The 109,564-nt window shown below is 62.2% G+C and carries 111 protein-coding genes and 2 riboswitches (1 of these 113 cut by a window edge); of the genes, 61 read left to right on the top strand and 50 right to left on the bottom strand.

The window, feature by feature from the left end; translation table 11 throughout:
- Positions 1–58, bottom strand: the 5' portion of a protein-coding gene (locus tag Q7U49_RS08630) for a permease (RefSeq protein ID WP_304763787.1). The gene continues 989 nt to the left of window position 1, outside the view; the window shows 58 of its 1,047 coding nt (coding positions 1–58); its start codon is at positions 56–58; its stop codon lies beyond the left edge, outside the window.
- A 98-nt stretch (positions 59–156) separates the two neighbouring features.
- A complete protein-coding gene (locus Q7U49_RS08625; protein ID WP_304763786.1) occupies positions 157–681 on the bottom strand; it encodes a sigma-70 family RNA polymerase sigma factor in 525 nt (174 codons plus the stop codon).
- Positions 682–869: 188 nt separating this feature from the next.
- Here Q7U49_RS08625 and Q7U49_RS08620 point away from each other — a divergent pair, with 188 nt between their 5' ends.
- The 8 genes from Q7U49_RS08620 (at position 870) to Q7U49_RS08585 (ending at position 8,029) form a co-directional block, all read left to right on the top strand.
- Positions 870–1,628, top strand: coding sequence for a DUF4395 domain-containing protein (locus tag Q7U49_RS08620; protein WP_304763785.1), 759 nt, complete (start codon positions 870–872; stop codon positions 1,626–1,628).
- A gap of 163 nt (positions 1,629–1,791) precedes the next feature.
- Complete coding sequence (locus Q7U49_RS08615; RefSeq protein WP_304763783.1) at positions 1,792–3,237, top strand: permease; 1,446 nt, start codon at positions 1,792–1,794, stop codon at positions 3,235–3,237.
- A 26-nt stretch (positions 3,238–3,263) separates the two neighbouring features.
- Positions 3,264–3,503 (top strand): thioredoxin family protein, encoded by a 240-nt coding sequence (locus Q7U49_RS08610; protein WP_304763782.1) that lies wholly within the window; start codon positions 3,264–3,266, stop codon positions 3,501–3,503.
- Positions 3,504–3,554: 51 nt separating this feature from the next.
- Entirely contained in the window at positions 3,555–4,184 is a 630-nt protein-coding gene (locus tag Q7U49_RS08605) for a nitroreductase (RefSeq protein WP_304763781.1), read from the top strand.
- 36 nt (positions 4,185–4,220) lie between these two features.
- A complete protein-coding gene (locus Q7U49_RS08600; RefSeq protein WP_304763780.1) occupies positions 4,221–5,630 on the top strand; it encodes a DUF3422 family protein in 1,410 nt (469 codons plus the stop codon).
- A 99-nt stretch (positions 5,631–5,729) separates the two neighbouring features.
- The gene (locus tag Q7U49_RS08595) at positions 5,730–6,200 is read left to right on the top strand and encodes a PaaI family thioesterase (RefSeq protein ID WP_304763779.1); all 471 of its coding nucleotides are present in this window, start codon (positions 5,730–5,732) and stop codon (positions 6,198–6,200) included.
- Positions 6,201–6,243: 43 nt separating this feature from the next.
- Positions 6,244–7,554 carry a glucose-1-phosphate adenylyltransferase gene (gene glgC, locus Q7U49_RS08590; RefSeq protein ID WP_304763778.1) on the top strand — a complete coding sequence of 437 codons (1,311 nt, stop codon included), beginning with the start codon at positions 6,244–6,246 and terminating at the stop codon, positions 7,552–7,554.
- 94 nt (positions 7,555–7,648) lie between these two features.
- Positions 7,649–8,029, top strand: coding sequence for a rhodanese-like domain-containing protein (locus Q7U49_RS08585; protein ID WP_304763777.1), 381 nt, complete (start codon positions 7,649–7,651; stop codon positions 8,027–8,029).
- Positions 8,030–8,032: 3 nt separating this feature from the next.
- On the opposite strand, the gene Q7U49_RS08580 is transcribed toward Q7U49_RS08585, so the two are convergent.
- The 6 genes from Q7U49_RS08580 to senB all read right to left on the bottom strand — a co-directional run bounded on the left by Q7U49_RS08580 (position 8,033) and on the right by senB (position 15,338).
- Positions 8,033–8,767 carry an ABC transporter ATP-binding protein gene (locus Q7U49_RS08580; RefSeq protein WP_370653983.1) on the bottom strand — a complete coding sequence of 245 codons (735 nt, stop codon included), beginning with the start codon at positions 8,765–8,767 and terminating at the stop codon, positions 8,033–8,035.
- Entirely contained in the window at positions 8,764–9,957 is a 1,194-nt protein-coding gene (locus Q7U49_RS08575) for an ABC transporter permease (RefSeq protein ID WP_304763775.1), read from the bottom strand. The genes Q7U49_RS08580 and Q7U49_RS08575 overlap by 4 nt, the downstream gene beginning before the upstream one ends.
- A complete protein-coding gene (locus tag Q7U49_RS08570; protein ID WP_304763774.1) occupies positions 9,954–11,150 on the bottom strand; it encodes an efflux RND transporter periplasmic adaptor subunit in 1,197 nt (398 codons plus the stop codon). The genes Q7U49_RS08575 and Q7U49_RS08570 overlap by 4 nt, the downstream gene beginning before the upstream one ends.
- Complete coding sequence (locus tag Q7U49_RS08565) at positions 11,147–11,803, bottom strand: TetR/AcrR family transcriptional regulator (protein WP_304763772.1); 657 nt, start codon at positions 11,801–11,803, stop codon at positions 11,147–11,149. Before Q7U49_RS08565 ends, Q7U49_RS08570 begins: the two co-directional genes overlap by 4 nt.
- Positions 11,804–11,975: 172 nt before the next feature.
- Positions 11,976–14,267, bottom strand: a complete 2,292-nt coding sequence (selD, locus tag Q7U49_RS08560; RefSeq protein ID WP_304763771.1) for a selenide, water dikinase SelD — start codon at positions 14,265–14,267, stop codon at positions 11,976–11,978.
- 42 nt (positions 14,268–14,309) lie between these two features.
- Positions 14,310–15,338: a selenoneine biosynthesis selenosugar synthase SenB gene (senB, locus tag Q7U49_RS08555; RefSeq protein WP_304763769.1), complete on the bottom strand. Its 1,029-nt coding sequence runs from the start codon at positions 15,336–15,338 to the stop codon at positions 14,310–14,312.
- A 5-nt stretch (positions 15,339–15,343) separates the two neighbouring features.
- Between senB and senA the strand changes: the two genes are divergently transcribed.
- On the top strand, positions 15,344–16,609 hold the full coding sequence (senA, locus tag Q7U49_RS08550; RefSeq protein WP_304763768.1) for a selenoneine synthase SenA: 1,266 nt from the start codon (positions 15,344–15,346) through the stop codon (positions 16,607–16,609).
- 11 nt (positions 16,610–16,620) lie between these two features.
- On the opposite strand, the gene egtD is transcribed toward senA, so the two are convergent.
- Positions 16,621–17,613, bottom strand: coding sequence for an L-histidine N(alpha)-methyltransferase (gene egtD, locus Q7U49_RS08545; protein WP_304763767.1), 993 nt, complete (start codon positions 17,611–17,613; stop codon positions 16,621–16,623).
- A 140-nt stretch (positions 17,614–17,753) separates the two neighbouring features.
- On the opposite strand from egtD, the gene Q7U49_RS08540 reads away from it, so the two are divergent.
- The 6 genes from Q7U49_RS08540 (at position 17,754) to Q7U49_RS08515 (ending at position 22,314) form a co-directional block, all read left to right on the top strand.
- Positions 17,754–18,614: a putative selenate ABC transporter substrate-binding protein gene (locus tag Q7U49_RS08540; RefSeq protein WP_304763766.1), complete on the top strand. Its 861-nt coding sequence runs from the start codon at positions 17,754–17,756 to the stop codon at positions 18,612–18,614.
- 16 nt (positions 18,615–18,630) lie between these two features.
- Positions 18,631–19,461, top strand: coding sequence for a phosphonate ABC transporter ATP-binding protein (locus Q7U49_RS08535; RefSeq protein ID WP_304763765.1), 831 nt, complete (start codon positions 18,631–18,633; stop codon positions 19,459–19,461).
- A gap of 1 nt (position 19,462) precedes the next feature.
- On the top strand, positions 19,463–20,299 hold the full coding sequence (locus tag Q7U49_RS08530; RefSeq protein WP_304763763.1) for an ABC transporter permease: 837 nt from the start codon (positions 19,463–19,465) through the stop codon (positions 20,297–20,299).
- Positions 20,296–21,099, top strand: coding sequence for a phosphonate ABC transporter, permease protein PhnE (phnE, locus tag Q7U49_RS08525; RefSeq protein ID WP_304763762.1), 804 nt, complete (start codon positions 20,296–20,298; stop codon positions 21,097–21,099). The genes Q7U49_RS08530 and phnE overlap by 4 nt, the downstream gene beginning before the upstream one ends.
- 102 nt (positions 21,100–21,201) lie before the next feature.
- Positions 21,202–21,927 (top strand): hypothetical protein, encoded by a 726-nt coding sequence (locus Q7U49_RS08520; RefSeq protein ID WP_304763761.1) that lies wholly within the window; start codon positions 21,202–21,204, stop codon positions 21,925–21,927.
- A gap of 21 nt (positions 21,928–21,948) precedes the next feature.
- Positions 21,949–22,314 (top strand): carboxymuconolactone decarboxylase family protein, encoded by a 366-nt coding sequence (locus tag Q7U49_RS08515; protein WP_304763760.1) that lies wholly within the window; start codon positions 21,949–21,951, stop codon positions 22,312–22,314.
- On the opposite strand, the gene Q7U49_RS08510 is transcribed toward Q7U49_RS08515, so the two are convergent.
- Genes Q7U49_RS08510 through Q7U49_RS08500 form a run of 3 tightly spaced genes read right to left on the bottom strand, consistent with a single transcriptional unit; the run spans position 22,311 to position 24,858 of the window.
- A complete protein-coding gene (locus Q7U49_RS08510) occupies positions 22,311–23,219 on the bottom strand; it encodes a metal ABC transporter substrate-binding protein (protein ID WP_304763759.1) in 909 nt (302 codons plus the stop codon). The two genes, Q7U49_RS08515 and Q7U49_RS08510, sit on opposite strands and share 4 nt — an antisense overlap.
- A gap of 17 nt (positions 23,220–23,236) precedes the next feature.
- On the bottom strand, positions 23,237–24,124 hold the full coding sequence (locus tag Q7U49_RS08505) for a metal ABC transporter permease (protein WP_304763758.1): 888 nt from the start codon (positions 24,122–24,124) through the stop codon (positions 23,237–23,239).
- Positions 24,121–24,858, bottom strand: a complete 738-nt coding sequence (locus tag Q7U49_RS08500) for a metal ABC transporter ATP-binding protein (protein WP_304763757.1) — start codon at positions 24,856–24,858, stop codon at positions 24,121–24,123. The genes Q7U49_RS08505 and Q7U49_RS08500 overlap by 4 nt, the downstream gene beginning before the upstream one ends.
- 334 nt (positions 24,859–25,192) lie before the next feature.
- On the opposite strand from Q7U49_RS08500, the gene Q7U49_RS08495 reads away from it, so the two are divergent.
- From Q7U49_RS08495 to Q7U49_RS08485, 3 genes are all read left to right on the top strand, one after another.
- Positions 25,193–25,723: a Fur family transcriptional regulator gene (locus Q7U49_RS08495; RefSeq protein WP_304763756.1), complete on the top strand. Its 531-nt coding sequence runs from the start codon at positions 25,193–25,195 to the stop codon at positions 25,721–25,723.
- 133 nt (positions 25,724–25,856) lie between these two features.
- Positions 25,857–26,000 carry a DUF3149 domain-containing protein gene (locus tag Q7U49_RS08490; RefSeq protein ID WP_304763755.1) on the top strand — a complete coding sequence of 48 codons (144 nt, stop codon included), beginning with the start codon at positions 25,857–25,859 and terminating at the stop codon, positions 25,998–26,000.
- 90 nt (positions 26,001–26,090) lie between these two features.
- Complete coding sequence (locus Q7U49_RS08485; protein WP_304763754.1) at positions 26,091–27,041, top strand: AEC family transporter; 951 nt, start codon at positions 26,091–26,093, stop codon at positions 27,039–27,041.
- Here the strand turns inward: Q7U49_RS08485 and pdxH are convergent.
- Entirely contained in the window at positions 27,038–27,688 is a 651-nt protein-coding gene (gene pdxH, locus Q7U49_RS08480; protein WP_304763753.1) for a pyridoxamine 5'-phosphate oxidase, read from the bottom strand. The genes Q7U49_RS08485 and pdxH overlap by 4 nt on opposite strands.
- Before the next feature lie 154 nt (positions 27,689–27,842).
- Between pdxH and edd the strand changes: the two genes are divergently transcribed.
- Both edd and eda read left to right on the top strand, forming a co-directional pair.
- Positions 27,843–29,660, top strand: coding sequence for a phosphogluconate dehydratase (edd, locus tag Q7U49_RS08475; protein WP_304763752.1), 1,818 nt, complete (start codon positions 27,843–27,845; stop codon positions 29,658–29,660).
- 64 nt (positions 29,661–29,724) lie between these two features.
- Entirely contained in the window at positions 29,725–30,375 is a 651-nt protein-coding gene (eda, locus tag Q7U49_RS08470) for a bifunctional 4-hydroxy-2-oxoglutarate aldolase/2-dehydro-3-deoxy-phosphogluconate aldolase (RefSeq protein WP_304763751.1), read from the top strand.
- 70 nt (positions 30,376–30,445) lie between these two features.
- Here the strand turns inward: eda and gloA are convergent, their stop codons facing one another.
- Complete coding sequence (gene gloA, locus Q7U49_RS08465) at positions 30,446–30,838, bottom strand: lactoylglutathione lyase (RefSeq protein ID WP_304763750.1); 393 nt, start codon at positions 30,836–30,838, stop codon at positions 30,446–30,448.
- Positions 30,839–30,916: 78 nt separating this feature from the next.
- On the opposite strand from gloA, the gene Q7U49_RS08460 reads away from it, so the two are divergent.
- Positions 30,917–31,300, top strand: coding sequence for a hypothetical protein (locus tag Q7U49_RS08460; protein WP_304763749.1), 384 nt, complete (start codon positions 30,917–30,919; stop codon positions 31,298–31,300).
- Positions 31,301–31,314: 14 nt separating this feature from the next.
- Here the strand turns inward: Q7U49_RS08460 and Q7U49_RS08455 are convergent, their stop codons facing one another.
- Positions 31,315–33,129, bottom strand: coding sequence for a DEAD/DEAH box helicase (locus Q7U49_RS08455; protein ID WP_304763748.1), 1,815 nt, complete (start codon positions 33,127–33,129; stop codon positions 31,315–31,317).
- Positions 33,130–33,453: 324 nt separating this feature from the next.
- On the opposite strand from Q7U49_RS08455, the gene ettA reads away from it, so the two are divergent.
- Positions 33,454–35,115 carry an energy-dependent translational throttle protein EttA gene (ettA, locus tag Q7U49_RS08450; RefSeq protein ID WP_304763747.1) on the top strand — a complete coding sequence of 554 codons (1,662 nt, stop codon included), beginning with the start codon at positions 33,454–33,456 and terminating at the stop codon, positions 35,113–35,115.
- Positions 35,116–35,138: 23 nt separating this feature from the next.
- Positions 35,139–37,466, top strand: a complete 2,328-nt coding sequence (locus Q7U49_RS08445; RefSeq protein WP_304763746.1) for a DUF1631 family protein — start codon at positions 35,139–35,141, stop codon at positions 37,464–37,466.
- A gap of 1 nt (position 37,467) precedes the next feature.
- Here Q7U49_RS08445 and Q7U49_RS08440 read toward each other — a convergent pair whose 3' ends face one another.
- The 3 genes from Q7U49_RS08440 to Q7U49_RS08430 all read right to left on the bottom strand — a co-directional run bounded on the left by Q7U49_RS08440 (position 37,468) and on the right by Q7U49_RS08430 (position 39,312).
- Positions 37,468–37,914: a GatB/YqeY domain-containing protein gene (locus tag Q7U49_RS08440; RefSeq protein ID WP_304763745.1), complete on the bottom strand. Its 447-nt coding sequence runs from the start codon at positions 37,912–37,914 to the stop codon at positions 37,468–37,470.
- A gap of 102 nt (positions 37,915–38,016) precedes the next feature.
- Entirely contained in the window at positions 38,017–38,229 is a 213-nt protein-coding gene (gene rpsU / locus Q7U49_RS08435) for a 30S ribosomal protein S21 (protein ID WP_066085880.1), read from the bottom strand.
- A gap of 180 nt (positions 38,230–38,409) precedes the next feature.
- Positions 38,410–39,312, bottom strand: a complete 903-nt coding sequence (locus Q7U49_RS08430; protein ID WP_304763744.1) for a triacylglycerol lipase — start codon at positions 39,310–39,312, stop codon at positions 38,410–38,412.
- Between the two features lie 87 nt (positions 39,313–39,399).
- Between Q7U49_RS08430 and Q7U49_RS08425 the strand changes: the two genes are divergently transcribed.
- Entirely contained in the window at positions 39,400–39,978 is a 579-nt protein-coding gene (locus tag Q7U49_RS08425) for an MOSC domain-containing protein (RefSeq protein WP_304763743.1), read from the top strand.
- 49 nt (positions 39,979–40,027) lie between these two features.
- Here the strand turns inward: Q7U49_RS08425 and Q7U49_RS08420 are convergent, their stop codons facing one another.
- On the bottom strand, positions 40,028–40,945 hold the full coding sequence (locus tag Q7U49_RS08420; protein ID WP_304763742.1) for an acyltransferase: 918 nt from the start codon (positions 40,943–40,945) through the stop codon (positions 40,028–40,030).
- 37 nt (positions 40,946–40,982) lie between these two features.
- Here Q7U49_RS08420 and Q7U49_RS08415 point away from each other — a divergent pair, with 37 nt between their 5' ends.
- Entirely contained in the window at positions 40,983–42,074 is a 1,092-nt protein-coding gene (locus Q7U49_RS08415; protein WP_304763741.1) for an oxidoreductase, read from the top strand.
- On the opposite strand, the gene Q7U49_RS08410 is transcribed toward Q7U49_RS08415, so the two are convergent.
- Complete coding sequence (locus Q7U49_RS08410; RefSeq protein ID WP_304763740.1) at positions 42,067–42,726, bottom strand: LON peptidase substrate-binding domain-containing protein; 660 nt, start codon at positions 42,724–42,726, stop codon at positions 42,067–42,069. The two genes, Q7U49_RS08415 and Q7U49_RS08410, sit on opposite strands and share 8 nt — an antisense overlap.
- 150 nt (positions 42,727–42,876) lie before the next feature.
- A riboswitch (TPP riboswitch) is annotated at positions 42,877–42,974 on the top strand.
- A gap of 39 nt (positions 42,975–43,013) precedes the next feature.
- On the opposite strand from Q7U49_RS08410, the gene thiM reads away from it, so the two are divergent.
- The 3 genes from thiM to thiD are packed head-to-tail and all read left to right on the top strand — an operon-like array spanning position 43,014 to position 45,341.
- Complete coding sequence (gene thiM, locus Q7U49_RS08405) at positions 43,014–43,853, top strand: hydroxyethylthiazole kinase (RefSeq protein WP_304763739.1); 840 nt, start codon at positions 43,014–43,016, stop codon at positions 43,851–43,853.
- Between the two features lie 4 nt (positions 43,854–43,857).
- Positions 43,858–44,505, top strand: a complete 648-nt coding sequence (gene thiE, locus Q7U49_RS08400) for a thiamine phosphate synthase (protein ID WP_304763738.1) — start codon at positions 43,858–43,860, stop codon at positions 44,503–44,505.
- Entirely contained in the window at positions 44,502–45,341 is an 840-nt protein-coding gene (gene thiD, locus Q7U49_RS08395) for a bifunctional hydroxymethylpyrimidine kinase/phosphomethylpyrimidine kinase (RefSeq protein WP_304763737.1), read from the top strand. Before thiE ends, thiD begins: the two co-directional genes overlap by 4 nt.
- Here the strand turns inward: thiD and Q7U49_RS08390 are convergent.
- From Q7U49_RS08390 to Q7U49_RS08370, 5 genes are read right to left on the bottom strand one after another with little or no spacing between them, the layout of a single operon-like run.
- Positions 45,338–46,354, bottom strand: a complete 1,017-nt coding sequence (locus tag Q7U49_RS08390; RefSeq protein WP_370653982.1) for a thiamine phosphate synthase — start codon at positions 46,352–46,354, stop codon at positions 45,338–45,340. The genes thiD and Q7U49_RS08390 overlap by 4 nt on opposite strands.
- Before the next feature lie 10 nt (positions 46,355–46,364).
- Positions 46,365–47,177 carry a thiazole synthase gene (locus Q7U49_RS08385; protein ID WP_304763736.1) on the bottom strand — a complete coding sequence of 271 codons (813 nt, stop codon included), beginning with the start codon at positions 47,175–47,177 and terminating at the stop codon, positions 46,365–46,367.
- Between the two features lie 11 nt (positions 47,178–47,188).
- Complete coding sequence (gene thiS / locus Q7U49_RS08380) at positions 47,189–47,386, bottom strand: sulfur carrier protein ThiS (RefSeq protein ID WP_370653986.1); 198 nt, start codon at positions 47,384–47,386, stop codon at positions 47,189–47,191.
- An 11-nt stretch (positions 47,387–47,397) separates the two neighbouring features.
- Entirely contained in the window at positions 47,398–48,534 is a 1,137-nt protein-coding gene (locus Q7U49_RS08375) for an FAD-dependent oxidoreductase (protein WP_304763734.1), read from the bottom strand.
- On the bottom strand, positions 48,531–49,853 hold the full coding sequence (locus Q7U49_RS08370; protein WP_304763733.1) for a cytosine permease: 1,323 nt from the start codon (positions 49,851–49,853) through the stop codon (positions 48,531–48,533). The genes Q7U49_RS08375 and Q7U49_RS08370 overlap by 4 nt, the downstream gene beginning before the upstream one ends.
- 77 nt (positions 49,854–49,930) lie before the next feature.
- Positions 49,931–50,040, bottom strand: a riboswitch (TPP riboswitch).
- 125 nt (positions 50,041–50,165) lie between these two features.
- On the opposite strand from Q7U49_RS08370, the gene Q7U49_RS08365 reads away from it, so the two are divergent.
- Complete coding sequence (locus Q7U49_RS08365; RefSeq protein WP_304763732.1) at positions 50,166–52,460, top strand: YgiQ family radical SAM protein; 2,295 nt, start codon at positions 50,166–50,168, stop codon at positions 52,458–52,460.
- A 55-nt stretch (positions 52,461–52,515) separates the two neighbouring features.
- Here the strand turns inward: Q7U49_RS08365 and Q7U49_RS08360 are convergent, their stop codons facing one another.
- Together Q7U49_RS08360 and ompR are read right to left on the bottom strand one after the other, a co-directional pair.
- Positions 52,516–53,850, bottom strand: a complete 1,335-nt coding sequence (locus tag Q7U49_RS08360; RefSeq protein WP_304763731.1) for an ATP-binding protein — start codon at positions 53,848–53,850, stop codon at positions 52,516–52,518.
- Positions 53,840–54,568 carry a two-component system response regulator OmpR gene (gene ompR / locus Q7U49_RS08355; protein ID WP_304763730.1) on the bottom strand — a complete coding sequence of 243 codons (729 nt, stop codon included), beginning with the start codon at positions 54,566–54,568 and terminating at the stop codon, positions 53,840–53,842. Before ompR ends, Q7U49_RS08360 begins: the two co-directional genes overlap by 11 nt.
- A 136-nt stretch (positions 54,569–54,704) precedes the next feature.
- Here ompR and Q7U49_RS08350 point away from each other — a divergent pair, with 136 nt between their 5' ends.
- Both Q7U49_RS08350 and Q7U49_RS08345 read left to right on the top strand, forming a co-directional pair.
- The gene (locus tag Q7U49_RS08350) at positions 54,705–55,415 is read left to right on the top strand and encodes an SIMPL domain-containing protein (protein WP_304763729.1); all 711 of its coding nucleotides are present in this window, start codon (positions 54,705–54,707) and stop codon (positions 55,413–55,415) included.
- Between the two features lie 85 nt (positions 55,416–55,500).
- Positions 55,501–55,929: a DsrE family protein gene (locus Q7U49_RS08345; RefSeq protein ID WP_304763728.1), complete on the top strand. Its 429-nt coding sequence runs from the start codon at positions 55,501–55,503 to the stop codon at positions 55,927–55,929.
- Position 55,930: 1 nt separating this feature from the next.
- Here the strand turns inward: Q7U49_RS08345 and Q7U49_RS08340 are convergent, their stop codons facing one another.
- Positions 55,931–56,701: a 3-hydroxybutyrate dehydrogenase gene (locus tag Q7U49_RS08340; protein ID WP_304763727.1), complete on the bottom strand. Its 771-nt coding sequence runs from the start codon at positions 56,699–56,701 to the stop codon at positions 55,931–55,933.
- Positions 56,702–56,853: 152 nt separating this feature from the next.
- On the opposite strand from Q7U49_RS08340, the gene Q7U49_RS08335 reads away from it, so the two are divergent.
- From Q7U49_RS08335 to Q7U49_RS08320, 4 genes are all read left to right on the top strand, one after another.
- Entirely contained in the window at positions 56,854–57,759 is a 906-nt protein-coding gene (locus Q7U49_RS08335; protein ID WP_304763726.1) for an alpha/beta fold hydrolase, read from the top strand.
- A 14-nt stretch (positions 57,760–57,773) separates the two neighbouring features.
- Positions 57,774–59,993, top strand: coding sequence for a bifunctional (p)ppGpp synthetase/guanosine-3',5'-bis(diphosphate) 3'-pyrophosphohydrolase (locus tag Q7U49_RS08330; protein ID WP_304763725.1), 2,220 nt, complete (start codon positions 57,774–57,776; stop codon positions 59,991–59,993).
- A gap of 493 nt (positions 59,994–60,486) precedes the next feature.
- Complete coding sequence (locus Q7U49_RS08325; RefSeq protein WP_304763724.1) at positions 60,487–60,816, top strand: type II toxin-antitoxin system PrlF family antitoxin; 330 nt, start codon at positions 60,487–60,489, stop codon at positions 60,814–60,816.
- Positions 60,813–61,313 carry a type II toxin-antitoxin system YhaV family toxin gene (locus tag Q7U49_RS08320; RefSeq protein ID WP_304763723.1) on the top strand — a complete coding sequence of 167 codons (501 nt, stop codon included), beginning with the start codon at positions 60,813–60,815 and terminating at the stop codon, positions 61,311–61,313. Before Q7U49_RS08325 ends, Q7U49_RS08320 begins: the two co-directional genes overlap by 4 nt.
- 44 nt (positions 61,314–61,357) lie before the next feature.
- On the opposite strand, the gene Q7U49_RS08315 is transcribed toward Q7U49_RS08320, so the two are convergent.
- Entirely contained in the window at positions 61,358–62,230 is an 873-nt protein-coding gene (locus Q7U49_RS08315) for an inositol monophosphatase family protein (protein ID WP_304763722.1), read from the bottom strand.
- 121 nt (positions 62,231–62,351) lie between these two features.
- Between Q7U49_RS08315 and Q7U49_RS08310 the strand changes: the two genes are divergently transcribed.
- Together Q7U49_RS08310 and cysE are read left to right on the top strand one after the other, a co-directional pair.
- Positions 62,352–63,071, top strand: coding sequence for an RNA methyltransferase (locus tag Q7U49_RS08310; protein WP_304763721.1), 720 nt, complete (start codon positions 62,352–62,354; stop codon positions 63,069–63,071).
- 88 nt (positions 63,072–63,159) lie between these two features.
- Positions 63,160–63,933, top strand: a complete 774-nt coding sequence (cysE, locus tag Q7U49_RS08305) for a serine O-acetyltransferase (RefSeq protein WP_304763720.1) — start codon at positions 63,160–63,162, stop codon at positions 63,931–63,933.
- Here the strand turns inward: cysE and Q7U49_RS08300 are convergent.
- From Q7U49_RS08300 to Q7U49_RS08255, 10 genes are all read right to left on the bottom strand, one after another.
- Positions 63,911–65,005 (bottom strand): NAD(P)/FAD-dependent oxidoreductase, encoded by a 1,095-nt coding sequence (locus Q7U49_RS08300; protein ID WP_304763719.1) that lies wholly within the window; start codon positions 65,003–65,005, stop codon positions 63,911–63,913. The two genes, cysE and Q7U49_RS08300, sit on opposite strands and share 23 nt — an antisense overlap.
- A gap of 222 nt (positions 65,006–65,227) precedes the next feature.
- The gene (gene fdxA / locus Q7U49_RS08295; protein ID WP_300118921.1) at positions 65,228–65,557 is read right to left on the bottom strand and encodes a ferredoxin FdxA; all 330 of its coding nucleotides are present in this window, start codon (positions 65,555–65,557) and stop codon (positions 65,228–65,230) included.
- A gap of 100 nt (positions 65,558–65,657) precedes the next feature.
- Complete coding sequence (locus Q7U49_RS08290; RefSeq protein WP_304763718.1) at positions 65,658–66,929, bottom strand: sulfate adenylyltransferase subunit 1; 1,272 nt, start codon at positions 66,927–66,929, stop codon at positions 65,658–65,660.
- Positions 66,929–67,897 carry a sulfate adenylyltransferase subunit CysD gene (cysD, locus tag Q7U49_RS08285; RefSeq protein ID WP_304763717.1) on the bottom strand — a complete coding sequence of 323 codons (969 nt, stop codon included), beginning with the start codon at positions 67,895–67,897 and terminating at the stop codon, positions 66,929–66,931. Before cysD ends, Q7U49_RS08290 begins: the two co-directional genes overlap by 1 nt.
- 19 nt (positions 67,898–67,916) lie before the next feature.
- Positions 67,917–68,657 (bottom strand): phosphoadenylyl-sulfate reductase, encoded by a 741-nt coding sequence (locus tag Q7U49_RS08280; RefSeq protein WP_304763716.1) that lies wholly within the window; start codon positions 68,655–68,657, stop codon positions 67,917–67,919.
- Positions 68,654–69,052, bottom strand: a complete 399-nt coding sequence (locus Q7U49_RS08275) for a DUF934 domain-containing protein (protein ID WP_304763715.1) — start codon at positions 69,050–69,052, stop codon at positions 68,654–68,656. The genes Q7U49_RS08280 and Q7U49_RS08275 overlap by 4 nt, the downstream gene beginning before the upstream one ends.
- Before the next feature lie 19 nt (positions 69,053–69,071).
- Positions 69,072–70,922: a nitrite/sulfite reductase gene (locus Q7U49_RS08270; protein ID WP_304763714.1), complete on the bottom strand. Its 1,851-nt coding sequence runs from the start codon at positions 70,920–70,922 to the stop codon at positions 69,072–69,074.
- A 77-nt stretch (positions 70,923–70,999) separates the two neighbouring features.
- Entirely contained in the window at positions 71,000–71,791 is a 792-nt protein-coding gene (locus Q7U49_RS08265) for a sulfite exporter TauE/SafE family protein (protein ID WP_304763713.1), read from the bottom strand.
- 93 nt (positions 71,792–71,884) lie between these two features.
- Complete coding sequence (locus Q7U49_RS08260) at positions 71,885–72,469, bottom strand: chromate transporter (protein ID WP_304763712.1); 585 nt, start codon at positions 72,467–72,469, stop codon at positions 71,885–71,887.
- Positions 72,466–73,092, bottom strand: coding sequence for a chromate transporter (locus Q7U49_RS08255; RefSeq protein ID WP_304763711.1), 627 nt, complete (start codon positions 73,090–73,092; stop codon positions 72,466–72,468). Before Q7U49_RS08255 ends, Q7U49_RS08260 begins: the two co-directional genes overlap by 4 nt.
- Before the next feature lie 166 nt (positions 73,093–73,258).
- On the opposite strand from Q7U49_RS08255, the gene smc reads away from it, so the two are divergent.
- From smc to def, 4 genes are read left to right on the top strand one after another with little or no spacing between them, the layout of a single operon-like run.
- Entirely contained in the window at positions 73,259–76,777 is a 3,519-nt protein-coding gene (gene smc, locus Q7U49_RS08250; RefSeq protein WP_304763863.1) for a chromosome segregation protein SMC, read from the top strand.
- A complete protein-coding gene (locus Q7U49_RS08245) occupies positions 76,774–77,799 on the top strand; it encodes a cell division protein ZipA C-terminal FtsZ-binding domain-containing protein (protein WP_304763710.1) in 1,026 nt (341 codons plus the stop codon). Before smc ends, Q7U49_RS08245 begins: the two co-directional genes overlap by 4 nt.
- Before the next feature lie 12 nt (positions 77,800–77,811).
- Positions 77,812–79,878: an NAD-dependent DNA ligase LigA gene (ligA, locus tag Q7U49_RS08240; RefSeq protein WP_304763709.1), complete on the top strand. Its 2,067-nt coding sequence runs from the start codon at positions 77,812–77,814 to the stop codon at positions 79,876–79,878.
- Positions 79,865–80,401, top strand: a complete 537-nt coding sequence (gene def, locus Q7U49_RS08235; RefSeq protein ID WP_304763708.1) for a peptide deformylase — start codon at positions 79,865–79,867, stop codon at positions 80,399–80,401. The genes ligA and def overlap by 14 nt, the downstream gene beginning before the upstream one ends.
- Here def and Q7U49_RS08230 read toward each other — a convergent pair.
- Positions 80,398–82,986, bottom strand: coding sequence for a [protein-PII] uridylyltransferase (locus Q7U49_RS08230; protein ID WP_304763707.1), 2,589 nt, complete (start codon positions 82,984–82,986; stop codon positions 80,398–80,400). The genes def and Q7U49_RS08230 overlap by 4 nt on opposite strands.
- A 22-nt stretch (positions 82,987–83,008) precedes the next feature.
- A complete protein-coding gene (gene map, locus Q7U49_RS08225; RefSeq protein WP_304763706.1) occupies positions 83,009–83,842 on the bottom strand; it encodes a type I methionyl aminopeptidase in 834 nt (277 codons plus the stop codon).
- Between the two features lie 31 nt (positions 83,843–83,873).
- Between map and dusA the strand changes: the two genes are divergently transcribed.
- Complete coding sequence (gene dusA, locus Q7U49_RS08220; protein WP_305237551.1) at positions 83,874–84,890, top strand: tRNA dihydrouridine(20/20a) synthase DusA; 1,017 nt, start codon at positions 83,874–83,876, stop codon at positions 84,888–84,890.
- Between the two features lie 7 nt (positions 84,891–84,897).
- On the opposite strand, the gene Q7U49_RS08215 is transcribed toward dusA, so the two are convergent.
- Positions 84,898–85,500 (bottom strand): YqhA family protein, encoded by a 603-nt coding sequence (locus tag Q7U49_RS08215; RefSeq protein ID WP_304763704.1) that lies wholly within the window; start codon positions 85,498–85,500, stop codon positions 84,898–84,900.
- A 160-nt stretch (positions 85,501–85,660) separates the two neighbouring features.
- On the opposite strand from Q7U49_RS08215, the gene acs reads away from it, so the two are divergent.
- Positions 85,661–87,628, top strand: a complete 1,968-nt coding sequence (gene acs, locus Q7U49_RS08210; RefSeq protein ID WP_370653985.1) for an acetate--CoA ligase — start codon at positions 85,661–85,663, stop codon at positions 87,626–87,628.
- A gap of 90 nt (positions 87,629–87,718) precedes the next feature.
- Here the strand turns inward: acs and Q7U49_RS08205 are convergent, their stop codons facing one another.
- Complete coding sequence (locus Q7U49_RS08205; RefSeq protein ID WP_304763702.1) at positions 87,719–88,021, bottom strand: c-type cytochrome; 303 nt, start codon at positions 88,019–88,021, stop codon at positions 87,719–87,721.
- A 111-nt stretch (positions 88,022–88,132) separates the two neighbouring features.
- Between Q7U49_RS08205 and Q7U49_RS08200 the strand changes: the two genes are divergently transcribed.
- Genes Q7U49_RS08200 through Q7U49_RS08185 form a run of 4 tightly spaced genes read left to right on the top strand, consistent with a single transcriptional unit; the run spans position 88,133 to position 91,560 of the window.
- The gene (locus Q7U49_RS08200; RefSeq protein WP_304763701.1) at positions 88,133–88,378 is read left to right on the top strand and encodes a TIGR04438 family Trp-rich protein; all 246 of its coding nucleotides are present in this window, start codon (positions 88,133–88,135) and stop codon (positions 88,376–88,378) included.
- Between the two features lie 9 nt (positions 88,379–88,387).
- A complete protein-coding gene (gene lgt / locus Q7U49_RS08195) occupies positions 88,388–89,206 on the top strand; it encodes a prolipoprotein diacylglyceryl transferase (protein WP_304763700.1) in 819 nt (272 codons plus the stop codon).
- Between the two features lie 13 nt (positions 89,207–89,219).
- Entirely contained in the window at positions 89,220–89,984 is a 765-nt protein-coding gene (locus Q7U49_RS08190) for an enoyl-CoA hydratase/isomerase family protein (protein ID WP_304763699.1), read from the top strand.
- 52 nt (positions 89,985–90,036) lie between these two features.
- Positions 90,037–91,560 carry a malonyl-CoA synthase gene (locus Q7U49_RS08185; RefSeq protein ID WP_304763698.1) on the top strand — a complete coding sequence of 508 codons (1,524 nt, stop codon included), beginning with the start codon at positions 90,037–90,039 and terminating at the stop codon, positions 91,558–91,560.
- A gap of 6 nt (positions 91,561–91,566) precedes the next feature.
- Here Q7U49_RS08185 and Q7U49_RS08180 read toward each other — a convergent pair whose 3' ends face one another.
- Positions 91,567–92,010: a universal stress protein gene (locus Q7U49_RS08180; protein ID WP_304763697.1), complete on the bottom strand. Its 444-nt coding sequence runs from the start codon at positions 92,008–92,010 to the stop codon at positions 91,567–91,569.
- A 104-nt stretch (positions 92,011–92,114) separates the two neighbouring features.
- On the opposite strand from Q7U49_RS08180, the gene Q7U49_RS08175 reads away from it, so the two are divergent.
- The 7 genes from Q7U49_RS08175 to Q7U49_RS08145 all read left to right on the top strand — a co-directional run bounded on the left by Q7U49_RS08175 (position 92,115) and on the right by Q7U49_RS08145 (position 98,236).
- Positions 92,115–94,469: a heavy metal translocating P-type ATPase gene (locus Q7U49_RS08175; RefSeq protein WP_370653981.1), complete on the top strand. Its 2,355-nt coding sequence runs from the start codon at positions 92,115–92,117 to the stop codon at positions 94,467–94,469.
- On the top strand, positions 94,469–94,606 hold the full coding sequence (ccoS, locus tag Q7U49_RS08170; RefSeq protein WP_296159267.1) for a cbb3-type cytochrome oxidase assembly protein CcoS: 138 nt from the start codon (positions 94,469–94,471) through the stop codon (positions 94,604–94,606). The genes Q7U49_RS08175 and ccoS overlap by 1 nt, the downstream gene beginning before the upstream one ends.
- 87 nt (positions 94,607–94,693) lie before the next feature.
- Positions 94,694–96,136, top strand: coding sequence for a cytochrome-c oxidase, cbb3-type subunit I (gene ccoN / locus Q7U49_RS08165; protein ID WP_304763695.1), 1,443 nt, complete (start codon positions 94,694–94,696; stop codon positions 96,134–96,136).
- Between the two features lie 12 nt (positions 96,137–96,148).
- Positions 96,149–96,775 (top strand): cytochrome-c oxidase, cbb3-type subunit II, encoded by a 627-nt coding sequence (gene ccoO, locus Q7U49_RS08160; protein ID WP_304763694.1) that lies wholly within the window; start codon positions 96,149–96,151, stop codon positions 96,773–96,775.
- Positions 96,776–96,788: 13 nt separating this feature from the next.
- Positions 96,789–96,932: a cbb3-type cytochrome c oxidase subunit 3 gene (locus Q7U49_RS08155; RefSeq protein WP_304763693.1), complete on the top strand. Its 144-nt coding sequence runs from the start codon at positions 96,789–96,791 to the stop codon at positions 96,930–96,932.
- 24 nt (positions 96,933–96,956) lie between these two features.
- Positions 96,957–97,856, top strand: a complete 900-nt coding sequence (gene ccoP, locus Q7U49_RS08150) for a cytochrome-c oxidase, cbb3-type subunit III (protein WP_304763692.1) — start codon at positions 96,957–96,959, stop codon at positions 97,854–97,856.
- Between the two features lie 107 nt (positions 97,857–97,963).
- Positions 97,964–98,236, top strand: coding sequence for a FixH family protein (locus Q7U49_RS08145; RefSeq protein ID WP_304763691.1), 273 nt, complete (start codon positions 97,964–97,966; stop codon positions 98,234–98,236).
- A gap of 21 nt (positions 98,237–98,257) precedes the next feature.
- On the opposite strand, the gene fnr is transcribed toward Q7U49_RS08145, so the two are convergent.
- Positions 98,258–98,968: a fumarate/nitrate reduction transcriptional regulator Fnr gene (fnr, locus tag Q7U49_RS08140; RefSeq protein ID WP_304763861.1), complete on the bottom strand. Its 711-nt coding sequence runs from the start codon at positions 98,966–98,968 to the stop codon at positions 98,258–98,260.
- Between the two features lie 154 nt (positions 98,969–99,122).
- Here fnr and hemN point away from each other — a divergent pair, with 154 nt between their 5' ends.
- A complete protein-coding gene (gene hemN / locus Q7U49_RS08135; RefSeq protein WP_304763690.1) occupies positions 99,123–100,520 on the top strand; it encodes an oxygen-independent coproporphyrinogen III oxidase in 1,398 nt (465 codons plus the stop codon).
- A gap of 9 nt (positions 100,521–100,529) precedes the next feature.
- Positions 100,530–101,210, top strand: coding sequence for a sulfite exporter TauE/SafE family protein (locus tag Q7U49_RS08130; RefSeq protein WP_304763689.1), 681 nt, complete (start codon positions 100,530–100,532; stop codon positions 101,208–101,210).
- Between the two features lie 25 nt (positions 101,211–101,235).
- Here the strand turns inward: Q7U49_RS08130 and argF are convergent, their stop codons facing one another.
- Together argF and Q7U49_RS08120 are read right to left on the bottom strand one after the other, a co-directional pair.
- On the bottom strand, positions 101,236–102,210 hold the full coding sequence (argF, locus tag Q7U49_RS08125) for an ornithine carbamoyltransferase (protein ID WP_304763688.1): 975 nt from the start codon (positions 102,208–102,210) through the stop codon (positions 101,236–101,238).
- Complete coding sequence (locus tag Q7U49_RS08120) at positions 102,207–103,427, bottom strand: aspartate aminotransferase family protein (RefSeq protein WP_304763687.1); 1,221 nt, start codon at positions 103,425–103,427, stop codon at positions 102,207–102,209. Before Q7U49_RS08120 ends, argF begins: the two co-directional genes overlap by 4 nt.
- A 233-nt stretch (positions 103,428–103,660) precedes the next feature.
- Between Q7U49_RS08120 and Q7U49_RS08115 the strand changes: the two genes are divergently transcribed.
- Positions 103,661–103,990 (top strand): DUF3579 domain-containing protein, encoded by a 330-nt coding sequence (locus Q7U49_RS08115; protein WP_304763686.1) that lies wholly within the window; start codon positions 103,661–103,663, stop codon positions 103,988–103,990.
- Between the two features lie 153 nt (positions 103,991–104,143).
- On the opposite strand, the gene rpsT is transcribed toward Q7U49_RS08115, so the two are convergent.
- Both rpsT and smpB read right to left on the bottom strand, forming a co-directional pair.
- Entirely contained in the window at positions 104,144–104,443 is a 300-nt protein-coding gene (gene rpsT / locus Q7U49_RS08110; RefSeq protein ID WP_304763685.1) for a 30S ribosomal protein S20, read from the bottom strand.
- Positions 104,444–104,518: 75 nt separating this feature from the next.
- Entirely contained in the window at positions 104,519–104,992 is a 474-nt protein-coding gene (gene smpB, locus Q7U49_RS08105) for an SsrA-binding protein SmpB (protein WP_304763684.1), read from the bottom strand.
- A 67-nt stretch (positions 104,993–105,059) separates the two neighbouring features.
- Between smpB and Q7U49_RS08100 the strand changes: the two genes are divergently transcribed.
- Both Q7U49_RS08100 and Q7U49_RS08095 read left to right on the top strand, forming a co-directional pair.
- The gene (locus tag Q7U49_RS08100; RefSeq protein ID WP_304763683.1) at positions 105,060–105,500 is read left to right on the top strand and encodes a type II toxin-antitoxin system RatA family toxin; all 441 of its coding nucleotides are present in this window, start codon (positions 105,060–105,062) and stop codon (positions 105,498–105,500) included.
- Between the two features lie 7 nt (positions 105,501–105,507).
- Positions 105,508–105,837 (top strand): RnfH family protein, encoded by a 330-nt coding sequence (locus Q7U49_RS08095; protein WP_304763682.1) that lies wholly within the window; start codon positions 105,508–105,510, stop codon positions 105,835–105,837.
- On the opposite strand, the gene Q7U49_RS08090 is transcribed toward Q7U49_RS08095, so the two are convergent.
- Positions 105,838–106,308, bottom strand: coding sequence for a DUF4124 domain-containing protein (locus Q7U49_RS08090; RefSeq protein WP_304763681.1), 471 nt, complete (start codon positions 106,306–106,308; stop codon positions 105,838–105,840).
- Positions 106,309–106,432: 124 nt separating this feature from the next.
- On the opposite strand from Q7U49_RS08090, the gene guaB reads away from it, so the two are divergent.
- Both guaB and guaA read left to right on the top strand, forming a co-directional pair.
- The gene (guaB, locus tag Q7U49_RS08085) at positions 106,433–107,902 is read left to right on the top strand and encodes an IMP dehydrogenase (protein ID WP_304763680.1); all 1,470 of its coding nucleotides are present in this window, start codon (positions 106,433–106,435) and stop codon (positions 107,900–107,902) included.
- Between the two features lie 8 nt (positions 107,903–107,910).
- The gene (gene guaA / locus Q7U49_RS08080; RefSeq protein ID WP_304763679.1) at positions 107,911–109,527 is read left to right on the top strand and encodes a glutamine-hydrolyzing GMP synthase; all 1,617 of its coding nucleotides are present in this window, start codon (positions 107,911–107,913) and stop codon (positions 109,525–109,527) included.
- The last annotated feature ends 37 nt before the right edge of the window (positions 109,528–109,564 follow it).

The following is a 109,564-nucleotide window of genomic DNA, read 5'->3' as shown; positions in this document are numbered from 1 at the left end:
GGAAAGCAATGGGCTGGCGCACGGGCCAGGATTTGCGGGGGACGGTCAGGGTGTTCATGCCGGTGGAGACGGCCGACCGGGCAAAAAGATGCAGGCGCTTGGTTAATTTTTACCGCAGCGTGGCTGCGGCGTGTTGCGGCTTGTGCGGTGGTGGCCTTAGTGGCGCGGCACAAAGTCGCTCACGCGCCCACCCTCGTCCATTTGCACCTGGCAAGCCTGGCTCATGTGTGCGCGCAGGCGCACGCGGGCGCGCTGCACACGCGACTTGGCAGCGCTCAGGCTCAAGCCCTTGGCGTGGGCAAAGTCGGCTTGCGCCATGCCCTGCAGGTCGCACAGGGTGATGGCTTCGCGGTCCTCGGGGCTCAATTCGGACAGTACCCTGGGCAGGCAGGCGGTCAGGGTATCGACAGGGTTGGTGTCTTCTGTTTGCGCGGTCAAGTCGTCGGGAAGTTCGACCATGTGGTGCGCCACACGCAGGTGGTCGGCCAGCAGGTTGCGCGCGACTTCAAAGAGCCAGGCGCGCGCGTTGTGCAGGTCACAAAAGCGCTCGCCCTGGCGCAAGGCTTTCAAAAAAAGATCTTGCAGCAGGTCGTCGGCCAGCGCCGGATTATTCACGCGGTGACGCAGCCAGCCGCGCAGTTCAGCGGCGTGCAGGGTCCAGGCGGTGGTGAGGCAGTTCATGATGTGATGCGACAACGGAATTCAAATGGTCTGTCTTGTGGCGATCCGGAATTTTGGCTTGTTCGCCGCTGGCAGCGCTGCCAATGTTGGATAAAGTCCTGTGAAGTTGCCGTTCGGATACTCACTATCATAGGGCCTGACAGCCTGTCGCACGGATACTTCAGCCCAAACCAATACAGAAAATTGACATGACAAATTCCATTTTTCAATTCGGGGAAAAATTGCCGGGGTATGCAGTTCCGGTTCTCAACGAGCGTGCCGTGCGGGCCAGTGCCGGGATTCTGTTTTTCTTTGCCATCGTGAGCTTCATGAATGCATGGCTCATGGGGAACTTCCAACCCACGCGGGTGTTCGTGGTGGCTTTTTTGCTGGACTTCACCATCCGCATTTTCATCAATCCGCGCTACGCCCCCAGCTTGATCGTTGGGCAATGGTTGGTTCGCGCGCAGGTGCCCGACCCCGTGGGTGCACCGCAAAAGCGGTTTGCCTGGGCCATCGGATTTGTCCTGGCCTTGTCGATGTTGTACCTGGTGGTGCTCAACAACGTGGTGGGCCCGATCAACCTCCTGGTGTGTGCGCTGTGTCTGATGTTGCTGTTTTTCGAGGCGGCTTTTGGCATTTGCCTGGGTTGCAGAATTTACAACATGTTCAACCGGGAAAAAGCCAGGCTCTGCCCCGGGTCAGGGTGCGAAATGCCTGCGGGTCATGCATCGCGCACCAGCCTGCCGCAGGTGTTTGTCGTGGCCGTGTTTGCGCTTGTGATTGGCGGCGTTGCGCACTGGGTCTACGGCACGGAAACTCAAGGCCCGGTTCAGGCACCCCACGCCAGCCCGGCCGCAGCTTCTGCGCCCCTGGACCTGGCAGAAATTGAGCGTTGCAAAGTGCCTGACTTCGCCAAGGCCATGGGCCATGAAGAAAAGTGGAAATTGCACAACAACTGCAAGTGAGTGTTCAAGCATCCCTGGCTTGAGCCGGGCGTGTTACGGGGCTGTTATTTTCACAAAACCATGTTTTTTGGATGAAAAAATGGCGTTGACCGCGATTTGATCAATACCAGGGATTTTTTCGGGACTCAGAATTCTCAGGCACATCCCGGAAAGAGAGTTCTGCATGGAATTCACCCTGAAATTGCTCAACGGCGGCGCCGGCAGTCTGGCGGCTTATCTGGCGGCGCATGTGCTGCTGTGCCTGTTGCCGGCTTTTTTCATTGCCGGCGCCATGGCCGCGCTGATTCCCAAGGCCAGCATCACGCGCTGGCTTGGCCGCAACACCCCCGCCCATGTGTCTTACCCGGCCGCTGCGGCAGCGGGCTCGCTGATCGCCGTTTGCTCGTGCACCATCGTGCCGCTGTTCGCCGGCATTTACCGCAAGGGCGCGGGCATTGGGCCGGCCATCACCTTTTTGTTTTTTGCACCGGCGGGCAACATCATGGCGCTGGCTTACACCGGCAGTATCCTGGGGCCGCAGTTTGCCATCGCACGCTTGGTGCTGTGCCTGTTGTTTGGCATTGGCATCGGCATGCTGATGGCGATGATTTTCTGGCGCGACGATGCCAGTCACGACGCAGCCACTGACGACCTGTTTGCAGAAAAGGCCAGCATCGCGCCCGCCGCGCGGGGAGTGCTCCTGTCCCTGGTGGGGCTGCTGATTGCCGGTACCTTGAAGTTGTGGCCGCTGACGGCCACATTGTTCAGCCTGGAGTTGCCCTTGTCGTGGGCGCAAGCGTGGCAGGACACGCTGTTTTCCTGGGTGCCGTTTGACGCGACCAAAGGGGAAGAGGGTGTCAGTTTTCAGGGCTCGGTCCTGATTGCCTTGTTGCTGCTGATTGCTGCAACCGCCTGGAAGGGTCTGGAGAACATTGTCGAAGGTGCCACCCGCTGGACCTGGCTGGCGCTGGGGCTCACGGCCACCACCCTGGCGGTGGCGGCCATGCGCCTGACACCGGGCCCAGGCACGCTTGAACTCGCTTTCACCGGGCGTGTTTTTGGTGTGGCCCTGGCACTGTGGGCAGTGTGGTATTTCGCGCACCAGCTGGCCGCTGATGACTGGCGCGCCTGGCTGTGGGAAGCCTGGCGTTTTGTGAAGCAGATTTTTGTTTTGCTGGTGGTGGGCGTTTTCATTGTGGGCATGGTGCGCCAGGTGATCCGCCCGGAATGGATCGAGAGTCTGGCGGGCAGCAACACGGTGCCGGCCAACGCCGTGGCCGTGGGCTTTGGCGTTTTCATGTACTTTCCGACTCTGGTCGAGGTGCCGGTGGCGCGCATGTTCCTTGACCTGGGCATGCACCCCGGCCCCTTGCTGGCCTACCTGATGGCCGACCCCGAGCTCAGTCTGCAAAGCATGCTGATGGTGGCTGCGGTGATCGCCTGGACCAAGACCCTGGCCTATGTGGCGCTGGTGGCGATGTTCAGCGTCGGCGCGGGTTTGCTTTACGGTGCGTGGGTGGATGGGCTGGGCTGGCTGCCGCTGCTCTTGGCCCTGGGTGTTTTCGCGGCCGTGCTGGCGGGCACGATGGTGTGGCTCGGGCGTCGGCAGGTGGCGCACGCACCGGTCTGATTCGTTTTTATCTGAAGGAGAGAGCCATGTTGGAAATCAAAATTCTGGGTCCCGGGTGTGCCAATTGCAGAAAGCTCGAAGCCGTTGCCCGGGAGGCTGCAGCGGCTGCCAACGTGCAGGCTGAATTCGTCAAGGTCTCTGACATGAAACAGATCATGCATTACGACCTGCTGTCCACGCCGGGCCTGGTCGTCAATGACAAGCTGGTCAGCAGTGGCCGCATCCCGACGGTGGCAGAAGTGCAAAAGTGGCTTGTTCCAGTTTGACCCCGGCCCGGAATAGGGCACACTTGCGGCTGAGCACACAGGAACTACTTCATGGATTCACCCGCCAGCTTTGAATTTTCAGAATTTGCCAAGGCACTGATTCACTCTCGCCAGCACGTGGCGCCGCGCCGCCTGGTCGACCCGGGTCCGTCCGAGTCGCAGTTGCAGGAGATTCTTGCTACAGCGGCGGCGGCCCCCGACCACGGGCAACTGCTGCCCTGGCGTTTTGTGCTCGTGCCCTCGGATAAGCGGGAGCTGCTGGCCGAGGTCTTTGGCCTGGCGCTGCAAGACCGCGACCCCGCTGCCACATCCGAGCAAATTGACAACGCGCGTGACAAGGCGCACCGCGCCCCTTTTCTGATGTTGGCCATCGCCCGGCTGGTTGGCAGCACACCGGAGCGGGACGCCCAGCGGCAGGAATCTGGCGAGTTGGCCATCAGTGATGCCGAACGCCTGGTGTCGCTGGGTTGCGCCATTCAAAACGTGTTGTTGGCAGCGCATGCCATGGGCTTTGGCTCGGGGCTCACCAGTGGCCAGGCGCTGGCGTCGCCCCGGCTGCGCGCGCTGTTCGGCATGCACGCGCATGAGCAGGCCGTGTGCTGCATCAACATTGGCACCGTGGCCAAGGGCAAGCCCGCACGCCTGCGCCCGGACCTAGCTGCGTTTGTCAGCAGCCTGTGATGTGATGAACGACCGAATTTCGGCAAAATAGTCGGCATGCAAATCTCCACCCCCACTGATTCCTTGCACTCTGTGTTGCACTGCCTGCCGCCAGATGACCCGCAGCGTACTGCCCTGCACAACGAGGTGCACGCCCGGCCCTCCGCGCGCATCCGCTTGCCGGCGCTGATTGTCTATGTGGCCGTGCTCAACGAAGGCGTGAGCCGCGAGGCCGAGTGCGCCCACCTGAACCGCTTGCCCGGTCAGGCCGAGCTATCCCCCGAGCGTTTGCAGGACAATTTTTTGCGTTTGCGGCTGGACGGTATCACCATCAAGTGGGAGCGCCACAGCGAATTTACCCGCTACTCCATCGTCCAGCCACTGCCCGCCGAGGCCTTGCTGGGCGCGTGCGAGCCCGATCTGTTGCGCAACCTGGCGGTGTCGCCGCAGTGGTTGGCGCAGATTCCTGGCCGAACCGTGGCCGCAGTGCAACTGGCCATGCTCCATGCGCCGCTGGATGACGCCACCGCCTTGATGGCGCAAGCGGTGAAATGGTTAGGAGGGCGCACGGTGGTGGCTTCCTTGCTCGGCAGCAACGCCGCCAGCTTGGGCGGACAGGGCGCCGAGTCCGCCAACCGGCAAGGCTACGAACACCCGATGGGCCACTCGTGGGCGCTGACGCAGTTTCGACTGCAGCCTGATGGTTTCGAGCGCATGTTGGTCATTGCGCCCGAGGGCACGAGCCAGACCCGCGCCGGTCGTATTGCGGCGCGCCTGCTTGAACTCGAAACCTATCGCCTCATGGCGCTGCGCGGCCTGCCGGTGGTCAAGGCCCTCGGGCCCATGCTGGCACAGGCAGAAGGCGAGTTGGTTCGTATCACGGCCCAGCTTGAAAACAAGTCGGCCTCAGACCAGGAATTGCTCGACACCCTGGTGTCCTTGGCCGCCGGTGTGGAGCGCGCGACCGCCGCCAATAGCTACCGCTTTGCCGCAACCCAGGCCTATTACGCGCTGGTCAATCAACGCATCCGGGAGCTGCGCGAAAAAGCCATTCCCGGTACCCAGACTCTGGGTGAGTTCATGCAACGGCGCTTGTCTCCCGCCATGGCCACCGTGGTGGCCACGGAGCAACGGCTGGCGTCGCTGTCGGAGCGGGTGGCGCGCGCCAGCGGCTTGCTGCGCACCCGCGTGGACATTGCCACCGAGGTGCAAAACCAGCAACTGCTGGAAAAACTCACCCGCGGCCAGGAGCTGCAACTGCGCCTGCAAAGCACGGTGGAAGGCCTGTCGATTGCCGCCATCTCGTACTACGTGATCAGCCTGCTGCTGTACGGCGGCAAGGCGCTCAAGGCCGCCGGCCTGCCAATCAACCCCGAAATGGCCGCCGGTGCCCTGGTGCCGGTGGTGTTGTGGGCGGTCTGGCGCACCACGCGGCGCATCCATGCCAAGCTGCAAACCGGCCATTAAGCGTCTCGAAATTGATCTTTGTCAGTTTCTTGGCGTCGTGAATGGGGCGTAATGGGGCGTTTCAAAAAAATTAATTTATTTATTGACCAGGAGACCTCTGTGAAAGCCTTTCAGGACTACTACCCCGAGAACTTGTCGCACTGTTACGGCTGCGGCGCCAAAAATGACCAGGGCCACCGTATCAAGACCTTTTGGGATGGTGACGAAACCGTGACCCGATTCACGCCCGAGCCCTATCACACGGCCATCCCTGGCTTCACTTATGGCGGTCTGCTGGCCTCGCTGATCGACTGCCACAGCACCGGCACCGCCGCGGCGGCCATGTACAAACAGGAAGGCCGGGCCATGGACACCTTGCCGGCCTTCCGCTTTGTCACTGGCTCGCTGCATGTGGATTACCTGAAACCGACGCCGATCAACGAAACGCTGGAAATTCGCGGCCGGGTGAAAGAAATCAAGGGTCGCAAGGTGGTGATCGAGTCCACGGTGTATGCCGCCGGTGTCGCCACTGCGCGCGGCGAGGTGGTGGCCATCCAGATGCCCGAGAACTTTGGTGTGGCCGCCACCTGACATGGCTGAATTTGTGTGTTGACAACTGCATGGGAGAGTATTCATGGCAAGCAATCAAGAAATCGGGGCGGGTGGGCGCAGAGCGCAGGACCCGCGGTTTGTCAGCCAGCTGACGCGCAACACCTTTGCCCTGATTCTTGCCGGGGGGCGCGGCAGCCGGCTGCATGAGTTGACTGATTTTCGCGCCAAGCCGGCGGTGCCGTTTGGCGGCAAGTACCGCATCATCGACTTCACCCTCTCCAATTGCGTCAACTCGGGCGTGCGCCGGGTTGGTGTGGCCACGCAGTACAAGGCGCAAAGCCTGATCCGGCATTTGCAGCTGGGCTGGAGTTTTCTGGACGGGCGCCTCAACGAATTCATCGAGATCATGCCGGCACAGCAGCAGTCCGACGAAGTGCACTGGTACCAGGGTACGGCCGACGCGGTGTTTCAAAACCTGCGCGAAATCCGTCATGCCCGACCCGAATATGTGCTGATCTTGTCGGGCGATCATATTTACCGCATGGACTACGGTCGGGTACTGGCGGCCCACGTGGCGCGCCAGGCCGACCTGACCGTGGCCTGCATTGAGGTACCGCTGGCTGAGGCCAGCAGCTTTGGTGTCATGTCGGTGGACGCGGAAGGCCGGGTGCTTGAGTTTGCAGAAAAGCCGACCGAGCCGCAGCACATGCCCGGCGACCCTGCGCATGCGCTGGCCAGCATGGGGATTTATGTCTTCAACACCAGCTTCCTGATTGAGCAGTTGCTGCGTGACGCCGACGACCCCAAGTCGAGCCACGACTTCGGCAAGGATGTCATTCCGCACTGCGTCAAACGTTACCGCACCTTCGCCCAGAACTTTGCCGAGAGTTGTGTCAGCGAGCCAGGCAAGCCGCCCTATTGGCGCGACGTGGGCACGCTGGACGCCTATTGGGCAGCCAACATGGACCTGGTGCAGGTTACGCCCGACCTCAATCTGTATTCTGACAATTGGCCGATCTGGACCTGGCAACCGCAAACGCCACCCGCCAAGTTCGTTTTTGACGACGATACCCGGCGTGGCAAGGCGGTCGATTCGATGGTCTCCGGCGGCTGCATTGTCAGCGGCTCCACGGTGCGCCGGTCGATGCTGTTCTCGGGGGTGCATGTGCACAGTTACGCCACCATCGAGGACTCAATGGTCTTGCCCAATGTGCAGGTGGGTCGCCATTGCATTCTGAAGAAATGCATCATTGATAAAAATTGCGTGCTGCCTGAGGGCACCATCATTGGCATGGACCCGGAGCAGGACAAAAAACGTTTCCGTGTCACCGACTCGGGTATCACCTTGGTCACCAAGGAGATGCTGGGGCAGGGGCTGAAGGGGATACGCTGATTCAGGGCAGAAATAAAATCCCCGGCACCCTCTGTTACTTAAGTGAGTACGGATATTATTCGGCACTCAACAACCTCTGACAGGAATATGCCCGATGAAAACTGCCCACGACCTCGTTGCCGCCGCCAAAGCCCGCGTGCAGGAAATCCCGGTGGCTGACGCCGAGCAAGCCATCCGTGACGCCGACGTGCTGGTGGACGTGCGCGAAGCCGATGAATTCGCCGCGGGCCATCTGGCCGGTGCCGTGCACATTTCACGCGGCATGCTCGAATTCAAGTTCAGCGCCAATCCGGCGCTGCAGGCGCGTGACCTCAACGTTCTGCTGTATTGCAAAACCAGCGGTCGCGCCGCGCTGGCCGCCACCGCCCTGCATGACATGGGCTATCTGAATGTGAAGTCCATGGCGGGCGGCTTTGACGCCTGGGCGGCAGCGGGCAAACCGGTGGCCAAGCCCGAAACACCGTCGTTCGAGTAAGTCCTAATCCAGCGAGAGTCCTTCGCCCGCCTCTTCCACGGTTTGCCCGTCGCGAATGTGGTAAATGCGCTTGAAAGTGGGGATGATTTTTTCATCGTGGGTCACCACGATGATGGCAGTATGGGCTTGCACGGCCATCTGGTTCAGGATGCGCATCACGCCCAGGGCGCGTTCGCTGTCCAGCGGCGCAGTGGGCTCATCCGCCAGAATCACCGGCGGGCGGTTGGCCAGTGCCCGGGCAATCGACACCCGCTGTTGTTCGCCACCTGAGAGCTGCGACGGCTCGGCCCGGGCGCGGTGTTGCACGTCGAGCGCGGTGAGCAATTCGAGCGCCCGAGCGCGCGACGGTGCGTTGGCCATGCCCGCCAGCATCGGCAGCAGCGCCACGTTGTCGGTCACATCCAGAAACGGAATCAGGTAGGGCGCCTGAAAAATAAAACCAATCCGGTCACGCCGCAGCGCGCGCAGGTCAGGCACTTTCCAGCCGTTGTCATAAATTACGTCGCTGCCCAGCGTCATGCGCCCCGAGGTGGGTTCGATGATGGCGCCCAGGCATTTGAGCAGCGTGCTTTTGCCCGAGCCCGAGGGCCCGACCAGGCCCACCACCTCACCCGGCGCCACCACCATGTTGACGTTCTTCAGGGCCTCGACAGCACTGTCACCCTGACCATAGACCTTGCGCAAACCTTCAATGCGGATGCCGCCCGGCGCTATATGTTTTGTGTTCATGGTGCTCATCCAATCGCCGCAGCCGGGTCGACCTTGAGCGCCACCCGAATTGCCAGTGTGCTGGCCAGGGCGCAAATGAGCAGCGTGGCAACCAGGCCGGTGACGGCGTCGCGCGGCATCAGCAGCACGTATTTGGGAAAGATCGGCGCCCACACGGTGGCGGCAATTTTGCCGACCATGAAGCCGATCAGCCCGAACCCCGTGGCCTGTTGCAGGATCATGCTGGCAATGGTCATGTTGCGCGTGCCGATGAGCTTGAGTACCGCAATTTCGCGAATCTTGCCGAGCGTCATGGTGTAGATGATGAAGGCCACAATGGCCGCGCTCACCACCGCCAGAATGGCCAGAAACATGCCGATCTGCCGGGCAGAGGTGGCAATCAGCTTGGCCACCAAGATGTCTTCCATGCCGGCGCGGGTGTAGACCTGCACATGTTTCCAGCGCTTAAGCGCGTCGGCCACCTCGTCGGCCGGCCAGCCGGGCTGCAACTGCACCAGCACCGCGTTGACGTTGTGGCTGCTGGTTTGCAGGGCTTGCACGGCATCAAGCAGGCCCGGCACGCCGGGGCGATTGAATGCCGGGTTGGCCGCGGTGCGAGTGCGGTCGCTTTGAATAGTGTCGTTGTCTTTTAAAAATTGCGCTTCCTGCGCGTCTTTGAGCGGCACAAACAGCATCGGGTCGCCGCCCGAAGACACCATGCGCTGGGTCAGGCCCACCACGGTGTAGCTATGGCGGCGCACCCGCACCGCGTCGCCCAGCTTGAGGCCGGTCTTGACGTCGGCCACGGCTTCATAGTGGTCACGGGTGAGCTGGCGCCCGGCCACCAGATAACCCGGCGCGCCGGGCTTGCCGGGTTCGACCCCCACCACCATGGTGCGGGCCTCTTCGCCGCTCGGGCGCTGCACCTGCATGGTGAGGTAGGTCACGTTGGCGGCCTGCGCCACGCCGGGCATGCCACGCACGCTGCGCACCACGTCGTCCTTGATGCTTGAGGCCTCGGCATACGGGCCCTGGGTGTCTTTTTGCACCACCCACAAATCGGCCTGGCTGTTGGTCAGCAGGGCCTGCGCGTCGTCCACCATGCCGCGATACACCCCGGCCATGGTCAGCGTCACGCCAATCAACAGCCCGAGCCCGAGCCCGGTCAGGGCGAACTTGCCCCAGCCGTGCAAAATGTCGCGTCCGGCCAGGCTGATCATGGCTTGGCCTCGGACTTGACAAGCGAATCCACCACAGAAATACGCGCGCCGCTGCTCAGGGCTTTCTGGCTGTAGACCACCACCCGGTCGGTTTTGTCGAGGCCCTTGAGTACTTGCACCTGGCCGTCCAGGCTCTGGGTGCCGAGTTGCACGGGCGCAAATTCAGGCTTGCCGTCTTGCAAGCGCCAGACGCCGCTTTGGCCTTGTTGATGCTGGATGGCGGCATTGGGCAACAGCAGTGCGGGGGCGGTGGCGGGCAACTGCAAGGTGACTTCGGCCATTTCACCCACCGACACACCTGCGGGCGGGGCATCAAAAGCCACTTGCGCGATGCGTTCTTCGGTGACGCTGTCGGCCAGCAATTCGATGCGTGCCACCTGGCCGCTCAGGGGAGTCTGTGGCCTGGAACGCAACACGATGCTGGCTTTGACGCCGGTGGCCAGACCGGCCGAGCGGCCCTGGTCGACCCGCAGCTTGACCCACAGGCTGGACGGGTCTATCAGGCGCAGCACCGGCTGGCCCGCCACCACGGTGCTGCCGGCTTCGGCATCACGCGTGGTCACCACCGCGTCGGCCGGAGCAAACAGGCGCACGTTGTCGCGCTGTTGTGCCAATGCCGCGCGCTCGGCTTGGATGCGGGTCAGGTCCTGCCCGGCACCGGCCAGATTGGCTTGCGCCGCCTGCACGGCCGCATTGGCCGAAGCCTGGGCCTGCAGTACCGCATCGAGCGCGCCGGGGCTGATGAAGTTTTGCCGTGCCAGGTCCTGGTTGCGCTGGGTGGTGGTGGTGGCCAGGGCACTGCGCGCCTTGGCATCCTGCAGTTGCGCCTGCGCGGCGACCTGGCCACTGCCGGCGCGCGCCAGCGAGGCATCGAGCGCAGCCAGACGCTGGCTGAAGTCGACCGGGTCCATTTCGGCCAGCAGTTGCCCGGCCTTGACAGGGTCGCCCACATCCACCTTGACGCTCAGCACGCGCCCGGCCACCGTCGGTCCGACCATCCAGCTGCGCCGGGCTTCGACCGTGCCGATGCCAAAAATCGAAGGGTTTAGCGTGCCCTCAAGCGGGCTCGCCACGGTGACCTTGATGGGCGCCAGCGGCCCGGTGCGCAGCGACACATAGGCCATGCCGCCGATGAGCGCCAGGGCGACGGCACCCATGATGAGGCGGCGTTTGAGCAAAGCTTGGTTGTTCATGGTGTTCCTTGGAAATCATTGGGCGGGCATTGCAGCCCTTGCTGCAGAAGGGCAAAAACACCCGGGGCCAGGGCGGCAATCGCATGCACGTCATCGGCCAGCAGGGCTTGCATGACCAGGCCCTGCACCGATCCGACAAACAACACGGCAGCGGCCTGCAGATCAACATCAGGGCGCAGCGCCTGTTGTGTTTTGGCGTGTTGCAACACGGCCAGCAGCAACTGGCGGTAGCGCTGCATCAGCGCGCGCACCCGGCTTTTGAGGGCGGTGTCGCCCGGGTTTTGCAGTTCCTGAAAGATCAGCCGCGGCACGCCGGGGTGAACCATGACAAAGTCCACATGGGCCAAAAAGACGGCGCGCAGGGCCGGCAAGGCGGCGCGGTCGGCATCTGCGGCGGCCGTGTGCAGGCGGTTCATGAGGGTCTCGGCCACCCATTCGAGCACCGCCAGCCAGATGGCTTCTTTGCTGGCAAAGTGCTTGAACACCGCGCCCTGCGAAATGCCCACTGCGTGTGCCAGGTCCGCCGTGGTGATGTCGGCCGGGCTGTGTTGTGCGGCCAGCAGCAGGGCGGCCTCCACCAGGCTGGCCTGACGCACAACGGTGCGCTGTTTTGGGGGTTTGTCCTGAACTTCCATGGCCTTAAAGTAATTCATCAATTACTTATTCTAAGGCTTGTGGTTTGTCTCTGGGGTGAAGGCTGGGTAAAGTTGTTCTGTTGTGTGCTTCGTTATCGCGTTGTGAAGCATGGGGTCGAGTTGTTCTGCACTGCGCGGGTTACCGCGAACAAGGCTTTGAAAAACTAATTAATCAGCAGAACCTGACAAGTCAGGGCAGCAACACCACCGGCTCCAACGCCTCACTCTGAACCAAAATGCGCCCAATCACCGCCGTCTGCGCATACCCCACCGCCTTCAACGCAGCCACACAAGCATCAGCCCGGTCAGCCGGTACGCTGGCCAGCAGACCACCGGCAGTTTGCGGGTCAAACAGCAGTGGGTAACGAGGGTCGTTGGCAAATGCCTCCTGGTTGCGCAGGGCACGGCGCAGGCGCACATTGGCCGGTTGCAGCGAACTCACAATGCCCGCCGCCACGGTGTCGAGTGCGCCGTCCAGCAGCGGCAGGTTGGATAACACCAGCTCGGCATCCACTGCCGAGGCCCGGGTCATTTCCACCAGATGGCCCAGCAGGCCAAAGCCGGTCAGGTCGGTGCAGGCAGTGGCGCCGAAGTCACGCAGGCATTGGGCGCCCTGCAGGTTGGACAGCACCATGGACTGCAACGCGGCGTCGATCCAGCGGCCCTTGGCGGCCAGCCGGGCGTGCGCGGCAAACAGCGTGCCGGTGCCAATCGGCTTGGTCAAAATCAGCACGTCGCCGGGTCGCATGCCACCCTTGCGCGTCACACCCACCAGCTGCTCGTCGACCAACCCGTTGATGGCAAAACCCAGCGCCAGCTCGGCGCCTTCGCCGGTGTGGCCGCCCACCAGCGCGCAGCCGGCGTCGTTGAGTACCTCGACCGCACCGCTCATCATCTGAAACAGCAGGTCTTCCACCTTGGCCTCCAGCCCCGGCGGCACGGTGGCGATGGCCGTGGCCGATTGCGGCTCGGCGCCCATGGCAAAAATGTCACCCAGCGCGTGGTTGGCCGCGACCTTGCCAAACAGGTAGGGGTCGTCAATGAAGGCGCGGAAAAAGTCGACCGAATGCACCAGCGCCATACCGGGCGGCACACGCACTATGGCGGCGTCGTCGGGGTCTTTGAGGCCGATGAGCACATCGTCGCGCTGTACCACTTGTAATGACGCCAGCGCCCGCGACAACACCGTGGCCCCCACCTTGGCGCCGCAGCCGCCGCATCGCATGGCGATGGCCGAAATGGCTTGCAGGGCTTCGTCCGGGTTCAGCGCCAATTGCGACGGCGTGCTGCGCGCTGGTGCAGCCGCCTTGGCTTGCATGTCGGGGAATTCCGAAAAATTGCGCATGAAACCCTGGTCGATCCAGTCTTTCCAGCGCCAGACCCAGTCGCCCCAAAAGCCCAGGGCGCCGCGCGAGGCCACGGCAAATCGGTTACCGGTGCTGATCAGGGCCAGCCAGCTGGATTGCGGGCGGTAGGCTTGCAGCGCGCGCCCCTGCATGCTCAGGCGCAGGTTGTCGGCCAGCGGCCGGCCCATGCGCACGGCAAACACACCGGCCTTTTCCAGCGGGTAATTCTGCATGGCGGCAATGTCACCGGCGGCAAAAATTGCCGGGTCGGTGAGGGTTTGCAGCTGGTCGTTCACCAGCACAAAGCCACCGGCATCCAGCGCCAGGCCAGTGCCTTGCAGCCAGGGTGCGCCGCCCGCCTGCGTGACCCACATGGTCTCGTCGGCTTCGACCACCAGGCCGCTGGCACAACTCAGTCGACCAGGTTCAACAAGGGTCACCTCGGCGTTCAGGTGCACCTGCACACCCCGCTCAGCCAAGACGCTGGCGAACTTGCGGCGCACACGGGCGTTGTGGGTCGGCAGAATGCTGTCCGTTGCTGTGAGCAGATGAAATTGCAGCAGCTCGGGGTCGCGCCCGCGAGTGCGCAGTTCGTGGCGCAGGCGGTACTGCATCGACAACAGCAGCTCGACCCCGCCGGCCCCGGCACCGACCACGGCGATGCGCAAAACGCCCTGGGTGTGGTCCTGCACTTTGGCCAGCAGCGCCAGCCAGCGCTGGTTGAAGCGGGTGATGGGTTTGACCGGGGTGCTGAAGGCATCGGCACCGGCGACACCGCTCAGGCGCGGCGTGGAACCAATGTTGATCGACAAACCGTCGTAAGGCACCGGCGGGCGATGGCGGCACAGCACTTTTTTATTGACACGGTCAATGCCCACCACCTCGTCGCGGTAGAGCCGGGCGCCGGCAAACACGGCCAAGCGCGCCAGGTCGATGTGCACCTCGTCATAACTGTAGTGGCCCGCCACATAACCCGGCAACATGCCGGAGTAGGGCGTGTGCACATCGGTGCAGATCACGGTCAGGCGCACGCCGGGCTCAGGCAACATGCCAAAACGCTTGAGCACGCCCACATGGCTGTGGCCGCCGCCGATCAGCACGATGTCTCTGGCAATGGGTTGATTGGGGTGTTGCATCAGGAAAAAATCTTAAGAACAATCAAAGAGAGCGGGCAGGCTTCAAACGCGGGGCGGCGCTGCCGAGAGTTGAGTCACCAGCTGCTGTAGCGCCCGCCGTTCGGTCTCGGGCGCAAACAGCGGCGCACGCACGACGCACTGGGCCTGCAGATGGGCGTAAAAAGCGGGCTCAACGTGGCAGCGCCGCAGCAAATCGACCAGCTGTTCCGCATGGTCCCAGTCAAAATAACCCGCGTAATCACTCCCCAGCATGCCGACATTGCCATCGATGCGCGAGGCCAGCACCGGCGTGCCGGCGCGCACCGCCTCCATCACCACATGCGCGCCACCTTCCATGCGGCTGGTGTGCACCAGCACATGGGCGCGCTGGATGCGCCGGCGCGTGGCCTCGTGTGGCAAGGCGCCCAGCCAACGGTAGCCCGGGCAGGTGGCAGCCGTGGCTTGCGCCTGCAAAGCCAGCACGGCGTCCAGTGGTGCGCCAATGTGGTCGATGTGAATGGCCTCGTGGGGCTTGAGCAGCCGGGCGGCGGCAAACAGGGTCTGTGGCGACTTTTCATCGCGCAGGTGGCCCACCATCACCGCCTTGATAAAACGCGCTGATTTTGGCAGGCGCTGGCGCGCCGACGTCGACTGAAAAATCACGTCGGTACGGAATTGCAGCGATGGCGGCAAGGCGGCGAGGCCCAGGGCCTGCAACACCACCAGGCGCTGCGCCCACTGCAGCGACTGCTGGGCCTGCGCATCGGTCTGGATGTCGCGGTACAGGTCGGTGCCGGTCAGCACCACGGCCAGGCCGGGCACGGGTTGCAGGGCAGCGCCACGCCCCCGGCTTTGTGCCCAGGCCTTGACAGAGGCCGCCGAGCGCCGCGCGTGCAGGGCGATCATGGCGCTGTCCTGTGCGGCGGCCGGGCCGTCGGGCCATTGGGTCACGATGCGTGCCTGGAAACCGGGATGGCCGGCAGTGGGAGTTTGCAGGAACTTTTGCCAGCGCCGGGCGGTTTGCCAATTGCCGTTGTTGGCATCGGCCAGCGCCGGGCTCACAATCACCACCTGTTTCTTGATGGAGGCCATCAGCCATGCTCCCCGAGTCGATTCCAACCCAGTCCAGCTGGCAACCCGCCCAGGCGGCACGCGCGGCCGACGCGCCAGCGCTGGCGCAGCACCTGCGCGCCAGCCGCGCGCACACGCTGGCCCTGCTGGAGGCTTACGAGGCCGCGCTCGGGCCGCTGCTGACTGTGCCGTGCAGCCCACAACTCAACCCGCCGCTGTGGGAGGTAGGGCACATCGGCTGGTTTCAGGAATTCTGGCTGGCGCGCAACCCGCAGCGCCGGTTGGGGATGGTGGCCGACCCGCAGGCGGCGCGCCCGCCCGCGCTGTTGCCGCAATCTGATGCGCTGTACAACTCCAGTGTGGTGGCGCACGACAGCCGCTGGTCTTTGCCCCTGCCCGATTTGCACGCCACCCGGGCTTATCTGCAGGCCACGCTGGAGCAGACCCTGGCGCTGTTGGCGGATGAGGCCACAGACGATGCCGCGCTCTATTTCTACCGCCTGGCGCTGTTCCACGAAGACATGCACGGCGAGGCCGCCGTCTACATGGCGCAGGCACTGGGTATTGGCTTGCCGCCGGCACTGTCGGGCGAGGGCGCAACACGACCTGGCGGGTCGCTGCAGTCGCTCAACTTGGCGGCAGGTGACTGGACGCTGGGCTACACGGGCCGTGGTTTTGCCTTTGACAACGAACTGGCGCCGCACCGCGTGCCGCTTGGTGCCTATGCCATCGACAACCGGCCGGTGTCGTGGCGGCGTTATCTGCCGTTTGTGGAACAGGGCGCTTATGCCGACGCGCAATGGTGGCTGGAGGCCGGTTGGCAGTGGTTGCAGGCCGGGCAGGGCGCCGGGGCTTTGGCGGGTCCACGCTATCTGCGCCAGGTCAGCCCGGGCCAGGGCGAATCGGTGTGGGAACAATGCCGCTTCGGCCAGTGGCACGCATTGGACCTCGACGCGCCGGCCTGCCACCTGGGTTATTTCGAGGCCGAGGCCTGGTGCCGCTGGGCTGGCCGCCAGCTGCCCACCGAGGCGCAGTGGGAACAGGCTGCCATGACCCAGCCTGGTTTTGTCTGGGGCGAGGTCTGGGAGTGGACCGCCAGCACCTTCAATGCTTACCCCGGTTTTGTGGCGCACCCCTACCGTGACTATTCGGCCCCCTGGTTTGGCGACCGCCCGGTGCTGCGCGGTGCCAGCCGGGCCACATCCAAACGCATGGCGCACCCGCGTTACCGCAATTACTTCACGCCTGAACGCAACGACCTTCATGCCGGGTTCAGAAGCTGCGCAGGATAAAAATTCATGATTCAGGCGCGCGCCCACATCACGGCGAAGCGGCCCGCCTCCGCGGTGGGCGCATCGGTCCACACCAGCGGTTCGGCAAAGCCGGCCTCGCGCAACAACTGCGAAAAGCCGGCCACGGTCCACTTGTAGGAGTTCTCGGTATGGATGCGCTCGCCCCGGCTGAAGGCGCGCTGGCCACCCGGCCACCGCACCGTCAAGTCGCTTTGCGCCACCAAGTGCATTTCGATGCGCGATTCCAGGCGGTTGAACAAGGCCAGGTGCGCCCAGTCGGCCAGCCGCAGGTCGGTGCCCACCAGCCGGTTCAGGTTGTAGATGAGGTTGCGGTTGAAGGCGGCCGTGACGCCCAGGGCATCGTCGTAGGCGGCTTCCAGTTCGGCTGCGTCCTTGACCAGATCAACGCCGATCAGCAGCCCGCTGCCGACCATCGGGCCACACGCCGCGCGCACCTGGCGCAAAAACACCAGGGCCTGCCGGGGGGTGAAATTGCCAATGCTCGAGCCCGGGTAAAACAGCAGCCGCGGGCCGGCACCGGGTTCGCCCGCCTCAGGCGGCAAATCCAGCGTGTGCGAAAAATCGAGCCCGACACCGACCAGGTCCAGCGCCGGGTGCTGGCGTTGCAGCTTGTCCAGGGTGGCGCGCAGAAAATCGACCGAGATGTCAACCGCCACATAACGGCTGGGGGCCAGCACGCCAAAAAGGCCTGCGGCCTTGCCACAGTTGCCTGCGCCCAGGTCAATCAGCGTGGCTCCTGGCGGCACCACCCGGGCCATGGCCTGGGCATGGGTGGCAAAAATGGCCGCCTCGGTGCGGGTCGGGTAATACTCGGGCAGCTCGGTGATGGCTTCGAACAGGCGCGACCCCAGCGCGTCGTACAAAAATTTCGGTGACACCGTGGCACCGCCGGGCTGCGGGTTGACCGTCAGGCCCTGTAGCAGCTCCTGGCGGATGTGCTCGGCACTGTCGTGATGCAGTTGGACAAATACAGGCGTTTTCATGGGGCGGTGCGGTTGGCTGGGACCTTATCGTAGCGCCCACGGCAGCAAATTGCATTTCTGATTACCATTGCCCCCGGCTTTGGCGCACCTTGACATGCGTCAACCTCTTTACCTTACACACAAGAAAGCTCTACATGCTCATGACTTCACGTCGCTTTGCCGTGCGCGCCTTGCTGGCCTGCACCGTTCTGGGTTTTGCCAGCCAGACGTTGGCCCAGTCCGTCTTCAAGATCACCGCCATCCCGGATGAATCACCCACCGAACTGGCGCGCAAAGCCGCACCGCTGGTGGCTTACCTGTCGCAAAAACTCGGCATGACGGTGGAATTTACCCCGGTGTCCGACTACGCCGCCGCCGTGGAAACGCTGGTCAACAAGCAGGTCGACATGGCCTGGTTTGGCGGTTTCACCTTTGTCCAGGCCAACGTGCGCTCCGGCGGCAAGGTGACTCCGTTGGTGCAACGTGCCGAAGACGCAAACTTCAAATCGGTGTTCATCACCTCGCAGCCGGGCATCTTGGCGCTGTCCGACCTGAAAGGCAAAACACTCAGTTTTGGCTCGGCCTCCAGCACCTCTGGCCACCTGATGCCGCGCAACTACTTGCTGGACGCCAAGATCAACCCCGACACCGACCTCAAACGTGTGGCGTTCTCGGGCGCCCACGACGCAACCATCGCGGCGGTGGCGGCAGGCAAAGTGGATGCCGGTGCCTTGAACGTGTCGGTCTGGGACAAGTTTGTCGCTGACAAAAAAGTCGACACCAGCAAGGTGCGGGTGTTCTACACCACCCCGGCTTATTTTGATTACAACTGGACCGTGCATGCCGACATGCCGCCCGCCTTGAAAGACAAAATCACCCGTGCCTTTCTCGACCTGAACAGCAGTACCCCCGAAGGCAAGGCCTTACTGGACCTGCAACGCGCCAGCCGTTTTATTCCGACCCAGGCCGCCAATTACAAGGGCATTGAAGCGGCGGCGCGCAGCGCTGGTTTGCTCAAATAATCGGCGGTTTTTTGCCATGCAAATAGCCCTGCAAGCCTGCTCGGCGCAGCATCCGTCAGCGCAAGCAACAGTTGCCCCGGCGCTCAAGGCGATTGACCTGGCGCTGGCGCAAGGCGAGCAGATGGCCATCATCGGGCCGTCGGGGGCGGGCAAAACCACGCTGCTGCACCTGATGGCCTGCGCCCTCAAACCCACCCGCGGCCAGTTGCTGCTCGATGGGCGTGACCCCTGGGCGCTGCGCACGGCAGACCTGCAGCGCCTGCGCGGCCAACTGTGCCTGGCGCCGCAGGTGCCACCGTTACCGGCCCGGCAGCGGGTCATCACCGCGGTGTTGGCCGGCCTGCTGCCGGGTATGGGCTTGTGGCAAAGCCTGGGCAATTTGCTCTACCCGCGTCACATCGACCTGGCCGAAACCGCGCTGGCGCGGTTCGATTTGGCCGACAAATTGTTCGAGCGGGTCGACCGGCTCTCGGGTGGTGAGCGCCAGCGTGTGGGCTTGGCGCGGCTGGCGGTGGCTCATGCGCGCCTGCTGCTGGTGGATGAGCCGCTGTCGGCGCTGGACCCCGAGCGCGCGCGCCAGGCCTGTGCGTCGATCACCGCGGTGGCGCGTGAGCAGCAGGCCACCCTGGTCGCTACCTTGCATCATGTCGATATGGCGCTGCAGCACTTCCCGCGCATCGTGGGACTGCGCGACGGCGAGGTGGTGTTTGACCTGCCAACCGTTGAGGTCACCCCCGAGCGTCTGACCGATCTGTATGCACGCCACCTGGACGAACTGACTGGGGTGCCACCGTTGCCTGACCTGTCTCTGGCCAGCACACCGGCCGTGACGCTGACCTGCCGTTGAGATGCCAACCCTGTCATCCCCGCCTGCCACGCGGCGCGACCCGGCCTGGATCGGCCGGCTGTTCGCGCTGCTGGCCACGGCCGTGGTGGCCTGGCCGCTGCTGGTGCTGGCCGAGTTCAAACCCTGGACCCTGTTGAGCCCCGAGAGCCTGCGCCCCACGCTGGGCTTTTTGGGGGACTTTTTTCCGCCCAAGCTCGAGCCCGAATTTTTGCTGCTGGTGGCGCGCGAAACCTGGCGCACCGTGGCCATCGCCACGGCGGGCATCGTGCTGGCGCTGGGCTGGGCCATTCCGCTGGCGCTGATCGCGGCGCGGCCGCTGTCGATTTCGGCCTTGTCGGGCCGCATGGCCCTGGTGCCCGCCGTGGTGCGCCAGGCGGTGCGCTGGCTGCTGATGGTGCTGCGCAGTGTGCCCGAGCTGATCTGGGCGCTCATTTTTGTGCGCGTGGTGGGGCTGGGGCCGACCTCGGGCGTGCTGGCGATTGCGCTCACCTATGCCGGCATGCTGGGCAAGGTCTACGCCGAGATTCTGGAGTCCAGCGACGCGCAGCCCGCGCAAAACCTGCTGCGCAATGGCAGCGGCCGGCTGCAGGCTTTTTTCTATGGCTTGCTGCCGCAAAGTGCGACCGAACTCACAAGCTACACGGTTTACCGCTGGGAATGCGCGATTCGCTCCTCGGCCGTGCTGGGCTTTGTCGGGGCTGGCGGATTGGGGCAGCAGATGGACGCCTCGATGAAGATGTTCAATGGCAGCGAGGTCGCCACCATGCTGCTGGTGTTCATGGCGCTGGTCTGGCTGGCCGACCGGGTCAGTGGCCTGCTGCGGAATTCGCTGGCATGAGCCCGAAGCGTCCGCCCCCGCTGTGGCACTGGCGTTGCCGCGCCTGCTGGCTCAACCTCGGGCTGCTGGCCTTGGTACTGGCCAGTTTCATGTCGCTGGATCTGAAATGGGGCAAGTTCTTGTCGATGGAGGCGCTGGCCTCGATGGGGCGTTTTGTCAGCGAGCTGCTGGTGCCGCAAACCGCCCCGGCGTTTTTGCACAAAGTGTTCTGGGCCAGCCTGGAAACGCTGGCCATGTCGGCACTGGGCACGGCGCTGGCCGCCGTGGCGGGTTTGGCGCTGGCCCTGCCTGCCGCCAAAACCCATGCCGGTGATGCGGCGCGCTGGCGCGAGCCCACCCGGCTGCTGCTCAATGCGCTGCGCAGCATTCCCGAACTGGTGTGGGCGGCGCTGCTGCTGATCTCGGCCGGCCTGGGGCCGCTGGCCGGCACACTGGCACTGGCGCTGCACACCACAGGTGTGCTGGGCCGCCTGTTTGCCGAGAGTTTCGAGAATCAGCCGAGCGGCCCAGCCGATGCGCTGCGCGTGCGCGGCATCCGCAAGAGTCAGGTGTTTTGGTATGCCGATTTTCCGCAGGCTGTGCCGCAGTTGCTGAGTTACACGCTGTACCGCTGGGAAAACAACATCCGCGCCGCCGCCGTGCTGGGGGTGGTGGGCGCCGGCGGCCTGGGGCAGATGCTGGGCTTTCACATGGGCCTGTTCCAGATGATGGAAACCAGCACGGTGCTGATCGCCATGATGGCACTGGTGGCGCTGGTCGACGGCCTGAGTTATTTCTGCCGCTGGTTGATGCAGCGTTAACGCGCCGCCGTGTGTCTTTACAATACTTTCGACATCACTTATGTAAGCTTGACCTGACGCTCACACACTGTGGGCATCCATCACACCTCAAGGATTTTCATCATGTCAACACGAGTCAGCCACAGTCTGAAGGCCATCAGTTTGGTCCTGTCCCTGTCTTTTGGCGCATTCGCCTACGCCGCTGACCCGGTGACCGACCTCATGCAGGCGGCCAACGCGCCGTACCGCATGGCCTTGTACAAGACCAACGGCAAATCGCAGGAAGAGGCACAGCAGGCGCTGGTGCAGGCGCAGCAGGCCTGGAACAAACTGAGTAGCCAGGTGGGTGCCAAACCGGCCGCACCCTACGACCGCGACCCGGCTTTTGCCGCCTCCGTGACGCAAGCCAGCAAGGTCTACGAACAGGCCCTGAAAGAAGTCAGCGCCGGACAACTCGGCGACGCCCACAACACGCTGGAGCGGGTGCGCGACATCATGGCCGACATGCGCCAGCGCAACAATGTGGTCGTGTTCAGCGACCACATGAACGCCTACCACAGCCAGATGGAAGTCATCATGATGCATGGCAACGAGACGCTGGCCCAGCCTAAAGGCATGCTGCTGTTGACCGCGCAGGCGGGCGCCCTGAGTTATCTGGCCAAACAGCTTGAAGCGCAGGCCACGGCCGAACTGAAGCAAAACGTCGAGTTCGCCGGACTTCTCAAGGCCGTGGGCCAGTCGGTGGTGAACTTGGAGGCGGCCCTGTTGAATCAGGACCTGGCAGCCATCAAGGAAGCCACTGGCAAGCTGAAAGGCCCGTACAGCAAGTTATTTGCCAAATTCGGCTGATTTTTAAAAGCAAGGAGCTTTATGAGCACGTTTGATTCGATTGGCCTGATGAAAAACATCAATGAGAACCTGGGGCCGTTTCGTAAGTCGCAAGGCGACGCCATGCAGGGGTTTGCGCAATTGGCCAAGGCCTCGATGGCCGAGGGACTGGTGAGCGCCAAGCACAAGGAGCTGATTGCGCTGGCCATCGGTATCACGCAGCACTGCGCTGGCTGCATTGCGTTTCACGTCAAGGCCTTGCACCGGCTGGGTTGTACCCGCGGCGAACTCGAAGAGGCGTTGGCGGTCTGTGTCTACATGGGCGGCGGCCCCGGCCTGATGCTGGTGGCCGAGGCTTTGGCGGCTTGGGACGCGATGGCGCCGGCGGCGCCGCCGCCCGTCGCCTAATTCAGGCGCATGCCGGCCAGCAGTTGCGTCACGTTGTGCTGCATCATCTTGAGGTAGCTTGAGCCTGGTTCGTTCGGGCCGGAGAGCGCATCGGAGTACAGCGTGCCCCCCAGCGTGGCGTCTGCGTCCTTGCTGAGTTGCGCGATCAGCTTGGGGTTGCTCATGTTTTCAACAAAAACCGCTTTGATTTTTTCGCGCTTTATCTGGCGGATCAGACCGGCCACATGCTTGGCGCTGGGTGTGGCGTCGGCGTTGACGCCTTCCGGGGCCAAAAACTTGATCTGGTAATGCGCCGCAAAGTAGCCAAAGGCATCGTGTGAGGTGATGACTTTGCGTTTGGCTTCGGGCACAGCGGCAAATTGCGCCCTGGCTTGGGCATCGAAGTCTTTCAACAGTGCCGCATAACGCGCCGCATTGGTCTGGTAACTGCTGGCACCCGCCGGGTCCAATTTGGCCAAGCCGGCCGCGATGTTCTGAACATACAGCACCACATTCTGGGGGTTTTGCCAGGCGTGCGGATCGGCATCCTGATGGCCGTGGCCGTGGCCATGGCCGGCTTCCTCCCTCTGCAGCGGCTTGACGCCGCGCGAGGCCACCACCGTGGCGCCTTGGTAAGCGGCCGATTTGGCCAGTTTTTCGGCCCAGGGTTCAAAGTTGAGTCCGTTGATGACAAACAGGCGCGCTTTCAGAACGGCGCGGGCGTCGGCGGGTTTGGGCTCGAAGCTGTGGGCATCGGCATCGGGCCCGACCAGGGTCGTGACTTGCACCCGTTCGCCGCCCACCACCCGCACCAGGTCTCCCAGGATGCTGAAGGAGGCGACCACGGGAATCGGCTCGGCGGCCACGGTCGGCAAAGGGAGCAAGCCACTCAGGGAGAGTGTTGACAGGGCGAGAAATTTAAGCATAGTGCGCTTCATGAAATTCAACCCACCCGGTGTGGGCGCTTGAGGACTTGGGGCAGCCAGCCGCCGGGCGCCACGGCCAGGGACATGCCATACAGCACGCCGGCACAGCCGATGATGGTGGGCCCGCTTGGGGTGTCGAGGTGGTAGGACAGCAACAGCCCACAACTGCCCGCCAAAGCCGCTTGACCACTGGCGTTGACCAACTGTGCGCTCAGGGTGTCGTGCCAGAGCCGGGCAGATACCGCAGGCAGCATCATCAGGCCCACGGCCATCAGGGTGCCCAGGGTCTGGAAACCGGCCACCAGGTTGATCACCACCAGCATCAAAAACGCCTGCTGCCAGATCCAGCTGCGGCGGCCCCAACCGCGCCCGGCGGCAGCGGCCAGAAACACCGGGTCAAAACTCTCCAGCACCAGGCCGCGGTACAGCGCCGCCAGGGCGATCAGACTGACACTGGCCACGCTCACCACCAGCAGCAGCCCGGCGCCATCCACCCCCAGCGCACTGCCAAATAAAATGTGCAGCAGGTCAAGCTGGGTGCCCTGGCGCGACAACAGCGTCACCCCCAGCGCCAGCGCCACCAGGTAAATGGCGGCCAGGCTGGCATCTTCCTTCAGGGTGGTGAAGCGGCTGATGAAGCCGGCCAGGCCGGCCGCCAGGAGCCCTGAGATCACGCCACCGGCGGCCATGGCGGTCAGCGACAGGCCAAAAAACATGAAGCTGATGGCGACACCGGGCAACACCGCGTGGCTGATGGCGTCGCCCAGCAGGCTCATGCGCCGCAGCGTCAAAAAGACGCCCAGCGGGGCCGCGCTCACGGCCAGTGCCAACGTGGCCACCAGCGCGCGGCGCATGAAGGCAAACTCGGCAAACGGGCCGACCACCCAGTCCCACAGCGCCATCATGCAGTGGCCTCGTCGGTGTGGCAAATGTCGGCGCTATCGTCCCAGGCTTCGGCCAGGGTGCGGGCGCGCCGCAGGTTGGTGTCGGTCAGCACTGCTGCGGTGTCGCCCCAGGCTACCAGTTCGCGTGCCAGCAGCACCGTCTGGCCAAAGTGGGCGCTGACCTGCGCGTCGTCGTGCAGCACGGCAATCACGGTGCGGCCCTCGTCGTGCCACAGTTTGATGAGGTCCAGCAGTGCAGCCGTGGTGCGCGAGTCCATCGCGTTGAAGGGTTCATCGAGCAAGATCAAATCAGCGTCCTGAACCAGCAAACGGGCAAATAGCACGCGCTGAAACTGGCCGCTCGACAGCGAGCCCACCGTGCGTTCCTCAAAGCCCTCGAGTCCGACCTGGTGAATGGCGGCATCGGCCCGTGCCAGCAGGTCGGCGCTGACACCGCCCCATGCGCCCAGGACGCTCCAGCAGCCCAGCAGCACACAGTCGCGCACCGGCATGGGAAAGCTGCGGTCGATCTCGGTCATTTGCGGCAGGTAGGCGATGCGCTCGCACGGCGTGTCCACCTGCACGCGTCCGCCCGAAAGCTTGAGTAGCCCCATGATGCTCTTGAGCAGCGTGCTTTTGCCCGAGCCATTGGGGCCAATGATGGCGCTCAGGGAGCCGGTGGCAAACTGGCCGCTGATGTGGTGCAGGGCCGGGTGCTGGCGGTAGCTCACCGTCAGGTTGTCAATCTTTACCATGGGTTCGCCCCCATATTGGCCCATCCCGCCGCCAGCCAAAGCGCCAGCACCAATGGCAGCACCGCCGCGATCCGGCGCCAGGCCGGCCAGGCCAGCACGCTCAAGCGCCGGGCGCGTTTGGCGACAGGGTGATGGTGGTGGTGTCCGCCATGGTCGACTGACGTCGACCCCACAGGGGCAGCGTCGACGCTTCGACTGGGTGGTGGCGATGTATTCATGAAACGATAAAAAAGTGAATTTCGGTAATAATGCAACTGAATTGCACTAGAGTTTATCGCAACTCAATTGCAATAAATTTTTCCTTGAAAAACGCATAGCCAACAAACCCATACCCATGCCTGCCGCGCCTTCTTCACTGCCTGTCGACCCGATCGATGCCCTGCTGTCAGCCCACGGCTTGCGCCGCACTGGTGCTGCGCGGCGGGTGTTGGGCTGGCTGCTGGCGCATCCGGACACCAGTTACACCCACGCCCAACTGCAAAGTGCCTTGCAACATGATCCGGTGGCAGATGGGCCGGGTGAGGTTGGCAGCGCACTCGACCGTGTCACGCTGTACCGCCTGATTGACCGCCTGACGCAAGTGGGCCTGCTGTTGTGCCGGGTCGATGTGCATCGGGTGCGGCGTTACCAGGCCATGCCCGCCAGCGTGCACGCCCTGCCGCATTTCGAGTGCCAGAGTTGTCACCGCGACCAGCCCTTGCAAGGGGCGCTGCAGGGCAATGCGCTCGACCTGGAAGTGGCGGCGCAAAATGCCTTGCAGGCGCTCAAGGTGCTGGGCTACCAGGGTCTGAGCCTGGACCTGGCTGTGCGCGGAGTCTGCGCCGACTGTGCCACGGCGGCTCAGACCCACAACACTGCGGCGTGAACCTGGCTGCCGCGCATTTGGGTAGACTTATTTTCTAGAAATTTGATATAGGTCAGATTTGAATCGCCCGTGCCATTGCATAGTACGTTCGCTGTTATTTTTTGCCAATGATCGAAATTTTTAAGGACACCCCATGAAAGCGCTGCAAGACCTTTTTTCTACCGACTATGGCATCATGAGCATTGTGGTGATCGCCGTCATCATCGTCGGCCTGGGCTTGGCCTACGGCGTGTTGAAGTCCAAAATGGCAGAAAGCGCCAAGAACGCTGGCAAATAACAAGCCGCCACTCAGACCTGGGGCTTTGCGCCCCATTTTTTTCGGCCGACTATCAGGGACAATCGGGCGTTTTCCACCTGATTGCCTGCCTTGAACAACCCGGTTTTCTCTGCCCTTGTCCCAGTCGTTTTCCTGATCGCCATCGGTTTCATTGCGGGCCGCGCCGGCTGGATCAGGGGCGAGGCCATCAAGGATCTGTCCAACCTGGTGTTCATGGTGCTTACGCCAGCGCTGCTGTTTCGCACCATGAGCACGGTGCGTGTGGAGCAGATCAACTTCAAGCCGGTGGCCATGTACTTCCTGGCCGCGCTGCTGTTGTTTGCCGGCATGCTGGCGTGGCAGGGCTGGAGCCGACGCGCTGCGGTCGTGGCACTGGGGGTTACCTTCGGCAACACGGTGATGATTGGCATTCCGTTGATCGGTCTGGCCTATGGTCAAGCCGGTCTGGTCACGCTCTTTACCCTGATTTCTGTCCATGCGTTGGTACTGCTGACGCTGGCCACCGTGGTGCTCGAACTGGTGGCCGCCCGCGATGAGCGCGCGGCCGGGCAGGGTAGGCAACGGCCCATGGCGCTCACTGTGCTGGCGGCTGTCAAGAACGGCATCATTCACCCGGTCCCCTTGCCCATCATGGTGGGTCTGCTGTTTGCCCAGACTGGTCTGGTTCTTCCCGAGGTGGTCGACAAGCCCCTGCAACTGCTCGGCAGCGCCTTCGGCCCGATCGCTTTGGTGCTGGTGGGTGTGACACTGACGCAGGTGCAGGTGGGGCCGCACCTGAAAAACGCACTGGGGATCAGCCTGCTAAAAAATCTGGCACTACCGTGCCTGGTGGCAGTCATGGGTCTGGTTTCAGGCATAAGCGGTTTGCCGTTGGCCGTGATGATCGTCACGGCGTCGCTGCCGATGGGGGCCAACGTGTACATGTTTGCCCAGCGTTATGAGGTCGCTCAAGACCTGATCACGGCCAGCATGACGGTGTCCACCGTGTTGGGCTTGGCCACCACCACCTTGGTGATGTCGCTGGTCGGGTGGTTGCTTTAAGGCGCCAGGCGCTCGCGGATCCAGCCTTGCCCGGCCGCACTGGCGGCGTCAAGACGGTATTGCAGCCGGTCATGCAAGCGGCTTTTTCGCCCCTGCCAGAACTGCCAGTTGTCAGGCTTGAGGCGGTAACCGCCCCAGTGCGGCGGCCGCGGCGGGTTCAGCAAAAACTGGGCGCCGTAGCGGGCTGCATTGGCTATCAGCACGCCGCGCCCCGAGATCACCTGGCTTTGCGGGCTGGCCCAGGCACCGATGCGCGAGTCCAGCGGACGGCTGTGAAAGTAGGTGTTGCTTTCCTCGGCACTCACTTTTTCCACCACGCCCTCGATGCGTACCACGCGTTCCAGTTCGACCCAGTGAAATTGCAGGGCGGCAAACGGGTTGCCGGCCAGTTCCAGGCCTTTGCGGCTGTCATAGTTGGTGTACCAGACAATGCCGCGCGCATCAAAGCCCTTGATCAGCACCACGCGTGTGCTGGGCCGCAGGTTGCTGGCCACGGTGGCCAGCGTCATGGCGTTGGGTTCGGGCACTTCGGCCGAGATGGCTTCCTTGAGCCATTGCTCGAACTGTTTCAGGGGATCAGCGTGGGAGGCGTCTTCGTTGAGTTCGGCGCGTTCGTAGCTTTTGCGGAGGTCGGCAATGTGGGTCATGGCAGCAGTATAGGCAGATCCCGCATGCCCGGCTGATTGGGTAAAGCAGCGTGCTGCGACATTGGTAACCCGTTGGTAACCCGGAGCGGGTCATGGCCGCCATTTAACGGGTACCATTGCGGTTGTAATTTAGTTACCAACTTTTATAAAAACCATGAAACTTCATGACACCGTGGCCATGATCACCCAGCGCATTGCCCAGCGCAGCCGGCCCACCCGTAGCGCCTATTTGGCGCGCCTTGAAGTCGCGTTGCAACGTCCACCGGGTGCCCAGCGGCTAGGTTGCGCCAACGTGGCGCACGCGTTTGCTGCGTTGCCGGGCAATGACAAGCTGCGCGTGGTGACTGAGAAAGCGCCCAACATCGGCATCGTCACCGCGTTCAATGACATGTTGTCGGCCCACGCACCGTTCCAGCATTACCCGGATCTGATCAAGGCCGAGGCGCGCAAGCACGGTGCCACGGCGCAGGTAGCTGGGGGCGTGCCTGCCATGTGCGACGGCGTGACGCAGGGCACCGCGGGCATGGAACTGAGCCTGTTTTCCCGCGATGTGATCGCCATGGCCACGGCGGTGTCGTTGAGTCACGACGTCTTTGCCGGGGCGCTGATGCTGGGTGTGTGCGACAAGATCGTGCCGGGCCTGCTGATTGGTGCGTTGCAGTTCGGTCACCTGCCCACGGTGTTTGTGCCGGCTGGCCCGATGACCACGGGCTTGTCCAACAACGCCAAGTCGAAGGTGCGCGAGCAGGCTGCCCAAGGCCTGGTGGGGCGCGCCGAGCTGCTGGCGGCTGAATCGGCGGCTTACCACAGCCCCGGCACCTGCACTTTTTATGGCACGGCCAACAGCAACCAGATGTTGCTCGAAGCCATGGGCCTGCATGTACCCGGCACCGCCTTCATCAACCCTGGCACGGACGTGCGCGACGAACTCACGCGTGAAGCCTTGCGTACCGTGCTGGGCAGCGCGGATTTCAAATGCCCGCCGATTGGCCGTGTGGTGGATGAACGCTGCATCGTCAATGCCATGGTTGCCTTGCTCGCCACCGGCGGTTCGACCAACCACCTGATCCACTGGGTGGCCGTGGCGCGCGCCGCGGGCATCGTGATCGACTGGGACGATTTCTCGGCACTGTCCGATGTGGTACCGCTGCTGAGCCGGGTCTACCCCAATGGCAGTGCCGACGTCAACCAATTTCAGGCAGCCGGTGGCCCGGGCTTCATCATCCGCGAATTGCTTGATGGCGGCTTCATGCATGCCGATGTGCTGACCGACCGTGCTGGTGGCCTGCGCGAGTACACCGGCATTCCGCGCGCCGCTGAAGGTGGCCGACTGCAATGGGACACGACAGCCGTCAGCCAAGACGAAACAGTGGTACGGCCTGTGAGCAGCCCGTTCAGTGCCAGTGGCGGCCTGAAGCTGCTGCAAGGCAACTTGGGGCGCAGCGTGATCAAGATTTCTGCGGTACCCGATGACCGCCATGCGATTGAGGCGCCATGCCGCGTCTTTGACTCGCAGGACGCCTTGCACCAGGCTTTTGGCGCCGATGAACTCAACCAGGATTTGATCTGTGTGGTGCGCTGGCAGGGGCCGCAGGCCAACGGCATGCCCGAGCTGCACAAGCTCACGCCACCGCTGGCGGTGTTGCAGGGCAAGGGCTACCGGGTGGCTTTGGTCACTGACGGCCGCATGAGCGGTGCTTCAGGCAAGGTGCCGGCCGCCATTCATGTGTCGCCCGAGGCCGCTGCCGGTGGGCCATTGGCCCGTGTGCGCGACGGCGATATCATCCGCCTCGACGCCAACGCCGGTCTGCTGCAGGTGCTTGTTTCTGAAGCCGAGTGGGCTGCCCGTGAGGTGCTGCCCATGCCCGAAACTTTGCGCGCTGCCAACGGCGTCGGCACGGGGCGCGAGCTGTTTGCCAGCATGCGCCGCAACGCCCTGACCGCCGAGGAGGGCGCCTGCAGCTGGCTTTAAGTAAAAAGCCTGGACTGCCGCGCTGCGCTCGCAACGACACTTATTTGTTTTCTTGAAAGTTCCTATGACGACTCTGACACCCTTGACCGCCTTGCAGGTGATGCAAGATGCCCCGGTGATTCCGGTGATTGTGCTCAACGACGTGGCGCACGCGGTGCCCATGGCGCGCGCCCTGTTGGCGGGCGGCATTCGCATGCTTGAAGTCACGCTGCGCACGCCGCAGGCGCTGGCCTGCATCGAGGCCATTGCCCGCGAAGTGCCTGAGGCCGTGGTCGGCGCCGGTACCGTGCGCAGCCGCGCCGATGCGCAAGCCGCTGCCAATGCCGGCGCGCGTTTTGCCGTCAGCCCGGGCTACACCAGCACTGTGGGACAGGCCTGCCGTGACCTGGGCTTGGCGCTGTTGCCGGGCGTGGCGACCGGCAGCGAGATCATGGCCGCCTGCGAGGACGGTTTCACCGAATTGAAGTTTTTCCCGGCAGTGCAGGCCGGTGGCGTGGCCATGCTCAAGGCCTGGGGCGGACCATTCTTTGATGTCAGGTTTTGCCCCACCGGCGGCGTCACGCTGCAAAACGCGCCCGACTTCCTGGCCCTGAAGAACGTGGTGTGTGTGGGCGGCTCCTGGCTGGTACCCGCCAGCACGGCCGAGCAGGGCGACTGGGGGCGCGTCACCCGCCTTGCGGCCGAAACGGCCCATCTCAGAAATCTGGCGCGCTGACTAGTTGGGGTCAGAGCACGTCGCTGCGCGAGTGGTCTGACCCGCAAGGTTTCAGGCTTTTGCAAGTCGCTCAAGCGGACTGCGCTTGTTCGATCAGTTCGACCTTGTAGCCGTCCGGGTCGGTGACAAAGGCAATCACGGTGTTGCCGCCCTGGACCGGACCGGCTTCACGCGTGACCTTGCCGCCAGCAGCCTTGATTTTGGCGCAGGCGGCTGCGGCATCGGGCACCGCCAGCGCAATATGGCCGTACGCGGTGCCCAACTCGTAGTGGTCCACACCCCAGTTGTAGGTGAGCTCCAGTTCGGCGTGTTCCGGGTTGCTGCCATAACCAACAAAGGCCAGCGTGTACTTGTACGCCGGATTCTCGGAGGTGCGCAGCAGCGTCATGCCCAGTACCTGGGTGTAAAAATCAATCGAACGTTGCAGGTTGCCAACGCGCAGCATGGTGTGCAGCAGTCGCATGGTTTGGGTTCTTTCAAGTGGTTTGTGCCTTGGCCGGGCAGGCAATAATCACGGCCACAAGTTCATCACGGAGTCAACATGACCCAGTTCAACAAAATCATTTTATTCACCGACACCGACGGAGTTGCGCGCTTCAAAGAAGAAACGCTGCATCTCGACCAGGGCTCGCCGCAGTCGGCTTTGTCGGCCCTGATGCCCTCGGGGGGTTACCAGTTGCGTTATAGCCCGGTGGGCTTTCGCAGCACTTTCCATTGCACCACCGACCCGCAATGGGTTTTCATCTTGGCGGGGCAGATGGAAATTGGTTTGCAGGACGGCAGCTCGCGCGTTTTCACACCGGGCGAGCATTTCTACTCGGCCGACTTGCTGCCAGCAGGCGAAGCTTTTGATGCGCAGCGCCATGGTCACTGGAGTCGCCAAGTGGGGCCGGAGCCCCTGCAAACCCTGTTTGTGCGCGGCTAAGCAACGCCGAAAATTCAGCGGCCGGACTGACCGCGGGTGCCACTGGCATTGCGCGGGCGATTGCCGCCCGGGCGACCCGCACCGCCACCCGGCCGGCCACCGCCGCCACCAAAACCACCGCCACCGCCACCGGTGTTGCGGTTGTTGCCGCCGCCAAAACCACCGCGACGTGGACCGCGATCGGTCATCATGTCAACGCTGGTGCGCATCGGGTCAGGCTGTCCGCCTGCACCTGAACGCGAGGCTCCGGCACCGGCATCGACCGGGCCACCGTAGCCACCACCATTGCCGCCGCCATAACCGCGGGCCTGGCGTTGACCCGGACCGCGCGCCGCCTGCTCGGCTGCACTCAGGTGGCTGCGTGGCTCGGCCTCGCGGCCGCCGCCGGTGCTGCCATAGTTGCCGTCATTGGCTTTGCGCGCTTCACCAGCAAAGCCGGCACCGGCGCCAGCGGTGTTGCCGCGGCCGCCACGGCTGCCGCCGCGACCACCCGGGGCCGGCCCCCGGCCACCGCCGCTGTTGCCGCCGCGCGCTGCGCCCGGCCCTTTGCTCTCGCGCACACGGGTGAGCATTTCAGTGCGGGCCGCTTTCGCAGCCGCTTGCATCACGTCACGGCTCGGGGGCTTGCCGGCACCACCCCAGATGGTCTGGCGTCCCATGGCAATGGGTTCGGCCTGTTCACCAGGCTCGGGCATGAACTCAGCAATGATTTGCACCGGGATGTCCTGCTTGGTGTAACGCTCAATGGCTTGCATGAAGCCTTCTTCGTCCAGGCTCACCAGGTTGACGGCCATGCCATCAGAACCTGCGCGGCCGGTGCGGCCGATGCGGTGCACGTAGTCTTCGGTGACGTTGGGAATGTCGTAGTTCACCACATGCGGCAGGTCGTCGATGTCGATGCCACGGGCGGCAATGTCGGTGGCCACCAACGCGCGCATCTCACCGCTCTTGAAGCCGGCCAGCGCCTGGGTGCGCGCCGACTGGCTTTTGTTGCCGTGCAGCGCCATGGCGGTGATGCCATTTTTTTCCAGGAACTCGGCGACGTTGTTGGCGCCAAACTTGGTGCGGGTGAATACCAGCACCTGGCTCCAGTTTTTTTCCTGGATGATGTGGGCCAACAGCGCTTTTTTCTTGCCACGACCGACCGGGTGAATCAATTGCGTGATGCGTTGCACGGTGGTATTGCGCGGCGTGACCTGCACACTTTGCGGGTCTTTCAGCAGCGTGGCTGCCAGCTCGCGGATTTCATCGCTGAAGGTGGCCGAGAACAGCAGGCTCTGTTTGGCCTTGGGCACGGCGGCCAGCACTTTTTTCACGTCATGGATAAAGCCCATGTCGAGCATGCGGTCAGCTTCGTCGAGCACCAGCATTTGCACCTGGCTCAGGTCGACCATGCCTTGCTGCATGAGGTCGAGCAGGCGCCCGGGGGTGGCCACCAGGATGTCCACGCCTTTTTTCAGACGGCTGATCTGCGGATTCATGCCGACACCGCCGAAAATGGCGACCGAGGTCAGTTCCAAGTACTTGCCGTAGGTTTGCACCGACTCTTCCACTTGGGCGGCCAGTTCGCGGGTGGGTGTGAGCACCAGGGCCCGCACGGCCACACCGCCGAATTTGCTGCGAGGGGCTTCCTCGGTGCTGAGCTTGTTGAGCATGGGCAGCACAAAGGCAGCCGTTTTGCCGGTACCGGTTTGCGCGCCACCCAACAGGTCGTGACCCTCAAGCACGACCGGAATGGCCTGTGCCTGAATCGGCGTGGGAGTTTCGTAGCCTTGCTCAAGCACGGCCTTGATGATGGCCGGAGCCAGATTTAATTCTTCAAATTTCATTTAGAGGTGCACCCCATCCAGGGCGCTAGGGCATCGGCCTGTTCTGTCGCTCGTCGCGCCAGTTCAGTCAAAGGCAGATGGGATCAAAAGTGGAGCCGCGGTGCAGGACCTGGGCTCCCGGCAAGGTGCCGGTCTTGCAGGCAACTGAAGCCCCGCAAGCAGGCGTATTGTCGCATGCTCTGGCGAGCGTCTGTTTTTGCCTGTAATTTACCCCTGAATGCGCGAAAGACCCGGGGAAACCGCGGCAAAATAAGGCATGGCAGGCTGCCTGCCTGAGTGCGCCGATAATGCAGCTTTTATCCTTTCTGTGAACGCAATAGACCCATGGCTCAATACGTATTTTCAATGAACCGCGTCGGCAAGATCGTGCCGCCAAAGCGGCACATTCTGAAAGACATTTCTCTCAGTTTCTTCCCTGGCGCCAAGATTGGCGTGCTCGGCACCAACGGTTCGGGCAAGTCGACCCTGCTGCGCATCATGGCGGGACTCGACAAGGAAATTGAGGGCGAGGCCATCCCGATGCCGGGCCTGAACATCGGCTACTTGCCGCAGGAACCCCAGCTTGACCCCGATAAAACAGTGCGCGAAACCGTGGAAGAAGCCATGGGCAAGGTGTTGAATGCCAAGGCCCGCCTGGAAGAAGTCTATATCGCCTATGGTGAAGAAGACGCAGATTTTGACAAACTCGCCGCCGAACAAGCCGAACTCGAGGCCATCATCGCGACCTCGGGAACCGACTCCGAGCACCAGCTCGAAATTGCCGCCGACGCGCTGCGCCTGCCGCCATGGGACGCCCTTGTGGGCGTGTTGTCAGGCGGTGAGAAGCGCCGCGTGGCGCTGTGCCGCCTGCTGCTCGAGCACCCCGACATGCTGCTGCTCGACGAGCCCACCAACCACCTCGACGCCGAATCGGTCGACTGGCTTGAGCAGTTCTTGCAGCGCTACAGCGGCACCGTGGTCGCCATCACCCACGACCGTTACTTTCTGGACAATGCCGCCGAATGGATTCTGGAGCTCGATCGCGGCAACGGCATTCCGTACAAGGGCAATTACAGCTCGTGGATGGAGCAGAAGCAGGCGCGTCTGGAGCAGGAGCAAAAGGGCGAAGATTCCCGCGCCAAGGCCTTGAAGAAAGAACTGGAATGGTCGCGCCAGAACCCCAAGGCGCGCCAGGCCAAGAGCAAGGCCCGCCTGGCCCGCTTCGAGGAACTGTCCGACTTCGAATACCAGAAGCGCAACGAGACCAATGAAATCTTCATCCCGGTGGCGGATCGCCTGGGTCAGGAAGTGGTTGAGTTTGTCAATGTCACGAAGTCCTTTGGCGACCGTGTGCTGATCGACAACCTGAGCTTCAAGGTGCCACCGGGCGCCATTGTTGGCATCATCGGCCCCAACGGCGCCGGTAAATCCACCCTGTTCAAGATGATTGCCGGACGCGAGAAGCCAGATTCCGGCGAAGTCAAGATCGGCCAAACCGTCAAGATGGCCTTTGTCGACCAAAGTCGTGACGATCTGAGCAACGACAAGACCGTCTGGGAAGACGTGTCTGGCGGGCTGGACATGCTCAACATCGGCAAATTCCAGATGGCCAGCCGCGCCTATTGCGGGCGCTTCAACTTTAATGGTGCTGACCAGCAAAAGCGGGTCGGCACGCTCTCGGGCGGCGAGCGCGGGCGCCTGCACCTGGCCAAAACGCTGATTGCCGGTGGCAACGTGCTGATGCTCGACGAGCCATCCAACGACCTTGATGTGGAAACCTTGCGTGCCCTCGAAGACGCCCTGCTGGAATTCGCCGGCTCGGTCATGGTGATCAGCCATGACCGCTGGTTTCTGGACCGTATCGCCACCCACATCCTGGCCTGCGAAGGCGACAGCCAGTGGTGCTTCTTTGACGGCAACTACCAGGAATATGAAGCGGACAAGAAAAAACGTCTGGGCGAGGAGGGCGCGCGACCGCACCGCATGCGTTTCAAAGCTTTGCGTTAACCGACCAAGTAGCGAGTAACGAAGTGAATCCAGCCAACCGATCCGAGCAGTACCTCACACTGTTTCGTGCTGCACTAGGGCAGTCAGCCCGCGACGGAGAGGCGCTGTTGCGCCAGGTTTTTCTGGCAGCCCGTGGATCGCTTGAGCAGGATTTCAACCGGGCGCCCGGGCCCGTTGAGCGCGCCCAGCTTGGCCTGTGCGTCAAGCTGCTTGATGAAAACGCACCGCTGATGTGTGCCGGGTTTCCCGCCTTGCTGCGTCAGGCATTTCAGGACAAACAGATTGTCAGTTCCCAGTTTGGCGAGCTGGCCATGGGTGAGTTGAGCCATAGTCAGCTGGAACGCATGGATGAGAGTGAAGTGCAGGAGCGGGTTGAACTGGCCCGGGTGTTGCAGACGGTTCAGGGCGGGGCACGACCCTCATTGAACGAACTTAGCGCCTTCATGAGTTCATTGCAGGGTCTGAGCCATGTCAAACCCGACCGCAATCCTTTGCGTCCACAAATTTATTTGAGCCTGTTGCAGGAAATGCTGGTGCACGCGGAACTCCCGGTGCAGGTGCGCATCAGCTGGATGAGACACCTGGCGGTACCGCTGGGTGTGGCCCTTGGCGCCTCCTACGCGGCACTGGGGCAAAGAATCAAGTCCTACGGCGTGGAGCCATTGCGGACTTCCACGGTCACTTCACCGCCGCTTCGGCCGCCAGGCCGCAGCGCAGGCCCTGCACAGTTGCAACGCAGCGGTGGTGACGTAGCCAAGGCCACCAGCGTGCTGACGCTCGACCGACTGCGCCAGTTACTGGCCACCCAGGCAGCGCCGCAGCAGAATGTTGCGCCCGATGAAGCCGTTACCCAGTTCTCGGGTGAACTGGACTGGAATTCGGGGCCGGCAGAAATGGCACCAACCCCTGCGCTGGAGGAGCCGACCACCGACTTTGCGTCAACCGTGCCCGCGGCCTTCGAGGCCCTGCAAAACATGAACCAGGCGGACGATGTGATCGCCCGACTGTCACAGCCGAGCTTGATGGACAAAGCCCACAAGCCGGAATCCGCTCGTGAAAAATTGCGCAAAAGTTGTCAAAGCCCGGCGCAAGTGCTCAGCTTTGAAGTGATGGTGCAGATGATCGACAACCTGATCAACGACACCCGCTTGGTCAAGGGCATTCGGGACGTCATTGAAAACCTGGAGCCAGCCCTGTTGCGCCTGGTGCTGGTGGATGTGCGCTTCTTCAACAACAAGCAGCACCCGGCGCGGCGCCTGTTGCAGGAAATTACCGAGCGTGGCTTGGCTTTTGGTTCGGCAGACAGCCCCGAATGCGCGCTGTTCATACGCTCACTGCACCGCTATGTGAATCCCTTGTCGCGGATTCACATTGACAGTGCCGAGCCTTTTGACCTGGCGCTGTACAACCTCAGCAACATGTGGTCGGAGCAACTGGTTCAGTCGCAGCAGACGGTGCAGCAGGCCATGCGCGTTCTCAACCGTGCCGAGGAGCGCAATCTGCTCGCCGAGAAAATCTGTGCTGCCATGGCGCAGATCCCCGACATGCAGCGCGTGCCCGCACCCGTGGTGGACTTCCTGTGCGGTCCCTGGTGTCAGGTCATGGCGGCCGCGGAACTCAACAACACCGAGCATGCGGAAGACCCCGGCGGCTACAAGGGTCTGGTCAAGCTGCTGTTATGGAGTGCTCAGCCCGAATTGACCCGGCAAGACCTTGGCAAGCTGACCAAGTTGGTGTCCAAGCTCTTGTCAAAGTTGCGCGAGGGCTTGAGCCTGATTGATTACCCTTCGGTGAAAACCAGTCTGTTTTTCGATGCCCTCATGAAGCTGCACCAGCAGGCTTTCCGGCCTGCTTCCGAGGTGCCGGCGTCGAGCCTGCAAACAGCCACGGCCAAACTGCTGGGCAACCACCACAAGCTCTGGTTGGCGCCGGAAGAAGCCAAAGCGTCGGGCTTCATGGACATGGCTGACGACGACACGGGCAAGCCGCTTGTGCTACAGCCCTCTCAGGTGAGAGGGCCGCTGCTGGACTCTGTTATTCCAATGGTGAGTCAGGCCGCGCAAGCGGTGCCTGCACTGACGCTGGAGACTTTAACGGTGGGTGCCTGGGTGGAAATTGCCATCAAAGGGGTGTGGCAGCGCAGTCAGCTTAGCTGGATCAGCCCGCAGCGCACCATGTACCTGTTTACCGGAGCGCAAGGCCAGACCCAGTCCATGACGCGGCCGTCGCTGGAAAACCTGATTGTCACCAACGCCATGCGCCTGGTGTCTGACCATTCCATGGTGGACGGCGCGCTCGACGAGGTTGTGCACACCGCCATGCTCAACAGCCTGGACAGCAGTCCGACCTGATTCAGCCCGCCAGTGCTGTTTTGACGGCTTGTGACACCATGGCCATGTCTGCCTTGCCGGCCAGTTGGGCCTTGACAGCGGCCATCACCTTGCCCATGTCACCCGGCCCCTTGGCATCCAGATGGGCCACGATGGCTTGCACCGCCGTGCTGACTTCTTCGGCGCTGAGGCGCTGCGGCAAGTAGGCTTGCAGCACCAGAATCTCCGCGCTTTCCTTGTCCGCCAGATCCATGCGATTGGCTAGGGTGTAAGCGGCCACGGAGTCCTTGCGCTGCTTGATGAGCTTGTCCACGATCCCAATCACGGCGGCATCGTCCAGCACCACGCGTTCATCGACTTCTTTTTGTTTGGCTGCAGCCAGCAGCAGCCGGATGGTGCCCAGGCGCTCGCTGTCCTTGGCGCGCATGGCGTTCTTCATGTCTTCGGTAATTTGGTCTTTGAGTGACATATCTATGACTCCTGTGAGTGGATTGGGCATAAAAAAAGCCCGCCTGAGCGTCCCCGGCGAGCTTGATCAAGAGGCTGTAGCAGCCCTGTCAGAACAACAGGTTCAATACATTTTCTTGGGCAATTGCATGGCGCGGATGCGCTTGTAATTGCGTTTGACAGCAGCAGCTTTCTTGCGCTTACGCTCGGAAGTGGGCTTTTCGTAGAACTCGCGCGCGCGCAAGTCAGTCAGCAGGCCCAGCTTTTCGATGGTGCGTTTGAAGCGGCGCAGTGCGACGTCAAAGGGTTCGTTGTCTTTAACACGGATGGTTGTCATTACGTCAAGAGATCCTATATGTGCAAACGTCGGGTTTCGGGAAGATCGGGCCTAAAACCAAAGCATTTGCGATTTTCTCCGCTTAAAAGTTGATCAGGCAGCGGAGGTTTGCCAGCAAAGCCTAGGATTATAGCGAGCTCCACGCCGATTTTTGCTAACTTTGCTGCTGGATTAACGTGATCAGTGTAGTTTTTGCAGCACGTACCCGATCACCCGGGCGTCCAGACACAGTTCCAAATGGCCCATGCCCTCAAACTCGGTCACGTAGGCGTCGGGCAGCACCTGCTCGCGCTGGGGAAAAACAATGTTGTCATGCCGCGTCAAGGCAATGTGCATCAATTGCCGGGTGGCAGCGGTCTCGTTGGCCTGCAGGGCTTGCAGCCAGGGGCTGCGCCAGACCATTTGTGCCGCGTTCGTGGTGGGCGACCAACTTGCCATCTGGGTTCCCTGATGGGGGGTTCCCAGGGTGATGACTTTGGCCACGTCGGCGCTGCCGTGGCTGCGCATCCAGGCCCGAATCGCCAGCCCGCCCATGCTGTGCCCCACCAGCGCCACCCGCGCCGCGCCGCTGGCTTGCTGCAGTTGCTGCACGGCTTGCTGAATTTGGGGTGCGTAATCGTCAATCGAGCCAAACAAGGGCTCCAGCGTGATGGCCAGCACCGGATGCCCCGCCTCATGCAGCGCCCGTGCCATTTTGTCCCACACCCGCTCGTTGCAAATGTAGCCATGCACCAGCAGCACCGGCACCCGCCAAGCTTGCATTGGCTGTGGCACGTCCGGGCACCACACCTCGTTTTTCGGATTGGCCCAGGGCAGTTGAAACCAGAAGATGCGCAGCGCGGCCAAAAATTCCCCGCCAAAAGCCCGCCACCAATGGCGGCCCGCCAGGCTCGGGCGCGACTGAACCGCACTCACGCTGATCACGCTCAATTGCAGCAGCAGGGGCAGCAGCACCGAGCACAGCAGCACGACCGCCACTGCGGCAGCACCGCTCAGGCCCAGGCGATCCGCCGCATACAAGCCCAGCAGTCCGCCAGCCAGCAATTGAAAAAGGTATATGGTGCGCAACAGGCGGGCGAGCATCGGCAGTGTCCTGATAATGGGGTTTTGGCCTGTAGAGTATGCCAGTGGCAAGGCCAGTACCTTCGATTCACCGTTCAAGTGACCCTCATGCCCCAACTTTTGAGTTTGCAGACCGGCAGCGCCCGGCGTGTCCGGATCCACGACCGCAACGTGCTCACCGCCATCCACAAACAACCGGTCGCCGGCCGCCTCGAGGTCATGCCGCTGGGCCTGGCCGGTGACGAGCAGGCCGACCTGTCGGTGCATGGCGGCCTTGACAAGGCGGTCTATGCCTACCCGAGCGAACACTACCCGTTCTGGCGCCAGGCCCGCGCCGACGCCGGGCTGGGTGGCATCGACGATGCACTGCCCTGGGGCAGTCTGGGTGAAAACCTGAGCCTGGCCGGTTTGCTCGAAACCGGGGTGTGGGTGGGCGACGTGCTGCAATTTGCCCGCTGTGCACTGCGTGTCACGCAGCCGCGCGAACCCTGTTACAAATTCAACGCCGCCATGGGTTTCTCCCATGCCAGCAAGCTCATGGCCCAGCACGGCTGCTGCGGTTTTTACCTGGCGGTGGAGGTACCCGGCACGCTGCAAGCCGGCGACTCCTTTGAATTGGTGGCTGGCCCGCGCCGGCTCGGCATTCCTGAAATGTTCCGGGCCAAGCTATTCAAGCACCTGCGTTGATTTCTCTAATTTTTTAAATAAATTTAACTAAATCAAATAGTTAAAAACATTATTTAAAGTTAATTCTTGATTTTTTCTCGGTCAAAAGCTGCTCCAGCAGCGCATCCTTGTCGCTCCACACCTGATTGATCCAGTCCTGGCACAAGGCGCGTAATGCCTGCGCGGCGTCGCCGGGCGTGTCGGCGCCAAGCCTTGGCACCGCCAGCGTGCGGGCCTGCACGATGACCCGCGGCACGCGGCCCTGCAAAAACTGCCAGAAATTGGGCGTGCCGTCCGGGTAGGCGATGGTGATGTCGAGCACCGCGCCAAACTTCTCGCCCATGGCATCGAGCGCCAGGCTGATGCCGCCGGCCTTGGGCTTGAGCAGGTGCCGGTAGGGTGACTGCTGGCGTTGCTGTTTGGACCGGGTAAAACGCGTGCCCTCGACAAAATTCATCACGCTGGTGGGCACCAGCGCGTATTTTTCGCAGGCGGCGCGGGTGGTGGCGGCATCCTTGCCGCGCTCCTGCGGGTGTTTTTGCAAATACGCCTCGCTGTGCCGGCGCATGAACGGAAACTCCAGCGCCCACCAGGCCAGGCCCATGATGGGCACCCAGATCAGCTGTTTTTTCAAAAAAAACTTCAGCAGCGGAATGCGCCGGTTCAGCACATGCTGCAGCACCAAAATATCGACCCACGACTGGTGGTTGCAAATCACCAGGGTCCACTGGCACGGGTTCAAGGCCTGCAGGCCGCTCACCTCCCACTGCATCGGCTGGGTCAGGCGCATCCAGCCGCTGTTGCCGGCAATCCAGGCCTCGGCGATGCGCAGCAGCACCGGGTCGATCGCCAGCCGCACCCGCCTGAACGGCAGCAGCAGCTTGACGGTGGCCACCAGCAGCAACACCGGCACCCAGAACAAGATATTGAGCAGCATCAGTGTGCTGGCAAGGGCACTGTTGAGGGGTGCGGGCAAAAAATGAAGCATGGCCAAATTGTGCGCGATTTTCTGTGATGATCCTGGCATGAACCCGCCACCCATCACCCCACAGCCCACCCACGCGGCGCCCGTGCAGGTTGCCCTGATCGGCTACGGCGGCGCCGGTCGCATCTTTCACGCCCCCCTCATCACCGGCTTGCCCGGCCTGCGGCTGGCCTGCATCGTCACGCGCCAGCACGAGGCGGTGCAGCGCGACTGGCCCGGCGTGCCCTGTCTGGCCTCCGTCGGCGCCGCCCTGGCCGACCCCGCCATTGACCTGGTCGTCATCGCCACGCCCAATGACAGCCATTTCGAACTGGCACGGGCCGCTCTGCAGGCAGGCAAACATGTGGTGGTCGACAAACCCTGCACCGTGACCCTGGCCGAGACCGAAACCCTGCTTGCGCTGGCAGAGCAGCAGGGCAGGGTGCTCACGGTGTTTCAGAACCGGCGCTTCGACAGCGACTTTCTGGCGCTGCAGCAGGTCCTGGACAGCGGCCAGTTGGGCCGGGTGGTGCAGGTGAACTCAAATTTTGACCGTTACCGCCCGGCGGTGCCGGTGCGCTGGCGCGAGCAGAACCTGCCCGGCTCGGGCCTCTGGTACGACCTCGGGCCGCACCTGGTGGACCAGGCCCTGGTGCTGTTTGGCCGGCCTGATGCCCTGCTGCTGGAGCAGGCCAATGTGCGCGACGGCGCCCAGGTCAACGACTGGTTTCACGCCGTGCTGCGTTATGACAGACCGCAGGGCGGGCTGCGCGTGATCCTGCACGCCAGCACGCTGGTGGCCGAGCCGGGGCCGCGTTGGACGGCGCACGGCACCGAGGGCAGCTTCACCAAGTTTGGGCTCGACGTTCAAGAAGACGCCCTCAAGGCCGGCCAGCGCCCGCAGCTGGCGGCGCTCGAGGACTGGGGCCGGGACCCGCAGCCCGGCCAGCTGCTGCGCATGGCCAATATCAGCGGGGTCGCGGCCCCGGTGTCGGTGCGCAGTGCCGCGCCTCAGCCACCGGGCAACTACCTGGCCTATTACGCCCAGCTGCGCGACCACCTTTGGGGGCTGGCGCCGGCGCCCGGTGTCACCCCCGCGCAGGTGCGTGCGGTCATGCAATTGCTGGCGCTGGGCGCTGAAAGTGTCAAGTAGCGATGCCGTTGCGCTCCAGCAAATCGCTCACCAGTTCCAGCCGCAGCAGCGGGTTGTCGAGCGTCATCAGCCGGTGTTTTTGCGCCAGCGCCATGGGCAGCAGGTCACACCAGCGGTTGGCCACCCAGGCGCAGTCATGCAGCGCATAAGGCGGCTGAATCGGCATCTGCTCCGGCGTCACACCCTGCGCCTTCAGAGTGTCCAGCACGCGCGCCAGGGCACTTGCCACGGGCAGCAAATCCTCGGGTATCGGCACGCTCTGGTCGTCCCGCAGCAGTTTGGCCCGGCCTGTCCACAAACCATGCTTGAGCAATTCGGTCTGCCCGACCTCAAAACGCTGCGCCCCGGTGCAACTGATCATGATCAGGCCCGGCTGCGGCCGGCTCAATTGGGTGATGCGCGCCAGCGTGCCCACCGGGTGAAAAACCGCCTGGCTGGTTTTGGCGCCACCCGCCAGGTCGCCGGCCGCGGTGCGCACCTCGTTGCCGCGGGTCAGCGTCACCACGCCAAACGGCGCGCCGGTCTTCTCGCACTGGCTCACCATGTCGAGGTAACGCACCTCAAAAATCCGCAAAGGCAGGAAGCCCCCCGGAAACAGCACCAGTTCCAGCGGAAAAAGCGGCAAGGCATCGAGAGCGTGGGTATCAGTCATTGAGCAGCCAATAAATTGAGCCTGAATGCCACCGCGCCAACTGACGCGGCGGTGTCAAACTCATGTTAACGCAGCCGGGTTTCAGCCGTTGACAGTCTGGAATTCTTTGAGTGTCGGTTTGCTATTTTGATTTTGAGGCTGCGTCATAATTAGGGGAGCTAGAGGTGCCGCCCGGTCGGGTGGCTGAGAAAATACTCTTGGAACCTGATCTGGGTCGTGCCAGCGTAGGAAAGCGTTCACAACACAGCTTGTGCCTGAGCGGCCCCGATCAATTGATGGAATCTGCCATGGCCAAACAAGCATCCCCCCTGTTGCCCTCCGATCTCTGGGCCGATGTGCTCGCGGTGCGCGCCCGGCGCCCGCTGGTGCACTCCATCACCAACCTGGTGGTCATGAACTTCAACGCCAACGTGCTGCTGGCCATGGGCGCCTCGCCCGTGATGGCGCACGCCCACGAGGAAGTGGCCGACATGGCGGCAATAGCCCAGGCGCTGGTGCTCAACATCGGCACGCTCGAGCCCTACTGGATCAACAGCATGTGCCAGGCCCTCGACGTGGCCACCGCGCGCGGCATTCCCACCGTGCTCGACCCCGTGGGCGCGGGCGCCACCCGCTACCGCAACGAAAGCATCCAGGCCATCCTGCGCCAGGCCATGCCGGGCGTCATTCGCGGCAATGCCTCGGAGATCATGAGTGTGGCGGGCACGGCCGCCAAAACCCGGGGTGTCGACAGTGGCGCCGCCGTGGCCGATGCGCTGCAGGCCGCGCGTGATTTGGCCCAGCGCAGTGGCGGCGTGGTGTGCGTCAGCGGCCCGGTGGACCAGGTGCTCGACGCCAGCGGTCGCCACGCCAGCCTGGCCAACGGCCATGAGTGGATGACCCGCATCACCGGCGTGGGCTGCTCGGCCACGGCGCTGGTGGGGGCGTTTTGCGCGGTGCAGCCCGATGCCTGGCGCGCCACCGTGTCGGCCATGGCCTATTTGGGTGTGGTGGGCGAAGTGGCTGCACGGCAAGTGCAGGCGCAAGGCCAGGGCGTGGGCAGCCTGCAAATCGCGCTGCTCGACCAGCTCCAGTTGCTTGACGAAGCCACCTTTGTTGATGGACTCAAGCTCAGCGTCAGCGCCTGACACCATGCGTCTTCCATTGGCCGAGGCCCTGCGCCTCTACCTGGTCACCGACCAGGCCAGCCTGCGCGGGCGCACCCTGGCCGATGTGCTGCTGGCGGCCGTGCAGGGTGGCGTGCGCTGTGTCCAGTTGCGCGAAAAAACGCTGGCCACGCGCGACTTCGTGGCGTTGGCGCTGGCGGTGAAAGACCTGTTGGCACCGTTCGACGTGCCCCTCATCATCAACGACCGCATGGATGTGGCGCTGGCCTGTGGCGCCCAGGGCGTGCACCTGGGGCAGTCTGACATGCCGGTGGCGCTGGCGCGGCAACTGCTGCCGCCCGGGGTGTTCATCGGCCTGTCGGTGGAAAACCTGGCCGATGTGGCGCGCGCGGCCCGCCTGCCGGTGGACTACCTCGGCATCAGCCCGGTCTACGCCACGCCCACCAAAACCGACACCGCCATACCCTGGGGGCTGGCGGGCGTGCGCCAGGTGCGCACCATGACCGAGCTGCCACTGGTGGCCATTGGCGGCATCCACCAGGGCAACGCGGCCGCGGTGCTGCAAGCTGGTGCCGACGGCCTGGCCGTGGTCAGCGCCATCTGTTCGGCGCCAGACCCGCGGGCGGCCGCCCGGTCATTTCAGGACATTCTCAAGGCACAGCCAACACCATGACGATTCAACAAATCCACCAATACCCGCGCGTCCTGTCGATTGCCGGCTCCGACAGCGGCGGCGGTGCCGGCATCCAGGCCGACCTCAAGACTTTTGCCGCTTTGGGCTGCTTCGGCATGACGGCCATCACCGCGCTCACCGCGCAGAACACCTGCGGCGTGCGCGCCATCCACCCGGTGCCGCCCGACATGCTGCGCGCGCAGATCGACGCGGTGCTCGACGACATCGGCGCCAACGCGGTCAAGGTGGGCATGCTGCATTCGCCCGAGATCGTGCGCACCGTGGCGCAGGCCATCGACCGCCATCAGCTCAGCCGTGTGGTGTTTGACCCGGTGATGGTCGCCACCAGCGGCGCCAAGCTCATCGACGACCCGGCCATCGCCGTGCTGGTGGCCGAGCTGTTTCCGCGCGCGGCGCTGATCACGCCCAACCTTGACGAAGCCGCGCTGCTGGTCGGTCGCCCGCTCACCAGTGCGCACGACATGGCGCAGGCGGCGGCCGAACTGCTGGCGCGCGGCGCGCGCGCCGTGCTGCTCAAGGGCGGGCACCTGGCGGGTGAGGTGGTCACAGACCTGCTGCTGCAGGCCGGCGCCCCCCCGATCTGGATGGAGGCCCCGCGCATCGCCACCGCCAACACCCACGGCACCGGCTGCACGCTGTCGAGCGCCATTGCCGCGCACCTGGCGCTGGGCGCCACACTGGCGCAGGCCGTGCAACAGGCGCGTGACTTTGTGCGCCAGGCGCTGCAGGCCGGTGCTTCGGTCAAAACCGGGCAGGGCGAAGGCCCGCTCAACCACGGTTTTGCGCCGCTGCCGATGCAGCTGCGCGCGCTCTAAAACATCGCCTTCAGCGCCGCCACCCGCGCCTCGGGCTGGTCTGCGGCCACCAGCGCCCGCACCACAGCCACCGAACCCACGCCGCTGGCCAGCACCTCGGGCAGCCGCGCGGCGTCGATGCCGCCAATCGCCACCGTGGGCAGGTGCCGCAGCAGCGCGGCATACACCTTGAGCCGCGCCGGGCCCTGCGGCGGTGTGGCCATGCGCTTGAGCGTGGTGGCGTAAACGGCCCCCATGGCGATGTAGCTCGGTTGCACCGCGGCCGCGCGCAGCATCTCGGCATAGCCGTGGCTGCTCAGCCCCAGGCGCAGTCCGGCGGTGCGGATCGCGTTCAGGTCAGCGCCGCCCAGCCCTTCCAGGTCTTCCTGGCCCAGGTGCACGCCATAGGCCCCGGCCGCGATGGCCGCCTGCCAATGGTCGTTGATGAACAGCAGCGCGCCGGTGCCGTGCACCGCCCGCACCGCCGCCGCCACCTCACGCCGGACGGCCGCCGGGTCGTCCGACTTGAAGCGCAACTGCACCGTCGGCACCCCGGCCCGCGCCATGCGCCCGACCCAGGCCGCATCGGGCAGCACCGCGTAAAGGCCCAACTGCTGCGGGCAGGGGGCAAAAGCGTCGAAGCACGCACCACTTGATTCGTCATTGCGAGGCGCGTCAGCGCCGTGGCAATCCATGGCCCCTGAATTCATGGATTGCCACGCTTCGCTCGCAATGACAGGCAAAACACGCAAATCAAAGTCCTGTGGCTCGGCGGGCCAGACGCTGGCATCAAATTGGCTGGTGCGTTCGTTTTGCCGCTGCCAGGCGCTGGCCACGCAATGGGCATCGATGTCGATGAAGTCCAGCGCACGGCAGGCGGCATACACCGCTTGTGGGATGGGCTCGGTGAGCGCCGCAGGCATGGCTGCTAGCGCCATCGGCAGCCGATCCAATGGGTTCGCCTGCAGTGCCAGATGGCTGTGCCGGCGGATGATCTCGCCGGCCAAGGTGGCCATGGTGTTCAGATCTTGCATGGCGATGGTTTCAGGCCTGGTGCCAGAACGGCGTGCCCAGCACCGGGGTGCTGGGCTGCGCGCTGTCGTGTTCGGGCATCACGCCCGACAAAAACGCGGCCCGGCCGGCCCGTGTTGCATCGGCAAAAGCGCCGGCCATGCGCACCGGGTCCTGCGCCAGTGCCACGGCGGTGTTGAGCAGCACGCCGTCAAAGCCCCATTCCATCACCTGGCACGCGTGCGACGGCAAACCGAGACCGGCGTCCACCAGCAGCGGCACATTCAGGCGCTCGCGCAGGGTGCGCAGCGCGTGGGGGTTGAGCGGGCCCTTGCCGGTGCCGATCGGCGCCGCCCAGGGCATGATGGCCTGGCAACCGACATCGACCAGGCGCTGGCACAGCACCAGGTCTTCGGTGCAATAGGGCAGCACCAGAAAACCGTCCTTGATCAGCCTGCTGGCCGCCTCCACCAGGTTCAGGGTGTCGGGCTGCAGCGTGTAGTCATCGCCGATCAGCTCCAGCTTGAGCCAGGGCGTGCCAAACACCTCGCGCGCCATGTGGGCCGTGGCGATGACTTCCTGCACGCTGTGGCAACCGGCGGTGTTGGGCAGCACCGGCACCTTCAGTTCGGCCAGCATGGCCCAGAAGCGGTTGGGCGTGGCCTCGCCGGGTTGCAGGTTTTGCCGGCGCAGCGAGGCGGTCAGCATGGCCGGCTGCGCCAGCTTGATGGCCGCTTGCAGCACGCCGGGCGACGGATAACGCGAGGTGCCCAGCAGCAGGCGGCTGGCAAAGGTCTGGCCGTAGAGCACCAGGGCGTCGGTGGGTGGGTTCGAATTCAGGTTCATGGAGGGGTTTCCTAGCCCCCGGTGACCGGCGCGATCAGGTCAATCTGGTCGGCGTCGGACAAGGGCGTGTGGTGGTACCGGGTATTGGGGACGAACTGCAGATTGACGGCGGCGGCAAAAGGCGGCTTCAACTGCAACAGCGCCACCGCGTCCGCCAGTGTGGCGGGGGCGGACAGGGTGAAGGCCCGGCCGTTGATGTGAACCGAGATGACGGGGGACATCAAGCAGGCTCCTGGGCAACCGGGTTCATGGATTGCCGCGCTTCGCTCGCAATGACAGCCCCGGCAACATCAGCAACGCGGCAATTCATATTTTCTGCCAATGCCGAACGTCCGTCATCCATCAACTGCAGCACCACATCCACCATGGCCGGGGCGATCAGGTAGCCGTGGCGATACAGGCCGTTGACCTGCAGGCAACGCGCGCCCAAATAGCGCACTTCAGGCAGGTTGTCGGGCAGGGTGGGGCGGCACTGCGCCACCAGCTCCACAATGCGTGCCTCGCCAAAAGCGGGGTCCACCGTGTAGGCCGCGCTCAGCAGCTCCAGGCAAGAGCGCACACTCACGGGCGACGTGTCGTCCGATTCGATTTCTGTGGCACCCACCAAAAAATAACCGTCCTGCTTGGGCGCGATGTAGATCGGGTAACGCGGGTGAATCAGCCGGGTCGGGCGCGACAGCGTCACGTTGGGGGCGTGCAGGGTGATGATCTCGCCACGCACACCGCGCAAGCCTGGCCATTGGGGTTGCGCGCCCAGGCCGCGGCAGTCCAGCACCCAGTCAGGCTGACCGGTCTGGCCCGGGGCAAAGTCGCCCGGGCTGCGCGCTGTGTTCCAGTGCAGGCTGACCTGCAGGCGCTGCATTTGGGCCAGCAGCGCGTCCATCAGCTGGTGGTTGTCCAGCTGGCCTTCGCCGGGCAGGTACAGGCCCTGTGCAAAGTGCGCGCCCAGGCCGGGCTCCAACTGGTCCAGCCCTGCCGCATCCAGTGTTTTTTGGGTGGGCAGGCTGGGCAGTCGCTTGCCGGTGGCGGCCAGCAATTGACCAAAGCGCTGTGCCTCTGCCGCGTCCTGGCGGTGCCAGACCACCAGCGTGCCCTGCTGCTGGAAGAACACCGGGGCATCGAGTTCGGCGATAAGCTCGGGCCAGCGCGTCAGGCCATATTGACCCATGCGCACCACCGTGTCTTCTGCCACGGCCGACTCGGCCAAAGGTGCCAGCATGGCAGCCGCTGCAAACGCGGCGGCGCGGCGTGAATCGGCTGCGGCGGCTTCATAGACGGTCAAGCTGTGGCCAGTGCGTGCCAAAGAGCAAGCCAGCAGCCGACCCATCAGGCCGGCACCCAGGATGGTGATGTTCATGCTTTGATCCCGGTCGAGGCCAGTACTGTGACCGGGCGCGTCAGCCAGGCCAGCACAAACGTGGCCGCCAGCGTCGGCAGCGCCGCACCAAATTGCGGTGCAAATTGCGCCAGCGCGTGGTAGCAGCCAATGCCGCCCAGCCACAGCAGCGCGGCGGACCAGTCCACCGCTTTGTCATTGCGAACCACAGCCCCGCCCGACAGTGCCAGGCGGCCCAGAATCACGCCGTACAGCGGCACGAAGACCGAGCTCAGCATCAGTAAAAACGGCTCCAGGCTGTGCATTGGTAGCACCAGCGCCAGGCCGGTGCACACCACGGCCAGCGCCAGGCCCCATTGGCGCACGCTCCAGCCCGGCTTGATGCTGTGGCCCGACACCGCGCCTGAATACACGTCGCCGTACGCGTTGTCCACCTCGTCCACCAAAATCAGCGTCAGGGCCAGCAGGCCGCCCTGGGCCAGCAGCAGGGCGCTGACCAGATCGGTGCCCGGTGCCGCCACCGTCACCACCATCACGCCCAGCGCGTAGCACCAGATGTTGGCCAGTGCATAGCCGAGCCAGGTGCCGCTCATGGCGCTTTTGCCTGATTTGCCGTAACGCGCGTAGTCAGCCACCAGCGGCAGCCATGACACCGGCATCGCCATCACCAGGTCCATGGCTGACAACATGCCCATGCTGCCGTTGCCCGGGCGCGCCCAAAACGCCTCCAACCCCAGCGCTTGCACCTGGCCGCCAAACTGCCAGGTCAGCCACAGCAGCGAGGCAATCACCAGCGGCAACGCCACCCGGCTGACAATTTTGCGCACCAGTTGCGTCATCGGGCGCGACAGCAGCAGCACCAACACGCCGCCCCACAGCAGCGTGGTCAGCACCCGGCCTTCGACGCCGTCAAGTCTCAGGCCCAAGGATTGCTGGCCAATGGCCGCGGTGCCGTCGCGCATGATGACCAGCTCGAACGTGGTCCAGCCGATCAGTTGCGCCATGTTCAGCAGCACCGGCAGGCGGGCAAAGGCGCTGCCATAGGTGGCATGCATCAGTGCCGCGCTTGACAAACCGGTCTGACAGCCCAGTCGCGCAGTCCAGGCCAGCAAACCGGCGCCAATCAGCGAGCCCAGCACGATGGCGATGGCCGCATCGCGGCTGCCCACCGCCGGCACCAGGTAGGCGCCCACCTGCATCACCAGCAGGCCCACACCCAGGCTGAACCACAGCGCGGCGTGGTTGTGCCAGTTGAACACCCGCTCGGAGGCGGGCACGGGCAGCAGCGCCGTGTTGGGCGCGGCGGCCTGGCTGGAATCAGAAGAATTTGTTTTTGCCATCTGTTTGCTCCATGCAAAAAGTTGGCAGGTCGGCGGTCGAAAGGGGTGGAAAACCTCGCCAGAGAAGGCGGCGAGCACCGGTTTTTAACCTGCTTCCCTGCGCGAGGATTACCTCAATCAGGTTCAAAGGGACTTTCTCAGTCGTCCTGCCGGCAAATCCGGCAGCACAACACCCCTAGCGAATGCGCCTTGCGGCGCGGTGAGGATTCTATAGCTGCTTTTGCCGCAGACCGGGTCGGCAATGACCATGCTGATAACGCTCGATACCCCAAAACCTTACACTCGCCCCCTGTCCCCCGACCCTGAATGCCCATGAACGCCCCCGTTGACGTCTCTTTTTTCCCGCGCGCCGCCAAGCCGCTGTCCAGCTACCGCAAGTTCTGGGCGGCCCGCTTTGGCACGGCGCCGTTCCTGCCGATGAGCCGCGCCGAGATGGAGCAACTCGGCTGGGACAGCTGCGACGTGGTGCTGGTCACGGGTGACGCCTATGTCGACCACCCCAGCTTCGGCATGGCCGTGATCGGCCGCATGCTGGAAGAACAGGGCTTTCGTGTCGGCATCATCGCGCAGCCCGACTGGCAAAGCGCCGAGCCCTTCAAGGCGCTGGGCAAACCCAACCTGTTCTGGGGTGTGACGGCCGGCAACATGGACAGCATGATCAACCGCTACACGGCCGACCGCAAGATCCGCACCGACGACGCCTACACTCCCGGCGATGTGGGCGGCAAGCGGCCCGACCGCGCGGCCATCGTCTACAGCCAGCGCTGCCGCGAGGCCTACAAAGACGTGCCCATCATCCTGGGCGGCATCGAGGGCAGCCTGCGCCGCATCGCCCACTACGACTACTGGAGCGACAAGGTGCGCCGCAGCATCGTGGTCGACGCCAAGTGCGACCTGCTGCTGTACGGCAACGCCGAGCGCGCCCTGGTGGAGGTGGCCCACCGCCTGAGCCGGCGCGAAGCCATTGAACACATCACCGACGTGCGCGGCACCGCCTTTGTGCGCCGCACCGACGACGACACCCGCCTGGGCTGGTTCGAGATCGACTCCACCGATGTCGACGTGCCCGGCCTGGTCGAGTCCCACATCAACCCCTACCAGACCACCAGTGAACAGGCGGCAGCGCAGGGAACGTCGTGCTCGAAGGAAGATGGCAATGCTCCGGCCGTCATGGATCGCAACGACGTCGTCAAACCCCTCACCTTCATGCCCAACCCCGCGCTTCCCGCACGTGCGGGCAAACAAACCCTGCCCCCACGCGACCGCACCGTGATCCGGCTGCCGAGCTACGAGCAGGTCAAATCCGACCCGGTGCTCTACGCCCACGCCAACCGCGTGCTGCATTTGGAGACCAACCCCGGCAACGCCAGAGCCCTGGTGCAGGCGCACGGGGAGGGCGCCACCGCGCGCGACGTGTGGCTGAATCCGCCGCCCATCCCGCTCACCACCGCCGAGATGGACCAGGTCTTTGGCCTGCCTTATGCGCGCAGCCCGCACCCGAGTTATGCCGACGCCAACGGCAGCCATGACCACGCCACCAAGATCCCGGCCTGGGAAATGATCCGCTTCTCCATCAACATCATGCGCGGCTGCTTTGGCGGCTGCACTTTTTGCTCGATCACCGAGCACGAAGGCCGCATCATCCAGAGCCGCTCTGAAGAGTCGATCATCAAGGAAATCGAGGATGTGCGCGACAAGGTCAAGGGCTTCACCGGCACCATTTCCGACCTCGGCGGCCCCACCGCCAACATGTACCGGCTGGGCTGCAAAAGCCCCGAGATCGAAGCCGCCTGCCGCAAACCCAGCTGCGTTTTCCCCGGCATCTGCTCCAACCTGGGCACCGACCACCAGCCGCTCATCAACATCTACCGCCGCGGCCGGGCCTTGAAAGGCGTCAAGAAGATTTTGATTGGCTCGGGCGTGCGTTACGACCTGGCGGTGCAAAGCCCCGAATACGTCAAGGAACTGGTACAGCACCATGTCGGCGGCTACCTCAAGATTGCGCCCGAACACACCGAACAAGGGCCCTTGTCCAAGATGATGAAGCCCGGCATGGGCACCTACGACAAGTTCAAGACCCTGTTTGACAAGTACAACGCGGAATCCGGCAAAAAGCAGTTTTTGATCCCGTACTTCATCGCCGCCCACCCCGGCACCAGCGACGAAGACATGATGAACCTGGCCATCTGGCTGAAGAAAAACGGCTTCCGCGCCGATCAGGTGCAGACCTTCTACCCCAGCCCCATGGCCACGGCCACGGCCATGTACCACACCGACCTGAACCCGCTCAAGGGCATCCACCGCGATGACCGCGCCGAGCGCGTCGACGTGGTGCGCGGCGAACGCCGACGCCGTTTGCACAAGGCCTTTTTACGCTACCACGACCCCAACAACTGGCCGCTGCTGCGCGACGCGCTCAAGGCCATGGGCCGGGCCGATTTGATCGGCAACGGCAAGCACCATTTGATCCCCACGTTCCAGCCCATGACCGACGGCAGCTACACCAGCGCCCGGCGCAAGAACTCCAGCACCGCCGCAGGCAAAACCCCCAGGCCCGGCCAGCTGCTGACCCAGCACACCGGTCTGCCGCCACGTACCAAAAACTGAACTATTTTTGTGGCAGCCCTGCCTTTGTGGCAGGCCCGTCTCGGGCCGATGGCTGTCAACTCGCCTCGGCCAACTGCAGCCGGATGTTGACGCACAGACCGCCATCGCTGGCATTGCTGAGCTCCAGCGTGCCGCCCATGCGCGAGACAATTTTTTGCACGATCGCCAGCCCCAACCCGGTGCCGTTGGCGGCGGTACGGGCTGCTTCACCGCGAAAAAAGGGTGTGGTGAGCTGCTTGAGCTGGTCATTGGGCACGCCCAGGCCATGGTCGCGCACGCGCAGCAACACGGTGCTGTCCATTCGGCGCGCCGACAGCTCCACCAGCGCCACGCCGGTGTCGGCTGACTTGCCGTAACGCGCCGCGTTCTCGATCAGGTTGGTGATCACGCGTTGCAGTTCCACTGCGTCTGCCTGCACCACCAGTCCTTGCTCCAAGGCAAGTTTCAGCTCAAGCTCAGGGCGCTTGCGCAGGGTGCCCAGGCACTGCTCCAGCAGCGGGTCAAGTGCCACCGGACTGAACTTGACGTAGTCAGGTCGCGCGTAATCCAGGAACTTGTTGATGATGGCGTCCAGTTGCGCAATGTCGTTGGCCATGTGCTCGCGGGCAGCGGGGTCGTTCACGCTGAGCTCGGTCTCCAGCCGCAGCCGTGCCAGCGGGGTGCGCAGGTCGTGTGAAATGCCGGCCAGCATCACGGCGCGCTCCTCCTCAATCTTGGCCAGTTTTTGGGTCATGCGGTTAAAGCCGATGTTGACCGCCCGAATCTCGCTGGTCACCACCGACTCATCCAGCTGGCTGGCCTCAAAGTCGCCTTCACGCACCCGCCGGGCGGCAAACGACAGGTCTTTCAGCGGCCGGTTGATCAAGCCCGCAATCCACGCCGCCCCCAGCAGCGACAGCACGGTCGCGGTGCTCAGCCAGACCAGCCAGGTCTTGGCCTTGGGCCGGTCAAAGCGCGACAGATCGGTTTGCAGCCAGAAATGGTCCTTGTTGATGTCAAAGCCAATCCACAGGCCGGCTTCACCGTTGACTTGCCCGGCCACCGGTGTGTTCGGACCGAGCCGTTCTTTGAGTTCGGCTTCGATGACACGGTTGTGCTCGTCCTGCCTCAGGGCTTGCACCATGTCATTGGGTTCGCGCAGCTTGATCACCACCGCCTCCTGGTCCTTCATGGACTTGAACAGCGAGACCTGGGCAATGCCATCCGAGTGCATCACCGCCACCCGGCTCATGTTGACCAGCGAGGCAATTTGCCGCGCCGTCTGGATCGCCCGTGGTTCCGATTCGAGCTCGTTCAGCGTTTGCGTCCAGGCCAGCACACTGCCCAGCAGCAGCAGCGCCAGCAGCACAAAGGTGCGCCAAAACAGGCTCAAGCCCGATTTAGTTGCCATCGGGGACAAACACGTAGCCGACACCCCACACCGTCTGGATGTAGCGCGGCACCGTGGCGTCGAGCTCGATGAGCTTGCGCAGTCGCGACACCTGCACATCCAGGCTGCGGTCAAACGGCTCAAAGTCACGGCCCCGGGCCAGCTGCGCCAGCTTTTCACGCGACAGCGGTTGCCGTGGGTGCCGCACCAGCGCCTTGAGCATGGCGAATTCACCCGTGGTCAGGGGAATTTCTTCCTGGTCCTTGCGCAAGATGCGCGCACCCAGGTCAAAGCTGAAGGGGCCAAAACAGATGGTCTCGTTGTCGGCCGAGGGCGACCCCGGCGCCTCCACTGGCGGTCGGCGGCGCAGCACGGCGTGGATGCGGGCCAGCAGCTCGCGCGGGTTGAAGGGCTTGCCCAGATAATCGTCGGCGCCCAGCTCCAGACCCACGATGCGGTCAATGTCCTCACCCTTGGCGGTCAGCATGATGATCGGCGTGCGGTCATTGCCGCCGCGCAGGCGCCGGCAAATTGACAAGCCATCCTCGCCCGGCATCATCAGGTCGAGCACAATCAGGTCGACCGGTTCGCGCAACAGCACCCGGGTGAGCGCCTTGCCGTCTTCGGCTTGCAATACCTCAAAACCCTCCTGGGTCAGGTAGCGGCGCAGCAGGTCGCGAATGCGGGCGTCGTCGTCCACCACCAAAATTTTGTCAACATGATCAGAATTTCCAGACATACTTTCCCCCGGAGCAATTTGTAACAAGCGCGATTTTGCGTGTTTGACGGCAAGTTTTTTAATTTTTTTAAGCACGTTGACATGCTGTTACAAATTTCGTGACGACCACCGACATCCATCCACTAGGATCAAAAACATGAAAAACTTTACCCAATGGCTAGCCGCCGGCCTTGTGCTGGTGGCGACGCAATCCGCTTTTTCTCAAAACCAGGCGCAAGCCCTGCCAACGCAACGCGTCAACTTGTCGGCCAGCGCCACGGTCCAGGTGCCGCAGGACGAACTCACGCTGACGCTCAGCACCCAGCGCGAGGGCAGCAGTGCGCCAGAGGTGCAAAACCAGCTCAAGACCGCGCTTGATACTGCGTTGACCCTGGCCCGGCGCCAGGCGCAAAGTCCCCAAATGACGGTCAGCACCGGGCGCTTTGGCTTGTCGCCGCGGCACGACCGCAACGGCAAACTGGTGGGCTGGCAGGGCACGGCCGAGCTCATTTTGCAGGGCCGTGACTTCGTGCGCATCAGCCAGACCGCGGCGCAGTTGCAAACCCTCAGCGTTGCCAGCGTGGTCTTCGGCATGAGCGTTCAGCAGCGCCAGGAGGCGCAGGCGCAAGCCCAAAACCAGGCCATTGCGGAGTTTCAGAAAAACGCCACCGAGATTGCCAAAGGCTTCGGCTTTACCGGCTACACCCTGGGCGAAATCCACATCAACGCCAACCAACCCGGCCCGGTGCGCCCTTACATGATGGCCGCCAACGTCCGCTCGGCGGCCGACGAGTCGTCCCCCGTCCCCCTGGAAGCGGGGCTGAGCCAGGTCAGCGTCAACGTGTCGGGGTCGGTGCAGTTGAAATAGCGGTGTTCGGGTTTACACGCGTAGCCAGCGCCATAAGGCTTGCCTAACATGCCGGGTCCAACTCAATTGCCTGGAGGCCTTGCCCATGAACCGCAGAACCCTGTTTATCGCCCTCGCCATCACTGGCGCGTCCTTGTTGGCCACTGGCTGCGCCAGCACACCGCCCGCGCCCGCACCGCGTATCGTGATGCAGGTCAGTGACGGCGACGCCGCCAAGTGGAACCTCGCACTGAACGTGGCCGGCAACGCCCAAAAAGAGCTGGGCGCCGACAAGGTTCAGGTAGAAATTGTGGCCTTTGGCCCGGGCATCGGCATGCTCAAGTTTGACGCGGTCACAGCCAATCGGGTCAATGACGCGATCAAATCAGGCGTCAAGGTGGTGGCTTGCGAAAACACCATGACTGCCCAAAAACTCGTCAAGGCCGACATGAACCAGTCCATCAGCTACGTGCCCGCCGGTGTCATTCAGATCATGAACCGACAGAACGAGGGCTGGGCTTACGTCAGGCCCTGATTTACTGCGCGGCCCAGCCGCCGTCCATGTTCCAGGCCACGCCGCGCACATTGTTGCCGGCGGGCGAGCAGAAAAACACCGCCAGCGCGCCCAGCTCTTCGGGGGTGGTGAACTGCATTGACGGCTCTTTTTCACCCAGCAGCAAATTCCTGGCTTCGTCATTGGACACACCCAACACGGCGGCTTTGGCGTCCACCTGCTTTTGCACCAGGGGCGTCAACACCCAGCCCGGGCAAATGGCGTTGCAGGTGACGCCGGTCGTGGCGTTTTCCAGTGCGGTCACCTTGGTCAGCCCCACCACGCCGTGCTTGGCCGCCACATAAGCCGATTTTTCTGCCGAGGCCACCAGCCCGTGCACTGACGCCACATTGATGATGCGGCCCCAGCCTGCTGCCTGCATGGCCGGCAGCGCCAGCCGCGTGGCGTGGAAGGCGCTGCTCATGTTGATGGCAATGATGGCGTCCCAGCGCTCTGCGGGGAAGTTCTCGATGCGCGCCACATGCTGAATGCCAGCGTTATTCACCAGAATGTCGACCTGGCCAAATTGCTCGACCGCATAAGCCATCATGGCGGCAATCTCCTCAGGTCGGCTCATGTCGGCACCGTGGTAAGCCACCGCCACGCCCAGGGCGGCCGCTTCGGCCTGGGCACCCGACACGTCGCCAAAGCCGTTCATGACAATGTTGGCACCCTGGGCCGCCAGGGCCTTGGCAATGCCCAGTCCAATGCCGCTGGTGGAACCGGTCACAAGCGCTGTTTTACCTTTAAGCATGGGGTAATTCTCCGAAAAAAATAATTGATTAAGCCAAGTCCGAACCAGATGGGTCCCAGTTTGAATTAGGATGTCGCCATGTGCCTGCCAGACGCCATGGGCACATGCCTCCCGCTCATTATCCCGCCTCCCTTTTGATCGCCCATTTCGCCATGTCGCAACCCTCCCTCGAATTTGTCACCTGTCCCGACGCCCAGGGCGGCCACCGCATGGCCTACTGGCAATGGGGCCAGCCCGACAGCGGCCACGTGGTGCTGTGCGTGCATGGCCTGACCCGCCAGGGCCGCGACTTCGACGTGCTCGCCCGAGCCCTGTGCGCCCACGCCGCCAGCGCCGGCCACAGCCTGCGCGTGGTCTGCCCTGACGTGGTCGGACGCGGCCAGAGCGACTGGCTCAAGGACCCCCAGGGCTACCAGATTCCTTTTTACGCGGCTGACATGCTGGCCCTGCTGCAACAGCTGCAAGCCAGCACGCTCGACTGGGTCGGCACCAGCATGGGCGGCCTCATCGGCATGGTGGTGGCGGGCCTGCCCGAAGCCCCGGCCTTTGCCAAAGTGCGCCGTCTGGTGCTCAACGACGTCGGCCCTGCGCTGGAGTGGCAGGCGCTGCAGCGCATCGGCCAGTACCTCGGTAAAACCGGCGCCTTTGCCACCGAGCAGCAGGCCGCCGATGCGATGTGGGTGACTTCCAGTACCTTCGGCCCGCACACCCCGGCACAGTGGCTGGCGCTGTGCCGCCCCATGCTGAAACCCCTGCCCGACGGCAGTGGCCGCCTCACGCTGCACTATGACCCCGCGTTGGCCAGGCCGTTTGCCGCCGCCACCCCCGAATCCACCGCCCAGGGCGAGGCCCTGTTGTGGCAGGCCTACGACCACATCAGCGCGCAGACCCTGCTGATACGCGGCGCCGACTCCGACTTGTTGTCGCCGCAGACCGCCCAAGCCATGACCCAGCGTGGCCCCAAGGCCAGGCTGATTGAATTTGCCGGTGTCGGCCATGCGCCCACCTTTGTTGCCAACGACCAGGTGCAAGCCGTGGTCGAGTTTTTGCTGGACTGAAGCTAAATATTTCGATGAAAAGCCAAGCCACAGCTCACCCTGATCCCACCGGAAAACCGGTCTTGCCGGTGGTCGCCGCCACCGCCGACAGCCTGCCGGAGCAGGCCCACGCGCTGGTGCGCGCGCGCGCCTTTGCCGAACCGCTGCTGGCCACCGAACAGCTCGACACCAGTGAAAACATCCTGGCCCACGCCGACGCCGTGGCCGCCATTTTGCGCAGCATTGGCGGCTCAGAGGCGATGCAGGCCGCCAGCTACCTGGTCTACGCCTGCGACCACCTGAACCGGCCGCAAGAGGTGATCGCCAAGGCCTTTGGCGACAACTTTGCCGCGCTCGCCATGGAAACCACCAAGCTGGTGCGGGTGCAGCGCCAGGCCCGGCTGGTGCGCGCACGCGGCCATGCCACCGGTCTGCAACCCGCCGTCATGCAGACCGAAAACGTGCGCAAGATGCTGCTGGCGTTTTCGCGCGACCTGCGCGTGGTCATGCTGCGCCTGGCCTCGCGCCTGCAAACCCTGCGCTTTTTTGCCGCCACCAAACTGCCGGTGCCCGAAGGCATTGCCGCCGAGGCGCTGCAGGTGTTTGCGCCGCTGGCCAACCGCCTGGGCATTTGGGAAATCAAGTGGGAAATGGAAGACCTGGCGTTTCGTTTCCAGGAGCCCGACACCTACCGCCAGGTGGCCAGCTGGCTCGACGAAAAACGCGCCGAGCGCGAGGCCAATATCGAGCGCCTGCGCGCCCGGCTGCAATCCGACCTGGTCGCCAACGGCCTCAGCGCCACGGTTTCGGGCCGGCCCAAGCACATTTACAGCATTGTCAAGAAAATGCGCGGCAAGGGCCTCGACTTTGCGCACATCTACGACGTGCGCGCGCTGCGCGTCATTGTGGCCAGCGTGCCCGAGTGCTACGCCGCCCTGAGCTGGGTGCACAGCCATTTCACGCCCATCGCCGAAGAATTCGACGACTACATCGCCAAACCCAAGGTCAACGGCTACCAGTCGCTGCACACCGTGGTGCGCGACAGCGAAGGTCAGGTCTGCGAAATCCAGATCCGCACCCAGGCCATGCACGACCACGCCGAAAACGGTGTCGCCGCGCACTGGGCCTACAAGGAGGCCGGCGCCAAGGGCTACGCCGGGGTCTCGGCCAGCGGCGCCTATGACGCCAAAATTGCCGTGCTGCGCCAACTGCTCGAATGGGAGCGCGACCTCTCCGGCACCCAGACCCAGGGCGTGTTTGACGACCTCATCTACGTGCTCACCCCCGAGGCCGCCATTGTCGAACTGCCGCAGGGCGCCACCGCGGTCGACTTCGCCTACAGCGTGCACACCAGCCTGGGCCACCGCTGCCGCGGCGCGCGCGTCGACGGCGTCATGGTGCCGCTCAACACGCCGCTCAAAAACGGCCAAACCGTGGAAGTCATCACGGTGAAAGAGGGCGGCCCCTCGCGCGACTGGCTCAACCCCGAGCAGGGCTACCTGGTCAGCCACCGTGCGCGCACCAAGGTGCGGGCCTGGTTCAACGCCCTGGCCCTGGCCGAGACCACCGCCAAAGGCCGTGAGTTGGTTGAAAAACTGCTGCAACGCGAAGGCAAAACCGCCCTCAAGCTCGACGACCTGGCCTCCCAGCTTGGCTTCACCTCGGCCGACGCGCTGTTTGAAGTGGTGGGCAAGGAAGAATTTTCGCTGCGCACCATCGAGCAACTGCTGCGCCCCGACGAACCGCCCCAGCATGACCTGGAGGCACCGCTCATCCGCAAGCCCCGCAGCGACAGCAACCCCAGCAAAGGCGGCTTGCTGGTGGTGGGGGTGGACTCGCTCATGACCCAAATGGCCAAATGCTGCAAACCGGCGCCGCCCGACGCCATCTGCGGCTTCGTCACCCGGGGCAAGGGCGTCAGTGTGCACCGCACCGACTGCCCCAACCTGAAGGAAATGGTCGCCAAAAACGGCGAACGCCTGATCGATGTGGAGTGGGGTTTGAACCAGACCGCCGGCGGCTCGGTGTTCCCGGTCGATGTGGCGGTGCAGGCGCAAGACCGGCAAGGCCTGCTGCGCGACATCTCCGAGGTCTTCACCAAGGAAAAAATGAACGTCATCGGCGTGCAGACCCAGTCCATCAAAGGCACGGCCTGGATGACCTTCACCGTCGAAGTCACCGACTCCGGCCGCCTGCACAAGGTGCTGGGCCTGGTCGCCGAACTCCCCGGCGTGCGCTCGGCCAGACGCCGGTAACTACGTGTCGTCATTGCGAGCGAAGCGCGGCAATCCAGGACTGCCGGAATCAGTGGTCACGTTCACAGGAATACGCAGGGGAGGGAAAGGTCCAAAACGACAAAAAAGTCGCTGACTTTGTTCATGCACCAACAAAGTGCACCTCCGCTTGATCTGGATTCATAAGAATCGGGTTAATTAAAAAGAGGAGGTTGTTTTGTCAAACAATATGTATCTCAAGCTAACCGTGTAATTGGTGTCGCGTGTCAATTTACGCCTACCAATTACTCAAAGGTCTCGGGCTTTCAGAGCAACGCGTGCTGCGGGTTTTGCCCTGCATCAAAGTCGAGTCTCTGGATGCCGGCCAGATCATCTACCGCAAGGGTTCCCAGCCACAGGCCTGGACCCACATCGTTTCCGGCCTTGTTCATCGCTTTTGCATTGACAAGGCAATGCAATCGCATTACCATTTGCACTCATTACACTCATTAATTACCTAGCACCCAAGACCATCATGCCCGCCATTCTTGAAGCTGAATCCACACTTACTGAGCGTTACCAAACCACGGTGCCAGAGTCTGTTCGCCGGGCACTCAGGCTTGGAAAGCGTGACAAAATCCATTTCACGATCCGCCCAGATGGCGATGTGGTGCTGACACGTGCTACCAAGACGACAAGCGACGATCCGGTGATGGGCCAATTTTTGAACTTTCTGGCGCACGACATGGCAACCCATCCGGAGCGGCTGGCAGCTCTTGATGCCGGGCTGGTTCAGCGTATTCAGAGCTTGGTCGGAGATGTGAAAGTGGATCTCGATGCGGCACTGTCGGCAGAAGATGAATGAGTCAGGCTTCACCGGCATTCTTGGTTGTTAATGGCTGGACCCTCTTCGCGCATCCCCTGTTTCTCGATCAGCTTGAGTTATTGAGTCGGCAGGTGGAGGTCTTGAGGCAAAAGGATGCCATTGGCTTCGTCAAGAAGAACGCTGCAAAGCGTCTGGCCGCCATCGCCAAGCTGGCTTTTGAGGTGATTCCACAAGACCCGGCGCGCGCCGAATACCGTCAGGGAACCACGCTTGGGGATGAACATAAGCACTGGTTTCGAGCCAAGTTTTTTCAACAATACCGCCTTTTCTTTCGCTATCACGCCCGGAGCAAAGTCATCGTTTTTACATGGGTGAACGACGAAGACACCAAACGCGCGTATGAAAGCGGCAACGATGCCTATCGCGTATTCCGCATGATGTTGGAGAGTGGCCATCCACCAGACAATTGGGAACTGCTTTTGGCAGAGGCCCAAGCCGCATCTGCGCGGTTGCGGAAGATTGGGGCAAGTTTGTGAGGTGGGAGGCACGCCCCGGGCCGATGGCTGTCCTGCTGGCTGTCTTAGATGGGTGTTTTGGCCAGCTCGGCCACCGCTTCGCGCACGGCGGCTTTGTCGCCGGCGCTGGCAAATTTGCTGTATTTACCCAAAATGGCCACCATCTGGCCGTAGATGCGCGGGTTGCCCGCCATGCATTCTCTTTGTTCCAGAAAATTGGCGTCGCCCGAGAAGTTGCCGACCAGACCGCCGGCTTCGGTGATCAGCAGTGAACCTGCGGCCACGTCCCAGGGTTGCAGGCCCAACTCAAAAAAGCCGTCGGTGAAGCCGGCTGCCACATAGGCCAGGTCAAGCGCGGCGGCACCCGGGCGGCGCAGGCCGGCGGTGCGCTGCATCATGTCGCCCATCAGGCGCAGGTAGGTGTTGATGTCGTCTTCCTGACGGTAGGGGAAGCCGGTGGAAAGCAGGCATTCCTGCAGGCGGGTGCGCTTGGCGACGCGCAGGCGGCGGTTGTTGAGGTAGGCGCCGCGGCCCTTGGTGGCAGTGAACAGGTCGTTGCGGCTGGGGTCGTAGATGACGGCCTGCTCGACCTTGCCCTTGACCGCCAGTGCAATGCTGACGCAGTAAATGGGCAGGCCGTGGATGAAGTTGGTGGTGCCGTCGAGCGGGTCGATGATCCAGACAAACTCGGAGTCTTGCGCGCCGTGCACGCGGCCGGACTCTTCAGCCCAGATCGCGTGGCCGGGGTAGGCGCCGAGCAGGGTTTCGATGATGATTTCTTCCGACGCCTGGTCCACCTCGGTGACAAAGTCATTGACCTGCTTCTGGGAAACGCGGACCGACTCGACGTCGAGGGCGGCGCGGTTGATGATGGCGCCGGCTGCGCGTGCGGCTTTGACGGCCACGTTGACCATGGGGTGCAGGTTTGAAATTGACATATAAGTTGTATAAGACGGACGGATCGGGCCTGAGTCTGTGTGAGGGATGAGCGGCGCACTTGCCCGGCGATGCGGACAGCGACAATAGCTCTATTTTAACGGCTCCTGTTTAGGCTTCCCCATGCAGACGCGATTTATCCTGATCAACACCAGCCACGCCGGCAATGTCGGCGCTGCCGCCCGTGCCATGAAGACCATGGGTTTTGATGACCTGGTACTGGTGGCGCCGCGCTGGGCCAATGTGCTCAAGCGCGAAGAAACCATCCAGCGTGCCAGCGGCGCGCTGGATGTGCTCAAGAACGCGCGCATCGTGGCCACGCTCGACGAGGCGCTGGATGGCATGACCCACCTGTGCGCCACGGCGATGACGCCGCGCGACTTCGGCCCGCCCACGGTGGCGCCGCGCGCGCACTTTGACGCGCTGCTGAAAGCCACCGAGGCCAGCCATACCGGCGTGGCTTTTTTATTTGGCTCTGAGCGTTTTGGCATGGCCAACGACGACGTTTACCGCTGCCACGCCTGTCTGAGCATTCCGAGCAACCCCAAGTTTGGCTCGCTGAATCTGGCGGCGGCGCTGCAGGTGATTGCCTATGACTGGCGCGAGGCGTTGGGTGGCTACCCGGTTCAGGCGGCCACCGCCGAGCCGGTGCTGGCCGACGCCGCGCAGGTGGCCGGCATGCTAAGCCACCTGGAGCAAGGGCTCGCCAGTATCGGTTTTCTGGACCCGAAGTCGCCCAAAAAACTCATGCCGCGCCTGAACCAGCTGTTCAACCGCGCCGCCGTGACGCAGGAAGAAATCCACATCCTGCGCGGTATTGCCAAGATGATGATGAAGCAATAAATTCAAATGCATGGATTGCCGCGCTACGCTCGCAATGACGATACCGTCGGTAGTGACGGGGCCATGTGTCAGCGAATAAACTTACCCCATGTTTTCAAGACTCAAATCTGACGTTCAATGCATTTTGGAGCGTGACCCGGCGGCCCGTACTTTTTGGGAAGTGCTGACCTGCTACCCCGGCGTGCATGCCGTGCTGCTGCACCGGCTGGCGCACGCCTGCTGGACCAATGACCTTAAATGGCTGGGGCGCTTTATCTCGCAACTGTCGCGCTTCTTAACCGGCATCGAGATCCACCCCGGCGCCAAGGTGGGTGAGCGCGTGTTTTTTGACCATGCCATGGGCGTGGTGGTCGGCGAGACCGCCGAAATTGGCGATGACTGCACCATTTACCAGGGCGTGACGCTGGGCGGCACCTCGCTGTACAAGGGCACCAAACGCCACCCCACCTTGGGCCGGGGTGTGGTGGTGGGCGCCGGGGCGCAGGTGCTGGGTGGTTTTGTCGTGGGCGATGGCGCCAAGGTGGGGTCGAATGCGGTAGTGACCAAGCCGGTGCCCGCCGGTGCTACCGCCGTGGGCAACCCGGCGCGCATCATCCAGGCAGAGCTTGACGTCAAGCGCGAGGAGGTGGCCTCCAAAATGGGGTTTTCGGCCTACGGTGTCACGCAAAACGACGACCCGCTGAGCCAGGCCATGCGCGGTCTGATCGACAACGCCGCCACCCAGGAACATCAGATCGCCATGATCTGGAAAGCCATCGAGCAGCTCAATTGCCCGCGTCAGGTTGCCTCCATCGTGCCGCTGGACGCGGCCAGGCAGGAGCACTTCGAGGCCGACAAGCTTAACCAGCTGGTGGGGAAGTAATTTCTTTCACCCCCAGCCGCTGCTGCAACAGCGCGCTGCTGGTGGTGTATTGCAGTACCCCAGAAGCGTGCGGGTCCAGGTAGCTGGCGGCGGCAAACGCGGCCAGCGTGGCTTCGTGAAAACCGCAGACGATGAGTTTCTTCTTGCCGGGGTAGCTGTTGATGTCGCCCACGGCGTAAATGCCGGTTTCGCTGGTGGCGAACGTGGCCGGGTCGACGCTGAGCTGTTTGCGCGCCATGGCCAGGCCCCAATCGGCGATGGGTCCGAGTTTGGGGCTGATGCCCTGGTTCACCAGCAACACGTCCACAGGCAGGCTCAAGGTCTGGTCTTCGGGAGTGGTCACCTTCACAGCCACAAGCCGGCCGCCCCGTGTTTCGATGCCGGTGATTTGTCCGGCGATGAAGGCGATGCGGCCGCTGGCGCGTAATTGGGCCAGCTTTTCCAGGGCGTCGGGCCTGGCCTGCAGCACGTCGCGCCGGTGCACCAGGGTGACGCTGGCGGCCGAAGGTGATTCCGCCGTGGCGAGCGCAATGGCGCAGTCGACCGCAGTTTCTTCACCGCCGAGCACCACCACCTGCCGGCCCTTGATTTGTGCGTCATTGGGGAGGCGGTAAAACAGCTGTGTGTCGGCAAAGGCTGGCAGCCCGTCGAGCCTGAGTTCCTTGGGCACAAAGGCGCCCACACCGGCGGCAATGAACAGGGTGCGCGTTAAAAATTGCTGCTTTGGCGTGGCAACCAGCCAGCGGCCGTCGGGCTGGCGGTCAAGCTGGCCAACCTGCTGCTTGAAGTGAAACGCGGGCTGGAAGGGCGCCACTTGTTCAAGCAGGCGCTGGGTCAGATCGCGGCCGGTGCTGTAAGGCAGGCCGGGGATGTCGTAAATGGGTTTGTCGGGGTAGAGTTCGATGCATTGGCCACCCGCCTGGTCGAGCACATCGACCACTTGGGCATGGATGCCCTGCAGGCCCAGTTGAAACACCTGGAACAAGCCCACCGGCCCGGCTCCGATGACGAGGGCGTCGGTGTGGATGGGGGGCAGGTCAGACTGCATGGATTGCCGCGCTTCGCTTTCCATGAACCGTTCGTCTCTTAGGTGTCATTGCGGACTTGATCCGCAATCCATGATTGCCGGAGTTCTGGATCCCGGGTCGAGCCCGGGATGACAACTTTAGGCTCAAGGTCCGTGTGCGGTAGCGGGCCGGATACGGGGGACTCGCAATGACGAGTCAAAGCACCGTCATTGCGAGGAGCGTGAGCGACGCGGCAATCCAGGGGCCAGGGATTCATGGTGACAGGTTCAGCGGATCAGCTCTGACAGCTTGCCGGTCTTGTCTTTCCACTCTTCGGCTTCGGGCAGTGCGGCCTTGCGTTTGGTGATGCTTTTCCAGGTGGGCAGCTTGGCCAGCTCGGCGTTGAGTTTGGTCATGTGGCGCTGGTCCTTGGGCACGTCTTCTTCGGCGTAAATGGCGTTCACCGGGCATTCGGGGATGCAGACCGCGCAGTCGATGCATTCATCGGGGTCGATGGTCAAAAAGTTGGGGCCTTCGCGAAAACAGTCCACGGGGCAGACATCGACGCAATCGGTGTACTTGCATTTGATACAGGCTTCGGTGACGGTATGGGTCATTTTGAAATTTCTTCGGTTGAAAGCAAAAGCGTGATTTTAAAGGCTCGGGTGCAAGGGCAAGGAGCATAGTGGCATTGCCGCTTTTGAGCCTTGATGTGTGTCAATTGACCAGGGCGGCCCCGGCCGTTTTGTGGCTGGCGGTGTCGACCAGTACCAAGGCCCCCAGCACGCGCGACTCAAGAAAGGGCCGCACCGCCAGCGGCTCCTGCAGGCTCAGTTCGACATGGCCGATGCTGTTGGCGGGCAGCGCGCTGGCGTCTTCCTCGGCCAGCGTGTTGATGTCGAGCCGATGCACCACGCGCTTGACCCGCGCCTTGACCCAGCGGTGGCCGTGCAGCGCCCAATACACGCGCCCCGCCACCAGCGGTTCGTCGTCCATCCAGGCCACCGTCACCGCGAGTTCGCGGCTCGGGGCTGGTGATTCCGTGGCCAGCAGCCAGTCGCCGCGCGACACGTCGACCTCGCGGTCGAGCACGATGCCGGCGCTGTGACCGGCCGGCACAGCGCGGGGCAGGCGGGTGTGGCCCAGCACTTGGGCCACGGTGGCGGTTTGGCCGCTGGGCAGCACCTTGACGCTCTGGCCCACCTGGGCCACGCCCGCGCCAACACGGCCCCAGAACACCCGGCGGCCTTGTGAGGTATCGGCGCTGTCCGAGAACTTTTCGACCCATTGCACCGGAAACGCCAGCGGTAATTGCGTGTCGGCGGGGATCACCGGCAGCCCTTCCAGGATGTCGAGCAAGCTGGGGCCGGTGTAGCCGCACCAGCCGTCGTCCTTGGCGTCGACCACATTGTGGCCCTTGAGCGCGGAAATCGGCACGATGGTGGCGAATTCCAGCTCGGCCTCGCTGGAGAACTTTTCCAGCGCGGCGCTGATGTTGGCAAAGGCTTTTGCCGCATCGTCGCCCAGGGCATCAAGCTTGTTGACCGCAAAAACAATGCTGGGTACGCGCAGCATATGGCACAGCAAGGAATGGCGGCGCGTTTGTGGCAGCAGGCTCAAGTCCGTATCCTGCCATTGCAGTTTGGTGGCGTCGACCAGCACCACGGCGGCATCGGCACTGCTGGCGGCGGTGACCATGTTGCGGGTGTACTGCTCATGGCCGGGCGCGTCGCCGATGATGAACTTGCGCTCGGCCGTGTTGAAGTAGCGGTAGGCCACGTCGATGGTGATGCCTTGCTCGCGCTCGGCGCTCAAGCCGTCGGTGAACTGCGCCAGGTCGGCCTCGCCGCTTTTGGAGACGTTGGCCAGTTGGTCTTGCAGCACGCTTTTGCTGTCGAGCAGCGGGCGGCCAATGAGCGTGCTCTTGCCATCGTCCACGCTGCCGCAGGTGATGAATTTGAGGGCTGAGCTGGTGTCGAATGTGTTCATTAGAAATATCCATCTTTCTTGCGCTTCTCCATCGAAGCCTCTGAGGTTTTGTCGTCCATGCGGGTGGCGCCGCGCTCACTGACGTCAGCCGCCAGGGTTTCCAGCACGATCTGCTCGGGCGTGGCGGCCAGGCTTTCCACCGGGCAGGTGCAGGTGATGTCGCCCACGGTGCGAAAGCGGACGTCGCGCAACTCGGCCACTTCGCCGGGTTTCAAGGGGGTCAGCTCGGTCACCGGCACCAGCAGGCCCTTGCGCTCGACCACCTCGCGCTGGTGGGTGTAGTAGAGCGAGGGAAGGGCGATGGCTTCGCGGGCAATGTATTGCCACACATCGAGCTCGGTCCAGTTGCTGATCGGGAACACGCGGAAGTGCTCGCCGGGTTGCAGTTTGGTGTTGAACAGCGTCCACAGCTCAGGGCGCTGGTCTTTGGGTTGCCACTGACCGAAGCTGTCGCGGTGGCTGAAGATGCGTTCCTTGGCGCGGGCTTTTTCCTCGTCGCGGCGGGCGCCGCCGATGAGCGCGTCAAAGCGGAATTCTTCGATGGCCTCGAGCAGTGTGACCGACTGGTGCACGTTGCGCGACTCGCCCGGATGCGCCAGGCGCACGGTGCCGCGCGCCATCGAGTCTTCGACGCTGCGCACAATCAGGTCGGCACCCAACTCAGCGGCGCGCGCGTCGCGGAAGTCGGTGACCTCGTGGAAGTTGTGACCGGTGTCGATCATCAGCAGCGGGTAGGGAATCTTGCCGCCGGTGGCCGGGGTACCAAAGGCTTTTTCGGCGCATTTGAGCATCACCAACGAGTCTTTGCCGCCCGAAAACAGCAGGGTGGGGCGCTCGAAGGCGGCGGCGACTTCGCGCAGGATGAAGATGGTTTCTTCTTCCAGCGCGTCCAGGTGGGCGTTGCTGAGATGGTCGGGGCGGTGGTGCGTCATGGGGTGCAGCAGTTCGAGTGAGGTAGGAGCGTTCATTTTTGGGATGCGTTAGTTGTTACAGGCTGGCTTTGACATGCAGGCCGCATTCCTTGGCGGCCTCGTCTTCCCACCACCAGCGGCCGGCGCGAAAGTCTTCACCGAGACTGATGGCACGGGTGCAGGGGGCGCAGCCAACGCTGGGGTAAAATTGGTCGTGCAGCGGGTTGTAGTCCACCTTGTTGTCAGCGATGTAATGCCACACGTCGCCCCAGGTCCAGTTGGCCAGCGGATTGAGCTTGACCTTGGCGGCGTCGCTGCGGTCTGTCAAAGGCACTTCGGCACGGGCACCCGACTGTTCACGACGCAGGCCGGTGATCCAGGCGTCCTTGTCCGCTAGGGCGCGGCTCAGCGGCTCCATCTTGCGGATCGCGCAGCAGGCCTTGCGCAGGGCAATGCTCTGGTACATGGCGTCGGTGCCTTCGCGTTCCACGAACTGGATGACTGCTTCCCGCACGGGCATGAACACCTGCACTGGTGCCCGTGACGTGGCTTGCAGCCGGGCCAGCAGCGCCAGCGTCTCGACATGGAGCTGGCCGGTTTCCAGCACAAAGATGCCGATGTCGAGTTTCAGGCTGTTGACCAGGTGGGCCAACACCATGTCTTCGGCACCCAGGCTGCAGGCCAGCGTGATGCGTGGTGCGTCGCCTGTGTTCCTTGGTGCGTAGTCCAGCGCGGCCTGTTGCAATAGCGCCTGGGTCTCGGCGAGTTTTTCCGCAAAGGTGCTGGACGCGCGGGCGTTGAGGTCGATGGCGCTCATGCCGTGGCTCCGTGCAAAACGAATTGGGGTTGGGGCTGCGCCGCATCGCCTTGGTAAAAACCGGCAAAGTGTGTGAGTTGGCGTTGCGCGTGGGCCAGGTTTTGGTCGGCACGCAGCACGGCCGAACTGAAGCCTGAACGCTGCATTTGCAGCAGTTGGTCCACCAGCACGTCGCCGGTAGCGCGAATGTCGCCCTTGAAACCAAGGCGGCGGCGCAGCAGGTAAGCCTGGCTGAAGGCGCGGCCGTCGGTAAACTTGGGGAAATTCAATTCAATGCGTGTCACACCGTCCAGTGCCAGCGTGCTCGGGTTGGCGTCGTTGGCGAGTTTGATGACCTGCAAACCGGCAGGTGATTCAGTCGTGGCGTCTGATGGGATCAATTCAAGCGTGTTCATGTTCAGGGTATTCCAGGGGTCAGTCGGTGGCGGCGTCGGCGGTGGCCAGGTGGACATGCAGCACGCGGCCGCCATCGCGGGTTTCGTGGCGCACGGCGTTGGCGGCCAGCTTGAAGGGGTCAGCGCCGACGCGGCGCACGCAGTCGATGAAGGTTTCGCCCGCCTTGCGGTACACGCGGTAGCTGTCGATGAGCGCCTCGACCACGTCGGTCACTTCGCTCGCTGCAAACGACGGGCCGATCACCTTGCCGGGCACGGCCGCGCCGCTCAGATGGCTGCCGTCGGAGCCGCCGAGCGAGATCTGGTACCACTCGCGGCCGTCCTTGTCGACACCCAAAATGCCGATGTGGCCGGTGTGGTGGTGGCCGCAGGAGTTCATGCAACCGCTGATGTGCAGGTCGACCGGGCCGATGTCGAACAGCTCATCCAGGTCCTGGAAGCGCTCGGTCACGGCTTGCGCCAGCGGCAGCGAGCGGGCGTTGGCCAGCGCGCACAGGTCGCCGCCGGGGCAGGTGATCATGTCGGTGAGCAGGCCGATGTTGGCCTTGGCCACACCCAAGCGCCGGGCAGCGTGCCAAAGCGCGGGCAGGTCGTGCTCGGCGACCCAAGGCAGCAGCAGGTTTTGCTCGTGGGTGACGCGGGCTTCACCGGCGCTGAAACGATCGGCCAAGTCGGCGGCGGCGTCGAGCTGGTCGGCGGTGGCGTCGCCGGGCGCGTGGCCCAGGCGCTTGAACGACAGCGTGACCGCGCGCAAGGCCGGATTTTTGTGGGCACGCACGTTTTGGGCGAGCCAGCGCCGGTAGTCCGGTGAATCGGTTGCGCTTGCAGACATGGATTGCCGCGCTTCGCTCGCAATGACGGAAGCTTCGTCATCGCGAGGCCGCAGGCCGTGGCGATCCATGGTGGCGGGCGGCAGGAAATGGGCGGAAACCCGGTCCAGCTCGGCCTGAGGAATGGCGTGTGCGGCACCGTCGTGCGCCAGAATGTCCTGGTATTCGGCCTCGACCTCGTCGACAAAACGCTGGCCCTCGGCTTTCACCAAAATCTTGATACGCGCCTTGTACAGGTTGTCGCGGCGACCGAAGCGGTTGTAGACGCGCACCACGGCCTCCAGATAATTGAGGATCTGGTTCCAGGGCAAAAACTCGCGCAGCGTGCCGGCAATCATGGGGGTGCGGCCCATGCCGCCACCGACCAGCACCTTGAAGCCGACTTGGCCCTGCGCGTCGCGGCGCAGGTGCAGGCCAACGTCATGCCAGGAGACAGCGGCGCGATCTTCAGCTGCACCGTTGATGGCGATCTTGAATTTGCGCGGCAGGAAGGCAAACTCGGGGTGCAGGGTGCTCCACTGGCGCATGATTTCGGCATAGGGGCGCGGGTCGATGAGCTCATCGGGCGCGATGCCAGCCAGTGCGTCGCTGGTGATGTTGCGGATGCAATTGCCGCTGGTCTGGATGCCGTGCAGGTCGACCGTGGCCAGCAGATCCATCACGTCGGCGCTTCTATCCAGCGGGATCCAGTTGAACTGCACGTTCTGACGGGTGCTGAAATGACCGTAACCGACCGGCAGGTGTGACGTGCCGAACTCGGCCTGGCTCTCGCTGGCGTGCTGGTAAACCGCGGCGCTGGGCTGATCAAAGTCGCGGGCAATGCGGGCCAGAACGCGCAATTGACGGCTGGCCAATTCACCGTAAGGCACGGCCACGCGCAGCATGGGCGCATAGCGCTGCACATACCAGCCGTTTTGCAGGCGCAATGGGCGAAATTCGTCTTCCTTGAGCTCGCCGCTCAGATTGCGCTCAAGCTGATCGCGGTACTGGGCGGCGCGCTGGTGGATAAATTGGCGGTCAAAGTCGGTGTATTGGTACATGGTTTGTCACTTGGTGAAAAAATGTTTTGAGGTTTGTGGGGTCGACTTCAGTCGACCATGAACCAAGCATTGCTTCATCACAGGGCAATCAACTTGGTGCCGGCATAGGCCAGCAGCACCGACAGCAGCGAACGAATGGCGCGCTCGGACACGCGGGTCATGAAGTGCGAACCGAGCCAAATGCCGGGCAGCGAGCCCGCCAACAGCAGGCTCAGCATCGACCAGTCGACCGAGCCCAGCGAGGCATGACCCGCACCGGCCACCAGCGTCAGCGGCACGGCATAAGCAATGTCGGCAGCCACAATGCGCGGCAACGGCAGCAAGGGGTAGAGCAGCATCAGCGCGGTGACACCAATGGCACCGGCGCCCACCGAAGTCAGTGACACCAGCGTGCCGATCAGCGCACCCAGCAGCAGTGGCAGGCTCCAGTGGCGCGGCGTGGTGGCCACGGCCTCCTGGCCGGCGGCAATCCGCACCGGCGCGGTCTTGCCACGCACGGCCTTGTACAGGGTGGCGGCAGCGGTCAGCAGCAGGGCCACGCCCAATGTCGAGGTCATGACCTGTTGAATGGCGGCATCGGCCGGGCCGACGTTCTTGAGCACCCACAGCGTGATGAGTGCCGCCGGAATGCTACCCGCGCTGAGGTGCAGTACCACGCGCCAGGGCACCAGGCCGGAGCGCGCCATCTTCACGGTGCCGCCCATTTTGGTGAAGGCCGCAAACAGCAGGTCGGTGCCGACCGCCATGTAGGGCTTGACGCCGAAGACAAAAATCAGGATGGGCGTCATCAGCGAGCCGCCGCCGACACCGGTCAACCCGACCACGATCCCGACAAAAAACCCGGCAGAAATGAGAGCAATTTCAAACATGGGGTGAACTTTACGGGTCAACCCTTATATTTCAAACTACATTTTCATGATTACCATATATTTAAAAAAGAATATAGAGACTGTTGATTTACACTAAACCCAGCCCAAAGCCCCCACCAACGCGCCAGCCCCCAACAGCCACAGCAAATGCAGTCGGGTGCGCCAAACCAGCATTGCCACGGCCACGGTCAGCAACCACAGCGGCCAATGTGACAGGTTAGCGCCGTGGGCGGCGGTGAGGATCCATCCGGTGGCGATCAACAAAGCCACCACCACCGGCGCCAGGCCTTGCTTGAAGGCACGCACGGCGCGCAGTTCTCGGTTCTGGTGACCCCAGCGGCTGGCCACGAAGGTGAGCGTGGTGCTGGGCAGCAAAATGCCCAGCATGGACAACAGCACGCCCAGTAGGGCACTGCCCCAGCCGACCCAGCCTGCGCCCAGCCCGCCACCCGCGTTCAGCCCCACATGCCAGCCCATCAGCGCGACAAACAGCACGTTGGGGCCGGGCGCGGCCTGGGCGATGGCGATCGAGGCGTTGAACTGGCCGTCAGACAGCCACTGGTTCTGGTCGACCAGCGTGCGGTGCATGTCGGGCACGGTGGTGATGGCGCCGCCCACGGCCAGCAGCGACAGCGATAAAAAATGCGTCAGCAGCGCCAGCCAGTCGGCGGGCGTCATGGCGCACCCTTCTCAAGGCGGCCCAGCTGGCGGTAGGCCCATAGCGCGCCCAGACCGCCCAGGCTCAGCAGCACCCAGATCAGCGGCAGCCGCAACAGCGCAATCGCCACAAAGGTCACGACGGCCAGTCCATAACAAACAGCGCTTCCCAGCACGTTGCCCTTCAGCGCAGACAGCAGCCGCAGGCCCGTGGCCACAATCATGCCCGCCGCCACCGCGCCCATGCCACGCAAGGCACCTTGCACCGCCACGGAATCCGAGACACCGGAAAACAGTGCGGCCAGGATCAGCACAATGACCATCGGAAAACTCAGCATGCCGGCCAAGGCCACCATGCCGCCAAGCACGCCAAAGTAGCGGTCGCCAATCATCAACGACAGATTCACCACGTTGGGGCCGGGCAGTACCTGGGCCACCGCCCAGTCTTCGACAAACTGGGCCGGTGTCAGCCATTGCTTCTTGTCAACCAGCTCGCGTTGGGCAATGGCCACCACACCGCCAAAACCCTGCAGTGCCAGGGCATTGAAGGCCCAAAAAAGCGCGCCCAGCGAGCTGGGACCGGGCGGCAATGAAGCGGCAGGAAAGGGCAAGTGGGTTGGCTGAGCAGGGCTTGAGTTGGGCATGTCGCAATTATCTGCGGCGGCAAGCCCGCCGGATGGGCTTCCGGGCGACGGCGGGTCACTTTGGCAGCACCTGATGCCTTGGCAGCAAGTTATCATGACGCCTCGATGTGCCCGGCTTGGCGGTTCGCCGGGCTGCTTCCTCACTTTTGTCGTTTTTCAGATCCCTGTGCGTCTCAATTCCATCAAGTTATCAGGCTTCAAGTCGTTTGCCGAGCCCACCAATTTTTTGCTGCCCGGGCAACTGGTGGGCGTGGTCGGGCCCAATGGCTGCGGCAAATCCAACATCATGGACGCGGTGCGCTGGGTGCTGGGCGAGAGCAAGGCGTCGGAGTTGCGCGGCGAGTCGATGCAGGACGTGATTTTCAACGGCACCACCACGCGCAAGCCGGCCAGCCGCGCCAGTGTCGAGCTGGTGTTTGACAACGACGACCACCGCGCCGGCGGCCAATGGAGCCAGTTTGGCGAGATTGCCGTCAAGCGCGTGCTGACCCGTGACGGCAACAGCAGCTACCTCATCAACAACCAGGTGGTGCGCCGGCGCGACGTGCAGGATGTGTTTCTGGGCACCGGCCTGGGGCCGCGTGCCTACGCCATCATCGGCCAGGGCACCATCAGCCGCATCATCGAGAGCAAACCCGAGGAGCTGCGGCTGTTCCTGGAGGAGGCGGCCGGGGTGTCCAAGTACAAGGAGCGCCGCCGCGAAACCGAGAACCGCTTGGGCGACACCCGGGACAACCTGACCCGGGTGGAAGACATCCTGCGCGAGCTCAATGCCAACCTCGACAAGCTGGAAAGACAAGCGGAAGTCGCGCAAAAGTACAACGCGTTAGCCGCCACCGGCAGCTTGAAGCAGCACCAGCTCTGGTTTCTGAAGCGCACCGAGTCACAGACGGAGCAGGGCCGGATTCAGGCCGAGGGCCTGGCTGCCGTCAACGCGTTGGAGAGCCGCATGGCCGACCTGCGCCACATCGAGTCCGAGCTGGAAACGGTGCGCCAGGCCCATTACGCCGCTGGTGACCAGGTCAATCAGGCGCAGGGCAGGTTATATGAGGCCAGTGCCGAGGTGGGCCGGCTGGAGGCCGAGATCCGCTTTGTGGTGGAAGGGCGCCAGCGCGTGGAGCTGCGGCTGCGCACCTTGGTCGAGCAGGCCACCGAATGGGCGACCCGCCGCACGGACGCCGAGGCCGCGCTGGAAGACCTGGCTGAGCTTGAATTGCTGGGCGAGGACAAAAACGAGGTGCTGTCAGCCCAACTGGAGGAACAGGCGCAGCACTTGCCGACGCTCGAAGAGGCTTTGCGCCAAGCGCAGCGCGCTGCCAATGACCAGCGCGCCAGTGTGGCCCAGGTGCAGCAGCAAATTGGGGTGCTGGCCGCCGAGCAGCGCGGCATTGAGGAACAGTCGCGCCAGATGGACACGCGCCGTGAGCGCCTGCTGGCTGACCGCAACAGCTTGGTGGCACCCGACGAAGACAAGTTAGCCGAACTGCAGCTTGTGCTGGAACAGGCGCAAGAAGCCTCCGAGGTGGCGCAGGCCCACCTGGAAACCCTGACCGACAGTGCCCCTGAACTGGATGAACGCCGGCGCCAGCAACAGCAGGCGGTGAACCGCGAGTCTGCGTTGCTGGCCGAGCTGTCAGCCCGGCTGGAAGCACTCAAGGCGCTGCAGGCCAGGGTCATGACCGATGGCAAGTTGCAACCCTGGCTGCAAAAGCACGGACTCGACCATTTGCAGGGGCTGTGGAGCCGTCTGCACATCGAGCCCGGTTGGGAAAACGCCCTGGAAGGTGCCTTGCGCGAGCGCCTGGGCGCGCTGGAGGTCAGCCGCCTCGACTTGGTGCGCGCTTTTGCCCAGGACGCACCACCGGCCAAGCTGGCTTTTTACAGCCCGCCATCCGCCGCACCGGTTCAGGCCCACAGCACGCTGCCCAGGTTGTCGGACCTGCTGCGACTGCACGACGCGGGCCAAAAAGCGGTGCTGGACGACTGGCTGCAGCGTTGCTTCACCGCGGCCAGCCTGGAGGACGCGTTGGCCAGCCGCGACCAATTGCTGCCCGGCGAAATCATTTATGTCCGGACCGGTCATGCCGTGGGCCGTCACAGCGTCAGTTTTTACGCGCCCGACTCGGAGCAGGCGGGCCTGTTGGCGCGCGCCCAGGAAATTGAAAACCTGGAAAAACAGCTGCGCGCCCAGGTGCTGATCAGCGACGAGGCGCGCGCTGCGCTGGTGCGCTGTGAGGCTGCTTATGCCGATGTGGCGCAGCGCCTGGCCAGCAGCCGCAAGGAAGCGGCGGACGCGCAACAAAAAGCCCACGCGCTGCAGGTGCAGACCCTGCAACTGAGCCAGCAGGCGGATCAGGCACGCAGCCGAAGTGCCCAGATCGCCAGCGACCTGGCCGAGGTGGAGGCACAACGCGACGACTTGCAGGAGCGCCGCGTCACCGCTGAAGGGCGCTTTGAAGAGCTCGACATGCTGCTCGCCGATGCCCAACAAAGCCACGCCGAGCTGGACGACCAGGTGATGGCGGCTGAGCGCACCCTGGGTGCCAGCCGTGAGCAGCTGCGCAGCCTGGAGCGCGAAAAGCAGGAGGCCACGTTCAGCCTGCGCAGCCTGGATGCGCGCAAGGCCGAGCTGTCGCGCGGCATCGAGACCGCCGTGGCCCAAGCGGCTGCCGTGGCAGCGGAGACCCAGCGCGCCCAGGCCGAGCTGGTCCGCCTGAACGACGCCGCCGCGCAAGGGGGCTTGCAACAGGCGCTGGCTGACAAGCTGCTGCGCGAACAGGAACTGGGCGCCCAGCGCAGCCAGTACGACGACCTGACCGCCAAGCTGCGTGCCGGCGACGAGCGCCGCCTGCAACTCGAGCGCGATCTTGACCCGCTGCGTGCCCGCATCACCGAATTCCAGCTCAAGGAACAGGCCTCAAGGCTGGGCTTTGAGCAGTACAGTCAGCTACTGGCAGACGCCAAGGCTGACCTGGAAGCCGTGGCGCTGTCGATCTCTCAGGACAACGTGCGCCTGGCAGGCCTGCAGGGCGAGATTGACCGCATCAACCGCGACATTGCCGCCTTGGGTGCCGTCAACCTGGCGGCGCTGGACGAGCTGGCTGCGGCGCGCGAGCGCAAGCAGTTTCTGGATGCGCAAACAGCCGACTTGCAGGAGGCCATGACCACGCTGGAAGACGCCATCCGAAAAATTGACGGTGAGACCCGTGAGCTGTTATCAGGCACCTTCAACCAGGTCAATGAGCACTTCGGCAAGATGTTCCCGGAGCTGTTTGGCGGTGGCAACGCCCGCTTGGTGATCACCGGCGACGAGATTCTGGACTCCGGTGTGCAGGTGGTGGCGCAGCCGCCGGGCAAGAAAAACCAGAGCATTGCGCTGCTGTCGGGCGGCGAGAAGGCACTGACCGCCATTGCGCTGGTGTTTGCCATTTTTCAGCTCAACCCGGCGCCGTTTTGTTTGCTCGACGAGGTCGATGCGCCGCTGGACGACGCCAATACCGAGCGTTATGCCAAACTGGTGACGCGCATGAGCCGGGAGACCCAGTTCCTGTTCATCAGCCACAACAAGATTGCCATGGAAATGGCCAAACAACTCATCGGTGTCACCATGCAGGAGCAGGGCGTGTCGCGCATTGTTGCGGTGGACATGGACGCCGCGCTGTCGATGACAGATTGGAGCGAATGATGTCTTTGCAATTGAGTCTGCTGGTTGTGGGCGTGCTGTTGTTGCTCGCCATGGCCGTTTATTACGCTTGGCTGGCCCGTAAAAACAGACCGCGCCAGGCCGAACCGGTGGAGCCGGGACTGGAGGCGCGCATTGAGCCCCATTTGAGCGATCACCCGCTGGATGGCGACAGCTTTGCCAGCAGTCCGGCGCCTGAAAAGAAACCGGCGCTTGATCCCTTGATTGATGCGGTGGCCCCGATCGCCCTGGAAGCCCCGGTGTCGGGCGAAGCCGTGCTGGCCGCACTGCCATCGACGCGCCGCGTGGGCAGCAAACCTTTTTCCATCGAGGGCTTGAATGCTCAGACGCAGCGCTGGGAGCCACCGACGGCGGGCCAGCACTACAGCCAGTTGCAGGCGGGCGTGCAGCTGGCCAACCGCTCGGGCGCGCTCAACGACATCGAGTTTTCCGAATTTGTCATGAAGACGCAGAATTTCTGCGATGCCATCAACGGCACGCCCGACCTGCCAGCCATGCGCAACGAGGTCAACCGGGCCCGCGAGCTGGACCAATTCGCCAGCGGCCACGACGCCCAACTGGTGCTGCTGGTGCAGGCGCGCCGCGCGGCCTGGAGCCCGAGCTACATCCAGCAAACTGCGGCGCGACTTGGCTTTGTCATGGGGTCCATGGCGGGGCGCCTGGTGATTCCGGCCAGCAGCAATGGCCAGCCGCCGGTGGTAAGCCTGAACTTTGACACGCTCACCGCGCTGGCGGACGACCCGACCCAATCGGCTTTGCGCCAGATCACGCTGGGCCTGGATGTGGCACAGGTCGACCGCACCGAGCGGCCTTTCGAGCGCCTGCGTGAGCTGGCCGATGCCTTGGCGCACGAGATGGATGGCGTGGTGACCGACGACCAGGGCGCCGCCGTGTCGCCCGAGGGCATGGCCGTGATTGCGTCGGAACTGGAGCAGCTGTACGACCTGCTGGCACAGCGTGAGCTGGCGGCGGGCTCCCCCCTGGCACGCCGGCTTTTTTCCTGAGACCCTGCGTGCATGAGCACCCTTGATTTGTTTGCCCCCGCGCCGGACGATGCCACTCTGATGGCGCAACTGCGCCGGACCCTGCATGAGCATGCGCACCGCTATTACGTGCTGGATGTGCCGACCCTGCCCGATGCCGAATACGACCGGCTGTTTCGCGAGTTGCAGGCCCTGGAGGCGCGCCATCCCGAGCTGGTTACGCCGGACTCACCGACCCAGCGCGTCGGTGGCAAGCCACTGGACCAGTTTGCCCCGGTGCGCCACGCTGTGCCGATGCTGAGTATTCGCACCGAAACCGATACCGAGGCCAGTGGCGCTGAGAACTTTGACGCGCGCATTCGCCGTGAATTGGGCTTGAGCCCGACGGATGCGGCCATCGACTATGTGGCCGAGCCCAAGTTTGACGGCCTGGCCATGAACCTGCGTTACGAACAAGGCGTGCTGGTGCAGGCCGCCACCCGGGGCGACGGCGAGGTAGGCGAAGACGTGACGCAGAACATCCGCACCATTGGCCAGATTCCGCTAGGCCTGCCTGTTGATGCACCGGCGGTGCTGGAAGTGCGCGGCGAGGTCTACATGCGCCGCGACGACTTCGAGGCGCTCAACGACAAGCAGCGCGCCGCCGGGCAAAAGACCTTTGTCAACCCGCGAAATGCCGCGGCCGGTGCCGTGCGTCAGCTCGACCCGGCCATTGCGGCGCAGCGGCCCTTGAGTTTTTATGCCTACGGACTTGGTGCGGTCACCCCGCCTGACGTGGGTGGGCCGGTTTGGCAAAGCCATTTCGAGATGCTGCAGACCCTGAAAAGTTGGGGTTTTCCGGTCTCTGAGCTAGTCAAGTGCGCGCAAGGCGCTCCCGCGCTGGTGGCCTACTACGCGGCCATTGGCGCCCAGCGCGATGGCCTTGGCTTTGACATCGATGGTGTGGTCTACAAGGTCAACAGCCTGGCGCTGCAGCGCCAACTGGGTTTTGTCACGCGCGAGCCGCGCTGGGCGGTGGCGCACAAGTTTCCGGCCCAGGAGATGCTGACCACCGTGCTGGCCATTGACGTGCAGGTAGGGCGCACCGGCAAGTTGACGCCGGTGGCCAAACTGGCGCCGGTGTTTGTCGGTGGTGTCACCGTGACCAATGCCACCCTGCACAACGAAGACGAGGCGCGTCGCAAGGACGTGCGGGTCGGTGACACGGTGGTGGTACGCCGCGCTGGTGATGTGATTCCGGAAGTGGTGAGCGTGTTGCTGGACAAACGTGTGGGCACGCCGGCGGTGTTCACCATGCCGCGGCAGTGCCCGGTGTGTGGCAGTGCGGCGGTGCGCGAGGAGGGCGAGGCCGACTACCGCTGCACCGGCGGCCTGTTTTGCAGCGCCCAGCGCAAGCAGGCGATTCTGCATTTTGCCCAGCGCCGAGCCGTCGAGGTGGAGGGCCTGGGCGACAAGCTGGTCGACCAGCTGGTGGATGTCGGCATCATCAACACCCTGCCAGACCTGTACCGGCTCGGCTTCACGGCGCTGGCCAAGCTGGCGCGCATGGCTGACAAGTCGGCGCAGAACATTCTGGACGCGCTGGAGAAGTCCAAACAAACGACGTTGCCACGGTTTTTGTTTGGGCTGGGCATACGCCATGTGGGCGAGGCCACAGCCAAGGCACTGGCGCGCCACTTCGGCAAGCTCGACGCCATCATGGACGCACCGGAAGAAGCCTTGCTGGCGGTGGCCGACGTCGGCCCGATCGTGGCCAAAAGCATCCGCACCTTTTTTGACCAGGCGCACAACCGCGAGGTGGTCGAGCAATTGCGCGCCTGCGGCGTGACCTGGCCCGAGGGCGAGCCGGCGCCGGTGGCGGTCCAACCCTTAAGCGGCCAGACTTTTGTGCTCACCGGCACCCTGCCCACGCTGGGGCGGGAGGAGGCCAAGGCCCTGATCGAGGCCGCCGGCGGCAAGGTGGCCGGCTCGGTCAGCAAGAAAACCAGCTTTGTCGTGGCCGGGGTTGAGGCCGGCAGCAAGCTCGACAAGGCACGCGAGCTGGGTGTGGCCGTGCTCGATGAAGACCAATTGAAGGAGATGCTCGATGGCGGTGCGTGAGATTCTGAAAATGGGCGACCCGCGCCTGCTGCGCGTGGCCCAACCCGTGACCGCGTTTGACACCGATGCGCTGCACCTGCTGATCACCGACCTGCTCGACACCATGCGCGCGGCAGACGGCGCCGGGTTGGCGGCACCACAAATTGGCGTCGATTTGCAGCTGGTGATTTTTGGCACCGACCGCGCCAACCCGCGCTACCCGCAGGCGCCGGTGGTGCCGCGCACGGTGCTGATCAACCCGGTGATCACCCCGCTGGGTGCGGCTGAGGTGGACGACTGGGAGGGCTGCCTGTCAGTGCCCGGATTGCGCGCGAAGGTGCCGCGTTTCGAGCAGATTCGTTACACCGGCTTTGACCCATATGGGGACCCCATTGAACGCACAGTGGAAGGTTTTCACGCCCGCGTGGTGCAGCACGAATGCGACCACCTCATCGGCAAGCTCTACCCGATGCGGGTGCGCGACTTCAGCCAGTTCGGCTTTACCTCGGTGCTGTTTCCGGAGCTTGACAGCGCCGACGATTAAGCCAGCGCCTCCAGCACCTCGGTCTCGATGGCGATTTGCGCCCTGTTTTCTTGCAGCTCGGGGCCGTCGATCAAAAAGGTGTCATCCACGCGTTCGCCCAGGGTGTTGATCTTGGCCAGTTGCACGTTGACCTTGTGCCGCGCCAGCACGCGGGCGATGCTGTAGAGCAGACCAACCCGGTCGCTGGCCGAGATGTTGAGCAGCCAGCGCTGGCCTTTTTCGTCAGGTTGCAGACTGACCCGTGGCGTGATCGGGAAACTCTTGACGCGTCGTGACACCCGCCCCTTGCCGGGCGCGGGCAGCGGTCCGGTTTGCAAAATGGCGCGCACCAGTTCAGCCTCCACCATGCTGGCCAGCTCGTGGTAAAGCTCCGGCATGGCCTGGGCGGTGACCTGAAAGGTGTCGAGCGCGTAGTGGTTGTTGGCGGTGTGCACACGCGCGTCCAGAATGCTGAAGCCGCGGTGCTCGAAGTAGCCACAAATGCGGGCAAACAGGTCGGCCTGGTCGGGGGTGTAGACCAGTACCTGCAGGCCTTCTCCGAGAGGCGACAAGCGGGCCCGAACGATGGATTTGCCTGAATTGACGTGGCGCGAGAGCTGGCGCGTGTGCCAGGCAATGTCAGCAGCGTCATGGCGCATGAAATAGCCCACGTCCATGGTGTCCCACAAGGCCTTGTGCGCCTGGAAGGGCTGGGCGTGCAGGGCCAACTGGATCAGCGCCTCACGCTTGCGCGCCTCCACTTCGACATGAGGGTCGGCGGTGTGGCCCCCCAACACGCGCAAGCTCAGCCGGTACAGGTCTTCGAGCAGCTTGCCTTTCCAGGCGTTCCAAACTTTGGGCGAAGTGCCGCGAATGTCGGCCACGGTGAACAGGTAAAGGGCGGTGAGGTAGCGTTCGCTGCCGACTTTTTTGGCGAAGGCCGCAATCACATCAGGGTCGCTGAGGTCGGTTTTCTGTGCCACACGGCTCATGGTCAGGTGTTCCCGCACCACAAAGGCGATGAGCTCGGTGTTTTCCCGGCTCACGTTGTGCTGCTTGCAAAAGCGCAGCGCCTCGATTTCGCCCAGTTGCGAGTGGTCACCGCCCCGGCCCTTGGCAATGTCATGGAACAAGGCGGCCACATACAGTACCCAAGGCTGGTCCCAGCCGCTGGCGAGCTGCGAGCAAAACGGGTACTCGTGGGCGTGTTCAACGATGAAGAAACGCCGCACATTGCGCAACACCATCAGCACATGCTGGTCGACGGTGTAGACGTGAAACAGGTCATGCTGCATCTGCCCGACAATTTTTCTAAAGGCCCAGAGGTAGCGCCCCAGCACCGAGGTCTGGTTCATCAGCCGCATGGCATGGGTGATGCCGCTGTCCTGTTTAAGGATCTGCATGAACAGGTCGCGGTTGACAGGGTCCTTGCGAAAGGCGCCGTCCATCAGGTCGCGCGCGTTGTACAGGGCACGCAATGTGCGCGCTGACAAACCATTCATGCCGGCCGTTTGGAACACCAGAAAGGTTTCCAGGATGGCGTGTGGTTCGCGCCGGTAGAGGTCGTCACTGACCACTTCGAGCATGCCCGCCTTGTCGGAAAAGTGCGCATTGATGGGACGCGGCTCATGCATGTTCGGGCTCAGGCGCTCTTCAATGTTGAGTAGCAGGATCTGGTTGAGTTGGGTCACCGCCTTGGCGGCCCAGTAATAACGTTTCATGAGCGCTTCGCTGGGGCGAACGAATGAGCGCTTGTCGGCTGAAACGGGTGGCGCTTCAAAGCCAAAGGCCTGCGCCACGGCGTTTTGCATGTCGAAGATCAGCCGGTCCTCACGGCGTTTGGCAATCAGGTGTAAACGGGTGCGAATGAGCCACAACAGGGCTTCGTTGCGCTTGATTTGCTGGATCTCGAAGGCCGTGGCCAGGCCATTTTTGGCCAGTTCGTTCCAATTGTTGCCAAGACCTGCCGCCTTCGCCACCCACAAAATGACCTGCAGGTCCCGCAGACCGCCGGGCGATTCCTTGCAGTTGGGCTCGAGCGAATAGGGCGTGTTGTCGAATTTGCTGTGGCGCTGGTTCAGCTCCAGGGTTTTGGCGACAAAAAAAGCGCGCGGATCAAGGGCCGCGACAAATTTGCGCCTGAACTGGTCATAGGTTTCCGGGCTGCCGGTGATCAGGCGTGACTCCAGCAAGGAAGTTTGCACGGTGACGTCCTGGCGTGCCTCACTCAGGCAGTCGGCTACCGAACGCACACTGGAGCCAATTTCCAGTCCCGCGTCCCAACAACTGCCAATAAAACCCTCGATGCGGGACTTGAGGTCGGCATCCAGGTCCAGCGCGATGTCATCGGACAGTAACACCAGCACATCGACATCCGAATACGGAAACAATTCGCCGCGGCCGTAGCCACCCACGGCAGCCAAGGTTAGCGAGGACGGGAGCGCGGCGCGCAGCCATAGGGTCTTCAGCGTGTCATCGGCCAGGGCTGCGAGCTTGGCCAGCGTGCCGCCGACCCCGCGCGTGCTTTTTCCACCCTCTGCCAGCGACTGAAAAAGTGCGGCCTTTTTGGCGCGGAACTGCTCCCGCAGGCTTTTCAGGTCGGACATGGGGGGGACCCGTTGAAACCGGTCACACAGCCGCCAGGGCGACAGCCGGCGCGGCCGGTTTGACAAATTCCGGTATGGCCGGGCTGTTGGCAGACAGCGTCAGCACCTCATACCCCGTGGGCGTGACCAGCACCGTGTGCTCCCATTGCGCCGACAGCGAGTGGTCCTTGGTGACGATGGTCCAGCCGTCACCGAGTTCCTTGATGTCCTTGCGCCCGACATTCAGCATGGGCTCGATGGTGATGGTCATGCCCGCCTTGAGCTGGTCGAGCGTGCCGGGTTTGCCGTAGTGCAGGACCTGAGGATCTTCATGAAAGTTCCGGCCAATGCCGTGACCGCAATACTCGCGCACCACGCTCAGGCCCTGACTCTCGGCAAAGGTCTGGATGGCATGACCGATGTCGCCCAGGTAGGCGCCCTCGCGCACCTTCATGATGCCCTTCCACATGGCTTCATAGGTGAGCTTGCAAAGCCGGCGCGCTGCCACCGACACGTCGCCCACCATGTACATGCGGCTGGAGTCGCCATGCCAGCCGTCCTTGATGACAGTCACGTCAACATTGATGATGTCACCCTTCTTGAGCGGCTTGTCGTTGGGTATGCCGTGGCAGACCTGGTGGTTGATGGAGGTGCAAATCGATTTGGGGTAGGGGTCGTGCCCCCCGGGTGCGTAGTTCAGTGGCGCCGAGATGGCGCCCAGCACCTGTGTGGTGTGGATCTCGGCCAGCCGGTCAAGTTCATTGGTGGTGATGCCAGGTTTGACAAATGGAGCCAGGTAGTCCAGCAGCTCAGCGGCCAGGCGGCCGGCGATGCGCATGCCGGCAATGCCTTCGGGGTCTTTGATGGTGATCGTCATGGGGCAAATTATCCCATTGCGGTCAAGGACCATGATTTGCAGGGGAAAATCGCGACCTCTGAACCATTTTTCTTTTTCTGTGATCAGCCACAAAATTTGCGTTGCCCCGATGCTCGACTGGACCGATCGGCATTGCCGGTACTTTCACCGGCTGCTGTCGCGCCATGCCCTGCTTTACAGCGAAATGGTGACCACTGGCGCCCTCATTCATGGCGACCGGGCGCGCCACCTCGATTTCAACGCGGCCGAACTGCCTGTGGCGCTGCAATTGGGTGGTAGTGAGCCTGCCGACCTGGCACAGTGTGCGCGCATGGCCGAGGACTGGGGCTACAGCGAAGTCAACCTGAACTGCGGTTGCCCCAGCGAGCGGGTGCAGCGTGGCGCCTTTGGTGCCTGCCTGATGCGTGAGCCAAGCCTGGTGGCTGACGGCGTGAAAGCCATGCTGGATGCGGTGTCGATTCCGGTCACAGTCAAGCACCGCATCGGCATTGACAAAACCGAGAGTTATGAGTTTGTGCGCGACTTTGTCGGTACGCTGAGTCTGGCCGGTTGCCGCACCTTCATCGTGCATGCGCGCAACGCCTGGCTGCAGGGTCTGAGCCCCAAGGACAACCGCGAGGTACCGCCCTTGCGCTACGAGGCGGTGTACCGTCTCAAACAGGATTTCCCCGGGCTTGAATTCGTCATCAACGGTGGCATCACGCAGACCGACCAGATTGCGCAACACCTGGAGCAGGTCGATGGCGTCATGCTGGGCCGCGAGGCGTATCACAACCCCTGGTGGCTCAGTCAGTGGGACGCCCAGTTTTATGCCGATGCCGGTCAGGCTGAGCTGACCCGCGAAACCATCGAGCGGCAAATGGTGGTCTACATGAGCGAGCAGGCCGCGATGTTCGGCACGCCCTGGCAAACCATTGCCCGCCACATGCTGGGCTTGCGCCATGGGCTGCCCGGTGCGCGGCGCTGGCGCCAGGTCTGGAGCGACCACAAGCTCAAGGCGTTGCCGCCTGAGCAGGTGATGGCGCTGGCGCACCAGCGCGCAGCCTGAAGAAACGTCAGTGCGGCGCTGCCGGCGGGTGTGACATCAGCCGGTCGGTGTAGGCGATGGCCATGGCCGAGAACAAGAATGCAATGTGGATCACCGTTTGGGCGATCAGCACCTTGTCGCTGTAATTGGCGGCATTGATGAAGGTCTTGAGCAGGTGGATCGAGCTGATCCCGATGATGGCGGTGGCCAGCTTGACCTTGAGCACCGAGGCGTTGACATGGTCCAGCCATTCGGGCTGGTCCTGGTGGCCTTCCAGGTTCAAACGGCTGACAAAGGTTTCATAGCCGCCCACGATCACCATGATCAACAGGTTGGAAATCATGACCACGTCGATCAGCGCCAGCACCACCAGCATGATGATGGTTTCGTTCAAATGGGTCACGGGGGCGTCGGCCTTGTAGCCAATGCTGTTGATCAAAGCCTGCAGCGCCGGCTCGCTGCCAAAAGCGGCTTCCAGCAAGTGCACCAGTTCAACCCAGAAGTGAAAGACATACACCGCTTGCGCCAGGATCAGGCCCAGGTACAGCGGCAATTGCAGCCAGCGGCTGGCAAAAATAAGGCGGGGAATGGGGCGCAAGGGACGACTTGGCGGCGTGACAGGCAGGGTCATTTTGATTGAATTAAAGTTTGGTCGACCTGATTTTATGGGGCGTGCTGTCAGGCGCGTGACAGTCAGTGGCATGTAAGTGCCAGCCGTGACATTATCGGGCGAACTTTGTTTAACTAGAGGAGACTTATCCGTGACTACACCCACAACTGCTGTTGAATCCATGTTGGTTGAAAACCGTGTTTTCCCGCCCAGCGAGGCGACCGTCAAGGCTGCGCGTATTTCGGGCATGGAAGGCTACAACGCCCTGTGCGCTGAAGCGGAAAAAGATTTCGAGGGCTTTTGGGCCCGTCTGGCCCGTGAAAACGTGGTTTGGAACAAGCCTTTTACGAAAACGCTGGACGAATCCAATGCGCCTTTCTACAAGTGGTTTGATGATGGTGAGCTCAATGCCTCGGCCAACTGCCTTGACAAGCACATGGGCACGCCCAATGAAAACAAGGTCGCCGTGATTTTTGAAGCCGACGACGGTGCAGTCACCAAGACCACCTACAAGGAGCTGCTTGCCAAGGTTTCCCAGTTCGCCAATGCACTCAAGGCCAAGGGCATCCAGAAGGGCGACCGCGTCCTGATCTACATGCCCATGACGCTCGAAGGCGTGATTGCCATGCAGGCTTGCGCCCGCATCGGCGCCACCCACAGCGTGGTGTTTGGCGGTTTCTCGGCCAAGGCCTTGCAGGAGCGCATCATCGACGCTGGTGCCGTGGCCGTGGTCACCGCCAACTTCCAGATGCGCGGTGGCAAGCAGTTGCCCCTGAAGGGCATCGTGGACGAGGGCCTGGGCCTGGGTGGCTGCGAATCCATCAAGACCGTGTTTGTCTTCGAGCGCACCAACAGCCCCTGCAACATGGTGGCTGGTCGTGATGTCACCTTCACCGAAGCGCTGGCAGGCCAAAGCACCGAGTGCGCGCCGGTCATGGTGGGCGCCGAGCACCCGTTGTTCATCTTGTTTACCTCCGGCTCGACCGGCAAGCCCAAGGGCGTGCAGCATGCCACCGGTGGTTTTGTCCTGTGGTCCAAGCTGACCATGGACTGGACCTTCGACCTGCGTGCAGACGATGTGTTCTGGTGCACCGCCGACATCGGCTGGATCACCGGCCATGCCTACGTGGCCTACGGCCCGCTGGCTGCGGGCGCCACACAAATCATTTTTGAAGGCATCCCCACCTACCCGAACGCCGGGCGTTTCTGGCAGATGATCGAGCGCCACAAGTGCACGATTTTCTACACCGCACCCACGGCCATCCGCTCGCTCATCAAATCGGCTGAAAGTGACGAAAAAGTCCATCCGGACCGCTCCGATCTGTCGAGCCTGCGCATCCTGGGTTCGGTGGGCGAGCCCATCAACCCGGAAGCCTGGATGTGGTACTACAAGAACATCGGCCACGAGAAATGCCCGATCGTCGACACCTTCTGGCAAACCGAAACCGGTGGTCACATGATCACGCCGCTGCCCGGTGCCACGCCGCTGGTGCCCGGTAGCTGCACGCTGCCACTGCCCGGCATCATGGCCGCCATCGTCGACGAGGCCGGCCATGATGTGCCCAATGGTTCGGGCGGCATGCTGGTCGTCAAGCGCCCCTGGCCTTCGATGATCCGCACCATCTGGAACGACCCCGATCGTTTCAAGTCCAGCTACTTCCCCGCTGAAATGGGCGGCACCTATTACCTCGCCGGCGACGGCGCGGTGCGCTCGGAAGACCGCGGTTACTTCCGTATCACGGGCCGGATCGATGACGTGTTGAACGTGTCGGGTCACCGCATGGGCACCATGGAGATCGAATCGGCGCTGGTGGCCAAGACCGACCTGGTGGCCGAAGCCGCTGTGGTGGGCCGTCCGGACGACCTGACGGGTGAAGCGATTTGCGCCTTTGTGGTGTTGAAGCGCGGCGTGCCGACCGGTGACGAAGCCAAACAGATTGCCAAGGAGTTGCGTGACTGGGTGGCCAAGGAAATCGGCCCGATTGCCAAGCCCAAGGACATTCGCTTCGGTGAAAACCTGCCCAAGACCCGCTCGGGCAAGATCATGCGCCGCCTGCTGCGTTCGCTGGCCAAGGGTGAAAACATCACCCAGGACACCTCCACGCTGGAGAATCCGGCCATTTTGGGTCAGTTGGGTCAAGCCTACTGAAGTCAGTGAAGCCTGATTGAAAAAGCCCGCAATTGCGGGCTTTTTCTGTTGGAGCACCCGCTAAGGGCAAGCTCAGTGGCCAAGCAGCGCTTACTTGAGCGACAACACCCATGCGGCCAACAGTTTGGCTTCGGCATCGCTGACCTGAGAATTGGCCGGCATGGGAATGGCACCCCATACACCCGAGCCACCCTGTTTGATCTTGGTGGCCAGTTTGGCTTCAACGCTCTGCCCAGCGTATTTTTTGGCCACATCCTTGTAGGACGGTCCCACAACCTTTTTCTCAACGGCGTGGCAAGTCATGCAGTTCTTTTTTTGTGCCAGCGCCTGGTCTGCCAACGCTGGCGCCGCGACCAGAACGGTGGCGAGCAAGGCAAAAAGAGTTCGCGTCATGCGGCAGTCCTTTGAAAAGATGGGTTAGAGTGTCAGCGATGCCATTGTAGTAAGCGCGCAAACGCCGTGTTGCAATGCAATGGGTTTTATCCTTGGGTATGAAAGGCGACTATGTATTTTCTGGGTCTGGGTGTTGTTTTGCTGCTGTTGAAGTATCTGGAGATCGGGCCCCTGGCGGATTGGTCCTGGTGGTGGATGTTGACCCCATTTGCCCTGGCCGTGCTCTGGTGGACCTGGGCCGATGCCTCGGGCTACACCAAGCGCAAGGCCATGGAGATTGAAGAAAAGCGCATGCAGGATCGGCGGAATCGAACCAAGAGCGCGCTGGACGCCAACTACAAGAACAAGAAGCGCTGAGTCGGAGCCATGCTGATTCATCCAGAAATAAACCCGGTTGCGTTGCAACTCGGCCCCTTGGCTGTCCATTGGTATGGACTGACCTACCTGGCCGCCTTTGGCCTGTTCGTGTGGTTGGGACGTTTGCGTCTTCAGCACGCGCCCTTTGTCTCTATCACGGGTCCACAAGCCTGGAAAAAACAAGACGTAGAAGATATTCTGTTTTTGGGCGTGATGGGTGTCGTGCTGGGTGGGCGCCTGGGTTACTGCCTTTTTTACAAGCCGCTGTATTACGCCGCACATCCTCTTGAGATCTTTGCCGTGTGGCAGGGTGGCATGAGTTTTCATGGTGGCATGCTGGGCGTGATTGTGGCCATGCTCTGGTTCGCGCATTCGCGCGGCCGGCATTGGTTGCAGGTGGCTGACTTTGTCGCGCCCTGTGTGCCTACGGGGCTTGCAGCCGGGCGCCTGGGTAACTTTATCAACGGGGAACTGTGGGGCAGGGTGGCCAGTCCTGACCTGCCTTGGGGCATGGTGTTCCGGGGGGCGGGTGACTTGCCGCGCCACCCGTCACAGGTCTACCAATTTTTACTCGAAGGCCTGCTGCTGTTTGTCTTGCTCTGGTTTTATGCCCGCAAGGCGCGAGCCCGGGGTCAGGTGGCGGCCATGTTCTTGCTGGGTTATGGCTTGTTTCGCTTCATCGCCGAATTTTTCCGCGAGCCTGACGCGCACCTTGGGTTGCTGTCACTCGGCATGAGCATGGGCCAGTGGCTGTGCCTGCCGATGATGGTGGGTGGGTTGGGCTTGTGGTGGTGGGCTGGCGCGCAGCCGCAAGAGTCAGGCAAGTAGCATCGGATGCAGCATGCCGGCAAGAATCAGGTTTGAGCAAGTCGCGGGCGTGGCGCGTGTCACGCTAAGTCACCCCAAGCGCCATAACGCGATGTCCCGCACCATGTGGCGCGACTTGCGGGCGGTCTTTGAGCGCATCCAGTGCCTGACTGAATTGCGCTGTGTGCTGGTGGCGGGTGACGGCGCCCACTTTTGCGCCGGTGGTGACATTTCGGAATACCCAGGTTTCAGGTTCGAGGAGGCTTCCCTGCGTGAATTTCACGAGCAGGAAGTGTGGGGCGCCCTGAGTGCCATGCTGGCTTGCGATGTGCCGATAGTGGCCCAGATCGAGGGCAATTGCATGGGGGCCGGGGTCGAGATCGCCAGTTGTTGCGACATTCGCCTGGCGGGGGAGTCGGCCCGTTTTGGTGCGCCCATTGCCAAGCTGGGCTTTCCGATGGCACCGCGTGAAGCGGCGCTGGTCGCGCGCGAGATGGGGCTGGCGACGGCACGCCAGATGCTGTTGGAGGCCGCAGTTTTCAGCGCACCCGACATGCTGCAGCGCGGTTTTTTGAGCCGGGTTGTCGCCGATGTGGATATCCGCGAGCTGACTCTGGCCAGCGTACAACGCATCTGCCAGATGGCACCCCAAGCGGCTCGTTTGAACAAGCAAACGTTGCGTGCCCTCTCCGAGAACCCGTTGCCGGCGTTGGTCGCCACTGCCTACGCCTATGCCGACAGCCCCGAGCAGCGCGAAGGCATCACCGCTTTTCTGGAAAAACGACTGCCCTCGTTCTGACAAAACATCCGCGCCAACCCTTCGATTCACCGGAACCCATAAGGAAACCACTTTGTCTGAAGTTTCTGCCAATCTCTATGCGCACTTGCGCCATGCCTTTCCGGCCGACCTGAACGCGACCGCCATCGAAACCGATGCGGGCCAGCACTACAGTTGGCGCGACCTGGACCGTGGCACCGCCATGATGGCCAATTTTCTGCAATCGCTGGGCTTGCCGGAAGGCGCGTGCATTGCGGTGCAGGTCGAAAAATCGGTGGAAGCGCTGATGCTGTACCTGGCCACGCTGCGCGCCGGCTATGTTTTTCTGCCACTCAACACGGCCTACCAAAGTGCAGAAATAGGGTATTTCATTGGCAACGCCGAGCCTGCCGTGGTGGTGTGCAGTGCGCCAAATTTTGGCTGGGTCAGCACACTGGCCTTCAAGGCGGGGACGGCCTGGGTTTTTACCCTGAATGACGACCGCACTGGAACCCTGCTGGAGCGTGCAGCCCATGCCTCTGACCACCAGGTGGTAGCGCCCAAAAGGCCCGAGGACCTGGCGGTCATCATTTACACCAGCGGCACGACCGGGCGCTCCAAAGGGGCCATGCTGACGCACGGCAACATGCTGAGCAATGCGCTGGTGCTGAAAGACTACTGGGGCTGGCGAAGTGCTGGGGAGGGCGGGGATGTATTGATTCATGCCCTGCCCATTTTTCACGTGCATGGCTTGTTTGTGGCGATTCACGGCGCGCTCATCAACGGCAGCAAGATGATCTGGCTCGCCAAATTTGATCCGAAGGTGGTGCTTGCGCATTTGCCTCGGGCGACGGTATTCATGGGGGTGCCGACGCTTTATGTGCGCCTGCTGGCTGAAGCAGGACTGGACAGAGCGGCGGTGCAGCACATGCGCTTGTTCATTTCCGGCTCGGCTCCGCTGTTGCTCGACACTTTCACGGCCTGGCAGGAGCGCACGGGCCACACCATCCTGGAACGCTATGGCATGAGCGAAACCATCATGCTCACATCCAATCCTTACCAGGGCGAACGCCGCGGTGGCACCGTCGGCATGCCCTTGCCAGGGGTGCATTTGCGGGTCGTGGACGGGCAGGGGGTTGCGGTGAAGACGGGTGTGATCGGCGACATCCAGGTGAAGGGCCCGAACGTGTTTGCCGGCTACTGGCGCATGCCCGAAAAAACAGCCGAAGAATTCACCGCAGACGGGTTCTTCAAGACGGGCGACGTGGGACGGGTGGACGCCGGGGGCTTTGTCACCATCGTGGGCCGCAGCAAGGACCTCATCATCAGCGGCGGCTACAACGTTTACCCAGCCGAGCTGGAGAGCTTCATCAACGATTTGCCCGGCGTGGCAGAGAGTGCCGTGGTGGGCGTGCCGCATGCCGATTTTGGCGAGGTGGGGGTGGCGCTGGTGGTGGCCAAACCCGGCGCTGCGCTGGACGCGGGGCGGATTTTGCTTGAGCTCAAAGCGCGCCTGGCCAATTACAAAGTGCCCAAACAGTGCCATGTCGTGGCCGACCTGCCGCGCAACGCCATGGGCAAAGTCCAGAAAAATCTGTTGCGCGAGCAGTACCGCTGAGGCGGGTTATCTCAGCACCAGCACGGGAATATGCGAATGGGTCAGCACCTGCTGGGTTTCGCTGCCCAGCAGCAAGCGCTTGACCCCCTTGCGACCATGGGAGGCCATCACGATCAGATCGCACTTGTGCTTGCGCGCTGTGGAAATGATGGCATCCGAGACCACGTCCGACTTGATCGTCAGGGCACGCGTCTTGACCCCTTGCGCCTCGGCCGTTTTCTTGACCTCGTCGACCACAGCCTGACCCTCCTCGGACCATTGTTTTTCAATGCGGCCTACTTCAGCCGCTTGCAGCGCCAGCCCGCCTTCAAAATAGCTTTGCGGGTAACGGGGAACCACTTTCAGGGCCACCAGACTGGCGCCGGTGAGGGCAGCGAGGGAAATGGCACTGCTGACGGCTTTTTTTGACAGGGTCGAGCCATCGGTTGCGAGAAGAATTTTGTCGTACATGCTTGTCTCCAGCGGGTTGAAAGCCTCAGCATACACCGGCTTGAGAAATTTTGAAATTGACAAATGTCAGGTAAATTACAGCTCTCGTCGGTAAACTCGGCTCCATGCCGATTCCGATACCCAGTTTCCCCGCTTTTGATGAACCCAGACCTGTATTGTCAAAAGACGGTAGCGGTACTGCGCCTCATGAGCAGTCGCCTGTGGAGGCACTGGCCTTGCTCGATGACGAACAGGAATGGACAGCTTTTAGCCGCCCGTTGGCGCAACAAGCCGGATGCTGGGAGTCCAATGTCCTGATTGAAGGCATGCATTGCGCTGCCTGCGCGCTGACCATCGAAGACGCCATCAAAGGGGTGCCCGGCGTGCGCGATGTTGAGGTCAGTTCGGGCAGCCACCGGGCCAAGGTGGTGTGGCAATCGCAAGCGGTGGCGCCCTCACTCTGGATGCAGGCGGTCCATGACGCCGGCTACCGGGCACTTCCTGCCAACGATGCCTTTGCCCGTGAGCGCCGCCTTGCCGAGTCGCGCAAGGCGCTGTGGCGCATGATGGTCGCTGGCCTGTGCATGATGCAGGTCATGATGTACGCCTACCCCGCCTACGTGGCTCAGCCGGGCGACCTGAGTTCTGAAATGGAGCAGTTGCTGCGCTGGGCTTCCTGGGTTTTGAGCCTGCCGGTGATTTTCTTCTCGTGTGGCCCGTTCTTCAGCAGCGCCTGGCGCGATGTGCTGCATCGACGCGTCAGCATGGACCTGCCGGTGGCCTTGGGCATGCTGATCACTTTCTTGGTCAGTAGCGCCGGCACCTTTGATCCGAAAGGTATTTTTGGTCATGAGGTGTTTTTCGACTCCTTGACCATGTTTGTTTTTTTCCTGCTGGCCGGACGCTGGCTTGAGTTGCGTCTGCGCGACCGAACGGCGGGCGCCCTCGAGACCTTGATGAACCGCTTGCCAAACAGTGTCTTGCGGCTCAAATCGGACGGGAATTTTGAGCGCGTGCCAGTGCGCCGCTTACAGGTCGGTGATGTCATCCGCGTTCTGCCAGGGGAGGCCTTTCCTGCCGATGGCGTGCTGTTGCAGGGGCACACCTCGGTGGACGAGGCGTTGTTGACGGGGGAGTCCAGGCCCCTGACACGTCAGGTCGGCGATGATGTGATCTCCGGCAGCCATAACCTGTCGGCCATGGTGCAAATGCGGGTTGATCGGGTGGGCGCAGAAACGCGTTTTGCCCAGATCGTCAACCTCATGGAAGGCGCCTCCACCAGCAAACCTTCGCTGGCCCGGTTGGCTGACACCATTGCCAAGCCTTTCCTGATCGCGGTATTGGTTGCCGCCGGCCTGGCCTGTGCCTACTGGTGGCAAACCGACCCCGAACGGGCCTTGATGGTGGCCGTGTCCGTGCTGATCGTGACCTGTCCCTGCGCCCTGTCACTGGCCACGCCTGCTGCCATGCTGTCTGCCGCGGGGGCATTGGCCCGGCGCGCGGTGCTGGTGCGGCGCCTGGATGCCTTTGAGTCCCTGGCCGGCGTGGACACCGTGATGTTTGACAAGACCGGAACTCTCACGCGTGACGCCATGGTGGTCAATCAAATTCATGTGCGCGCGGGAACGACATCGCACCAGGCCCTGAGCCTGGCGGCGGCGCTGGCACAATATTCTTTGCATCCGCTCTCAAGGGCCTTGGTCATCGCAGCCAGTTCGTCAAAGGTCGCCGGGCCCTGGCAGTTGGATCAGGTCACCGAGCAGGCCGGGCAGGGGATCAGCGCCAAGGTGGGCACTGTGGACGCTGTCCAACCGCGTTTATCCGTGCGCCTGGGCTCGGCCAGTTTTTGTGGCGTGGTGCCGGCCAATGCCAATGCCTTGCAAGTGCATTTGAGTGACGATGCAGGCTGGCTGGCCAGTTTTGAGTTTCAGGAAGATATTCGTCCGGACGCCCTGGAGACGGTGGCCGCCTTGCAGCGTGCGGGTATCCGCGTGCACTTGTTGTCGGGCGATGCCAGCGAGGCGGCGCACCGTGTGGCCTACAAAGTGGGCATCACCGAGGCGCGTGGCAATTGTTCACCCCAGGACAAGCTTGATTTTCTGCGCGCCGCCCAGGAACAGGGCCACAAGGTGGCGGTGGTCGGCGATGGGCTGAACGACGGACCGGTGCTGGCTGGCGCTCATGTGTCGTTTGCTTTTGGCCAAGCCGTCCCGCTGGCCCAGGCCCAGGCCGATTTTTTGGTGTCGGGTGGTCGTTTGATGAATGTGGTTGATGCACTTTTGCTGTCCAGACGCACGCTGACCATCGTCAGGCAAAATTTGAGCTGGGCGGCCATTTACAACGCGGTCTGCGTGCCATTGGCGGTATTCGGACTGCTACCGGCCTGGCTGGCAGGTCTGGGCATGGCCAGCAGTTCCTTGTTAGTGGTTCTCAATGCATTGCGTCTGTCAAAAGACGCCCGGATTGAACGGAAAATCTGATGGATATCCTGTACTTCTTGGTTCCCCTGTCGGTTGTTTTGGTGTTTTTTATCATCGGTGGCATCTGGTGGGCGATCTACAGTGGACAATTTGACGATATGGAAAAAGAGGGGGAGAGAATTCTTAAGGACGGATAAGCATTTTTTGTAACAATTTGATATGAATCAAATGGCGCACAACATGCCTCATGCATACTGCGCCGCTCAAACTGAAAAGAGGTGAACATGGCATTTGCAAATTCGCAGGCAACGACTTACAACGACAAGGTTGTAAGGCAGTTTGCCATCATGACGGTGGTGTGGGGGGTGGTCGGTATGCTGGTGGGCGTGATCATCGCTGCCCAGCTGGCTTGGCCCGAGCTGAATATGGGTATTTCGTGGCTGTCTTTCGGACGCTTGCGCCCGCTGCACACCAATGCGGTCATTTTTGCCTTTGGTGGTTGTGGCCTGTTTGCGACTTCTTACTATGTGGTGCAGCGCACCTGTCAGGTGCGCATCTTCAGCGACAAGCTGGCCGCGTTCACTTTTTGGGGCTGGCAGCTGGTCATTTTGCTCGCTGCCATTTCGCTGCCGCTGGGTTACACCTCCGGCAAGGAATACGCTGAACTCGAGTGGCCCATTGACGTGTTGATCACCCTGGTATGGGTGACTTACGCCATCGTGTTTTTTGGCACTGTTGGCACCCGCAAGGTCAAGCACATTTACGTGGCCAACTGGTTCTTTGGCGCCTTTATCCTGGCGGTCGCCCTGTTGCACCTGGTTAACAGTGCCGCGATTCCGGTGGCGCTGATGGGCATGAAATCGTACTCGGTTTATGCCGGTGTACAGGATGCCATGGTGCAGTGGTGGTACGGCCACAATGCCGTGGGCTTCTTCCTGACCGCAGGCTTCCTGGGAATGATGTATTACTTCATTCCCAAACAGGCTGGACGCCCGGTTTACTCCTATCGCCTCTCCATCGTTCACTTCTGGGCGCTGATCTTCACTTACATGTGGGCCGGTCCTCACCATCTGCACTACACCGCCTTGCCCGACTGGACCCAGTCCGTTGGCATGGTGTTTTCCCTGATTTTGCTGGCTCCGAGCTGGGGTGGCATGATCAACGGCATCATGACCCTGTCGGGTGCCTGGCACAAGCTGCGCGATGACCCCATCCTGCGCTTCCTGATTGTGTCGCTGTCGTTCTACGGCATGTCCACCTTCGAAGGCCCGATGATGGCCATCAAGACCGTGAATGCCTTGTCGCATTACACCGACTGGACCGTGGGCCATGTGCACTCGGGCGCCTTGGGCTGGGTGGGTCTGGTGACCATGGGTTCCATGTATTACCTGATCCCGCGCCTGTTCGGTCAGAAGCAGATGTTCAGCGTGAAAGCCATTGAAGTTCACTTCTACATGGCCACCATCGGCATCGTGCTTTACATTGCCGCACTCTGGATTGCCGGCGTGATGCAGGGCCTGATGTGGCGCTCGATCAATCCGGACGGCACCCTGACCTACACCTTTGTCGAGTCGGTCAAGGCCAGCTACCCGTTCTATGTGTTGCGTTTGGCTGGCGGTTTGCTGTACCTGACAGGTATGGTCATCATGTTGTGGAACACCATCAAGACAGCCACAGCCGGTCGCTCGGTCACTGTCAACATTCCGGCCGTTGCTGCACACGCTTGAGGTATCAAAATTATGTCTAATTCAAATCAAAGCGGCGGACTGTCGCACTCGACGATCGAGACCAACAACGGATTGATGATTGTTTTGATCCTGGTCGTGCTGTTGTTCGGCGGCCTGGTTGAAATCGTGCCCCTGTTCTTCCAGAAATCAACCACGGTGGCAGCGCCAGGCCTCAAACCCTACAACGCGCTTCAGTTGGCTGGTCGTGACATCTACACCCGTGAGGGTTGCTATAACTGCCACTCGCAGATGATTCGTCCTTTCCGCGCTGAAACCCTGCGTTATGGTCCTTACTCCAAGGCGAATGAGTTCGTTTATGACCATCCGTTCCAGTGGGGCAGCAAGCGAACCGGTCCGGACCTGCACCGTGTCGGCGGCAAGTACAGCGACCAATGGCAGATCACGCACCTGAACAACCCGCGCGACCTGGTGCCCGAGTCCATCATGCCGGCTTACCCCTGGTTGATGAACACGCCGGTGGATGCTGCCAGCATGCCGTCGCACATGGCGGCGCTGCGCAAAGTGGGTGTGCCTTACACCGATGCTGAAATCGCCGCATCGGTTGAAGAACTCAAAGGCAAGACCGAGATGGATGCCATGGTGGCCTATCTGCAGGTTCTTGGCACCACTTCGAAATAACAAGGGGAGCTGTATGGAATTCGATGTCAATTCGCTTCGCTCCTTGGTCACCGTCGTCAGCTTTTTGACTTTCATCGGGATCATCGGCTGGGCTTACTCCCGTAAAAATTCTGCCGACTTTGACAAAGCGGCCAACCTGCCTTTCGAGCAGGACTGACCCCTTCACCTGATAGGAATAAAAATGAGCGATTTCACAAGTAATTTTTGGGAAATATTTGTTATCGGCGTGACCCTGGTCGGCATCATCGCCTGCCTGGTTTTGTTGATTGTTACGGGCAAGATGAAGGCTTCCACGGCGAGTGACAACACCACTGGTCATGTCTGGGACGGTGACCTGCGCGAGATGAACAACCCGCTGCCACGCTGGTGGAGTTACATGTTCGTGTTGACCATCGTGTTCTCCCTGGTATACCTGGTGCTCTACCCGGGTTTGGGAAGTTATCCGGGAACCTTGGGGTGGACATCCGCCAAACTGCACGCCGATGAGGTGGCGAAAGGCAATGCTGAAACTGCGCCCATTTATGCCAAGTTCATGTCCATGAAGCCGGAAGACGTCGCCAAGGACGCACAGGCCATGGCCATTGGTGAGCGCTTGTACGGCAACAATTGCGCGCAATGTCATGCCTCGGATGCCCGCGGCAACAAGGGCTTCCCCAATCTGACCGATGCGGACTGGCTGCATGGTGGCTCACCCGAGAAGATCAAGGAAACCCTGGTCGGTGGTCGCAATGGCAACATGCCCCCCATGGCAGCTGCTGTAGGAAGCGCTGATGATGTCAAGAATGTCGCGCAGTACGTTCTGAGTTTGTCGGGCAGCCCGCATGATTCGGCTCGCGCCGCGTTGGGCAAGGAAAAATTTGGTGTGTGCGCTGCTTGCCATGGTGCAGACGGTAAAGGCATGCAAGCGGTCGGCGCGCCCAACCTGACCGACAACATCTGGCTGCATGGTTTTGGCGAGAAGACCATTGTTGAAATGGTCAACAACGGCAAGGTCAATGTGATGCCGGCGCAAGCTGACAAGTTGACCGAAGCGCAAATTCACGTGCTGACGTCTTACATTTGGGGCATGTCGAACAAGTAAGCCAGCGGCGCTTGTCGCAAGACCTGATCTCCTCTAAAAAGGAGGCCAGGTCTTTTCTTTTTGGCTTTTAAATGGTCCGGGCCGTGTTCTGGAAACCTGAATCACCCATGAATAAAACAGTTGAAAATTCAAGCGCGCCGTGGTGGAAACATGGCTTTGTCTGGATGGTCATTGCCGGACCCGCCATTGTGGTGGTGGCCGGTTTTGTGACGCTTTACCTGGCGATGAGCCGACCCAACGAGATCGTCTATGACGACAGTTATCAGCCGTCTCGGCAGTCAGATCAGTCGATTGAGGCGCGCAGAAAAGAAAGCAGCCTGGCGCCAGCGATACTTGGGCGCAATCATGCCACCACAGGAATTGTGCCGCCGGCCAAGTAAAGGCAAGGTTAAAACCTCGGCCTAGCGGGGGTTCACAATGTCTTGCAGTGCCTGCGTATTGAGAATATGCACGTGACGCTGTTTGACATCAACGATACCGTCTTCTGCAAATCTTGAAAAAGTACGGCTGATGGTTTCGAGCTTCAGACCCAGAAAACTGCCTATTTCCTCCCGGGTCATGCGCAGGATCAATTCTGATTGTGAAAAACCGCGTGCATGCAGTCGCTGCGCCAAGTTCAGCAGGAAAGCAGCCAAACGCTCTTCTGCGCGCATGCTGCCCAGCAGCAGCATGACACCGTGTTCACGAACAATTTCACGGCTCATGATTTTGTGCACATGATGCTGCAAGGCGTTCACCTCGCGCGACAGGTCTTCAATTTGCGCAAACGGCATGGCACAAATTTCAGCATCTTCCAGCGCCACTGCATCGCAGGCGTGGTAGTCATTCACGATGCCATCCAGGCCAATGATTTCGCCCGCCATCTGAAAACCGGTGACTTGATCGCGGCCATCTTCCGATGTGATGCAGGTTTTGAAAAAACCGGTTCTGATGGCATAAAGGTTGTTGAACCGATCACCATTGAGGTAGAGCGATTCCCCGCGTTTGATCTTCTTGCGGACACCAATAATGGCATCAATACGATCCAGGTCACCTTCGCTTAAGCCGATGGGCATGCACAATTCACGCATGTTGCAGTTGGAACAGGCGATTTTGATGGACTGATGATTCATTGGACTTATTTTGACACTCTTTGACTGTGTTAGCTGACTTACATCAACTTTATGAAGAAGGTCGATACGGGGATTGTTTTTAAATAAGTTGATCAAGATCAAGAAAAAAATCGGTTTTTCAAGGCATATTCTAAGCAACCCATAAGGACAAAGAATGACTGACAGCGTCGCCGAGCCCATATCCGAGAGTTTGATTCGCCAATACGATGTGTCCGGCCCACGGTACACCTCCTACCCTACTGCCGATCGGTTCGTGGAGGCTTTCACCGCGCAGGATTACATTCAGGCTCTGGAGCAAAGGCGCTCGGGCGCCGCTGCGTTGGCTTTGCCTTTGTCACTGTACGTGCACATTCCATTTTGTGAGTCGCTGTGTTATTACTGTGCCTGCAACAAGATCATCACCAAGCACCATGATCGCGCGACGGCCTACCTGCGCTACTTGAACCGCGAGGTCGACCTTCACGTCAAGCACATGGGGCAGGGGCAGGTGGTTTCCCAGTTGCATCTGGGCGGCGGTTCGCCAACTTTCCTTTCAGATGACGAATTGCGGGAACTGATGCACATGCTCAGGCGTAATTTTTCTCTGGTGCCTGGTGGCGAATACTCCATCGAGATTGATCCCCGGACCATCGATGAAAAACGACTCGACACCCTGGCCGAACTTGGCTTTAACCGTTTGAGTTTTGGTGTTCAGGACTTTGATCCGGCGGTGCAGAAAGCCGTTCACCGGATTCAACCCGCCGAGCAAGTGTTTGCATTGGTGGCGGCTGCCCGTGAAAAGGGTTTTGAGTCGGTCAATGCCGACCTCATTTACGGCTTGCCCGAGCAGACGCCGGAGTCATTTGAGCGCACCATCGGTCAAATCATTGAACTCCGGCCTGATCGCATCGCCTTGTACGCCTACGCGCACCTGCCTGAGCGCTTCAAGCCGCAACGACGGATATCTTCGGTCGAGATTCCCACCGGGGCTGCCAAGGTGGCCATGCTGGCGCAATCCATGGCAGCCTTTTTGGCAGCGGGCTATGTCTATATCGGCATGGATCACTTTGCGCTACCTGAAGATTCTCTGGCGGTAGCCAAGCGGCAAGGGCGTTTGCATCGCAATTTCCAGGGCTACAGCACGCAACCCGACTGCGACATGATTGGCCTGGGCGTATCGTCCATTGGGCGTGTCGGCGCCACCTACAGCCAAAATGCAAAAACGCTTGAGGAATATTACGATTTCCTCGATCAAGGCCAGTTTCCTGTGGTGCGTGGCCTGGCCTTGTCGCGCGACGATTTGGTGCGCCGTGCCGTGATCATGGCCCTGATGTGCCAGGGGCGCCTGTCTTTCGAGTCGATCGAGCTGGCTTACCTGATTGATTTCAAAAGCTATTTTCACAAGGAGCTCGAAAACTTGCAAACCCAGGTTGAGCAAGGTCTGGTGAGCTTGGACGAGGCCGGCATTCAGGTCACTGCCAAGGGTTGGTTTTTTGTTCGAGCCGTGGCCATGGTCTTTGATCGTTATCTTCAAACTGACCGTACGCGCGCCAAGTTTTCCAAAATTCTCTAAATTGGTGTGATGCAAACCACCCTCGCTACCACGGCGTTACTCATGGGCCTGGTCGGGGGGCCCCATTGCATCGCCATGTGCGGCGCAGCCTGTGCTGGCATAGGCCAGGCGGCAGGTAACCGATCCACCGCGGCCATGTGGACATTTCAGTTCGGCCGGGTACTGGGTTACGCCGGCCTTGGCGCGCTGGCGGCCGCCTCCATGCAGGGTCTGGGTTGGCTCACGGTACAGTCCAGCGCACTGCGTCCCGTCTGGTCGATGTTTCACGTGGCCATGATTGTGCTGGGCTTGCTGCTCATGTGGAAAGCCCAGCAACCGGTCTGGATGGAACAGGCGGGCAAGAAACTATGGAAAGCCGTGCGCGGGCTGGTCTCCAATACGGGCGCCACAGCGCCTTTGCTGATTGGCGCAGTCTGGACGTTTCTGCCATGTGGTCTGCTGTACTCGGCCCTGCTGGTGGCTGCGCTGGCAGGCGGCGCGCTGGATGGGGCCCTGGTGATGGCCTTATTCGCCATGGGGACCAGCGTTTCCATGATGCTCGGACCCTGGCTCTGGTTGCGCTTGCGTGGCAACCGCAACGGTGACTGGGGCGTTCGCCTGGCCGGGCTGGCGCTGGCCTTGAGCTCGTCCTGGGCGCTCTGGATGGCACTGGCACACGACACCGCGCCGTGGTGCACCACGGCACCCTGATCAGGTCAAGCCTCAGGGTAAGTTTTCAGGACAAACGACCGAGCAACAAGAACTCCATCAGCGCTTTCTGCACGTGCATGCGGTTTTCGGCCTCGTCCCACACAACACTTTGTGCGCCGTCGATCACGTCTGCATCCACCTCTTCGCCACGGTGGGCCGGCAGGCAATGCATGAACAGCGCGTTGGGCTGCGCCACGGCCATCATGGCGGCACTGACGCGCCAGGCGGCGAAAGCCTGTTTGCGAACCTCGTTTTCAGCCTCATAACCCATGCTGGTCCAGACATCCGTGGTAACCAGATCGGCACCGCGGCAGGCGTCCATGGGGTTGCGGTAAGTCTGGAAGTGCCTCGGACTGATCTTGCCGGTGATGGAGGCGATTTTTTCATCGACTTCATAACCGCTCGGGGTGCTCACGTTGACCTTGAAGTCGAGCAACTCGGCGGCCTGCAACCAGGTGTTGGCCATGTTGTTGCCGTCGCCCACCCAGGCCACGGTCTTGCCCTGGATCGGGCCACGGTGCTCGATGAAGGTGAAAATGTCGGCCAGAATCTGGCAGGGGTGAAATTCGTTGGTCAAGCCATTGATCACTGGCACGCGCGAGTACTCGGCAAAGCTCTCGATCTTGGTTTGCTCATAGGTGCGGATCATCACCAGGTCGGCCATGCGGCTGATGACGCGGGCGCTGTCCTCGATCGGCTCGGCACGACCGAGTTGGCTGTCACCGGTGGTCAGGTGCACCACGCTGCCGCCCAACTGGTACATGCCGGCTTCAAAACTGACACGTGTGCGGGTCGACGCCTTCTCGAAAATCATGGCCAAGGTGCGGTCCACCAGCGGCTGATGCCGGGTAAAGGTCTTGAACTTGGCCTTGATGAAGGCTGCGCGCTCAAGCAAATAAGCATACTCATCGGCCTTCAGGTCCGAGAACTGCAGGTAGTGCCGCACCGGTGGAGCGCCCTTGGGGATGGTACTGGGAATCCCTTGGTTCGCCATTTTCATGAGGGCTCCTTCAGCAGGGCGGAAATCAGGGGGCACAGCAGGGCGACAATCTGATCAGCCTCGGTGCGGCTCAAAATCAGCGGTGGCACCAGGCGCACCACTGTGTCGGCCGTCACGCTGATCAGCAAACCTGCTTCGGCCGCCTGTTGCGTCAAGGCGCCGCATGGCTTGGCCAGATCAATGCCCAGCATCAGGCCCTGGCCGCGGATTTCCCTGACGGCACCGCTGGCGATCTCGGTGGCCAGTGCCGCCTGCAGACCGGCCTTCAGGTGCGCACCCACGGCGGCGGCGTTAGCCAGCAGACCGTCCTCTTCCATGATGCGGATGGTTTCCACGCCCGCACGCATGGCCAGAGGGTTGCCCCCAAAGGTCGTACCGTGGTTGCCCGGCTGAAAGATGTTGGCTGCCTTGGGGCCCGCTACCACAGCACCTACTGGCACGCCTGAGCCGAGGCCCTTGGCCAGCGGCATCACGTCCGGCACGATGCCGGCCCACTGGTGGGCAAACCACTTGCCGGTGCGCCCCATGCCGCATTGGACTTCGTCAATCATCATCAGCCAGTCACGCGCATCGCACAAGGTGCGCAGTTCGCGCAGGTAGCCCGGCTGCATGGGGTTGATGCCGCCTTCGCCCTGGATGGCTTCAAAAAACACCGCCACCACATTGGGGTTGCCCTCGGTAGCGCGCTTCAGGCTCTCGATGTCGTTGATGGGGACACGGATGAAACCCTCCACCAGCGGGCCAAAGCCGGCCTGGATTTTGGGGTTTCCGGTAGCGCTCAGGGTGGCAATGGAGCGGCCGTGAAAGGCTTTCTCATAGACCACGATTTCCGGGCGCTCGATGCCCTTGTCGTGGCCGAACTTGCGCGCCAGTTTGAGCGCCGCCTCGTTGGCTTCAAGTCCGGTGGAGCAAAAAAACACGTTGCTCATGCCAGAGAGCTCTACCAGTTTCTTAGCCAGAACTTCCTGATTCGGCACGTGGTAGTAATTGCAGCTGTGGATGATCTTGCCGATCTGGTCTTGCAACGCAGGCACCAGCTTGGCGTGGTTATGGCCCAAGGTGTTGACGGCAATGCCACCCAGGGCGTCGAGATAGCGCTTGCCGTTGATATCCCACACATGGCAACCCTGACCATGGCTGAGCGCAATGGGCAAACGGCCGTAAGTATTCATCACGTGCGGTGAACTGGCTTCTAGGATTGGACTGGCAGCGGGCATGGGGTGAGTCTCCAGGGGACGGCAATAAAACAAAACGGCCCAACGCAGATTGGGCCATTGGAAAGTAATTTTAGACCGATCGACCAGCTATCGGACTTGATCTGGACAATCTTTGCGCGCTGGTGTTGCATCAAGCGCTTGCCGGTTTTAAGTCTTGTATAAGACATAAGATTGAGCTAGAATCGGTTCGCGTTGTAGCAACCCGCACGCAACCTCATCACGACCTCTACCCGATGGTTTCAAACATTTCAAAAAAAGTTTACATCCTGGGCATGACCAGTTCCGGACGCGCTTTTCGTCCCAGCGACTGGGCCGAACGCCTGGCCGGCGTGATGAGTCAATTTCGCCCTGGTGGTGCGCCCACCGGGCGCCATCTGGCGTACTCACCCTGGTGTGTTCCAAGTAGTGTGGACAACGTGCGCTGTGTGGTGGTGCACGAGGACCTGCGTGCCCACAATGTCATGGCCTGGGACTTTGTCATGGGTTTTGCCGAAGACAATGAGTTGCAGGTGCACCTGGGTGCGCCGCCGCACAAAGCACACCCGCCGCAGACCAAACCCTGACTGCAGGCCGACGTCAGGGCAGGGTAGCCAGGCACCAAAAGCAAAAATGCCGTCACTTGGACGGCATTTTTGCTTTTGCTGACAGCGCACCCGTTACAAACGGCGCGCTTCTAAAACATTGAAGTCAAGAAGCGCGTGCGATTTGCCTAAAAATTAGGCGGCGACGGCCAGGGCTTTCACCTTGGCAGACAGACGGCTCTTGTCGCGAGCTGCCTTGTTCTTGTGGAAGATGCCCTTGTCGGCCACGGTATCCACCACGGCTTGCATCTTGGCAAACAGCTCTGTGGCCTTGGCTTTGTCGCCACCCAGAACTGCTTTTTCCACGTTTTTCACCGCAGTGCGGTATTTGGAACGCAGCGAGGTGTTGGCTGCGTTGATCTTGATGTCCTGACGGACGCGTTTACGGCCCGACGCCAGGCGCGGGTTCTTTTTTTTCGGTTTTCCAGATGCCATGATAAATGTTCCTTGAGTCTGTGGATGTTGTCAGCAAACCGTAGATTGTAACAGCCCCGACGTGCTGTCCCGGCCTCATCGGTTGCGGCCTTTCATGGCGCGCTCCACCTCGCGTTTGCCCTCACGGTCCTTGATGGTGTCGCGCTTGTCGTGCTCGGCCTTGCCCTTGGCCAGCGCGATCTCGCACTTGACCTTGCCGTTCTTCCAGTGCAGGTTGATGGGCACCAGGGTGTAACCCTTTTGCTCCACCTTGCCAATGAGTCGCTTGATCTCTTCCTTGTGCATCAACAATTTCTTGGTGCGCTGCTTGTCCGGGCTGATGTGGGTGGATGCGGTACCCAAGGGATGGATCTGCAGCCCGATGATAAACAATTCACCATTGCGCACCACCACGTAGCCATCGGTCAACTGGACCTTGCCCTCGCGCAGCGACTTGACCTCCCAGCCTTCCAGCACGATGCCGGCCTCGAAACGTTCCTCGAAAAAGTAATTGAATGCCGCTTTCTTGTTGTCTGCGATGCGGGAAGATGTGTCGGGTTTTTTGGCCATGAGTTGAGTTTGAAGCTGGGAAGAGGCAAGTCAGGCTTGACTAAAATCCTGTCCATAATCGCATTCTATGAAAACTGTCAAAAAATCCGTTTTAATTTGGTACAGCCCGGCCGAGATGTACCGGCTTGTCACCGATGTTGACCAGTACCCACAGTTTTTGCCCTGGTGCGACAAGGCCCGTGTGGTGGCGCTTGAAGAAAACGGCATGCTGGCTGAAATCGGCATTGCATTTTCGGGCATTCACCAGACCTTCAGCACCCGCAATGTGCACGTGGTCGACCGCCAGGTGACCATCAACCTGGTCAACGGTCCATTTTCAAAACTCGAAGGCGAATGGAATTTCCTGCCGCTTGGCGATGCCAACGAGCGCGCCTGCAAGGTCGAATTGATCCTGACTTACAGCTTCGAGAGCGCCATTGGCAGGTTGGTGAGCCCGGTGTTTGACAAGATTGCGGCCAGCATGGTCGACGCCTTTGTCAAACGCGCCAAACAGGCTTACGGTGAGTGAGGCTCTTTTGCAGTTGAGCGTTGTGTATGCGCCCAAGGCGCGCGAGTTGGTCGAAGTCAAGTTGTCGCTGCCGGCGCCCTGCACGGTGCTGCAGGCTTTGCAGCAAAGCGGCCTGTTGTTGCAATTCCCCGAGATCGACGACGTCCACGCGCTCATGGGTGTCTGGGGTCGGCGCGTCAAACTCAACCAATGTCTGCGGAATCTGGACCGCATTGAAATTTACCGGCCCTTGCGCGTGGACCCCAAAGTGGCGCGGCGCGAACGCTTCGCCCGTCAGGGCAGTCGCGGTGCCGGCTTGTTTGTCAATAAACGTGCAGGCGCCAAAGCCGGGTACTGATCAGTTGCAGTCCGTGGCCACAATACCCTGAAGGCGTTTGGCTTCCACGGCCCGGTCAGCGTCATCCAGAATGACCCGCTCGCCCTGGGCGTTGGTGCGCGACATGCGCACACCCGACTCCAGGGTTCTCTGGGCTTGCCTGGCGCGTTCGCAGTTGTCGGCCTTGAGCTTGCTGATGCGCTCCTCTTCCAGCTTGCGCTGCTCGGCCTGGGCCTGCTCGGCTTTTTTCTTGCGTTCGGCCAACGCCTTGTCCAGTGCTGTGGCCTGGGGCGCGCTGGCCACCGCTTGGGTTGGCGTTGCCGGCCGGACGTTGGCCGCGTCAACGCCCTCGTTAGGAGCCGTCTCCTGGGTCGGATTCAATCTGGTGGGGCCGGGGCGCTTGAAAATGCGCTTTTCCGGCACGCTGGTGGAAGGGGCCCGGTCACTGAAAATAGGGCGACCCTCGTCATCTGTCCAGGCCCATTGCGCCATGGCGCTGCCTGCAAACAAACTGAAAATGACTAAAAAGAGACGATGGCTTTGTTTCATAACGCATGAGTTTATGCCAGGCGGCCTGTTCATCGCCAGATACAATTGACGATTTGGAGCTTTAAATATGCGCCTGATCGGTAAAGCGCTCACCTTTGACGATGTCTTATTGGTGCCAGCGTATTCCCAAGTCCTGCCCAAGGACACCTCCCTCGCCACCCGTTTCACCCGTAACATTGCACTGAATCTGCCCCTGGTCTCAGCGGCCATGGACACGGTCACGGAGTCCCGCCTGGCCATTGCCATTGCGCAAGAGGGCGGCATTGGCATCGTGCACAAAAACATGACGCCTCAACAGCAAGCTGCCAAGGTGGCCAAGGTGAAGCGCTATGAATCGGGCGTGTTGCGGGATCCGGTAGTCATCACGCCGCAGCACACCGTGCGCCAAGTCATGGAATTGTCCAACCAACTGGGCGTGTCGGGCTTTCCGGTCTGTGATGGTGGCAAGGTGGTGGGCTTGGTGACCGGGCGCGATTTGCGCTTCGAGACCCGGCTGGACCTGCCTGTCAGTCACATCATGACGCAGCGCGACAAGCTGGTCACTGTGCCCGACGGCACCACCATCACCCAGGCCAAAGTGTTGTTGAATCAATACAAGATCGAACGCCTGCTGGTGGTCAACGACGCTTTTGAGCTCAAAGGCCTGATCACGGTGAAAGACATCACCAAACAAACCAGTTTTCCCAACGCCGCACGTGATGCCCAGGGCAAGTTGCGCGTGGGTGCCGCAGTGGGTGTAGGCGAGGGCACCGAAGAGCGCGTCGAGTTGCTGGCCCGTGCCGGTGTTGACGCCATTGTGGTGGACACCGCGCATGGTCACAGCAAAGGCGTGCTGGACCGGGTGCGCTGGGTCAAGCAGAACTTTCCGAACGTCGAAGTCATTGGCGGCAACATCGCCACCGGCTCTGCGGCACTGGCACTTGTGGAAGCCGGGGCCGATGCCGTAAAAGTGGGCATCGGCCCGGGGTCCATTTGCACCACCCGTATCGTCGCGGGCGTCGGTGTGCCGCAAATCATGGCCATCGACAGTGTGGCCACCGCCCTCAAGGGCACCGGAGTTCCCCTCATTGCCGACGGCGGCATCCGCTTCAGCGGTGACATTTCCAAAGCCATCGCCGCAGGTGCCAGCACGGTGATGATGGGCGGCATGTTTGCCGGCACTGAAGAAGCCCCGGGAGAGGTCATTTTGTTCCAGGGCCGCAGCTACAAAAGCTACCGCGGCATGGGCAGCATCGGTGCCATGCAACAGGGCAGTGCGGACCGCTATTTCCAGGAGTCCAGCACCGGCAACCCGAATGCCGACAAGCTGGTACCTGAAGGCATTGAAGGCCGCGTGCCCTACAAGGGCTCGATGGTCGCCATCATTTACCAAATGGCCGGGGGTTTGCGCGCCAGCATGGGCTATTGCGGCTGCGCCACCATTGAAGAAATGCAGGAAAAGGCGGAGTTTGTCGAAATCACCACCGCCGGCATCCGTGAAAGCCATGTGCACGACGTGCAGATCACCAAAGAAGCCCCAAACTACAGAGCTGAATAAGGATCTTCATGCATCAAAAAATCCTCATTCTTGACTTTGGCTCCCAGGTCACCCAACTCATTGCCCGGCGCATCCGCGAAGCGCATGTCTTTTGCGAAGTGCATCCTTGTGATGTGAGCGACGACTGGATTCGAGCCTACGCGCGCGATGGCATGCTCAAGGGCATCATCCTGTCGGGCAGCCACGCCAGTGTCTACGAAGATAGCACCGACAAGGCACCCCAAGTGGTGTTCGAGCTGGGTGTTCCGGTGCTGGGTATTTGCTACGGCATGCAAACCATGGCGCACCAGTTGGGCGGCCTTGTCACCAGTGGCCACCAACGTGAGTTTGGCTCGGCCAATGTGCGCGCGCACGGCCACACGGCCTTGCTCAACGGCATCCAGGACTTCACCACGCCTGAGGGCCACGGCATGCTCGACGTGTGGATGAGCCACGGCGACAAGGTTACCGAGCTGCCGCCCGGCTTCAAGCTCATGGCCAGCACCGACAGCTGCCCGATTGCCGGCATGGCTGATGAAGCACGCCGCTTTTACGCGGTGCAGTTTCACCCGGAAGTCACCCACACCAAGCGCGGCGCGGCCATTCTGGAACGCTTTGTGCTCGACATCTGCGCCACGCGGGCCGACTGGATCATGGGCGACTACATCAGCGAGGCGGTGGCTGCCATTCGTGCCCAGGTGGGTGACGAAGAAGTCATTTTGGGATTGTCAGGCGGTGTTGATTCATCGGTGGCCGCTGCACTGATTCACCGTGCCATTGGCGACCAGCTCACCTGCGTCTTTGTGGACCACGGCCTGCTGCGCCTCCATGAAGGCGACATGGTGATGGACATGTTTGTTGGCAAGCTGCACGCCAAGGTGATCCGCGTCGACGCCGCCGACCAGTTCTTGGGGCACCTGGCGGGCGTCAGCGAGCCCGAAGCCAAGCGCAAGATCATTGGCCGCGAATTTGTTGAAGTCTTCAAAGCGCAGGCGGCAGCACTCACGGCATCCGACGCCACAAAGAAAGGCGCCAAGTGGCTGGCGCAAGGCACCATTTACCCGGATGTGATCGAGTCCGGCGGTGCCAAAAACAAAAAAGCGGTGGTCATCAAGAGCCACCACAACGTGGGCGGCCTGCCCGAGCAATTGGGTCTGAAACTGCTGGAGCCCCTGCGTGAACTGTTCAAGGACGAGGTGCGCGAACTCGGCGTAGCGCTGGGTTTGCCCTACCACATGGTGTATCGCCACCCGTTCCCGGGCCCCGGCCTGGGCGTGCGCATTTTGGGTGAAGTCAAAAAGGAATACGCCGACTTGCTGCGCCGCGCCGACGCCATCTTTATTGAAGAACTCAACAATTTCATCGACGAGGCCACTGGCAAGAGCTGGTACGAGTTGACCAGCCAGGCCTTTACCGTGTTTTTGCCGGTCAAGAGTGTGGGTGTCATGGGCGACGGCCGAACTTACGATTATGTGGTGGCGCTGCGTGCGGTGCAAACCAGCGACTTCATGACCGCCGACTGGGCCGAGTTGCCCTACGCGCTGTTGAAGAAAGTGTCGAGCCGCATCATCAATGAAGTCCGCGGCATCAACCGGGTGACGTACGACGTGAGCAGCAAACCCCCCGCCACCATCGAGTGGGAGTGACTTTAGAAACGTAAGTAGTTGATTTATATAGGTTTTC

Source organism: Rhodoferax sp. (genome assembly GCF_030653815.1).
Taxonomy (GTDB): domain Bacteria; phylum Pseudomonadota; class Gammaproteobacteria; order Burkholderiales; family Burkholderiaceae_C; genus Rhodoferax.
This window is presented reverse-complemented; position numbering and strand designations above follow the sequence as displayed.

Excerpts from the sequence above, each read along its gene's own strand:
- rpsU (WP_066085880.1), bottom strand. The coding sequence starts at position 38,229 with ATGACAACCATCCGTGTTAAAGACAACGAACCCTTTGACGTCGCACTG.
- Q7U49_RS08360 (WP_304763731.1), bottom strand. The coding sequence starts at position 53,850 with ATGGCAACTAAATCGGGCTTGAGCCTGTTTTGGCGCACCTTTGTGCTG.
- thiM (WP_304763739.1), top strand. The coding sequence starts at position 43,014 with ATGGCCAAACAAGCATCCCCCCTGTTGCCCTCCGATCTCTGGGCCGAT.
- Q7U49_RS08120 (WP_304763687.1), bottom strand. The coding sequence starts at position 103,427 with ATGCCCGCTGCCAGTCCAATCCTAGAAGCCAGTTCACCGCACGTGATG.
- selD (WP_304763771.1), bottom strand. The coding sequence starts at position 14,267 with ATGCAACACCCCAATCAACCCATTGCCAGAGACATCGTGCTGATCGGC.
- Q7U49_RS08155 (WP_304763693.1), top strand. The coding sequence starts at position 96,789 with ATGGAATTCGATGTCAATTCGCTTCGCTCCTTGGTCACCGTCGTCAGC.
- Q7U49_RS08265 (WP_304763713.1), bottom strand. The coding sequence starts at position 71,791 with ATGTTTGAAATTGCTCTCATTTCTGCCGGGTTTTTTGTCGGGATCGTG.
- Q7U49_RS08310 (WP_304763721.1), top strand. The coding sequence starts at position 62,352 with ATGCAGACGCGATTTATCCTGATCAACACCAGCCACGCCGGCAATGTC.
- Q7U49_RS08340 (WP_304763727.1), bottom strand. The coding sequence starts at position 56,701 with ATGCTTAAAGGTAAAACAGCGCTTGTGACCGGTTCCACCAGCGGCATT.
- Q7U49_RS08510 (WP_304763759.1), bottom strand. The coding sequence starts at position 23,219 with ATGCTTAAATTTCTCGCCCTGTCAACACTCTCCCTGAGTGGCTTGCTC.
- Q7U49_RS08570 (WP_304763774.1), bottom strand. The coding sequence starts at position 11,150 with ATGAACAACCAAGCTTTGCTCAAACGCCGCCTCATCATGGGTGCCGTC.
- ccoP (WP_304763692.1), top strand. The coding sequence starts at position 96,957 with ATGAGCGATTTCACAAGTAATTTTTGGGAAATATTTGTTATCGGCGTG.
- cysD (WP_304763717.1), bottom strand. The coding sequence starts at position 67,897 with ATGAACGCTCCTACCTCACTCGAACTGCTGCACCCCATGACGCACCAC.
- Q7U49_RS08255 (WP_304763711.1), bottom strand. The coding sequence starts at position 73,092 with ATGCCCAACTCAAGCCCTGCTCAGCCAACCCACTTGCCCTTTCCTGCC.
- rpsT (WP_304763685.1), bottom strand. The coding sequence starts at position 104,443 with ATGGCATCTGGAAAACCGAAAAAAAAGAACCCGCGCCTGGCGTCGGGC.
- Q7U49_RS08500 (WP_304763757.1), bottom strand. The coding sequence starts at position 24,858 with ATGGTAAAGATTGACAACCTGACGGTGAGCTACCGCCAGCACCCGGCC.
- Q7U49_RS08425 (WP_304763743.1), top strand. The coding sequence starts at position 39,400 with ATGCCCCAACTTTTGAGTTTGCAGACCGGCAGCGCCCGGCGTGTCCGG.
- ccoN (WP_304763695.1), top strand. The coding sequence starts at position 94,694 with ATGGCATTTGCAAATTCGCAGGCAACGACTTACAACGACAAGGTTGTA.
- Q7U49_RS08300 (WP_304763719.1), bottom strand. The coding sequence starts at position 65,005 with ATGGAAAGCGAAGCGCGGCAATCCATGCAGTCTGACCTGCCCCCCATC.
- Q7U49_RS08100 (WP_304763683.1), top strand. The coding sequence starts at position 105,060 with ATGAAAACTGTCAAAAAATCCGTTTTAATTTGGTACAGCCCGGCCGAG.
- Q7U49_RS08455 (WP_304763748.1), bottom strand. The coding sequence starts at position 33,129 with ATGAAATTTGAAGAATTAAATCTGGCTCCGGCCATCATCAAGGCCGTG.
- Q7U49_RS08230 (WP_304763707.1), bottom strand. The coding sequence starts at position 82,986 with ATGTCCGACCTGAAAAGCCTGCGGGAGCAGTTCCGCGCCAAAAAGGCC.
- Q7U49_RS08280 (WP_304763716.1), bottom strand. The coding sequence starts at position 68,657 with ATGAGCGCCATCGACCTCAACGCCCGCGCGTCCAGCACCTTTGCGGAA.
- Q7U49_RS08315 (WP_304763722.1), bottom strand. The coding sequence starts at position 62,230 with ATGTCAATTTCAAACCTGCACCCCATGGTCAACGTGGCCGTCAAAGCC.
- senA (WP_304763768.1), top strand. The coding sequence starts at position 15,344 with ATGCTCCCCGAGTCGATTCCAACCCAGTCCAGCTGGCAACCCGCCCAG.
- Q7U49_RS08505 (WP_304763758.1), bottom strand. The coding sequence starts at position 24,124 with ATGATGGCGCTGTGGGACTGGGTGGTCGGCCCGTTTGCCGAGTTTGCC.
- senB (WP_304763769.1), bottom strand. The coding sequence starts at position 15,338 with ATGGCCTCCATCAAGAAACAGGTGGTGATTGTGAGCCCGGCGCTGGCC.
- ligA (WP_304763709.1), top strand. The coding sequence starts at position 77,812 with ATGAGCACCCTTGATTTGTTTGCCCCCGCGCCGGACGATGCCACTCTG.
- Q7U49_RS08615 (WP_304763783.1), top strand. The coding sequence starts at position 1,792 with ATGGAATTCACCCTGAAATTGCTCAACGGCGGCGCCGGCAGTCTGGCG.
- acs (WP_370653985.1), top strand. The coding sequence starts at position 85,661 with ATGTTGGTTGAAAACCGTGTTTTCCCGCCCAGCGAGGCGACCGTCAAG.
- def (WP_304763708.1), top strand. The coding sequence starts at position 79,865 with ATGGCGGTGCGTGAGATTCTGAAAATGGGCGACCCGCGCCTGCTGCGC.
- lgt (WP_304763700.1), top strand. The coding sequence starts at position 88,388 with ATGCTGATTCATCCAGAAATAAACCCGGTTGCGTTGCAACTCGGCCCC.
- Q7U49_RS08200 (WP_304763701.1), top strand. The coding sequence starts at position 88,133 with ATGTATTTTCTGGGTCTGGGTGTTGTTTTGCTGCTGTTGAAGTATCTG.
- Q7U49_RS08535 (WP_304763765.1), top strand. The coding sequence starts at position 18,631 with ATGCAAATAGCCCTGCAAGCCTGCTCGGCGCAGCATCCGTCAGCGCAA.
- Q7U49_RS08390 (WP_370653982.1), bottom strand. The coding sequence starts at position 46,354 with ATGCAAGATCTGAACACCATGGCCACCTTGGCCGGCGAGATCATCCGC.
- Q7U49_RS08350 (WP_304763729.1), top strand. The coding sequence starts at position 54,705 with ATGAAAAACTTTACCCAATGGCTAGCCGCCGGCCTTGTGCTGGTGGCG.
- Q7U49_RS08375 (WP_304763734.1), bottom strand. The coding sequence starts at position 48,534 with ATGAACATCACCATCCTGGGTGCCGGCCTGATGGGTCGGCTGCTGGCT.
- Q7U49_RS08520 (WP_304763761.1), top strand. The coding sequence starts at position 21,202 with ATGTCAACACGAGTCAGCCACAGTCTGAAGGCCATCAGTTTGGTCCTG.
- Q7U49_RS08420 (WP_304763742.1), bottom strand. The coding sequence starts at position 40,945 with ATGCTTCATTTTTTGCCCGCACCCCTCAACAGTGCCCTTGCCAGCACA.
- Q7U49_RS08440 (WP_304763745.1), bottom strand. The coding sequence starts at position 37,914 with ATGTCACTCAAAGACCAAATTACCGAAGACATGAAGAACGCCATGCGC.
- phnE (WP_304763762.1), top strand. The coding sequence starts at position 20,296 with ATGAGCCCGAAGCGTCCGCCCCCGCTGTGGCACTGGCGTTGCCGCGCC.
- dusA (WP_305237551.1), top strand. The coding sequence starts at position 83,874 with ATGATTTGCAGGGGAAAATCGCGACCTCTGAACCATTTTTCTTTTTCT.
- Q7U49_RS08365 (WP_304763732.1), top strand. The coding sequence starts at position 50,166 with ATGAACGCCCCCGTTGACGTCTCTTTTTTCCCGCGCGCCGCCAAGCCG.
- Q7U49_RS08575 (WP_304763775.1), bottom strand. The coding sequence starts at position 9,957 with ATGATCAGCCTGGCCGGACGCGACATTTTGCACGGCTGGGGCAAGTTC.
- ompR (WP_304763730.1), bottom strand. The coding sequence starts at position 54,568 with ATGTCTGGAAATTCTGATCATGTTGACAAAATTTTGGTGGTGGACGAC.
- Q7U49_RS08090 (WP_304763681.1), bottom strand. The coding sequence starts at position 106,308 with ATGGCGCAATGGGCCTGGACAGATGACGAGGGTCGCCCTATTTTCAGT.
- Q7U49_RS08580 (WP_370653983.1), bottom strand. The coding sequence starts at position 8,767 with ATGAGCACCATGAACACAAAACATATAGCGCCGGGCGGCATCCGCATT.
- Q7U49_RS08345 (WP_304763728.1), top strand. The coding sequence starts at position 55,501 with ATGAACCGCAGAACCCTGTTTATCGCCCTCGCCATCACTGGCGCGTCC.
- Q7U49_RS08495 (WP_304763756.1), top strand. The coding sequence starts at position 25,193 with ATGCCTGCCGCGCCTTCTTCACTGCCTGTCGACCCGATCGATGCCCTG.
- Q7U49_RS08600 (WP_304763780.1), top strand. The coding sequence starts at position 4,221 with ATGCAAATCTCCACCCCCACTGATTCCTTGCACTCTGTGTTGCACTGC.
- Q7U49_RS08370 (WP_304763733.1), bottom strand. The coding sequence starts at position 49,853 with ATGGCAAAAACAAATTCTTCTGATTCCAGCCAGGCCGCCGCGCCCAAC.
- Q7U49_RS08540 (WP_304763766.1), top strand. The coding sequence starts at position 17,754 with ATGACTTCACGTCGCTTTGCCGTGCGCGCCTTGCTGGCCTGCACCGTT.
- Q7U49_RS08605 (WP_304763781.1), top strand. The coding sequence starts at position 3,555 with ATGGATTCACCCGCCAGCTTTGAATTTTCAGAATTTGCCAAGGCACTG.
- hemN (WP_304763690.1), top strand. The coding sequence starts at position 99,123 with ATGACTGACAGCGTCGCCGAGCCCATATCCGAGAGTTTGATTCGCCAA.
- Q7U49_RS08245 (WP_304763710.1), top strand. The coding sequence starts at position 76,774 with ATGATGTCTTTGCAATTGAGTCTGCTGGTTGTGGGCGTGCTGTTGTTG.
- cysE (WP_304763720.1), top strand. The coding sequence starts at position 63,160 with ATGTTTTCAAGACTCAAATCTGACGTTCAATGCATTTTGGAGCGTGAC.
- Q7U49_RS08430 (WP_304763744.1), bottom strand. The coding sequence starts at position 39,312 with ATGCTCGCCCGCCTGTTGCGCACCATATACCTTTTTCAATTGCTGGCT.
- Q7U49_RS08175 (WP_370653981.1), top strand. The coding sequence starts at position 92,115 with ATGCCGATTCCGATACCCAGTTTCCCCGCTTTTGATGAACCCAGACCT.
- guaB (WP_304763680.1), top strand. The coding sequence starts at position 106,433 with ATGCGCCTGATCGGTAAAGCGCTCACCTTTGACGATGTCTTATTGGTG.
- edd (WP_304763752.1), top strand. The coding sequence starts at position 27,843 with ATGAAACTTCATGACACCGTGGCCATGATCACCCAGCGCATTGCCCAG.
- Q7U49_RS08180 (WP_304763697.1), bottom strand. The coding sequence starts at position 92,010 with ATGTACGACAAAATTCTTCTCGCAACCGATGGCTCGACCCTGTCAAAA.
- Q7U49_RS08205 (WP_304763702.1), bottom strand. The coding sequence starts at position 88,021 with ATGACGCGAACTCTTTTTGCCTTGCTCGCCACCGTTCTGGTCGCGGCG.
- Q7U49_RS08270 (WP_304763714.1), bottom strand. The coding sequence starts at position 70,922 with ATGTACCAATACACCGACTTTGACCGCCAATTTATCCACCAGCGCGCC.
- pdxH (WP_304763753.1), bottom strand. The coding sequence starts at position 27,688 with ATGACCCACATTGCCGACCTCCGCAAAAGCTACGAACGCGCCGAACTC.
- Q7U49_RS08320 (WP_304763723.1), top strand. The coding sequence starts at position 60,813 with ATGAGTCAGGCTTCACCGGCATTCTTGGTTGTTAATGGCTGGACCCTC.
- Q7U49_RS08190 (WP_304763699.1), top strand. The coding sequence starts at position 89,220 with ATGCCGGCAAGAATCAGGTTTGAGCAAGTCGCGGGCGTGGCGCGTGTC.
- gloA (WP_304763750.1), bottom strand. The coding sequence starts at position 30,838 with ATGCGACTGCTGCACACCATGCTGCGCGTTGGCAACCTGCAACGTTCG.
- Q7U49_RS08215 (WP_304763704.1), bottom strand. The coding sequence starts at position 85,500 with ATGACCCTGCCTGTCACGCCGCCAAGTCGTCCCTTGCGCCCCATTCCC.
- thiD (WP_304763737.1), top strand. The coding sequence starts at position 44,502 with ATGACGATTCAACAAATCCACCAATACCCGCGCGTCCTGTCGATTGCC.
- Q7U49_RS08325 (WP_304763724.1), top strand. The coding sequence starts at position 60,487 with ATGCCCGCCATTCTTGAAGCTGAATCCACACTTACTGAGCGTTACCAA.
- ettA (WP_304763747.1), top strand. The coding sequence starts at position 33,454 with ATGGCTCAATACGTATTTTCAATGAACCGCGTCGGCAAGATCGTGCCG.
- Q7U49_RS08625 (WP_304763786.1), bottom strand. The coding sequence starts at position 681 with ATGAACTGCCTCACCACCGCCTGGACCCTGCACGCCGCTGAACTGCGC.
- Q7U49_RS08415 (WP_304763741.1), top strand. The coding sequence starts at position 40,983 with ATGAACCCGCCACCCATCACCCCACAGCCCACCCACGCGGCGCCCGTG.
- glgC (WP_304763778.1), top strand. The coding sequence starts at position 6,244 with ATGGCAAGCAATCAAGAAATCGGGGCGGGTGGGCGCAGAGCGCAGGAC.
- Q7U49_RS08260 (WP_304763712.1), bottom strand. The coding sequence starts at position 72,469 with ATGACGCCCGCCGACTGGCTGGCGCTGCTGACGCATTTTTTATCGCTG.
- ccoS (WP_296159267.1), top strand. The coding sequence starts at position 94,469 with ATGGATATCCTGTACTTCTTGGTTCCCCTGTCGGTTGTTTTGGTGTTT.
- Q7U49_RS08460 (WP_304763749.1), top strand. The coding sequence starts at position 30,917 with ATGACCCAGTTCAACAAAATCATTTTATTCACCGACACCGACGGAGTT.
- Q7U49_RS08490 (WP_304763755.1), top strand. The coding sequence starts at position 25,857 with ATGAAAGCGCTGCAAGACCTTTTTTCTACCGACTATGGCATCATGAGC.
- fnr (WP_304763861.1), bottom strand. The coding sequence starts at position 98,968 with ATGAATCATCAGTCCATCAAAATCGCCTGTTCCAACTGCAACATGCGT.
- smpB (WP_304763684.1), bottom strand. The coding sequence starts at position 104,992 with ATGGCCAAAAAACCCGACACATCTTCCCGCATCGCAGACAACAAGAAA.
- Q7U49_RS08290 (WP_304763718.1), bottom strand. The coding sequence starts at position 66,929 with ATGAACACATTCGACACCAGCTCAGCCCTCAAATTCATCACCTGCGGC.
- Q7U49_RS08530 (WP_304763763.1), top strand. The coding sequence starts at position 19,463 with ATGCCAACCCTGTCATCCCCGCCTGCCACGCGGCGCGACCCGGCCTGG.
- Q7U49_RS08565 (WP_304763772.1), bottom strand. The coding sequence starts at position 11,803 with ATGAATTACTTTAAGGCCATGGAAGTTCAGGACAAACCCCCAAAACAG.
- Q7U49_RS08410 (WP_304763740.1), bottom strand. The coding sequence starts at position 42,726 with ATGACTGATACCCACGCTCTCGATGCCTTGCCGCTTTTTCCGCTGGAA.
- ccoO (WP_304763694.1), top strand. The coding sequence starts at position 96,149 with ATGTCTAATTCAAATCAAAGCGGCGGACTGTCGCACTCGACGATCGAG.
- thiE (WP_304763738.1), top strand. The coding sequence starts at position 43,858 with ATGCGTCTTCCATTGGCCGAGGCCCTGCGCCTCTACCTGGTCACCGAC.
- Q7U49_RS08515 (WP_304763760.1), top strand. The coding sequence starts at position 21,949 with ATGAGCACGTTTGATTCGATTGGCCTGATGAAAAACATCAATGAGAAC.
- Q7U49_RS08145 (WP_304763691.1), top strand. The coding sequence starts at position 97,964 with ATGAATAAAACAGTTGAAAATTCAAGCGCGCCGTGGTGGAAACATGGC.
- Q7U49_RS08335 (WP_304763726.1), top strand. The coding sequence starts at position 56,854 with ATGTCGCAACCCTCCCTCGAATTTGTCACCTGTCCCGACGCCCAGGGC.
- Q7U49_RS08275 (WP_304763715.1), bottom strand. The coding sequence starts at position 69,052 with ATGAACACGCTTGAATTGATCCCATCAGACGCCACGACTGAATCACCT.
- Q7U49_RS08585 (WP_304763777.1), top strand. The coding sequence starts at position 7,649 with ATGAAAACTGCCCACGACCTCGTTGCCGCCGCCAAAGCCCGCGTGCAG.
- Q7U49_RS08330 (WP_304763725.1), top strand. The coding sequence starts at position 57,774 with ATGAAAAGCCAAGCCACAGCTCACCCTGATCCCACCGGAAAACCGGTC.
- map (WP_304763706.1), bottom strand. The coding sequence starts at position 83,842 with ATGACGATCACCATCAAAGACCCCGAAGGCATTGCCGGCATGCGCATC.
- Q7U49_RS08385 (WP_304763736.1), bottom strand. The coding sequence starts at position 47,177 with ATGAACCTGAATTCGAACCCACCCACCGACGCCCTGGTGCTCTACGGC.
- egtD (WP_304763767.1), bottom strand. The coding sequence starts at position 17,613 with ATGAAAACGCCTGTATTTGTCCAACTGCATCACGACAGTGCCGAGCAC.
- argF (WP_304763688.1), bottom strand. The coding sequence starts at position 102,210 with ATGAAAATGGCGAACCAAGGGATTCCCAGTACCATCCCCAAGGGCGCT.
- Q7U49_RS08130 (WP_304763689.1), top strand. The coding sequence starts at position 100,530 with ATGCAAACCACCCTCGCTACCACGGCGTTACTCATGGGCCTGGTCGGG.
- Q7U49_RS08620 (WP_304763785.1), top strand. The coding sequence starts at position 870 with ATGACAAATTCCATTTTTCAATTCGGGGAAAAATTGCCGGGGTATGCA.
- Q7U49_RS08115 (WP_304763686.1), top strand. The coding sequence starts at position 103,661 with ATGGTTTCAAACATTTCAAAAAAAGTTTACATCCTGGGCATGACCAGT.
- fdxA (WP_300118921.1), bottom strand. The coding sequence starts at position 65,557 with ATGACCCATACCGTCACCGAAGCCTGTATCAAATGCAAGTACACCGAT.
- Q7U49_RS08610 (WP_304763782.1), top strand. The coding sequence starts at position 3,264 with ATGTTGGAAATCAAAATTCTGGGTCCCGGGTGTGCCAATTGCAGAAAG.
- guaA (WP_304763679.1), top strand. The coding sequence starts at position 107,911 with ATGCATCAAAAAATCCTCATTCTTGACTTTGGCTCCCAGGTCACCCAA.
- eda (WP_304763751.1), top strand. The coding sequence starts at position 29,725 with ATGACGACTCTGACACCCTTGACCGCCTTGCAGGTGATGCAAGATGCC.